At 41.5% G+C, this 86,729-nt stretch carries 80 protein-coding genes, 4 tRNA genes, 1 rRNA gene and 1 riboswitch; of the genes, 56 read left to right on the top strand and 29 right to left on the bottom strand.

The window, feature by feature from the left end:
- The 3 genes from rrf to cysK all read left to right on the top strand — a co-directional run.
- A 5S ribosomal RNA gene (gene rrf, locus MMO38_RS12140) occupies positions 1-88 on the top strand; the annotation flags it as partial.
- Positions 89-320: 232 nt separating this feature from the next.
- Positions 321-1,946, top strand: a complete 1,626-nt coding sequence (locus MMO38_RS12135; RefSeq protein WP_241323694.1) for a Na/Pi symporter — start codon at positions 321-323, stop codon at positions 1,944-1,946.
- Between the two features lie 245 nt (positions 1,947-2,191).
- Positions 2,192-3,193 (top strand): cysteine synthase A, encoded by a 1,002-nt coding sequence (gene cysK / locus MMO38_RS12130; RefSeq protein ID WP_241323693.1) that lies wholly within the window; start codon positions 2,192-2,194, stop codon positions 3,191-3,193.
- A gap of 62 nt (positions 3,194-3,255) precedes the next feature.
- Here cysK and MMO38_RS12125 read toward each other — a convergent pair whose 3' ends face one another.
- Both MMO38_RS12125 and MMO38_RS12120 read right to left on the bottom strand, forming a co-directional pair.
- Positions 3,256-3,753 (bottom strand): transglycosylase SLT domain-containing protein, encoded by a 498-nt coding sequence (locus MMO38_RS12125; protein WP_051064199.1) that lies wholly within the window; start codon positions 3,751-3,753, stop codon positions 3,256-3,258.
- 385 nt (positions 3,754-4,138) lie between these two features.
- Complete coding sequence (locus tag MMO38_RS12120) at positions 4,139-4,357, bottom strand: DUF2798 domain-containing protein (RefSeq protein ID WP_004668147.1); 219 nt, start codon at positions 4,355-4,357, stop codon at positions 4,139-4,141.
- Positions 4,358-4,598: 241 nt separating this feature from the next.
- Here MMO38_RS12120 and MMO38_RS12115 point away from each other — a divergent pair, with 241 nt between their 5' ends.
- The 4 genes from MMO38_RS12115 (at position 4,599) to MMO38_RS12100 (ending at position 9,840) form a co-directional block, all read left to right on the top strand.
- Positions 4,599-5,819 (top strand): MFS transporter, encoded by a 1,221-nt coding sequence (locus MMO38_RS12115; RefSeq protein WP_241323692.1) that lies wholly within the window; start codon positions 4,599-4,601, stop codon positions 5,817-5,819.
- Positions 5,820-5,938: 119 nt separating this feature from the next.
- Positions 5,939-6,445 carry a hypothetical protein gene (locus tag MMO38_RS12110; RefSeq protein ID WP_241323691.1) on the top strand — a complete coding sequence of 169 codons (507 nt, stop codon included), beginning with the start codon at positions 5,939-5,941 and terminating at the stop codon, positions 6,443-6,445.
- Between the two features lie 187 nt (positions 6,446-6,632).
- Positions 6,633-9,008, top strand: coding sequence for a YgiQ family radical SAM protein (locus tag MMO38_RS12105; RefSeq protein WP_241323690.1), 2,376 nt, complete (start codon positions 6,633-6,635; stop codon positions 9,006-9,008).
- Between the two features lie 295 nt (positions 9,009-9,303).
- Positions 9,304-9,840, top strand: coding sequence for a DUF2726 domain-containing protein (locus MMO38_RS12100; RefSeq protein ID WP_241323689.1), 537 nt, complete (start codon positions 9,304-9,306; stop codon positions 9,838-9,840).
- Here the strand turns inward: MMO38_RS12100 and MMO38_RS12095 are convergent.
- The 4 genes from MMO38_RS12095 to mdtD all read right to left on the bottom strand — a co-directional run bounded on the left by MMO38_RS12095 (position 9,837) and on the right by mdtD (position 13,877).
- A complete protein-coding gene (locus MMO38_RS12095; protein ID WP_241323688.1) occupies positions 9,837-10,193 on the bottom strand; it encodes a RidA family protein in 357 nt (118 codons plus the stop codon). The two genes, MMO38_RS12100 and MMO38_RS12095, sit on opposite strands and share 4 nt — an antisense overlap.
- A gap of 415 nt (positions 10,194-10,608) precedes the next feature.
- Positions 10,609-11,664, bottom strand: coding sequence for a DNA polymerase IV (gene dinB / locus MMO38_RS12090; protein WP_241323697.1), 1,056 nt, complete (start codon positions 11,662-11,664; stop codon positions 10,609-10,611).
- 1 nt (position 11,665) lies between these two features.
- A complete protein-coding gene (locus MMO38_RS12085) occupies positions 11,666-12,424 on the bottom strand; it encodes a glycoside hydrolase family 25 protein (RefSeq protein ID WP_241323687.1) in 759 nt (252 codons plus the stop codon).
- A 55-nt stretch (positions 12,425-12,479) separates the two neighbouring features.
- Positions 12,480-13,877 carry a multidrug transporter subunit MdtD gene (mdtD, locus tag MMO38_RS12080; protein ID WP_241323686.1) on the bottom strand — a complete coding sequence of 466 codons (1,398 nt, stop codon included), beginning with the start codon at positions 13,875-13,877 and terminating at the stop codon, positions 12,480-12,482.
- A gap of 164 nt (positions 13,878-14,041) precedes the next feature.
- Between mdtD and MMO38_RS12075 the strand changes: the two genes are divergently transcribed.
- Positions 14,042-16,042, top strand: a complete 2,001-nt coding sequence (locus tag MMO38_RS12075) for a choice-of-anchor I family protein (RefSeq protein WP_241323685.1) — start codon at positions 14,042-14,044, stop codon at positions 16,040-16,042.
- Positions 16,043-16,088: 46 nt separating this feature from the next.
- On the opposite strand, the gene MMO38_RS12070 is transcribed toward MMO38_RS12075, so the two are convergent.
- Positions 16,089-16,709: a TIGR00730 family Rossman fold protein gene (locus MMO38_RS12070; protein WP_241323684.1), complete on the bottom strand. Its 621-nt coding sequence runs from the start codon at positions 16,707-16,709 to the stop codon at positions 16,089-16,091.
- Positions 16,710-17,026: 317 nt separating this feature from the next.
- Between MMO38_RS12070 and MMO38_RS12065 the strand changes: the two genes are divergently transcribed.
- The 6 genes from MMO38_RS12065 (at position 17,027) to MMO38_RS12040 (ending at position 24,540) form a co-directional block, all read left to right on the top strand.
- Positions 17,027-18,604, top strand: coding sequence for a TerC family protein (locus MMO38_RS12065; protein WP_005194636.1), 1,578 nt, complete (start codon positions 17,027-17,029; stop codon positions 18,602-18,604).
- Entirely contained in the window at positions 18,601-19,083 is a 483-nt protein-coding gene (locus MMO38_RS12060) for a YchJ family protein (protein ID WP_241323683.1), read from the top strand. The genes MMO38_RS12065 and MMO38_RS12060 overlap by 4 nt, the downstream gene beginning before the upstream one ends.
- A 52-nt stretch (positions 19,084-19,135) precedes the next feature.
- Positions 19,136-19,780, top strand: coding sequence for a trimeric intracellular cation channel family protein (locus MMO38_RS12055; RefSeq protein ID WP_004668163.1), 645 nt, complete (start codon positions 19,136-19,138; stop codon positions 19,778-19,780).
- A 26-nt stretch (positions 19,781-19,806) separates the two neighbouring features.
- The gene (locus MMO38_RS12050) at positions 19,807-20,334 is read left to right on the top strand and encodes a hypothetical protein (protein ID WP_241323682.1); all 528 of its coding nucleotides are present in this window, start codon (positions 19,807-19,809) and stop codon (positions 20,332-20,334) included.
- Between the two features lie 149 nt (positions 20,335-20,483).
- The gene (gene parC, locus MMO38_RS12045) at positions 20,484-22,703 is read left to right on the top strand and encodes a DNA topoisomerase IV subunit A (protein WP_241323681.1); all 2,220 of its coding nucleotides are present in this window, start codon (positions 20,484-20,486) and stop codon (positions 22,701-22,703) included.
- Between the two features lie 157 nt (positions 22,704-22,860).
- Positions 22,861-24,540 (top strand): AMP-binding protein, encoded by a 1,680-nt coding sequence (locus MMO38_RS12040; protein WP_241323680.1) that lies wholly within the window; start codon positions 22,861-22,863, stop codon positions 24,538-24,540.
- A 92-nt stretch (positions 24,541-24,632) separates the two neighbouring features.
- Here MMO38_RS12040 and MMO38_RS12035 read toward each other — a convergent pair whose 3' ends face one another.
- Positions 24,633-25,019: a hypothetical protein gene (locus MMO38_RS12035; protein WP_130162880.1), complete on the bottom strand. Its 387-nt coding sequence runs from the start codon at positions 25,017-25,019 to the stop codon at positions 24,633-24,635.
- A 166-nt stretch (positions 25,020-25,185) separates the two neighbouring features.
- Here MMO38_RS12035 and MMO38_RS12030 point away from each other — a divergent pair, with 166 nt between their 5' ends.
- Entirely contained in the window at positions 25,186-25,584 is a 399-nt protein-coding gene (locus tag MMO38_RS12030) for an MAPEG family protein (RefSeq protein ID WP_241323679.1), read from the top strand.
- A gap of 119 nt (positions 25,585-25,703) precedes the next feature.
- Positions 25,704-26,231: an inorganic diphosphatase gene (gene ppa, locus MMO38_RS12025; protein WP_121930598.1), complete on the top strand. Its 528-nt coding sequence runs from the start codon at positions 25,704-25,706 to the stop codon at positions 26,229-26,231.
- Positions 26,232-26,336: 105 nt separating this feature from the next.
- Here ppa and MMO38_RS12020 read toward each other — a convergent pair whose 3' ends face one another.
- Positions 26,337-27,662, bottom strand: coding sequence for an OprD family outer membrane porin (locus tag MMO38_RS12020; protein ID WP_241323678.1), 1,326 nt, complete (start codon positions 27,660-27,662; stop codon positions 26,337-26,339).
- Between the two features lie 735 nt (positions 27,663-28,397).
- Here MMO38_RS12020 and MMO38_RS12015 point away from each other — a divergent pair.
- Positions 28,398-29,171 carry a TorF family putative porin gene (locus MMO38_RS12015; RefSeq protein WP_004668177.1) on the top strand — a complete coding sequence of 258 codons (774 nt, stop codon included), beginning with the start codon at positions 28,398-28,400 and terminating at the stop codon, positions 29,169-29,171.
- Between the two features lie 445 nt (positions 29,172-29,616).
- On the top strand, positions 29,617-30,405 hold the full coding sequence (locus MMO38_RS12010; RefSeq protein ID WP_241323677.1) for a TorF family putative porin: 789 nt from the start codon (positions 29,617-29,619) through the stop codon (positions 30,403-30,405).
- A 41-nt stretch (positions 30,406-30,446) separates the two neighbouring features.
- Here MMO38_RS12010 and MMO38_RS12005 read toward each other — a convergent pair whose 3' ends face one another.
- Positions 30,447-31,934: a YifB family Mg chelatase-like AAA ATPase gene (locus MMO38_RS12005; protein ID WP_241323696.1), complete on the bottom strand. Its 1,488-nt coding sequence runs from the start codon at positions 31,932-31,934 to the stop codon at positions 30,447-30,449.
- Positions 31,935-32,003: 69 nt separating this feature from the next.
- Positions 32,004-32,231 (bottom strand): accessory factor UbiK family protein, encoded by a 228-nt coding sequence (locus tag MMO38_RS12000; RefSeq protein ID WP_005194655.1) that lies wholly within the window; start codon positions 32,229-32,231, stop codon positions 32,004-32,006.
- Between the two features lie 275 nt (positions 32,232-32,506).
- Here MMO38_RS12000 and glnK point away from each other — a divergent pair, with 275 nt between their 5' ends.
- The 7 genes from glnK (at position 32,507) to MMO38_RS11965 (ending at position 39,388) form a co-directional block, all read left to right on the top strand.
- Positions 32,507-32,845, top strand: coding sequence for a P-II family nitrogen regulator (gene glnK, locus MMO38_RS11995; protein ID WP_000780326.1), 339 nt, complete (start codon positions 32,507-32,509; stop codon positions 32,843-32,845).
- Between the two features lie 68 nt (positions 32,846-32,913).
- Positions 32,914-34,308 (top strand): ammonium transporter, encoded by a 1,395-nt coding sequence (locus tag MMO38_RS11990; protein WP_241323676.1) that lies wholly within the window; start codon positions 32,914-32,916, stop codon positions 34,306-34,308.
- A gap of 140 nt (positions 34,309-34,448) precedes the next feature.
- Positions 34,449-34,913 carry a transcriptional regulator NrdR gene (nrdR, locus tag MMO38_RS11985; protein ID WP_004668188.1) on the top strand — a complete coding sequence of 155 codons (465 nt, stop codon included), beginning with the start codon at positions 34,449-34,451 and terminating at the stop codon, positions 34,911-34,913.
- Positions 34,914-34,925: 12 nt separating this feature from the next.
- Positions 34,926-36,056 carry a bifunctional diaminohydroxyphosphoribosylaminopyrimidine deaminase/5-amino-6-(5-phosphoribosylamino)uracil reductase RibD gene (gene ribD / locus MMO38_RS11980; RefSeq protein WP_241323675.1) on the top strand — a complete coding sequence of 377 codons (1,131 nt, stop codon included), beginning with the start codon at positions 34,926-34,928 and terminating at the stop codon, positions 36,054-36,056.
- A complete protein-coding gene (locus MMO38_RS11975; RefSeq protein WP_004668195.1) occupies positions 36,053-37,345 on the top strand; it encodes a DNA adenine methylase in 1,293 nt (430 codons plus the stop codon). The genes ribD and MMO38_RS11975 overlap by 4 nt, the downstream gene beginning before the upstream one ends.
- Before the next feature lie 381 nt (positions 37,346-37,726).
- Positions 37,727-38,563: an MIP/aquaporin family protein gene (locus MMO38_RS11970; protein ID WP_241323674.1), complete on the top strand. Its 837-nt coding sequence runs from the start codon at positions 37,727-37,729 to the stop codon at positions 38,561-38,563.
- A gap of 165 nt (positions 38,564-38,728) precedes the next feature.
- Positions 38,729-39,388, top strand: a complete 660-nt coding sequence (locus MMO38_RS11965; protein ID WP_121930607.1) for a riboflavin synthase — start codon at positions 38,729-38,731, stop codon at positions 39,386-39,388.
- Between the two features lie 45 nt (positions 39,389-39,433).
- Here the strand turns inward: MMO38_RS11965 and MMO38_RS11960 are convergent, their stop codons facing one another.
- The 3 genes from MMO38_RS11960 to MMO38_RS11950 are packed head-to-tail and all read right to left on the bottom strand — an operon-like array spanning position 39,434 to position 41,956.
- Positions 39,434-40,060: a hypothetical protein gene (locus MMO38_RS11960; protein WP_241323673.1), complete on the bottom strand. Its 627-nt coding sequence runs from the start codon at positions 40,058-40,060 to the stop codon at positions 39,434-39,436.
- A 35-nt stretch (positions 40,061-40,095) separates the two neighbouring features.
- Entirely contained in the window at positions 40,096-40,503 is a 408-nt protein-coding gene (locus tag MMO38_RS11955) for a DNA polymerase III subunit chi (RefSeq protein ID WP_005194665.1), read from the bottom strand.
- A gap of 4 nt (positions 40,504-40,507) precedes the next feature.
- A complete protein-coding gene (locus MMO38_RS11950) occupies positions 40,508-41,956 on the bottom strand; it encodes a leucyl aminopeptidase (protein WP_241323672.1) in 1,449 nt (482 codons plus the stop codon).
- Between the two features lie 157 nt (positions 41,957-42,113).
- On the opposite strand from MMO38_RS11950, the gene lptF reads away from it, so the two are divergent.
- From lptF to MMO38_RS11930, 4 genes are all read left to right on the top strand, one after another.
- Positions 42,114-43,214 carry an LPS export ABC transporter permease LptF gene (gene lptF / locus MMO38_RS11945; protein ID WP_241323671.1) on the top strand — a complete coding sequence of 367 codons (1,101 nt, stop codon included), beginning with the start codon at positions 42,114-42,116 and terminating at the stop codon, positions 43,212-43,214.
- Positions 43,214-44,284 carry an LPS export ABC transporter permease LptG gene (gene lptG / locus MMO38_RS11940; RefSeq protein WP_241323670.1) on the top strand — a complete coding sequence of 357 codons (1,071 nt, stop codon included), beginning with the start codon at positions 43,214-43,216 and terminating at the stop codon, positions 44,282-44,284. The genes lptF and lptG overlap by 1 nt, the downstream gene beginning before the upstream one ends.
- A 127-nt stretch (positions 44,285-44,411) precedes the next feature.
- Positions 44,412-45,956, top strand: coding sequence for a 2,3-bisphosphoglycerate-independent phosphoglycerate mutase (gpmI, locus tag MMO38_RS11935; protein WP_241323669.1), 1,545 nt, complete (start codon positions 44,412-44,414; stop codon positions 45,954-45,956).
- Between the two features lie 51 nt (positions 45,957-46,007).
- Positions 46,008-47,174: a S41 family peptidase gene (locus MMO38_RS11930; RefSeq protein WP_004668208.1), complete on the top strand. Its 1,167-nt coding sequence runs from the start codon at positions 46,008-46,010 to the stop codon at positions 47,172-47,174.
- 45 nt (positions 47,175-47,219) lie between these two features.
- Here MMO38_RS11930 and MMO38_RS11925 read toward each other — a convergent pair whose 3' ends face one another.
- From MMO38_RS11925 to MMO38_RS11915, 3 genes are read right to left on the bottom strand one after another with little or no spacing between them, the layout of a single operon-like run.
- A complete protein-coding gene (locus MMO38_RS11925) occupies positions 47,220-48,650 on the bottom strand; it encodes a sigma-54 dependent transcriptional regulator (RefSeq protein ID WP_241323668.1) in 1,431 nt (476 codons plus the stop codon).
- A 21-nt stretch (positions 48,651-48,671) separates the two neighbouring features.
- Positions 48,672-50,237 (bottom strand): ATP-binding protein, encoded by a 1,566-nt coding sequence (locus MMO38_RS11920; protein WP_241323667.1) that lies wholly within the window; start codon positions 50,235-50,237, stop codon positions 48,672-48,674.
- Between the two features lie 18 nt (positions 50,238-50,255).
- The gene (locus tag MMO38_RS11915) at positions 50,256-50,891 is read right to left on the bottom strand and encodes a response regulator (protein ID WP_241323666.1); all 636 of its coding nucleotides are present in this window, start codon (positions 50,889-50,891) and stop codon (positions 50,256-50,258) included.
- A 209-nt stretch (positions 50,892-51,100) separates the two neighbouring features.
- Here MMO38_RS11915 and pbpG point away from each other — a divergent pair, with 209 nt between their 5' ends.
- Positions 51,101-52,165, top strand: a complete 1,065-nt coding sequence (pbpG, locus tag MMO38_RS11910) for a D-alanyl-D-alanine endopeptidase PBP7/8 (RefSeq protein WP_004668215.1) — start codon at positions 51,101-51,103, stop codon at positions 52,163-52,165.
- A 66-nt stretch (positions 52,166-52,231) separates the two neighbouring features.
- Here the strand turns inward: pbpG and thrC are convergent, their stop codons facing one another.
- The 4 genes from thrC to xerD all read right to left on the bottom strand — a co-directional run bounded on the left by thrC (position 52,232) and on the right by xerD (position 56,782).
- Positions 52,232-53,371 (bottom strand): threonine synthase, encoded by a 1,140-nt coding sequence (gene thrC / locus MMO38_RS11905; protein ID WP_004668218.1) that lies wholly within the window; start codon positions 53,369-53,371, stop codon positions 52,232-52,234.
- A 109-nt stretch (positions 53,372-53,480) separates the two neighbouring features.
- The gene (locus MMO38_RS11900; RefSeq protein WP_004668219.1) at positions 53,481-54,782 is read right to left on the bottom strand and encodes a homoserine dehydrogenase; all 1,302 of its coding nucleotides are present in this window, start codon (positions 54,780-54,782) and stop codon (positions 53,481-53,483) included.
- Between the two features lie 129 nt (positions 54,783-54,911).
- On the bottom strand, positions 54,912-55,727 hold the full coding sequence (locus MMO38_RS11895) for a DsbC family protein (RefSeq protein ID WP_241323665.1): 816 nt from the start codon (positions 55,725-55,727) through the stop codon (positions 54,912-54,914).
- A 134-nt stretch (positions 55,728-55,861) separates the two neighbouring features.
- Complete coding sequence (gene xerD, locus MMO38_RS11890) at positions 55,862-56,782, bottom strand: site-specific tyrosine recombinase XerD (RefSeq protein WP_241323664.1); 921 nt, start codon at positions 56,780-56,782, stop codon at positions 55,862-55,864.
- Positions 56,783-56,933: 151 nt separating this feature from the next.
- Here xerD and MMO38_RS11885 point away from each other — a divergent pair, with 151 nt between their 5' ends.
- The 5 genes from MMO38_RS11885 to ftsW all read left to right on the top strand — a co-directional run bounded on the left by MMO38_RS11885 (position 56,934) and on the right by ftsW (position 62,133).
- Positions 56,934-57,194 (top strand): FeoA family protein, encoded by a 261-nt coding sequence (locus MMO38_RS11885; protein ID WP_034594829.1) that lies wholly within the window; start codon positions 56,934-56,936, stop codon positions 57,192-57,194.
- Complete coding sequence (locus MMO38_RS11880) at positions 57,191-59,044, top strand: ferrous iron transporter B (protein ID WP_241323663.1); 1,854 nt, start codon at positions 57,191-57,193, stop codon at positions 59,042-59,044. Before MMO38_RS11885 ends, MMO38_RS11880 begins: the two co-directional genes overlap by 4 nt.
- A gap of 75 nt (positions 59,045-59,119) precedes the next feature.
- Complete coding sequence (locus MMO38_RS11875) at positions 59,120-59,371, top strand: DUF6587 family protein (RefSeq protein WP_241323662.1); 252 nt, start codon at positions 59,120-59,122, stop codon at positions 59,369-59,371.
- 199 nt (positions 59,372-59,570) lie between these two features.
- Positions 59,571-60,929 carry a UDP-N-acetylmuramoyl-L-alanine--D-glutamate ligase gene (gene murD, locus MMO38_RS11870; RefSeq protein WP_241323661.1) on the top strand — a complete coding sequence of 453 codons (1,359 nt, stop codon included), beginning with the start codon at positions 59,571-59,573 and terminating at the stop codon, positions 60,927-60,929.
- Between the two features lie 10 nt (positions 60,930-60,939).
- Positions 60,940-62,133, top strand: a complete 1,194-nt coding sequence (ftsW, locus tag MMO38_RS11865; RefSeq protein ID WP_005194692.1) for a putative lipid II flippase FtsW — start codon at positions 60,940-60,942, stop codon at positions 62,131-62,133.
- Between the two features lie 67 nt (positions 62,134-62,200).
- On the opposite strand, the gene gluQRS is transcribed toward ftsW, so the two are convergent.
- From gluQRS to MMO38_RS11835, 6 genes are all read right to left on the bottom strand, one after another.
- Positions 62,201-63,220, bottom strand: coding sequence for a tRNA glutamyl-Q(34) synthetase GluQRS (gene gluQRS / locus MMO38_RS11860; RefSeq protein WP_241323660.1), 1,020 nt, complete (start codon positions 63,218-63,220; stop codon positions 62,201-62,203).
- A gap of 2 nt (positions 63,221-63,222) precedes the next feature.
- Positions 63,223-63,756: an RNA polymerase-binding protein DksA gene (gene dksA, locus MMO38_RS11855; protein ID WP_004668232.1), complete on the bottom strand. Its 534-nt coding sequence runs from the start codon at positions 63,754-63,756 to the stop codon at positions 63,223-63,225.
- 216 nt (positions 63,757-63,972) lie between these two features.
- Positions 63,973-64,788: a 3',5'-cyclic-AMP phosphodiesterase gene (gene cpdA, locus MMO38_RS11850; RefSeq protein ID WP_241323659.1), complete on the bottom strand. Its 816-nt coding sequence runs from the start codon at positions 64,786-64,788 to the stop codon at positions 63,973-63,975.
- A 22-nt stretch (positions 64,789-64,810) separates the two neighbouring features.
- On the bottom strand, positions 64,811-65,422 hold the full coding sequence (locus MMO38_RS11845; RefSeq protein ID WP_241323658.1) for an NUDIX domain-containing protein: 612 nt from the start codon (positions 65,420-65,422) through the stop codon (positions 64,811-64,813).
- Positions 65,423-65,497: 75 nt separating this feature from the next.
- On the bottom strand, positions 65,498-67,393 hold the full coding sequence (gene thiC, locus MMO38_RS11840; protein WP_241323657.1) for a phosphomethylpyrimidine synthase ThiC: 1,896 nt from the start codon (positions 67,391-67,393) through the stop codon (positions 65,498-65,500).
- Between the two features lie 84 nt (positions 67,394-67,477).
- A riboswitch (TPP riboswitch) is annotated at positions 67,478-67,598 on the bottom strand.
- Between the two features lie 36 nt (positions 67,599-67,634).
- Positions 67,635-68,684, bottom strand: coding sequence for a hypothetical protein (locus MMO38_RS11835; RefSeq protein ID WP_241323656.1), 1,050 nt, complete (start codon positions 68,682-68,684; stop codon positions 67,635-67,637).
- Positions 68,685-68,832: 148 nt separating this feature from the next.
- Here MMO38_RS11835 and phoU point away from each other — a divergent pair, with 148 nt between their 5' ends.
- Positions 68,833-69,555 carry a phosphate signaling complex protein PhoU gene (phoU, locus tag MMO38_RS11830; RefSeq protein WP_004668238.1) on the top strand — a complete coding sequence of 241 codons (723 nt, stop codon included), beginning with the start codon at positions 68,833-68,835 and terminating at the stop codon, positions 69,553-69,555.
- Positions 69,556-69,757: 202 nt separating this feature from the next.
- Positions 69,758-69,874 (top strand): hypothetical protein, encoded by a 117-nt coding sequence (locus MMO38_RS11825; protein WP_241323695.1) that lies wholly within the window; start codon positions 69,758-69,760, stop codon positions 69,872-69,874.
- 391 nt (positions 69,875-70,265) lie between these two features.
- Here the strand turns inward: MMO38_RS11825 and MMO38_RS11820 are convergent, their stop codons facing one another.
- Together MMO38_RS11820 and argH are read right to left on the bottom strand one after the other, a co-directional pair.
- Positions 70,266-70,541: an oxidative damage protection protein gene (locus MMO38_RS11820; RefSeq protein WP_005194700.1), complete on the bottom strand. Its 276-nt coding sequence runs from the start codon at positions 70,539-70,541 to the stop codon at positions 70,266-70,268.
- 9 nt (positions 70,542-70,550) lie between these two features.
- Positions 70,551-71,984 carry an argininosuccinate lyase gene (gene argH / locus MMO38_RS11815; protein ID WP_034594833.1) on the bottom strand — a complete coding sequence of 478 codons (1,434 nt, stop codon included), beginning with the start codon at positions 71,982-71,984 and terminating at the stop codon, positions 70,551-70,553.
- Between argH and MMO38_RS11810 the strand changes: the two genes are divergently transcribed.
- The 19 genes from MMO38_RS11810 to MMO38_RS11720 all read left to right on the top strand — a co-directional run.
- A complete protein-coding gene (locus MMO38_RS11810) occupies positions 71,975-73,117 on the top strand; it encodes a histidine kinase (protein ID WP_241323655.1) in 1,143 nt (380 codons plus the stop codon). The genes argH and MMO38_RS11810 overlap by 10 nt on opposite strands.
- A gap of 57 nt (positions 73,118-73,174) precedes the next feature.
- The gene (locus MMO38_RS11805) at positions 73,175-73,912 is read left to right on the top strand and encodes a LytTR family DNA-binding domain-containing protein (RefSeq protein WP_004668243.1); all 738 of its coding nucleotides are present in this window, start codon (positions 73,175-73,177) and stop codon (positions 73,910-73,912) included.
- Between the two features lie 111 nt (positions 73,913-74,023).
- Positions 74,024-74,941 carry a hydroxymethylbilane synthase gene (gene hemC / locus MMO38_RS11800; RefSeq protein ID WP_241323654.1) on the top strand — a complete coding sequence of 306 codons (918 nt, stop codon included), beginning with the start codon at positions 74,024-74,026 and terminating at the stop codon, positions 74,939-74,941.
- On the top strand, positions 74,941-75,717 hold the full coding sequence (locus MMO38_RS11795) for a uroporphyrinogen-III synthase (protein ID WP_241323653.1): 777 nt from the start codon (positions 74,941-74,943) through the stop codon (positions 75,715-75,717). Before hemC ends, MMO38_RS11795 begins: the two co-directional genes overlap by 1 nt.
- The gene (locus tag MMO38_RS11790) at positions 75,714-76,547 is read left to right on the top strand and encodes a hypothetical protein (RefSeq protein ID WP_241323652.1); all 834 of its coding nucleotides are present in this window, start codon (positions 75,714-75,716) and stop codon (positions 76,545-76,547) included. The genes MMO38_RS11795 and MMO38_RS11790 overlap by 4 nt, the downstream gene beginning before the upstream one ends.
- Before the next feature lie 6 nt (positions 76,548-76,553).
- Entirely contained in the window at positions 76,554-77,747 is a 1,194-nt protein-coding gene (locus tag MMO38_RS11785; RefSeq protein WP_241323651.1) for a heme biosynthesis protein HemY, read from the top strand.
- A gap of 8 nt (positions 77,748-77,755) precedes the next feature.
- Positions 77,756-78,196: a thioesterase family protein gene (locus MMO38_RS11780; RefSeq protein ID WP_004668248.1), complete on the top strand. Its 441-nt coding sequence runs from the start codon at positions 77,756-77,758 to the stop codon at positions 78,194-78,196.
- 373 nt (positions 78,197-78,569) lie between these two features.
- Positions 78,570-78,896 (top strand): H-NS histone family protein, encoded by a 327-nt coding sequence (locus tag MMO38_RS11775; protein WP_004668250.1) that lies wholly within the window; start codon positions 78,570-78,572, stop codon positions 78,894-78,896.
- Positions 78,897-79,073: 177 nt separating this feature from the next.
- Positions 79,074-79,817 (top strand): type II secretion system protein N, encoded by a 744-nt coding sequence (gene gspN, locus MMO38_RS11770; RefSeq protein ID WP_241323650.1) that lies wholly within the window; start codon positions 79,074-79,076, stop codon positions 79,815-79,817.
- Complete coding sequence (locus MMO38_RS11765) at positions 79,817-80,656, top strand: type II secretion system protein N (protein ID WP_004668252.1); 840 nt, start codon at positions 79,817-79,819, stop codon at positions 80,654-80,656. The genes gspN and MMO38_RS11765 overlap by 1 nt, the downstream gene beginning before the upstream one ends.
- 38 nt (positions 80,657-80,694) lie before the next feature.
- Positions 80,695-82,908 carry a type II secretion system secretin GspD gene (gene gspD / locus MMO38_RS11760; protein ID WP_241323649.1) on the top strand — a complete coding sequence of 738 codons (2,214 nt, stop codon included), beginning with the start codon at positions 80,695-80,697 and terminating at the stop codon, positions 82,906-82,908.
- Between the two features lie 78 nt (positions 82,909-82,986).
- On the top strand, positions 82,987-83,595 hold the full coding sequence (locus tag MMO38_RS11755) for an FHA domain-containing protein (protein WP_241323648.1): 609 nt from the start codon (positions 82,987-82,989) through the stop codon (positions 83,593-83,595).
- A gap of 70 nt (positions 83,596-83,665) precedes the next feature.
- Positions 83,666-84,358, top strand: a complete 693-nt coding sequence (locus MMO38_RS11750; RefSeq protein WP_241323647.1) for a phosphoglycolate phosphatase — start codon at positions 83,666-83,668, stop codon at positions 84,356-84,358.
- 95 nt (positions 84,359-84,453) lie between these two features.
- The gene (gene trpE, locus MMO38_RS11745; RefSeq protein ID WP_241323646.1) at positions 84,454-85,947 is read left to right on the top strand and encodes an anthranilate synthase component I; all 1,494 of its coding nucleotides are present in this window, start codon (positions 84,454-84,456) and stop codon (positions 85,945-85,947) included.
- Between the two features lie 98 nt (positions 85,948-86,045).
- A tRNA-Thr gene (locus MMO38_RS11740) sits at positions 86,046-86,121 on the top strand.
- Positions 86,122-86,173: 52 nt separating this feature from the next.
- A tRNA-Tyr gene (locus MMO38_RS11735) sits at positions 86,174-86,257 on the top strand.
- Positions 86,258-86,290: 33 nt separating this feature from the next.
- Positions 86,291-86,366: transfer RNA gene (locus MMO38_RS11730), tRNA-Gly, on the top strand.
- A 17-nt stretch (positions 86,367-86,383) separates the two neighbouring features.
- Positions 86,384-86,458: transfer RNA gene (locus MMO38_RS11725), tRNA-Thr, on the top strand.
- A 164-nt stretch (positions 86,459-86,622) separates the two neighbouring features.
- A partial coding sequence (locus MMO38_RS11720) for a GTP-binding protein (RefSeq protein ID WP_017396788.1) occupies positions 86,623-86,729 on the top strand: 107 nt, incomplete at its 3' end.

The raw sequence follows: 86,729 nt of genomic DNA, 5'->3' as shown, positions 1-86,729 counted from the left end.
CCTGATCCCTTCCCGAACTCAGAAGTGAAACCTCTTCGCGCTGATGGTAGTGTGGCACTTGCCATGTGAGAGTAAGTCATCGCCAGCTTTTAAATTCAAAACCTCCCAACTTATGTTGGGAGGTTTTTTATTGTGTAGAATTTCAATAAAAAAATGGGGAAAAACTGCGTTTTATAATTAATTTGGGTTTAGACAACGTATTAAATTTAATCAGTCCTTTATTGTGAGGCGTAAATCAAATATAAATATTTGAATAGAACAATGTAAGCTATTATTTAGATGTACTTTTAGTACCTTAAAATTATAAGAAGGAAACGTTTGTGTTTAATGTCATTGTGCAGTTGATGGGTGGAATCGGTTTATTTCTTTTAGGCATGTCTCTGATGACAGATAGTCTAAAAGCAATCGCGGGTGAAGCACTGCGGCAATGGTTAGTCAGATTTACAAACTCACCAATGAAGGCTGTTTTATCAGGGATTGGTTTAACCGTTGTGGTTCAATCCTCGACAGCCACCACTTTGGCAACGATAGGCTTTGTTAGTGCAGGAATATTAAGTTTTAGCCATGCGATTGGTGTGATTATTGGTGCAAACATAGGCACGACAAGCACTGGTTGGATGGTTGCATTACTCGGTTTAAAGTTTTCTATTGCTAGTTTTTCCTTGCCCTTAATTGGTATAGGTGCGGCACTCAAATTATTTGGTAAAGAAAAATTTAGTTTTATTGGACTCACTTTGGCAGGCTTTGGGCTGTTATTTCTAGGGATTCAATTTTTACAAGATGCCATGAGTGGTATGGCTTTATTAATCGATCTATCTCGGTGGGCTGAACCAACTTTAATGATGAAACTCATTCTTGTGGTTATTGGTGTCCTCATGACGATCTTATTGCAATCCTCCAGTGCAGCGATTACAACCACATTAGCAGCGCTCTCTACCTCTACAATTAATTTAGAACAAGCTCTGGCTTTAGTGATTGGTCAAAATGTTGGAACGGTCGCAACTGCTATCCTTGCAGCGATAGGGGCGACCACCAGTGCTAAGCGAACAGCAGCAGTTCATGTCATGTTTAATATTGTGACTGCCATTTTTGCATTTATTCTATTATCTCCAGTATTTATATGGGCATATCATCATATTGAAAGTATTCATCAATTGGATTCTGTGATCTTAGTTGCGGGATTTCACACGACTTTTAGTTTATTAGGGGCATGTATTTTCATGCCTTTTTTGTCTCAATTTGAGCAATTGATTATTCGTTTATTGCCCGAAAAACAACCGCTGATTACACGATATTTAGACGAGTCACTTTATAGTGTTCCTGCTTTGGCGATTGCAGCAGTAGAACGTGCACTTTTGCAATCGATAGCTGATATGTATGGAATTTTTATACGTTGTATTCGTGGAGGTGTCGTTACTTCATTGGTTAAAACGGATGAGTTCGATCAAACCTTGCTTAAAGTTGAGCATTATTTAGATAAAATGACGGTTTCACAGTCTTTAGAAGATCAACATCGTTTAATCATTTTATTGAGATTGGCAGTGTATGTCCGTGTTCTTAAAAATGATTTAAGCAGCGTTGCGCATATTGAAAGCATTCAAAATCAAAGAAATATTCATGAATTGGCCAATCAGTTTGCAACGATTCTTGAGCAATTTATTCCGTATTTAATGCATGAACCATTTGCACGAATCCCAAAAAAACTTGTAGATGAGTTAGCTGATTTTTCCGCAGAGATGCAAGCACATCAAGATTTGGTCCGGCAGAAAATTATTGAGGACTCTTCATCAAGAACAGTATCGGTTACTTATACCTTGGACCAACTCGCTGCACAACGTTGGTTAGAACATTTAGTGATTCATTGTAGTCGTGTGGCGATTTTACTGTGTGATACAGAGCAAGTATTATTGAATGAGGAATTGGGATCAACTCAATTACCATCATGACATGATTGCATTTTCAAATGATAAAAAATGAATCGCAGGTTTTATGGGCTTATGTTTGCTATGCAGTGATAAGTTGTAGCGTTGTCATAGTCTGTGCCTAAGGCGTAATGCGTTTTTATTATGAACATTAAAATCTCATGCTCTATAAATATTGTTTTTCATAAAAGCTAAAGTTTTCTACTTTTCTCATAGGCTGACATGCCTATAATGATTGGGAATCATTCCAAATCTAATAAGGAAATAACATGTCTACTGATCAACAATTTCCAACACCTGCCAATCTTGGTATCGCAGTTTATGAAAATAATGCAGAGGCAATTGGTAATACCCCTTTAGTGCGTATTAATCGTATTATCAAAACGGGTGCAACGGTATTGGCAAAAATCGAAAGCCGTAATCCTGCATTTTCAGTAAAATGCCGTATTGGTGCAGCTTTGATTGCCGATGCGGAAAAACGTGGTCTACTCAAAGCAGGGATGCATATTGTTGAACCAACCAGTGGTAATACAGGTATTGCCTTGGCTTTCGTGGCAGCAGCAAAAGGTTATCCGATTACTTTAACCATGCCTTCAAGTATGAGTTTAGAGCGTCGAAAAGTGCTTAAAGCTTTGGGCGCAAACTTAGTCTTGACTGATCCAGCTAAAGGTATGAAAGGTGCGGTAGATGAAGCAGTACGCTTGGCTACTGAAAATCCAGAACTGTATTTTTTACCACAACAATTTGAGAACCCAGCAAATCCACAGATTCATGTTGAAACAACGGGTCCTGAGATTTGGCAAGCAACCAATGGTCAAGTGGATATTTTGGTTGCAGGTGTCGGTACAGGCGGTACCATTACAGGTATCTCACGTTATTTTGAGCAAATAAAAAATCAGCCTTTGTATTCTGTTGCAGTTGAACCTGCTGAATCAGCAATCATCACCCAAACGAAACGCGGTGAAAGCATTACACCTGCGCCACATAAGATTCAGGGCATTGGGGCGAACTTTATTCCGAAAAATTTAGATCTAGATTTGGTCGATGAAGTTGTACCCGTGAATAGTGCAGATGCAATTGAATGGGCGAGAAAATGTGCGATGCAAGAAGGAATTTTAGTCGGTATTTCTAGTGGTGCGGCATTAGCAGCGGCAGCTCAAATCGCAGAACGTCCTGAAAATGCAGGTAAAACCATTGTGGTCATTTTACCTGATAGCGGCGAGCGTTATTTATCTTCAGTATTGTTTGAAGGTTTATTTGATGAGGCTTAGTTATAAGTTTAGCAAAAAAAGCCATGCTTAAAGCGTGGCTTTTTTATACTTGCTGCAATGATTTATAACGCAGCTTTCAGCATTTTTTTATGATGTTTAACCGACTTCGCATATTTCTTACCTTGGCGCTTCATTTTCCAATTGCGCTGATAACCCGTTGGTCCCACATTATAATAAGCCAGTGCTTTTTCCCAGCTACCGGCAGATTGATTATATTTTGCAAGAATGTAAGTACCACAATTGACGTTGGTATATTCATCAAATAAGTTGCCGCCACAGGTGCTTTGCCAATAACGCGGGATGATTTGTGTGAGTCCAACTGCACCTGCTGACGAGGTGACATAAGGTCTGTAGCTTGACTCTTGTCGAATCATCGCGGCAATAAGCAGTGGATCAACATCGTGTTGTTTAGCACTTTGAATGATCATCGGAGCAACACGATTGGCTGTATCTGGTTGTACTGAATAGGCTTTTTGAATCCCAACTGATAATTTCTGAGCGCGTGTTGCGCTTGAACCACTTAAATGGCTACAAGCCGTTAAGTAAACAGCAGCAAACATTATGCTGAGTTTAAAAAGTAATATCGCGATATTACTGATATGGCGTTTTGCACTGTTTTTTGGAGTGATCATCGTGAAAATAAAAACTTAATCGCATATTCGAAAGTAGGGTGATGGTATGAAGTTAAATTCATGCCGTCAAGTGTGGTTATTTTACTGAGTACAAACAAAAAAGCCCCGACATCCTGTCGAGACTTTTTTATATTCAGTTTATTGCCGTTAACTCCTGTCAACGACCACGTCCTGTGCATCTTGTTGTTCTGAATGAGACTTCCTGTCTCTCTATGATTTATATATTACGGAATAGATTTGTATGGGTATATTCGCCATTCACTGCAAGTTGTGTACGTTTTAACCTACAGTGAATTTTTGACGATGATGACCTTTAACGGTTTTTAAGAATGAGGCTGACCAGTTTCTGTGCGATAGGCGCGCAGACCAGTACACTTGGAAAAGCAAACATCCATGCGATCATCCAAGCTGACATCCACATGGAAAAGAAGTTTTCAACGAAGCCCAATGCTTTTAAAGTGGTGATTCCAGAAATTAGAAATGACATGATACAAGATAGAATTAATGGAAATAAAAGCGTAGCTGCCTTCATCGGTTAGCCTCTTGAGTGGTTCGGGTAAAATGGTATGGCCAGTCGCTATCATACCGTGTTCGCTCGAAAAGGTGAAAAGTGAATTAGAGGGGCTTGAGGAATGAGGAGAATTATTGTTAGGGAACATCAACAGACTAAACTTTAATATATTGCTGTAAAAATTTAAGTGAAAAGTCACCTATATTGTCGTGGATTATTTTAGTGAAAACGCGCGTATACTGATCAGGCATAAGGAGTGGCCATGTCTGAATCAGTTATACGTCCAAGCCATATTGAGTATGGTTCAAAAACATTTACTTCGATTTTATGGTCATTGTTTTTTGCAGGTTTTGCTTCATTTTCATCGCTCTATTGTGTTCAGCCGATGATGCCGATTTTTGCAAAATTCTTTCAGGTTAGCCCGACGCATAGTAGTTTTCCTTTGTCTTTCTCCACCATTGCATTGGCAATGGGTCTGTTGTTTACAGGCTTTATTTCAGATCGGTTTGGACGTAAACCGATTATGGTGTTTGCCTTATTTCTGGTTTCGATTCTATTGCTGATCAGTGCCTCTTTCCCGATTTGGGAGGTGTTTTTAGGTACTCGTATTTTTATTGGTTTAGCGGTGAGTGGTGTGGCAGCCGTAGCCATGACCTACATAGGGGAAGAAATTGCACAAAATGATATCGGTTTCGCGATGGGACTTTATATATCTGGAACCGCGATTGGGGGCATGGGTGGTCGCTTGATTGCAGGGGTGTTGGTCGATTTTATTTCTTGGCAATCTGCTACTTATATTATTGGATTTCTCAACCTCATAATCGCCTGTTTATTCTATTGGTTATTGCCAAAATCTCAGCATTTCCAACCCTATCCGTTCCGTTTTTCTCGCTTTAAAGCTGCTTTTGAACAGAATCTCAAAGATCCGAAATTACGGATTTTATTTGCTCAGGGTTTTATCCTGATGGGATGTTTGGTGACGGTGTTTAATTACATCAGTTATCACTTGTTAGAAGCGCCTTTTCATTTATCACAAACATGGATTGGGGTGATTTCGATTGCCTATTTGGCAGGAATTTATAGTTCACCTAAAGCAGCACAATGGGGCTTTAAATACGGACGGGATAAGGTTCTGCCATTTTTATTGTTGAGTATGATCATTGGATTATTGATTACCTTGATCCCATCGCTTTGGGCCATCTTAATTGGTTTAACTGTTTTTACCTTTTCATTTTTTGCTGCCCATTCAACCGCAAGTAGTTGGGTCTCTGTACAAGCCGTGCAATATCGAGCAGTGGCTTCATCACTGTATTTATTTTGCTATTACATGGGATCTAGTGTGTTGGGGAGTAGCGGCGGTTTGATTTGGGAAAACTTTGGCTGGCTCGGTATTAATTTAAGTGTGGGTGTGGTTTTGGCAATCGGTTTTCTGCTTACCTTTTATTTAGGTGACTCAAAAAAACAGGATATTCTCATAAAATAAAACGACAGATATAGTCGCCGAGGGCTTGCTAAAAATCATTGGATTTTAGTAACTTAATTGAGTGCTAATTTTAAGCACTATCATATTTTTTTTAGATTTTTTATCGTGGGGAAAGAACAATGGAATTACATAGTCGTGTTTATTATAAGCATCCAGATGCAAAAATAATGGGGCAGCTAGAAGTCTTATTTAAGGAACATGAGGGAAATGCGGAAAGGTTCTTACAGGCCGCTTTAGCCATCAATCTAGAAAGTGCGGAAGCCGTACAAGACTTGCTCGATCAAATTGATTCGCCTGAATATGATTTGGAACCAGAAAGTTTATATTATGAGGCGGGTTATGCCGTTTTAGATTTTGTTCATGGTTCTTCTGGCGATGAAAATATTGAAAATATCTTACTTTTTTTAAAAGCTTTGCTGCCAGAGATACATGCCCAAGCATGGGGGTGTGGTGATGATGATCCTTGGGAGTTTTGGTTCAAATTTAATGGGGATGAGTTAATTCGAGAAGATGATGAGCCATTTAACGATCCTGAGGAAGATGAGAACATCAAAGCATCAATTTATGCGTGGTGGCATAAAGACTTACCAACAGAAATTAAGGAAGGTTTTTTAAACGAAGCCTAAACATTATCAGTTAGTTATCACCATATTTCCCCATGCTCTAAACGCTAGAGAATGGGGAATCTTTTTTGTATGTTTTTTAATCTATAAAAATGAATAGAATTCATGTTAAACTGATCAGCTTTCATTTTGGCATCAAAAATTCCGAGATGCCTCTCTCTTCCTTATTGCTAGCCGAGATTCGCAAGCTATGTCTACTGCCTATACCATGCAGACCGCGCCAAAAGCGTTGTTTGATTACGACAAATATTGGGCGTCGTGTTTTGAACCCGCACCATTTTTGCCGATGTCACGAGAAGAAATGGATCTCCTCGGCTGGGATGCATGTGACTTTATTTTAGTTTGTGGCGATGCGTATATTGACCATCCTTCATTTGTATCAGGTGTGATTGGTCGTGTGCTTGAAGCACAAGGTTTTCGTGTCGGTATTATCGCGCAGCCTGACTGGACCAATGCTGAAAGTTTCCGTGTGCTCGGTAAACCAACCATTGCATGGGGTGTAACCGCAGGCAACATGGATTCAATGATCAACCGTTATACGGCAGATCGTAAAATCCGTTCGGATGATGCATATTCACCAAATAACGAAGCCAATAAACGCCCTGATCGTGCGGCAACAGTCTATTGTCAGCGTTGTCGTGAGGCATTCCCAGATGTACCTGTGTTACTTGGTGGTATTGAAGGCAGTTTACGTCGTATTGCGCATTATGATTATTGGTCAGACAAAGTCCGTCGTTCAATCTTGATGGACTCTAAGGCCGATTTGTTGATGTACGGGAATGGCGAGCGTGCCATTATCGATGTGATGCATCGTTTAGCGAAAGGTGAAAAAGTTCAGGATATTACTGATGTCCGCGGTACTGCATTTATTATCAATAAACATAATAAAAATTCAAAAGCAAAGTTCGTTGAAATCGCCAGTAATGATGTCGATACCATCGGACGAGTGGATCAGATCATCAATCCCTATGTGATGACTGAAGATATTGATGGCTGTGAAGTTGAAAAAGAAAAGGGCAACTCACTGGCGCAATATCAAGATTTTCAAAAAGAATTCGTGGCAAACCCAATTGTCCGTGAAGGGGATAATTTAGATCCTGACACACAGATCGTACAGCTCAAATCTGCACCATCAAAAGCGATTAAGCATAAACTGCCACCACGTGAACTTGCGGTGATCCGTTTACCTTCTTATGAGGAGGTCGCGAATGATCAGGTCCTTTATGCACATGCCAACCGTATTTTGCATCTTGAAACCAACCCCGGTAATGCGCGTGCCTTAGTTCAACGTCATGGCGAACGTGATGTTTGGATTAATCCGCCTCCGATTCCTCTAGCCACTGAGGAAATGGATTATGTCTTTGATTTACCTTATGCACGTTTACCGCACCCTGCTTATGGCAATGCGCGTTTCCCTGCCTTTGATATGATCAAATTCTCAGTCAATATCATGCGTGGTTGCTTTGGTGGTTGTACCTTCTGTTCGATTACTGAGCATGAGGGACGTATTATTCAAAACCGTTCCGAAGAGTCGATCTTACGTGAAATTGAAAAGATTCGTGATACCGCACCTCAGTTTACAGGCATTATTTCAGACCTAGGTGGTCCAACGGCAAACATGTATCGTTTGCACTGTAATGATCCTGAGATTGAAAAGAACTGTCGTAAGCCATCTTGTGTCTATCCGGGTGTTTGTCAAAACTTACATACCGATCATGCACCATTGGTTCAGCTTTATCGTAAAGCGCGTGAAATCAAAGGTGTGAAAAAGATTCTGATTGGTTCAGGTCTACGTTATGACTTGGCAGTATTGAATCCTGAATATGTCAAAGAGTTGGTACAACACCATGTTGGTGGTTATTTAAAAATTGCACCTGAGCATACCGAACAAGGTCCATTATCGAAAATGATGAAGCCAGGTATCGGCACTTATGATCGCTTTAAACAAATGTTTGAGCGTTTCAGTAAGGAAGCAGGCAAGGAACAATACTTAATTCCTTACTTCATTGCTGCGCACCCGGGTACAACCGATTACGACATGATGAACTTGGCGATTTGGTTGAAGAAGAATGGTTTCCGTGCCGATCAGGTACAGACCTTCTATCCATCGCCAATGGCAACGGCAACCACGATGTATTACACAGGCAAAAATCCATTGTCTAAAGTGGCGCGTTATACGGAAAATGTCGATATTGTTAAAGGCGATAAACGTCGTCGTTTGCATAAAGCATTCTTACGTTACCATGATCCAAATAACTGGCCATTGTTGCGTGAAGCGCTAAAAGAAATGGGTCGACCTGACTTGATTGGTAACTCAAAACAGCATTTGATTCCGACTTATCAGCCTCAAGGTACTGCTGAGAGTGAATATAAATCTGCGCGTAAGAAGAACTCGACCGTCGCAGGAGATTCAGCAAAACGCAATCAATCGCAACCACAATCGGGTCAAAAACGTCCGCAAAAAGGTCAAATACTGACCCAACACACGGGTTTGCCACCGCGCGAAACTGGTGAGAAAAGACCATTTTCAGGCAAGCCGAAAGCCAAAGCGAAAACACATCGCTAATTAGCATTAAAGAAGGCATGTAGATGCATGCCTTCTTTTTATATAAAAATGATAAATGGTTCGCAGTCTAATTTCAAAACTATACTCTATGGAAACATATACTGACAATATCGACTTGAATATTTGCGATATGCTGATTATAAATAACAAGACAGCAAGCTTTTACGACTTTGGTAGGAACGATTAAGAACTTCAAGTTTGAACTGTTAAAATAACTTTACTATCGTTGTTATTGATTAAAAAATTGGCATAAAGCCAAAAATGATTATAAAAAATCTAAAGGGATTAGTTAGAAATGTATTATTTCATAACAATAGTTGGTTTGCTGTTGATTACAGCACTTGCACTTCGACATTTACATCAAAATCGGCGTCAAGATAGTCCATTAAAGCGACGTGGTATTTTGAATATTGCTGAGCAAATTACTTTAATGCGTTTACAAGCCGTTTTGCACCGTCATACGATATTGGCACATGTATCATTTGATGCTTTGCTTACGACTAAGTTTAGCCATACGCGACGCAAGTATCAGGGTTTGGTTGCTGATTTTGTAGTGCTCGATCAACAACATCAGGTGCTTGCGATTGTTGAGATTGCAGATGAATCTTATGTCAATCGTCTGAATCAAAAGTATTATCAAGACAGCCTACTTGAATTGGCTGGATATCGTGTTTTTCGTTACAGTAGTATTCCAACTGAACAAGAATTACGTGAGGACTTGATCCCTGATTTATTTGATCCAATGAGTTCTGCGACATCCACAATCTCAAGTCCGATGCCGCAAACTGAACATTTGATGAAATACAATGTGTTTGCGGCAAAATCATTTTAATCTGGGCGTACCGCAGTCACGGTCATTTCGACTAAGACATCAGGGGCGTATAGTTTAGATTCTACACAGGTACGTGCTGGGGGGTGTCCCTCAGCAATCCATGCATCCCAAACGGTATTCATTGCTGCATAATCTTTTTCGATGTCTTTTAAGAAAATCAATACCGATAAAATATGGGTTTTATCGGTACCTGCTTCAGCAAGTAAACGGTCAATATGGTCTAAGGTTTGCTGTGTCTGTGCACTGACATCTACACTGGTATCATCTGCCAATTGACCCGCCAAATGAACAAGATTTCCTGAAATTGCGACTTCGCAAAAACGTGAAGTGACATGCAGTCGTTGCACAGACATAGAGGTGCTACCTAATTAAAAATGTATTTATAAGATTGTACTTGATGGCCTTTAGTTGCTGTGTAATTTTGTTTTAAATCAGCTGCTAAAAGTTTCCATTTTGATTACAGAGCGCTGCTAAAAAATAAAATGTAATGTTGTTTTTTATAAAATGAGTTGAACTGAATTTCTATACAAAAAAGTAAGATGAGTGGTTTTTATCGTCGGGAAAATAAGAAAAGGACACTTGAAGTGCCCTGTAATATTCGGATTTGATCGTCACGCCAACCACAGGAGCAGATGCTAAAAGCGAGGATTTCTTTAGCAAGAGCAAGCAACATGGATAATGCTACTGCGTTGCCTAGAGTACTGAAAACTGCATAAAAAGCAAACATAAATTTCAGCGTGAAGGGTACTTTTGTGTAAAAAAACCACATTACCATAAGGAAAGTTGAGATTCTTCTTGAATCGGTTGCAACTGATAGACTCCCACACCCACTAAACGAAACTGAAAGTTAGGATCAATATGCATTTCATTCAGTAATTGCATAACCACTTGTAATAATTGTTGTGGAGACTGTAGCGGGTGTTTAAAGCTTTTTCCGTGTTGTAATACTTGAAAATTTTTGAGCTTTAGTTTGACATTGACACCCCGTGCGGTGAGTTGTTTTTTATCTAAACTTTGCCAGATCTTTGTCGTCAACGGCTGCCATGTATGCGCACATTGATCGAGATTGTAGTCATCATCAAAGGTAATCTCTTTAGAAATTTGTTGACGTTCACGTTCAGCTTTGACAGGACGATGGTCGATACCTTGTGCATATAAATAAAGCTGTTTGCCGTATTTTCCAAAATGATGGATAAGGACATTTTCTTCGATTTTTTGTAGATCGCCTAAGGTATGCAAATTCAATTGATTTAATTTTTCATGGGTGACTTTGCCGACACCTGGAATTTTGCTCAATGCTAAGTCTTGAATAAATTGCATCACTTGATGGGGCTTAATCACGAATAAGCCATTCGGTTTATTCCAATCCGAAGCGATTTTTGCCAAAAATTTATTCGGTGCCACACCTGCAGAAGCCGTCAGTCCTGTTACTGCAAAAATATCTGCTCGAATTTGGGTTGCTACCGCCGTGGCACTGGGAATATTTTTTAGATTCTCAGTCACATCTAAATAGGCTTCATCTAAAGACAGTGGTTCAATCAGTGTGGTGTATTGCTGAAAGATTTGATGGATTTGTGCCGAAACCTCACGATATTTTTCAAAATTTGGCTCAATCACAATTACTTGTGGGCACAGCTTTTTGGCCTGTCCCATCGACATCGCAGAACGCAAACCAAAGACGCGCGCAGGGTAAGATGCAGCCGCAACCACCGCACGAGGATGATGGGAAGAAATCACCACTGGCAAATCTTTGAGGTCAGGGCGCTCTCTGAGTTCGACTGAGGCAAAAAAGGCATCCATATCGATATGGATGATTTTACGCAGTTCATTTGTCATCCTGAATGCCTTGTTCTTTTAAAAACATACGCCACTGCTGTGGTGATTCAGCATAGACATTTAAATCAACAGGCTTTGCAATACCGTCAATTTTCCCTGTTTGACTGTACTGCCAAAATAACCATTTTCGCCCATCTTTGAGTTCAGGTTTGCCGTCATAGTCTCTGACCCAAAGTGGTGTGTCGGTAAAATTTCCCATCAATACAATGTGATAAAAACTTTTAGAAATATAGAAAATCGGTTGTTTACCATAATGTCGATGCAGTTGATCATGCATGAGCTGAATTTCTTTGAGTAACTGCTCTTTGGTATAGGTATTTATACAGTTACTGTCATATTCCAAATCAATGACAGGTGGCAAAGCATCGGTTTTGTTGGGTACGGTGGCAATGAAATTATCAGCCTGTACCTTGCCATCACGACATAAACGATAGAAGTGATAGGCACCCACATGCAAACCTTGTTCACGCGCTTTGAGCCAGTTGTCCTGAAATTTTCGGTCTTTAAAATCACCGCCTTCTGTGGCCTTGAGATAGACAAATTGATATTGCAGTGGCGAGATTTTTTTCCAGTTAATCTCACCTTGATGATGGGATACATCAAAACCGCGAATGGCATAATCTTGGGCAGAGGCTTTTTGCTGATAGAACACACCGAAATACGTTAAAACACCCAACAGACTCGCAAGCCCAATACTGACATAGGTATTACGGCGTTGGTATACGGGTTTCGGATTCGATTTTGGCATGTAAATTTTACAGCGATTTTAAAATAATCATCATAACGTGATTTCGGAGCGGATGCTATTTCAGCTCATCTGTGGTCTCTTTTGGAATCTGCCAAAACACCATCGCGGTAATGATGTTAATACAACCTAAGGTAATCAGTGAGGCATGAAATGCGGTGCTAATGGATGCTGAGGGATAATACTGACTAAACAGATTGATCAATGTTCCTGCCAAAGCCACACCTATACTCATCGAGAGCATCATAATCATGGACAAGAAACTATTGCCACTGCTGGCATCGTGTTGAGGTAAATCTTTTAAAGTCAGGGTATTCATTCCCACAAATTGTAGTGAGTTGAGTGTGCCAAAAATAAAGAGGTGCACAATTTTGAGCCAAAGCGGTGTTGCAGCGGTCATTAAAGCAAAACTGGCAATACACAAGCCGACTAAAATCGTATTGGTCAGCAGAAAGCGGCGATAGCCGACGCGTTGAATGAGCGGGCGAACAATTGGCTTGGAAAATAATGAACCTAACACCATCGGGATCATCATTAAACCTGTGATGAAAGGTTCAAAACCAAAAGCGACTTGTAGCATCAGCGGTAAAATAAAGGGAATGGCATTACTGCCTAAACGGGCGAAAAAGTTGCCCAATACACCGATGGAAAAGATTTTGTGTCGAAACAAACGTCCATGAAACAGTGCATTTTGATGGCTATGTGCATGATAAGCATAGCCTAGCGTTGCAATACTCCCGATCACCAGTAAGCTGATACTGACGATACCTGAGTATTGTGGTGCGGCAATATTTTCAATTCCCAATGAAAGCCCGACCATGGCGACGATTAATAAGATAAAGCCACTCAGGTCAAACGATTTCACTGTGGGTTCTTTGTGATTTGGCATGATTTTGAGTGCCATGATCACGCCCAGTACACCCATGGGTAGATTAATTAGAAAAATCCAGTGCCATGTCGCAACCTGAACCAACCAGCCACCCAACGTGGGCCCCATCAATGGACCAATCAGACCTGCAAGGCTCATTAAACTCATGGCAGATAGAAATTGCGTACGTGGAATCAGCTTTAATAAAGCGAGCCGCCCGACAGGCATCAACAATGCACCGCCCATGCCTTGAATCACACGACAGACGAGCAGTTGATTTAGATTCTGAGATAAACCACAGCCAAGCGATGCCAAACTAAAGATGACCATCGCTGCGAGATAGGTATTGCGGATACCGAAGCGATCTGCCAACCAGCCACTCAGTGGAATAAACGCAGCCACAGAAAGCACGTAGGCGACAATCACCCCATGCATTTGTAGTGGATTTTCATTGAGTTGCAGCGCCATCATTGGAATCGCGGTATTGACGATGGTGGTATCCAGTGCCTGCATAAAAAAGCCAATGGAAACCAATAACACCAACAAACGAAATTCGGGCTGTACAGCTTGATGCGTGGTTGTTGTCATGAGCCTTGGTGGATGAAATATCCGTTTTAGTTTAATGCAATTGTCATTGAAATAAAGACAAAAATTGTCAAAGAGTGGTCATCGAACTGACATAAAAGTGTCATCGAACTTGCATCTCAGAATACTAGATTAGCCCTACAAAATAAAATCTATGGAATTTGATCATGAAATTTAAAATTTCAGTGGTATTGACCGCAATGCTGTCAGCGGGGTTGGTGGCGTGTAATGATGATAACAAGCAAAATAAGACACCGAACAAAGAAGTTGAACCAAAACCTGAAGTGGTTGAACCGACGCCCGAGCGTATTCAGCTTAGTTTTATGAGTCGTTATGAATCAGGTGTTTTTGCTAAAAGTGCCGCTGAAATTCCAGCTTATGATCCAGCAACGAAACGTGTTTTTGTGGTCAATGCTGAAATAGGGGCGTTGGATGTATTGGATCTTTCTGATCCTGCGAAGCCCACTTATCTACAATCACTGACCGTGGATGATATTGCTGAAGGTGCAAAGGTGAATAGTGTCAGCATACAAAATGGCATTATTGCATTGGCAGTTGAAGCAGCCAATAAAACTGATCGTGGTTTTGTGGCGTTCTACCAAGCCAGTGATCTAAAACGATTGAGCCATGTGCCAGTTGGTGCATTGCCTGATATGTTGACCTTTACACCTGATGGAAAAACGGTATTGGTCGCCAATGAAGGTGAGCCATCTGATGACTATCAAATTGATCCAGAAGGTTCAATCAGCATTATTAATGTCAGTGATATCAGTAAGCCAACGGTCAAAACTGCTGATTTTAAAGCTTTTAATAGCCAGAAAGAGGCATTGATTGCCAAAGGTGTTCGTATTTTTGGACCTAATGCCACGGTTGCTCAAGATTTAGAGCCTGAATATATTGCGGTTTCTGATGATGGCAAAACTGCTTGGGTGGCACTGCAAGAAAATAATGCCATTGCCGTTTTGGACATCGCGACAGCCACTGTAACCTCGATCGAGGCAATGGGTTATAAAGATCATGGCCTCAGCGACAGTGGTTTTAAATCCATGCTTGATCCAACTAAAAACTCAAGTAATGGCTTGGATGTCAGTGACTTTGATGGCAAGAAAACCGTCCAAGATATTATGATCAAGACTTGGAACGGGTTGAAAGGGATTTATCATCCTGATGCCATGGCAGCTTATACCGCCGCAGATCAAAAAACTTATTTAATCTCTGCCAATGAAGGTGATGCACGTGCATGGGGAGAAAATACAGCTGCGTATTTTGGCTTAACTAAACTTAAAGACTTTGAAAAGAAGAATTTGCAACGTTGTGATAATGACAATAGCAAAGGCTTTGTTGAAGAGTGGCGCGTCAAGCATTTGGTACACAAAGACGGTTTTGATCGCCGTTGTGCCGATGACCTACCTGCACAATTACGTGATTTAGCCGCGGGTGCACATTTGAATCCAACCGCTTTTAGTTATTGTGGTGCGAGCAAAGGCGATGCAGGCGATTGTCGTGATGACAAGCAATTAGGCCGTTTAAAAATTACGTGGACACAAGGTTATCAAACTGAAAATGGCAAACCTGTGTACTACTCAAAAGCGGGCGATAAAATTGGAGTCAATGGTAATCCATTAACCGATTATTTAATGTATGACGATTTGTATGTGCTGGGTGGGCGTTCATTCTCGATTTGGGATACACAAAATCAGGTCAAGATCGCCTATGACTCAGGTGATTTTATTGAACAATACCTGAATAGTGACCAATGTAAATTAGGCAAGGCACGTAACCTTTCATGTAAAGATTGGTTTAATAGCAACCACGAAAAAGGCAATACATTGGGTGGTCGTAGTAGTAACAAAGGTCCAGAGCCAGAAGGTCTCACCATTGGCAAGATTGGCAATAAACAATTCTTGTTCCTAGGGCTTGAGCGGATGGGTGGGGTGATGGCGTTTGATGTCAGTAATCCAAAACAGCCAATTTTCCAAGATTATTTAAATACTCGTGAAATATGGGATCAGGCTGATCCATCGACTGCATTATCTGCACATGGTGATCTTGGACCAGAAGGTTTAATCTTTATTTCTGCAAAAGATTCGCCAAATGGCAAACCATTGTTGGTGGTCGGGAATGAAGTCAGTGGCACAACCACCATTTACCAAGTCAATTCAAACTAAGTCAAAAATGCCAAAGGCGGATCAAATTTGATCCGCTTTTTTAATTTTACATTGCCACGTGTTTAGGCGAGTTTAGATTTTTAATCACATTGAAGATTTGTTCGGTATTTTCGCAAATAATCACTTTGGCACGATGTTGAGGGGGCAAAAAGCCTTCTTCAACCGCATGATCGAGTTGAGCAATTAAGGCATCATAAAAACGGTTCACATTATAAATGATCATCGGTTTTTGATGTTGGTTGAGCTGTCCCCATGTGGCGATTTCTAGAATTTCTTCAAAAGTGCCGAGTCCACCTGGTAGCGCGATGAAGGCATTGGCACGTTCAGCCATCAATGCTTTACGCTCGTGCATACTTCTCACAACATGCAGTTCCGTCAGTTGATTATGTGCAATTTCATAGTCCAACATAAACTCAGGAATAACGCCGACAACTTCGCCGCCGTGCTCAAGTACAGTATCTGCGACTTGTCCCATGAGGCCGATACTGGCGCCGCCATAAACAATACCAAAGTCTTGTGTAGAGAGGTGCTGGGCCAGTTCAATCGCCTTTTCACGGTAAATCGGATTGTTGCCTGGACGAGAACCACAATACAAAGCAATAAGCGGGAGGATTGTTTTTATGGGAGGAGTGGTTTTTTTAACTGTCATTCTAAATACACTATTCATCTACTTTATTTTTACCTTATCATTTTCGTCGTACTTGTCTAGGCTAAATGACTTTTATGACAGTTTTATGCACATTTCGCATACAAAGCCTTTGCGCTATTGTTAGAAAAAAATTAAAAAAACACCCATATAAAAAATGATGAATTTTATTGAAATCTTACCTATACTAAAAATCCTTTCATTCATAAATGTACCTCTATGAGTAGTGGTTGTTGTCACTCTGCTTTGTTCTCTTTTTCTAAAAAAAATATTTGGGCTATTTATGCCGATCGATTCAATCATCAGTTTAAAGCTGATTTTGTAGAGGAGTCAGCTCTATGATTTTTGAATGGATGTCGGATCCTGCCGCATGGGTGGGCTTAGCGACTTTGGTGGTGCTTGAAATTGTACTTGGTATTGACAACCTTGTTTTTATTGCAATTTTAGCTGAAAAATTACCACCAGAACAACGTAATGCTGCGCGTAAAATTGGTTTAATTCTCGCATTGTTAATGCGTTTGGTGTTACTCGCATCTATCGCTTGGGTGATTACCTTAACTGAACCACTATTCCAGATTTTTGATCATGCATTTTCAGGTCGAGACTTGATTCTACTGTTTGGTGGGGCGTTCTTATTGTTTAAAGGAACAATGGAGCTGCATGAGCGTATTGAAGGTAAGCAAGCATTAAGGCAGGAAAATCCTGTACATGCCGTGTTCTGGGTCGTGGTGGTTCAGATCGTGGTGCTAGATGCAGTCTTCTCACTAGATAGCGTAATTACCGCTGTTGGAATGGTGAAAGATCTATCCGTGATGATGATCGCGGTGACGATTGCGATCGGGATCATGTTGATCGCCTCTCGACCATTGATGGACTTTGTCAATAAACATCCAACCGTGGTGATTCTGTGTCTTGGCTTTTTGATGATGATTGGTTTCTCACTGATCGTGGAAGGTTTTGGTTTCCATATTCCAAAAGGGTATCTATACGCAGCAATTGGTTTCTCAGTTTTGGTTGAGGCCGTGAATCAGACCATGCGCCGTAATCAAGAGAAACTGGTGACCACAACCGATTTACGTTACCGTACGGCATCCGCTGTATTGCGTATGTTAGGCAGTAAAGGCGCTGGTGAACAGCACAAAGAAACAGAGGATGTACTCGCTACACAAGCCTATGCCAAAGAAGTCTTTGATGAGGATACAGGGGTTTATCACAGTGTTTTGGTACAAGGCGTATTAGGCTTATCCGAACGACCAGTCAAGTCAGTGATGACACCACGCCCAGAATTAGAGTGGTTAGACTTAGATGATAATCCAACAGAATTAAAAGACCGTTTAATGTCGATGACACATTCGCGTTTGATTATTGCGCGGGGAGAGTTGGATAATATTGAAGGTGTCGTACTCACGCATAAAGTGTTGAATGAATACATTGAAACAGGTTCGATTGATTTTGCAAAACATTTACGCGAACCCGTGATTGTGCATGAGAACGCACAAGTTTTAATGGTCATGGAGCAATTACGCCAAGCACCGTTACAAATGGCAATCGTATTGAATGAATATGGTTCGATTGAAGGGATTGCAACGCCGATTGATATATTGGAAGCGATCGCGGGTGAGTTCCCTGATGAAGATGAGCTGGAAGCAACAGCAGAAACGCTCGATGACGGATCTATGTTATTAGAGGGATCAACCGATATTCGCCATGTGTCTTTATTATTAGGTAAAGACTTGGTGGATGAAAGTGAAGAGTATTCCACTTTATCAGGCTATATCTTATTTCATCTCGGTCGTTTACCTGAAAATGGTGAAATGGTGGAAGCAGACGGACATCGTTTTGAAGTGGTGACGATGGATGGGCACAAGATTGAAAAAGTGCGCATTATTGCGAAAGAGAAAACTGACGAAAAATGATTTCCTCACCAAACTGTCCATGTGGACAAGGGCAATATGCTGCGTGCTGTCAGCCCCTACATTTGAAACAACAATTTGCTGAAACTGCTGAACAACTCATGCGTTCGCGCTATAGTGCTTTTGCCTTACAGCAGATTGACTATATTCTCGAAACAACGGCTCTAGGACAACAAGCCTTCTTAGATCGAGCTGCGATTGCAGATTGGAGTCAGTCCAATCAATGGTTGCAATTAGAAGTGCTACAGCATCAGCCTAAGCTGGATAAAACCCATGCCTTGGTTGAGTTTAAAGCGCATTACCGCGATAAAAACCATGATGGGGCACAACCTCATATTCATCATGAAATTTCACATTTTGTGCGACATCAACAGCGTTGGTATTTCCTTGATCCGACTTTAGATATGCAAATCACCATGAAACAACCGTGCATTTGTGGTTCGGGGAAAAAATTTAAGCAATGTTGTGCACAATTCATCTAAGTTTGTCTTAAAATAGCGCACACTTTTCCGCCTTGTTTAAGGATTCAGGCAAATGTTACTGACCGTGATTTATATTATTGCCATTACTGCGGAAGCGATGACAGGTGCGTTGTCAGCAGGTCGACGCAGTATGGATTGGTTCGGTGTAACACTGATTGCCTGTGTAACTGCCCTCGGTGGTGGTTCAGTCCGAGATGTGCTACTTGGGCACTATCCCTTAACTTGGGTGAAACATCCTGAGTATTTGGTTTTGACTTGTTGTGCGGCTTTTGTGACGATTATTATTGCCAAATGGATGCGTCATCTACGTAATATCTTCTTGGTACTGGATGCTTTGGGTTTAATTGGCTTTACGATTATTGGCTGCCAAATTGCGCTATCTATGGGGCATGGTTTTGTGGTGTCTGCGGTTGCAGGGGTCTTAACAGGCGTATCGGGTGGTATTCTGCGTGATATCTTATGTAATGATGTGCCTTTGGTGTTCCGTCGTGAGCTATATGCGAGTATTTCCTTTGTTGCGGTGATTTGTTATTGGGTCTGTTTGGAAGTTGGATTGCCACATGATTTAACGGTGATTTTTACCTTAGTCTTTGGTTTTACTTTGCGTTTAATTGCGATCTACTTTGGTTTAGAGATGCCGAAATTCATTTATCAAGAAGATGATGCTGAGTCTGCTTCGTCTACTGATGAGCATTGATTAAAATTATATATATAGATAAGCAGATGTTAAAAAAAATTGCTATCAGTACTTATAGCCATCATTTGGTTGAAATTGATGGCTACGTACCTTTTGCTATTTCTTTTAATGAAAAATCTCCAGATTTGTATTGGAGAGGTGGTAATGGTCGCACGTCTCTAATTGAGATAGGTCTTTTAAAGACAGGTGAGTTATCAACGATTACATTGGTTTGCTTTAGCTTTAATAAGCTGATTCAAACTGGGAAGGATTTATCTTCTATTGATTTAGCACAAATGCATTTACCAATTTTTGATATTTCATCTTGGCCATTTGATTTGGATGGTTTTTCTAGTAGATTTCAGGATGTGTTTGATACAGAGTTCCAATTGTTCATGGGTAAAAACTATATTGAGCTTGTATTCCTACCTTTAGAAAACACAATGAAATATGTTCATGATAGTAATTTTAGTTTTGGTTTTAACATTTATGATGAATTTACCTCCTTGCAGATATTGAATGTTGATGAGGTTAAAATGAAATTATTTAGAGAAAGTCTTAGATTTGATAATTAAAAAGTTGGCTCAGTGCCTTATGCCATTACAAACCCTCCGAACAAGACACCATTTGACGTTTAAACAACAACTAGGGCTTGTCACAACGCTTGCATCCACATAGCATACAAAGCATTGACGATAACAATGATTTTGGATGACTTGCTGAAATGACCAGCCTTGCACACCATGCAACCGAAAACCGTTCCGTAGCCGAATTCACAGAACAAGCTTACTTAAATTACGCCATGTACGTGATTATGGATCGTGCATTGCCGCATATCAGTGATGGTTTGAAGCCTGTACAACGGCGTATTGTCTTCGCCATGAGTGAGCTTGGCTTAAAATCAACAGGAAAACCAAAAAAATCAGCACGTACCGTTGGTGATGTACTCGGTAAATATCACCCACATGGTGATTCTGCCTGTTATGAAGCAATGGTGTTGATGGCGCAGCCCTTTAGCTATCGTTATCCATTGGTTGAAGGTCAAGGTAACTGGGGTTCACCTGATGACCCTAAATCATTTGCGGCAATGCGTTATACCGAAGCCAAACTTTCAGCTTATAGTGAATTATTGCTGAATGAGTTGGGTCAAGGCACCAGTGAATGGCAAGATAACTTTGATGGTTCGATGAAAGAGCCGATAACCTTGCCTGCTCGTATTCCAAATATCCTGCTCAATGGTACAACGGGTATTGCAGTCGGGATGGCGACCGATATTCCGCCGCATAACTTGCGTGAAGTGGTGAAAGGAACGATTGCGCTGATTCGTAATCCTGAAACCACCGATGAAAAATTAGCAGAGTATATTCCAGCACCAGATTTACCAACCAAAGCAGAAATTATTACCCCACCAGAAGAATTACTCAAAATTCAAACCACAGGTCGTGGTAGTTATCGCATGCGTGCGGTTTACACGATAGAAAGAAATGAAATCGTGATTACTGAGTTGCCTTATCAGGTTTCAGGTTCAAAAGTAGTTACCCAAATCGCTGATCAAATGATTGCGAAGAAGTTGCCTTTGGTGGCTGATATTCGTGATGAATCCGATCACAGAAATCCAACGCGCTTGGTGATTGTACTGCGTTCCAATCGTGTTGATGCTGAAACGGTGATGAGCCATTTATTTGCAACCACTGATTTGGAATCAAGCTATCGTGTCAATCTGAATATGATTGGGGCAGATGGTCGCCCACAGGTGAAATCTATTCGCCGTATTTTGTTGGAATGGATCGAGATTCGTAAGCAAACTGTGACGCGTCGTCTGCAATACCATTTAACTAAAATCGAAAAGCGTTTACATATCTTGGCAGGTCTTTTGATTGCCTATTTGGATATTGATACGGTGATTCGTATTATTCGTGAAGAAGACAAACCCAAACCTGTGCTGATGCAGCATTTTGGGATTGATGAAATTCAAGCTGAAGCAATTTTAGAATTGAAACTTCGCCATTTGGCCAAGCTTGAAGAAATGGAAATTCGCCGTGAGCAAGAAGAACTGGAAGCGAAAGCTGCTATCCTTCGCGAGCAACTCGAAAATCCTGAGTCACTGAAAAACTTGATTATCAATGAACTGAAAGAAGATGCGAAAAAGTTTGGTGATGATCGCCGTTCGCCATTGGTACGACGAGCAGATGCGGTCCAAATTAAAGAACAAGATCTGCTGCCAGCCGAAACGGTAACGGTGGTTTTGTCAGAAGCAGGTTGGGTCCGTGCAGCCAAGGGCGGTGATGTTGATGCCGCAAATCTCAATTTCCGTGCAGGTGATCAATATTTAAGTCATGCGGTGGGTAAAACCAATCAACGGGTTTATTTCTTGGATAAAACAGGGCGGAGTTATGCTTTACCCATCAGTAGTTTGCCTTCAGCTCGTGGTTTAGGCGAGCCGTTGAGCTCGAAACTTGCACCAGCGAGTGGGGTGTCATTTATCCAAGTTTTAGTTGATGATGACAAGAATGAGTTATTGGTGGCAAGTTCAAAAGGCTACGGTTTTAAAACACAAGTAGGTCAATTGGATACCAATGCCAAAGCGGGAAAAACCTTTTTAACCGTTGGAGATAAAGCCACTGCATTACCGTTGCTCCCAATTCAACAGTCCACTCATGTTGCAATACTAAGTTCAGCAGGACGATTACTTATTATTGATTTGGCTGAACTCCCTATCCTAAATAAAGGTAAAGGTAACAAGTTGATACAACTTGAGGAGAAAGAACAAATTTTATCCATGACAACCTTGACGTTAGATGAAATAATCCAAGTCGCTGCAGGACAACAGCATTTAAAACTGAAAGGGGATGATCTCCAAAAATATATAGGAAAAAGAGCAACAAAGGGGCAACTTTTACCACGGGGATATCAAAAAGCAAATAGACTCCTCGTTCAGAGATAAGGCTGGTATTCTGTGATACAAATACGTTATATATGATGACGTATTCATATTATTTGGATAGGTCTACAGGGCAATTCAAGAACTTAATAAAAATGTTTTGCCATGGAAAGTAACGTTGTTACATTTTTAAGGATTACCACTCGGAGATAATGGCATTATGGAAAAGATTTGGTTTGCTGAATACCAAAAGACAGGAATCCCAGAAACAGTTGCACTGCCTGCTGAAAACACTTCACTTGTTGATATTTTTGAACGCAATTTCCAAAAATTCGGATCACGTGATGCCTTTATCTTTATGGATAAGGTTTTAACGTTTAATGAGCTAGAAGTTGCGAGTCGTAAATTTGCAGCTTATTTACAAAGTTTAGGTTTGGCAAAGGGAACACGTGTTGCGGTAATGATGCCGAACGTTTTCCAATATCCAGTGGTTGCATTAGGTGTATTCCGTGCAGGTTTGGTTCTTGTCAACGTCAATCCACTTTATACTGCGCGTGAGTTAGAGCACCAATTAAATGACTCAGGTTCAGAAGTTTTAGTCATTATTGAAAACTTTGCGAGTGTATATCAAAGCATTATTGGTAAGACTCCTGTGAAACACGTCGTTGTTGCGACAGTGGGAGATATGCTTGGTACCCTCAAAGGAACATTGGTCAACTTTGTATTACGTAAAGTGCGTAAACAAATTCCAGCTTGGGATATTCCAGGTTACACCAAATTTAACACCGCATTAAACAAAGAAAATCCAAGTAACTATAAACGCCCAAGCTTAACTTTAAGTGATACAGCGGTCCTTCAGTATACGGGTGGTACGACAGGCGTTTCTAAAGGTGCCGAACTGACTCACCGTAATTTAGTGGCAAACCTTTTACAGTGTGAAGCCATTTTCTCAAGTAAGTTTGGTGCTGCGGATAGTGAAAAAGGCGATCGTATTGTTTGTGCATTACCGCTTTACCATATTTTTGCATTTATGGTTTGTGCGATGTACGGCATGTACAAAGGTCAAGCAAATATCTTGATTCCTAACCCACGTGACTTACCTGCAGTAATCGGTGAACTACGTAAATACCAACCTTCATTCTTCCCAGCAGTAAACACTTTATTTAATGCATTGGTGAATAACGAAGAGTTTAAACAACTGGATCATAGCAATCTTAAGATGGCGATGGGCGGTGGTATGGCAGTATTACCATCTACCGCCGAAGCTTGGAAGAAAGTAACAGGCACAATCATCATTGAAGGTTATGGTTTATCTGAAACGTCTCCTGTAGCAACAGCAAACCCGCCAGCAACTACTGAATTCAGTGGTACGATTGGTATTCCATTGCCGTTGACTGAAGTTGCGATCTTGGATGATGATGGGAAAGAAGTTGCTCAAGGTGAGCAAGGTGAAATCTCAATCCGTGGTCCTCAGGTGATGAAGGGCTATTGGAATCGTGCCGATGAAACCGAGAAAGTGATGACTGCTGACGGATTCTTCCGTACAGGTGATATCGGTATCATGGATCCACGTGGTTACTTCAAAATTGTGGACCGTAAGAAAGACATGATCTTGGTGTCTGGCTTTAACGTTTACCCAAGCGAAATTGAAGAAGTCGTTGCACAACATGCAAAAGTATTGGAAGTGGCAGCGATTGGCGTTCCAGATGAAAAATCAGGTGAAGTACCTAAATTATTCATCGTGAAGAAAGATGCTTCATTAACGACTGAAGAAATCATTGCATATGCGAAAGAACACTTAACAGGCTATAAATGCCCACGTTATGTTGAGTTCATTGATGAGTTGCCAAAATCTAACGTAGGTAAAATCTTACGTAAAGATCTTCGTAAACCAGCTTAAAAAGTTTTTCTTGCCTCTCTTTTTAAAGGGAAGCACAAAAAAATGCCGCAATTGCGGCATTTTTTTATGACTATCGATTGTTGTTTTGTTGACTAGGCAGATTTTTTCATGAACCAGCGATCAATATAGCGTCGACTTATACCTGCAATCCCAACAAAAATGATCATAGTAATGAGCTGGAAACGTAAACGTGTTGGATCAATGCCGTTAAAGCTAAAATAATTATCAGCAAAGACATAAAGTGTGGTGATGATCAGCCAATGCCAGAGTGTGAAACGCTTAATCCCAACCGCATAAAAGGCAATGGTCAAAATAACAAAGGTTCCTAAGGTCGATTGCCAGTTTAGGTTGGCACAGATCACGCTAAGTAAAAAAGCAACAATCGGATATACAATTTTTAAAACCCGATCAACCTTAAGTTGGTTTTGGCGTTGTTGATCAAGGATATCAAACATTTCTTTTTGATCTTGCTGTTGCATAAATCGACCCTAAAACAATATAAAAACATAGCAAAGTCATTTGATCTAACTTTCTAGTGGCTCACATGTACAAAAAGAAATGTAAGTTGAACAAGTACAAATGAAAGTTTCATAAATCATAAGTTATGATAGCATGATCAGAAGAACTTCAAATGATGGATGTCAGATGCACGGTATTAGCGGCATTGTATTGATTATTATCGTCGCATGTTTATTGCCTTATGTTTTTACTTTGATTGCGAAATCAAAAGGTGGTTTTCAAGCAAAAGACAATCACAATCCTCGTGAATTTTTGGCTAGAACCACAGGGTTGTCTGCACGAGCAAATGCTGTACAGCAGAATAGTTTCGAGAGTTTACCTTTATTTATCGCTGCAATTTTAATGGCGGAATATATGGTGATTCCTGAGCGATTTATCCTGACATTGGGCTGGGCATATATTGTTTTCCGCGTCATTTATGGAATTTGTTATTTAGCCAATCTTGCAACTTTACGCTCAATTATTTGGTTTTTTTCCTTGCTTTGCCCAATCTTTTTGTTTGTGATCACCATTAAAATGACTTAAACCAAGTTGCCCATAAAAATTCATGACGCCTAATACTAATATACAGCATCATTTTGACTGTATTCACGTTATAATCTGACCGATTTTTTATATTTAATTTCACATACACGAGTGTTGATATGAGTTATAGCAATATTCCTGCGGGTAAAGACGCGCCAAATGACATCTATGTCATCATTGAAATTCCTGCAAATGCAGCGCCAATCAAATACGAAGTCGATAAAGATTCAGATGCGTTATTTGTAGATCGTTTCATGGGTACAGCAATGTTCTACCCAGCAAACTATGGTTATGTACCAAACACCCTATCTGAAGATGGCGATCCTTTAGACGTACTTGTTGTGACGCCTTATCCAGTTGCAGCGGGTTCAGTAATTCGTTGTCGTCCAGTGGGTAAATTAAATATGGAAGATGATGGTGGTATCGATGCGAAACTGATCGCAGTTCCACATGAAAAATTATCTCCATTGTACAAAGATGTTCAAGAATATACAGATCTTCCACAATTGTTGATCAGCCAAATTGAACATTTCTTCCTACACTACAAAGATTTAGAGCCTGGTAAATGGGTGAAATTGAATGGTTGGGAAAGTTCTGAAGTTGCTAAAGCAGAAATCATTAAATCAATCGAAGCTGCTCAAAAGTAAGTTTAAAGGATTAAATCAAATTTGCTAATTTTAAAAATTTGGTTTAAAAAAAACCTCCATTCAGATTGAATGGAGGTTTTTTTATGGCAAGTTATTAACTGTGAATTAGAAGAATTTCACAGGAATATCAAGCCAGAGACGCCATTCGTTGGTGTCGCCGATGTATCCCGCTTGGTATTCATCGCTAGCACGGTAATATGAGTGACGTACACGTAAACTTGCATCTTTAGCAAAACCTGATTGAACCGTGTATTTAACTTGGTTAAAGAATTCACGCTCAGTTGCATTATCTGCTGTGCGTACACGGTTTACTACAGTATCGCCAACTTTAACAGCTGTATTGGTATCGATATCCCAACCATAAACAAATGCTGTGGTCCAACTTAACCCTGGTACTCCAAAGCTTCCGAAATCAAGGCTATATTGAAGTTGGGCTGATTTCTCATCATTACCGATGAAGTCAGAAAGGTAAGAGTTAGGTAAATGAATGGTTTGATGGCCATCTCCAACACCTTTACCTAGTCCATAGTCATATCCTGCATTACCGCTGTTTTGTTGGTAAGCAAGCATTACTGTATGTGAACCAGTATTATAAGTGGTCGAAATTGCCCAAATAGAGTTTTGGTATTTGTCATCAGCTGAGCCGATATAAGAATACAAGCTTTGGTTTGCTTGGCGATCCCAGTCAGTATGGTATCCGCTAAAATCATAAGTTAATGAACTATTATTTGCCAAAGTTTGCTTATAATTAGCATTGATATAATGACGCTCTAAACGATCTTTAATATCAGTACCGAAGTAGGCTGTATTCAATTGATCATTGACTTTGTATTTTGCGCCCCAAACTACGGCGCGGTCTAGCTCATTACCATCAGATTTAATTTGGTCTGAATATTGGTTCTTGGTAAATTTACCGATAGTAACTTCTAAACCCTCAATTTCACGGCTATTTGCTAAAACACCTTCAAAGTATTCTGGTACTAAGCGAGCAGTGTTGCTCGAAAGAACAGGAAGGTCAAGAATCTGAGTACCATAGGTAACAGTTGTATTCGATACGCGGGCTTTTACATAACCGCCACCACGCGCCCAATGGTCATATGCTGAACCATCTGGGTGCTTAGGGATCATGCCGTTACCCGCATTATTGTTAGCGCCTAATTTAAAAGACGCATCACCAATAATACCAACACCGAAGCCTACAACACCTTGGGTAAAGCCAGAGTCTAGCTTAACCATCGCAGTTTGCGCATATGAGCTGGTGTCTTCAACACCATTTTTTTTGTCACGATTTAGATAACCTGTACGGAATAAAACATTTCCGCTTGCATCTTCAACAAATCCTTTTGCTTCGCTTTGTTCGCTTGCATATGTTGAGGTGATTAGTGCGGCATTAATCAATACCGCTAATGTAAGTTTCTGTGCCTTTGGCATAGCTTAGCCTCATAAAAAAATTGGGAAAGAAACTGCAAATTTTGAAAAATTGTATAAGTTATACATGAAAAAGATAGATTTTTATTAAAATTTTTTCATTAATTTTTAATAAAAAGCTTATACAATTTTATGATTTGTTTCTCGTTTAAAAAGTGATCATATTAAAATTAAGCTAATGATTTTAATTGGTAAATATATTTATAAAGGTTGTAATATTCGATTGTTATTTCTATATAAGTTATGTTTAAAAAGTGTGATTAAGGCATATAAATTCTGTTTAAATTTAATAGGTTATTTATTGGTTGGTTAAAAATATAGCAACTTGATTTGCAAAAAATTACATCCCGACGAATGGCAATCTGACAACGACGAAAAAGGAACACTTTATTCAGATTATTTTAAGGTATCTCAGATGCACTTTTATTGAGCACTCATTAAATTACATACGTATACCTGACATTTCCAATAGTTAGACAACTTATTGTGCTAAAAAGTGCGTCTTTTTTGTGCAATAAATAACCTGAATTTCTGCACTGCTTCTAAATAGATCAAAAAATTAAGAAATAAAGACCTTAGGATCAATTGAAGCGCGTTTAAAGTGTCGTAATGGCACCTTTATGGTACAGGAACTATATTTTCTAAGGATTGTTTGAAGTTGGCACAGCATTTGCTATCTATTCCGTGATGCAATTTAAAACATAAATTAGTCGAATATCCATCATGGGGGAGATCAATATGATGAAATTTGCATGTAAGGCACTTGCGCTTAGTATGATTGCTGGACTTTCAACAGTGAGTTTCGCTGCAGAAGATAATGCACTTGCGAAAAGTGGGTTAAGCTTTTCAGGAAGTGCTGCATTGACAACCGATTATCGTTTCCGTGGTATGACTCAAACGGAAAGTGATCCTGCGATTCAAGGTGGTTTTCAATTAGACCATGAGTCTGGTGTTTATGCTGGTGTGTGGGCTTCTAATGTTCATTTTGGTTCAGATGATCCAACGCATTTAGAGCTTGATCCATATATTGGTTATGCGACAGAGTTACCATTTGCTGGTAAACCAACTTTAGATGTAGGTTTATGGTATTACGGTTATCCAAGTTCATCTGACTTGAATTGGTTAGAAATCTACGCGAAGCTTGGTTTTGACAATGCAATTGTGACTGGCGATAACATCTTAGCTGCTATTAATTATAGCAACGATGTCGTTGGCTCAGATGAAGATGGTTGGTATCTAAACCTTGCCTATAGTGTTCCTTTTGCTGACACTGGTTTTGGCGGTGTGGCAAGTGTCGGCTATACCAAGGTTGATATTGATGATGCTTTCGGTGAGAAGGATACTAAAGATAACTATGTCGACTGGAAAGTTGGCGTGACTTATGATGTCAAGTCTATTGAAGGTTTTAGTGCGGAATTGGCTGCGATTGGTACTAATATTGATGCACAAACTCAACCATACAAACGTGGTGTGAAAACTGGTGCAGTCTTTACGCTAACCAAAAGCTTCTAAGCTATTGTTTCTCTAAAGCAGAGCATTTGCTCTGCTTTTTTTATACCTATATTTTCCCATGGAAAAACATTCTTTCTGATGAATATCATTTTTTATTTAACCGGAAAGCAGCGTAAATGCATATAGAGCGAGATCATCACTGTATTTTTAAATAATGATTGAGTTGAATAAGGGGTGATAAAGTTGCTTGCATTTTCTTTGTTACTTTTTGAGTGCGCCATAATGATCAGTTCTATTGCAGTTTAGTTGCACTATTTAGTTCATCTTTTTTTTAAACCCAAAGCATGATCGGGTTGTTGGTTTTTTATTTAATTAAGTTATTGTTATTTTTGTATTTATTATATTTTCTTAAATGCTCTAAGCTTGGCATAGCATTTGCAAATTACCCCGTGATGCAATTTAAAACTTAAATCAATTGAATATCTAAATCATGGGGGAGATCAATATGATGAAATTTGCATGTAAGGCTGTTGCTTTAGGGGTAATTGCAACAGCATCAACTTTTACTTTAGCGGAAGAATCGAAGCTTCCATTTCCAGGTGCACTTTCAGGAAATATCAGTGTTGTATCCAGTTATAACTTACGCGGGATGACCAATTCACCTGAAAGTGATACACCTGCGATTCAGGGTGGGCTTGATTATAGCCATGACAGTGGATTTTATTTGGGTTACTGGTTTTCAACATTGACTGCGGCCTATGCTGATTTTAATACATCACCGACTTATGTACCCAAAGAGAAAAAGTCATTCGAAAATGATTTCTATGCGGGATATAAAGGCAAAATTAGCGATGACTTGGGTTATCAAATTGGAGGAACGGTTTATTACTATTACCCGGGTTGGGAGTCTACGGGTTACGAAACGATTGTGGGCCTAAGTTATAAAGATTTCACAGTGACAGCTCAAACGCTTTTGAATAACGTTACTTTTGGTAATAAAGGTGACACCTACTTTTTAGCAACTTATGCACCAAAACTCGCAGGTGGGTTCACTGGTAAAGCGCAAGTTGCAGCGTATTATTATGGTGATGATGATGAATATTTAACTTATCAAGCCAAAGCGGGTGATGTCACTAAAACTGATTTTGCTTTCCGACACGCAACTTTAGGTGTATCACATCCGTTAGCTGAAACAGGTGCAACTTGGAGTTTAGATTATATTTTTGGTGGCTACACGCGCGATGAAGCCAAGCAGAAAAATAAAGTGGTTTTAGCGTTAGGCTATGCTTTTTAATCATAATAACAATCAAAAGCGACCGATATGGTCGCTTTTTTTTAAGCGTGATTGCCTCGATAAGACAGTGCCTCTGTGAGATGAGTACTCGTGATCATGTCACTTTCAGCTAAATCTGCAATTGTTCGAGCAACACGCAATACTCGATGATAGGCCCGAGCGGAAAGATTGAGACGTTGTTGTGCCATTTCAATGATTCTTGCAGAGCTATCATCTAAAAGTGCATATTGCTCTAATAACTTCGGAGAAAGCGCTTGATTTAAACACTGTTGTCGCTGAATCTGCTTTTCATACGCAGTGATGACACGTTGGCGTACAATTTCAGAGTTTTCAGTGGGTGTTCGATCTTGCAATTCTTGTGCTTGCAAAGGTGGCACATCTATGTGGAGGTCAATACGGTCTAATAATGGTCCTGAAATACGATTTTGATAACGTTGAATACTTTCAGGTGAACATTGGCAACGGCTGTCTTGATTAAAGGCATAACCACAAGGGCAGGGATTCATTGCCGCGATAAATTGGAAGTTGGCCGGGAAAGTCATTTGTCTTGCCGCACGTGATATCACAATTTCTTTAGACTCAAGTGGCTGGCGTAATACTTCCAGCACTTTACGATCAAACTCAGGCAGTTCATCTAAAAATAATACGCCTAGATGCGCCAGTGTGATTTCGCCGGGTTGGGGTTGTGAGCCACCCCCGACCAATGCAATTGCGGATGCAGTGTGGTGCGGTGCTCGAAAGGGGCGTTGTCCAAAATGATGTTGGGTATTTGCAACCGAATAGATGCTCGCAACTTCTAAATTTTCCTGAGCATTGAGTGGCGGCAAGATCGAGGGTAATCTTGATGCAAGTAAGGTTTTTCCAGTGCCAGGTGGGCCTTTAAACAGTAAAGAATGTCCCCCTGCCGCTGCGATTTCGAGGGCACGACGTGGACGTAACTGACCTTTAACATCTGCCAGATCAAATTGATAGCCAGATAATGCCGCATTTTTTTGCTTAGGTGCTGCTGTTATTTGTGAATTGCCCGAAAAGTGTGCACAAACTTCTTGTAAATGATTCGCTGCATAGACATCAAAATTTGGAAGTTGATTGGCTTCATCTAGATTTGCAGTGGGAAGCAACAAGCGATGTTGGCTCTGTTGGCATGCCATTGCGATCGTCAGCGCTCCTGAGATTGGACGCAAATGCCCATCTAGTGCAAGTTCGCCAATAAATTCAAAGCCCTCTGTACTATTTTCAGGGAGTTGACCAGAAGCGATTAGGATTCCTAAGGCGATGGGTAAGTCTAGTCGTGAGCCATTTTTAGGAAGATCCGCAGGTGCAAGGTTAATGGTTAAGCGTTTGGTTGGAAACAAAAATCCACTGTTAATAATTGCAGAGCGAACCCGATCTTTACTTTCTCTCACTGCGGCTTCAGGCAAGCCGACAATGGTGAGAGAGGGTAGCCCTGAACTAATGTGGACTTCAACTTCGATTTGAGGGGCGTGTAGCCCCAATAAACCCCTTGTATAAATTTTGGCGAAAGACATTTTATTGTTGTTCCATTGTGGTGCTTTATTTTTAGTCATTTTACGGTGCTGTTTGCACCGTGTTGGTGCTTATTTTTTGTTCTGTACGATTTCTTCAAGTGATTTCATCTGTTGTTGTAGCTCAGTGAGGCGTTGGTTAGCTAAATTCAAGGCTGTTCTCTGACGATCGAGCTCTTGCTTCGAAACGAGGTCTAACTTTTCGATACTTTCATTGAGTAAAGCACGTAAATTTTTTTCTAAGTCTTTTTTGGGTTGATCAACTTGCTGCAAAATAGCCTGTATAAGAGTTTCAATCATAAAGTGCTCAATCGTTTATGTGTATTTGTTGCTCAGTGTATCATTGCTTGCGGCAATCCTCTAGCGCTGTTCAGAACAGCTTGATGGGTGACTGCAAGATTCAGTTAAATCTTGGTAAATAGAACTTATTTTCGATTGAGGATCTACATCTCTAAGCGTAAATAGGTTATAAAGAAAACTGATGTCCAGTATTTGAACCCCCCTAACCTTCCAATATTGGCATGAAAATTGAACATAAAACCTTACTGGTGAAAATAAGCCGAAGGAAAACACACATGAAGCTTGTAACTGCAATTGTAAAACCATTCAAATTAGATGATGTTCGTGAAGCACTCTCTGATATTGGTGTTCAAGGGATTACCGTAACTGAAGTCAAAGGTTTCGGGCGTCAAAAGGGACATACTGAACTGTACCGTGGTGCAGAGTATGTTGTTGATTTCTTACCGAAAGTAAAAATTGAAATTGCGATTAGCGATGAAATGGTAGATGCAGTCATTGAATCTATTACGCGTGTCGCAAGCACAGGAAAAATCGGTGATGGAAAAATCTTTGTCACTAATTTAGAACAAGTCATCCGTATTCGTACTGGTGAGACTGGACCAGATGCTGTCTAAATTGGCATAAAGTTTGCTGAGTTAGAAATTAAGAGACACAGCTCACAAAATGAGGTTGGGGGACACGAATGAAAAAAATGCTTATGGCGCTCAGTCTATCTGGCGCACTCTTAGGTGGTTCAGCGGTTGTTTGGGCCGAGCCAAATCTAGAACAGGATGCTGTTGCAACTGAAGCAGTCGTCTTATCTACGACTACTGAGCTAGCTGGTACACCTGATGTTGTTGAAACTGAAACTGAAGCTGTTGCAGTGACAGAAGAAGCAGTTGAAGCTGTAGATAAAGCTGACACAATGTTGATCTTTGTATCGACAGCTTTAGTCTTGTTTATGACCTTGCCAGGTTTGGCATTGTTCTATGCAGGTATGGTACGCCGTAAAAACGTTTTATCTACGATGATGTATAGCTTTGGTGCCGCAGCCGTTGTGAGCGTCGTTTGGGTCATCATTGGTTATTCCATTGCCTATGGTGAAGGAAATGCCTTTATGGGCGACTTCAGCAAGGTTATGCTGACGGGTATTACAGCAGAAACAGGCGGGGCATTACCTGAAATTATTGATGTCATTTTCCAAATGACCTTTGCGATTATTACGGTTGCGATTATCAGTGGTTCTGTCGCAGAACGCATGAAGTTCTCAGCATTTATGATCTTTTCAGCACTTTGGGTTGTGTTGGTCTATGCACCGATCTGTCATTGGGTTTGGGGTGGTGGCTGGTTAGATGGCAAAGCACTTGATTTCGCGGGTGGTACAGTTGTTCATATTAATGCTGGTGTCGCTGGTTTAGTTGCTGCGTATATGATCGGTAAGCGTGTCGGTTTGGGCAGAGAATCTATGGCGCCGCATAATCTGACACTCACTTTAATTGGTGCAAGCATTCTTTGGGTAGGTTGGTTTGGCTTTAATGGCGGATCTGCTTATGCAGCTGATGGTACTGCAGGTATGGCATTGGTTGTAACTCAGGTAGCTGCTGCAGGTGCTGCATTATCATGGTTGCTTGCAGAGCGTTTGGTACGTGGTAAAGGTTCTGCTTTAGGCGCGGCATCTGGAGCCGTTGCTGGTCTAGTGGTGATCACCCCTGCGGCTGGTTTCGTGACAGTAGGCGGCGCTTTAGCAATGGGCTTGATCGGTGGTGTGGTATGTTTCTGGTCAGTTACCGTACTCAAACGTATGCTTAAAGCAGATGATTCTTTAGATGCATTTGGCTTACATGGTGTCGGTGGTATCATTGGTGCAATCTTGACTGCAGTGTTTGCAAGTGAATTTATCATGGGTGATGATGCACCGAGCAATATGTTGGCACAGTTATGGATTCAGGTTGAAGGTGTGCTTGCAACGATCGTATATAGTGCAGTAATGACCTTTATTATCTTGAAAGTGATTGATCTTGCGATTGGTATCCGTGCTAGCGCTGATGATGAGCGTACAGGTCTTGACTTGAGCCAACATGGCGAACGTATTGAATAATTAAATGTAAAAATACAATTCGACAAAACGAACAGCCTTGTGCTCCTGCACAAGGCTGTTTTTTTGTGTGGTGATGGCTAGTTCAGCAAATGAAGAAACTTTGCTACACTTAGCCAAAGTGAGTAAATAATTGCACAACTATGCATTGTCCATTTTGTAACGCTGCTGATAGTAAAGTCATCGACTCCCGTTTGGCTGCCGAAGGCTGTCAAATTCGCCGTCGTCGTGAATGTACGATTTGTGGTGAACGCTTCACCACCTTTGAAAGTTATGAAGTGGTGATGCCACGCGTGATTAAATCCGATGGTAAAAGCGAACCGTTTGATGAAGCGAAATTACGTCGCTCACTCATGCATGCTTTGCAGAAACGTCCTGTGACGCAAGAGCAAATCGAAACGGTGCTCAGTGATATTCAGTTGCAGATTCGGCGTTTAGGCGAACGCGATGTCAAATCAAGAATGATTGGTGAAATCGTGATGCAGGCATTATTTGCATTGGATCATGTCGCTTATGTTCGATTTGCCTCGGTTTATCAAGATTTCCAAGATGTAGAAGCATTTCGTCATCAGATTGAGCAAATGCAACAACGTGAAAATGAAGCCTAAATTAGAGAAATCATGTCTGAGCTAAACCAAGATCAAACGTTTCAGGATCAAGCTTTTCAAGATCAAGCTTTTCAGGATCAGTATTGGATACAACGAGCAATTGATTTAGCTCGACTTGGACAATATTCCACCAAACCAAATCCGAATGTGGGCTGTGTCATTGTAAAAAATGGTCAATTGATTGGGGAGGGCTATCATCCCAAAGCAGGACAACCACATGCCGAGGTTTTCGCCTTAGCGCAAGCAGGTGAACATGCCAAAGATGCAACCGCTTATGTGACTTTAGAACCTTGCGCACACTACGGTAGAACTCCGCCTTGCGCTGAAGCACTGGTCAAGGCACAAGTCAAAAAAGTTGTGGTGGCATGCTCTGATCCAAACCCACTGGTGGCAGGTAAAGGGGTGAAAATCCTACAAGATGCGGGCATTGAAGTCGAAACAGGGATCTGTACCGAAGTTGCGAAAACTTTAAATTTGGGTTTTCTAAAAGCCATGTCAACAGGTTTACCTTATGTCCGTTTGAAAATTGCCTCAAGCCTCGATGGGCGTACAGCAATGGCATCGGGTGAGTCGAAGTGGATTACTGGAACAGCCGCACGACAGGATGTACAGCATTGGCGTGCGATTTCAGGCGCTGTGATTACTGGGATTCAAACGGTTTTGGCAGATGATTGCGAACTGAATGTTCGTGCATTAGCAGGTGTTGACCTTACAACGGTTGTTCAACCGAAACGAATTGTGCTCGATCGACAAGGACAGTTACCTCTCACCGCCAAGATCTTACAGAATCCTGAAACGGTCATGGTAATGACCCCATTTCGTCAAGAACTTGCCGATTTAGGCGTGATACAATTGGCGCCGCAACCTTTAAATCAGTTATTGCAAACCTTATCTCAACAGCATCAAATTTATGATGTATTGGTTGAGGCAGGTGCGACTTTATCGACGGCCTTTTTACAACAAGGTTTGGTTGATGAAATGATTAGTTATGTTGCACCAACTTTACTTGGTCAGTCTGCTCGATCAATGTTCAATGCGAAATTGAGCGAAATGGCAGAGCAGCTTCGTTTTGAATTGGTCGATGTAACCCAACTTGGGCAAGATATTCGCCTAAGATTGCTCCCTACCCAAGAGATGATATGAATCCTGAAGCATCGGTTTATCACAAACGTCGCCATGCGGCGCGTACCACTGACGAATATCTTTTTCATCAGCTCGTACCTTATCTGGGTAATAAGCGCCGACTCCTTCATCTGATTTTAGAAGCGCTTGAGATTACGGGAACACTGAATAGTAAGAAAAAGAATCCACCAATTTTTGCTGATTTCTTTGCGGGCAGTGGTGTGGTTTCTCGTTTGGCTCGCCAAAATGGTTATCGTGTGATTGCCAACGATTGGGAACCTTATAGCCATGCCTTAAATCACGCGATTTTGGCATGTACCGATGCGCCGGCATTTAAAGAATTAGGTGGCTATCAAAAAGCGATTGATATTTTAAATCGACTGCCTGAAGTGAAAGGCTGGGTAACGCATAATTTATGTCCTCGCAATGATGATATCTATGACCCTGCCCGTGATCGATTGTTCTTTAAACGTCGTAATGGGATGAAGATTGATGCGATTCGTCAGCAAATTGCAACTTGGCAAGCGCAAGGTGCGATTAATGATGTAGAAATGAGTGCGTTACTTGCACCATTACTGTATTCAGCCAGTTTTGTTAGTAACACCAGTGGCGTATTTAAAAGCTTCCATCAGGGTTGGGGCGGCAAAACGCAAACGGCATTGGAACGGATTGAGTCGTTATTGTGGTTAACACCAAGTCGTTTTTGCGAAATTGGAGAGAGTAAACGACCTGCCGCAGAAGTGTGGTGTGTCGATGCACAGCATTTAGCCAATCAAATGAGTGGCTTTGAAGTGGATGTAGCGTATCTTGACCCGCCGTATAACCAACATGCCTATAGCAGTAATTATCATGTTTTAAATGCCCTGACCTTGTGGGATCAAAACGACTTACCCTCACCAGATACCAAAGGTTTTAAAAGCGGTATTGATCGGGCGTGGCGTAAAGAGCGTCCGAGTTCGTATAACTCGTCTAAACATGCTCAAAATGCTTATGAAAAGTTATTGGAAACCATCAATGCGCGTTATATCTTGACCAGTTATTCGACTGATGGAAATATTGAGCCGAAAGATTTACTGACCGCCAATTTAAAGCGCGGAAAAGTCACTTTGCTGACTCAAGACGTGCCGCGTTATCGCGTCAGTAAGCAGCGACAGTCTGAACGAGCACGGGTGCTTGAGTTTATTGTGATCACCGACACCCATGCAAAATCAGGTCCGCCATTGCGACAGTTACTGGGTCAGCTCTACCACTTTGCTGAATTGGGTGGTGTGGATACCTCAGGGAACAGCACTCAACTTGCACTTTGGTAAGGTCTAACAAACACCACTTTATAAACAAAGTGGTGTTTTTATATGTAGATGTGCTGTGATCGGTAAATATAATCAATTAAATCGTATTTTTAGATAAGTGACTGTTTTTGTGATTATTATCTTATATTTTTGAGCTGTATTTTGACTGAGCAGAATTTTCGTCAGAATTGCTTTACTTCGGTTTTTATTTAAAATAACCATAAAATACATGGATATATGAGAAATTAACTTATATTCTTAAACTCGATACATTGCATTTTAAAAATTAAATAAATTTTACTATTCGGTTAAAAAAACATTGACCCAATATCAAAATAAATATAATTTTCCGAGCTCATTTAGGGTCTTATCGATGAGAAGCGATAGCCAAGAGAGGTTGTTATGAGTCGCTCGGAACCCACTTTGTTGGGACAATGTATCGCTGAGTTTTTTGCTACTGCGGTTTTTTTATCATTTGGTATCGGTGTGGTTGCTGCGCTCAAGCTAACAGGTGCAGGGTTTGGCCAGTGGGAAATTAGTGTGGTCTGGGGTTTGGCGGTTGCATTAGCAGTCTATCTTTCAGCAGGCATTTCTGGTGCACATCTCAATCCAGCAGTCACCATTGCATTGGCATTATTTGCGGGCTTTGATAAAAGGAAAGTGCCTTTCTATATCATAGCGCAAGTTGCAGGTGCTGCGGTTGGGGCATTACTGGTCTACGGACTTTACAGTAATTTATTTATCGATTATGAACAAAGCCATAACATGGTCCGAGGCAGTGTTGAAAGTTTAGAATTGGCGGGAATTTTCTCGACTTATCCGCATCATTTACTTTCAATGGGGCAAGCGTTCTTGGTCGAAATGTTTATTACCATGTTGCTATTGTGGTTGATCATGGCAATAGGTGATGATCAAAACGGCTTGCCACGTGGCGCTTTAGCGCCGTTATTGGTGGGTTTATTGGTTGCGGTGATAGGTGCTTCTTTTGGTCCTTTAACTGGTTTTGCCATGAATCCTGCCCGTGACTTTGGCCCTAAAATCGTGGCTTATTTCTCAGGTTGGGGACCTGTTGCCTTTACTGGCGGTCGTGACATTGCATACTTTATCGTTCCGATGACCGCGCCGATTGTTGGGGCTTGCTTAGGTGTACTTGGTTATAAATTATTCTTTAGCCATTTTTTAGTGAGTGATCAAGTCGAAGTGCCAACCACGGTTGAAAAGCAAATCTCGGACATGTAAGTGTAATAAAAAGAAGGCGCTGAAATAAGAGCAGGGTGATCAGATGATCGCCCTTTTTGATTTGGCGGCATTTGCGTCAGCGTCGCTTGTTATCTCAAGTTCTTTGCATTAAGGTATCTTGATTCGCTGAGACTCGTACTTGAATGAAGGTAGGTTAAAAGTCACATGTTTACAGGCATTATTGAAAGTTTAGGCAAAGTTGAAAGTCTGCAAAGTGTAGGTGGTGATGTTCGTCTACGAATTCAAACTGATTTGGATATGTCGGATGTGCATTTAGGAGATTCTATTGCCACTAACGGTATCTGTTTGACGGTGATCGAGTGGGGCGAAAATTGGTATGCAGCCGATGTTTCCCGTGAAAGCTTAAATCGTACCACCCTAGGTCAATGGAAAGTAGGGCAAGCGGTCAACGTGGAAAAAGCCATGTTACCCACCACACGTTTTGGTGGGCATATCGTCAGTGGGCATGTCGATGGCTTGGGTGAAATTACGGTCTTTCGTCAGGATGCGCGCTCATTGTATTTTGAAGTGACAGCACCAGTTGAGTTGGCCAAATATCTGGCAGAAAAAGGCTCGGTGACGGTGGATGGCATTAGTCTGACCATTAACCATTTACGTGGCAATATTCTTAGCTTGAATTTGATTCCACATACCGTTGAACGTACCAATATCGGTTCTTGGCAAGTTGGTACTAAAGTAAATTTGGAAGTGGACGTGTTAGCGCGTTATATCGAGCGTTTATTGTTGGGTGATAAAGCTGCCGAGCAAAAACCTGAATCTAAACTCAGTATGTCTTTTTTAGCTGAAAATGGTTTTTTGAAATAAGATTTTAGGTAAGGAAAAGCCCAGATCGACTGGGCTTTTTTGTCTTTATTTTTCGTTAGAAAATTCACTATTTTTCAGTATATATTCAATTTCATCTTGAGCGAGCGAATGCAGTTTGGCTCGAAATACCGTCACTGCTTGTTCGATCAAACTTTCTGCTTCTAATTCAAGTCGAACCCGAACACTTTCTAGCTCAGATAGAATTTGATGATCCTCAATGACAAGCTGTTGTCCCGAAGCATAGTCAATGCTCGGTTGCTCAGGATTGCTTTGATACCGCTCAGTTTGTTGCGCAATCTCTTGATCAATATGACTACGCAATGCAACGAGATTTTCAGTTTGTTGAGCAAATTGATGTGCTTCATCTGCTTGTAGCTGTGCTGCATACGCGGCTTCCGCAGCGCGTTTTTCAGCGAGGGCCTTTTCTAGTGCTTGCTGTCTACGAATACGAGCTTGCTCGATCAACTCGGCTTTGAGGTCAGCATAGGCCTTTTCGATGCGTTGCTGAGAGCGTTGTGCGGCATGTTCCTCATGTTGTGTCCAAGTTTGAATCAGGGTTTGTGGCAACAGTAGATCACAGATACGTGCTAAATCTTCCTGATAAGTCTGACGGACAGTTTCAGGGGTATTTAACCAACGTTTCTTAAAGTCCTGACCAACATTTAATGCCACAAGACACTCCTCAAATGATGTGATTGCATGCAGATTTATAATTTAAATGTTCGGGCTTCAATACCTAAACGCCGATACTGTTTAAATTTTTCTCGCCCAATCTGTTTCGCGGTTTCATTATTTTCAATAATCTCGATAATGTGGCGAAAATCTTGATTGAGTTCAAGTGCATGATTGTTAAAATTAAACACGATCCAATCATTGGATGGTGGTAATTGCTCTGAAATACAGACCGCATTATTGGGTTGATGAATGCCGTGAGGAATGAAGCTAAGCGGATCAAAAGTCCATAGCTTTTCATCTAGCTCAGTTTGGAGCGCTAAATCAGGACAATACCACCAAATATGCGGATGCTGATTTAGAATCTTTCGACATAAACGGCAAGCACTTTCGACTTGCCGTTCTGCACTTTTTTCAAAGAGGTAAAAGCTGATTTGGGTCATGTTTTTAGCTATTCGTTTCAACACGATTTGCTAAGAACTGCATCAATAATGGCACTGGACGACCCGTTGCACCCTTGGCTGCACCTGATAGCCATGCTGTTCCCGCAACATCAAGGTGTGCCCAACGGTATTCACGTGTGAATCGCTCAAGGAAACACGCTGCAGTAATTGCACCACCATACGGTCCACCGATATTCGCGATGTCGGCAAAAGGCGAGTCGAGCAATTCCTGATATTCTTCCATCACAGGCATACGCCATACGCGGTCAAGCGACTGTTCGCCTGCATGTTGTAAGTCTTGTGCAAGTTCGTCATCTGGCGTGAATAAACCACTGACCACTTTACCCAGTGCGACCACACATGCACCTGTTAATGTTGCAATATCAATCACCAGTGCAGGATTGAAACGTTTGATATAGGTCAATGTATCGCAAAGAACCAGACGACCTTCTGCATCGGTATTTAAGATTTCAATGGTCTGACCACTCATACTGGTGACAATATCACCGGGACGTGTCGCACGACCTGAAGGCATGTTCTCGGCGGCTGCGATCGCACCAACCACATGAATCGGCAATCGTGCTTCACAGAGTGCCTGCATTGTACCCAAAACGGAGGCCGCACCGCACATATCGAATTTCATTTCGTCCATGCCTAAGCCCGGCTTTAGTGAAATACCACCTGTATCAAAAGTCACCCCTTTACCGACCAAAACGACAGGTGCTTGTTTGAGTTGGGTGTTGTATTCAAGGGTAATGATTCGTCCTTCACGATCAGAACCTTTGCTGACGGCTAAAAAGGCATTCATGCCTAAGTCAGCCATTTGTTGTTCGTTCAGCACATTCACGGTGAGCAGATCAGGGTATTGTGCAGCGAGGGCCAGTGCTTGATCAGCGAGATATTCAGGGAAACAGATGTTGCCCGGGCGGTTGCCTAAATCACGGGCATAGTTTTGTCCAGATTGAACGGCATGAATCAAATTCAATTGTTGATCATTTAATGGACTTTGATCGGCTACAAGCTGGATGCTGTCTAAGACAAATTCATTTTTCTTAGATTTGAATTCATCGTAAGCATAAGCCGCTTGAGTTAAATTTAAAGCGAACAACTGATGTAAATCAGCAGGTAGCGCTGACAGATCTACAGTGATTTGTTTAAATTTATTTTGTGATGATTTGATAATCGTTTGTGCGAGTTTTGCTAATTTTATCGCTTTTAACTCAGTCGTTTTTCCAAGACCTAACAATTGAGTGTTATTTTGAGCAGTAACTTGAGCAATTAACGGCAGGTTTTCGTTAAAGCCAGCTTTGAATTGTGTAGCAGTAAGTATCTCTTCTATTTGATTGATTTTATAGCTGTTTAGCTGTTGTTGTAATTGTTCAGAATCAACCAAAATCCACAAAGATTCACTTGGCGTTTGCGCTGGGAATGCGCGATGAAGGGTAAATTTCATTGTTTGTATAGAACCTAATGGACAAAAAATAAAGTGAATCCCATTAAACACTTTCAGATATGAGGTTGCAATCCGCAACACGCGATAGGTTTTATATTTTTAACATTCGGGTAAACTAGCATTACCCCTCGATTGGTCTATTTTTGGAAGCATTACTTTGATTATTCGGCGTTACCTCGTCAAACAAGTGGTGTCCACTTCACTGGTTGTGACTGCCTTACTTACTTTAATTATTATGGGCGGTCAGCTCATCAAGATATTTGGACGAGCTGCACAAGGACGTTTGGATGCTGGTGTTCTACTCAGCATTATTGCCTATCGTTTGCCAGAATTCTTAACTTTGATTTTGCCATTGGGCTTTTTTATTGGTCTGATGTTGGTCTTTGGTCGGCTCTATGTCGATCATGAAATGGCGGTACTCAATGGCAGTGGGGTCAGTCGGAATCAATTGACACGACTCTTGTTGCCGATGAGCTTTGTGTTTTTGATTGTGCAAGCGATATTGATGTGTTGGGGTGCATCCGCGGGCATCAGTGGCTATCAAAATCTGATGCAGACGCAAGCGGTGCGCGCAGGTTTTGATTTGGTGAGGCCAAGAGAGTTTATTTCCTCGGGATCTTATACGATTTATGCGGGGTCGCTGTCAGAAGATCGGAAAAAGCTAAAAGATGTATTTTATTATTATAAGTCTGATCGCGACGATAAACCTGATCAAATGATTTTGGCTAAAGAAGCGACTCGGGTAGAAATGGAAAATGATACCGCCAGTGTCGTTGATTTGGTGCAAGGTCGACGTTATGAAATCTATCCAAACCAGCCACGATATACCCAAGCTGAGTTTCAATCTTATCGTTTACGCTTAGAAAATGATAAAGATGTGAATTTTGAAAGTGAAAATGTTGAAGCCTTGTCGATGGCGAAATTATGGCAAAAACGTGATGATTTTGTGGTCAGAAGTGAGCTGGGGTGGCGTATTTTCGGTCCATTTGTCATGCTTGTGGCCTTGTTGCTTGCGGTGGCATTATCTGAAGTGAATCCACGTCAAGGACGATATTATCGTTTGATTCCTGCGATTTTTATTTTCGCTAGTTTGATTGTGTTAATGATTGCGATTAAAACTCGGATCAGTAAAGCAGAGTTAGACGTTTGGGCGTATCCAGTGGTATTGCTCATTTACGCAATGGTCGCGGCAATTTTTGCACGGAAACAAAAATTGGCACCCAAAATCAAGAAAAGTATTCAGCGAGTGGGGTTGTAATGTTAGCACGTCGTATCATCGCCAAACATGTCACAAAAACCACAGTCCTCGCCATGCTGGGTACAACGCTGGTGTTATCTTTCTTGCAGGTGTTATTTACCTATCTCGGTGAATTAGGCGCGCTGAAAGACAGTTATAATGCATGGCAGGCCTTCCTTTATGTGATGTGGGGTGCGCCGCGGTATCTCTATGAAATTTTACCTGTTGCTGCATTGATTGGGTCGGTTTTGGGGCTAGGGGCATTGGCTTCAAATAGTGAACTCATCGTCATGCGTTCAGCTGGGATCAGCCTTTGGCGGATTGTGGGCTGGGTGATGCGTTCGGCACTGTTGTTGATCGTATTGTCGTTTGTTTTGAGTGAATGGGTGATCCCGTATACCAATGAACAAGCACAAAGCATCAAAAAGCAACGGAGTGTTGCTGCTTTAGGTGAGGTCAAAGGCTATTGGTCACGTGAAGGGCAGCGTTTTGTTTATATCGACTATGCCAACGCACAAGGTCAGCTACGTAATATTCAATCGATTGATTTTGATGAAAACTATCGCTTACAGTCTTTTGTGACTGCTGAACATGGCAACTTTGTCAAAGATGGGCAATGGACCTTAGAACAGGCACATCAAGTTGATTTATTAGCCCAAGGCAATGCCATCAAAACAGATCATGCACAACAGGCGTTGGCTTTGGCACTTCAACCGAAATATGTACATATGGTGACCTTAGACCCAGAAGATCTCTCTCCAAGTCAGCTGATTAGTTTTATGCGCTATATGGAGGAATACAGCCAAGTGCCAAAAACCTATGAATTAGCGTTTTGGCAGAAAGTTGCATCGCCGTTTGCTTTGATTGCGTTAGTGCTGATTGCATGTTCTTTCATTTTTGGTCCATTGCGCCAACAATCAATGGGTTTTCGTTTGGTGATTGCCTTATTTACAGGTCTAGGCTTTTTCTACCTACAAGACTTTATGGGTTATGCGAGTTTGGTCTATGCACCTTCACCTGCTTGGTTTGTATTATTGCCGGTGGTGTTGATGTTTAGCATCGGTAGTTATTTATTGTATCGAGCAAGATAAACAATACTTTATTGATCCATTATTTCCCTGCTGTAGATGGGTGAAAGCCAGCAGCAAGGTCATAGAGAATTTGCTTAAATTTCGGTAAACTATGCCGATCAAATGATAGACACACAGAGAGCCCATTATGACGGATGCAAATGCTGGTAAAATTCCTCACGTTCTTGTAATTATGGATGGTGTAGGACATCGCGAAGCAGTCGAAGATAATGCGTATTTAGCCGCTAAAACGCCAAACCTTACAGCGATGAAAGCTAAGCATCCGAATAGTTTGATTTCTGGTTCAGGTGAAGATGTTGGTCTTCCTGATGGTCAAATGGGCAACTCAGAAGTTGGCCATATGAATCTTGGTGCTGGACGTGTGTTGTACCAAGATTTTACCCGTATTACCAAAGATATCCGTACGGGTGCTTTTTTTGAGCATGAAGTCCTGATCGATGCAGTTGAAAAAGCCAAAGCTGCCAATGGTGCAGTGCATGTGATGGGGTTGCTCTCTGAAGGTGGTGTGCATTCGCATGAAGACCATATTGTTGCGATGTGTGAACTCGCTTTGAAGCGTGGCGCAACGGTTTATTTACATGCATTTTTAGATGGTCGTGATACGCCACCACGTAGTGCCAAACCATCATTAGAAAAATTAGATGCTTTATTTGCACAATATCCAAATCAAGGTCGTATTGTTTCGATGATTGGCCGTTATTTTGCGATGGATCGTGATAACCGTTGGGGTCGTGTTGAACAAGCTTATCGTTTAATGACTGAAGGTGAGTCAACTCGAGTTGCAGCTAACGCAGTTGAGGGTTTGGAACAAGCGTATGCTGAAAATGAAAATGATGAGTTCGTTAAAGCAACACGTATTGGTGATGTTGTAAAAGTACAAGATGGCGATAGTCTGGTCTTTATGAATTTCCGAGCTGATCGTGCGCGTGAAATTACCCGTGCTTTTGTTGAAAAAGATTTTGCGGGTTTTACACGTAAAGTTATTCCTCAATTGTCAAAATTTGTCATGCTGACACGTTACCAAGCCAGTATCGATGCACCGATTGCTTATATGCCTGAAGGGTTAAAAAACTCGATTGGTGAATACCTGTCGAGTTTAGGCAAAACTCAATTACGGATTGCTGAAACTGAAAAATATGCACATGTGACCTTCTTCTTTAGCGGTGGGCGTGAGGATGAGTATACGGGTGAAAAACGTATTCTGATTCCATCGCCAAACGTTGCAACCTATGATTTAAAACCAGAAATGAGTGCCTATGAAGTCACGGATGAGTTGGTCAATGCAATAAACTCTGGTGAGTTTGATCTGTTGGTGGTGAACTATGCCAACGGTGATATGGTTGGACATACGGGGATATTTGACGCTGCGATCAAAGCCGTAGAAACCGTGGATACTTGCTTAGGTCGTGTTTATGATGCTGTGATGGCAAACAAAGGGCATATGTTAATTACTGCTGACCATGGTAATGTAGAGCAAATGCAAGACTATGTCAGTGGACAAGTACATACCCAGCATACCACTGAGTCAGTTCCATTTATCTATGTCGGCCCTACCCAAGCCACCATTGCTGAAGGTGGTATCTTGGCTGACGTTGCACCAACTTTACTGCATTTGATGCAGATTCCTGTACCTCCAGAAATGCAAGGTAAGAACTTAATTACTTTACAGTAATTTCCCCCTTAATCGCGCTTTATACAGCGCGATGCTTTAGAAGGTGAACGTATGACTCAACACAACAACATTTATCGAGCACTATGGGCAAGTTTGTTGATGTGTTGGGGCGTTACACTTCATGCTGCCCCTCCTTCTGGATGGGGTGATGATAGTACATCACCTAGTGCCGAAGTGCCGATTGAGTCGATTCAACAATTTGTACAGATTTATGGCATTGTTCGAGATAACTATGTTGATAAAAAATCAGATGATGCTTTATTTCAGCAATCGATTAAAGGTTTGGTGAGTGGCTTAGATAATTATTCTCGTTATTTATCTGCTGAAGAATACCGTCAACTGATTCAATATACCGAAGGTGATCTGGCTTCGGTCGATTTTAATTTAAATTATGATGCGCATACAAAATTGTGGCAGATTCAAGGTCTAAAAACAGGCTCTGATTCGAATAAACTAGGTCTGCGTAATGGGCAGGCGATTGTTAAAATTGACCATCAAGAGTTAAAAAACTTAAATCAAGATCAAGTCCAAGGGTTATTGTATGGTTCGATTGGCAGTACCATACAAATTTTGCCAGAAAGCAATATAAGTACACTGATCTTGGTCAGAAATAAGAAAGTAGAAACAGATATAGAGCCAGTTTTATTACACAATCAAGTCTTAGTCCTTAAAATTAGAGTGTTTCAACAAGATACAGCCAATGAAATTAAGCGACTCATCGAAGAGTTTGGTTCACAAAAATTAAAGGCTGTAGTGTTAGATCTGCGCAATAATCCGGGTGGTCTACTTTCAGCCGCAGTTGAATCGGCAGATTTATTTTTGGATCAAGGTCTGATCGTCACAACCAAGAGCCGTTCCGAAGGTGATCAGCAATTTCAGGCGCTACCATCGAATGAGTTCCAAAAGCTTAAATTAGGAATCTTAATTAATCGACGTTCAGCATCTGCAGCCGAAGTATTTACCGCCGCATTAAAAGATCACAAACGTGCATGGGTGGTTGGAGAAAATAGCTACGGCAAAGGCGTCGTACAAAAACTGTTTCCATTGCCGAGTGGTGCAGCGCTACAAATGACCGTGTCGCATTATTACACGCCGAAAGATCAAATGATCGAAGGGCAAGGCATTCAGCCGAATCAAAGCTATGCGTTGCAGCCTGAAATGAAAGAAGATTATTATTTAGAGCATATCAGCGAATTGGTGCTGAAAAGTAAACCTTAATGCAATGAAGCCCCTGATTTAGCAGGGGCTTCATTTTTTTAAGAATTATTCATCCTCTTCAGTATCTAAGCCGAACTTTTTTAAACGGTAGCGTAAAGAGCGGAAGGTCATCCCTAATTTCTTAGCGGCTAAGGTCCGATTCCAATGGGTTAAGTTTAGTGCGTTGAGCAGGACTTCTTTCTCAATATTTTCTAAATAACGTTCTAAGCCTTCAGGTGGAAGCTTTTTAGAACTGGTGCTTGGACTGGTTGAATATTGTGCTGGTTCAACATCTTCTTGAGTATAGAGTGATGCTGTTGGCATCGAGATCGGACTGCGCAAAGGTGCGGTCTGTAAGTGTGCGAGGTCAATGCTGTTGTCATCGCTGAGTGTCATTGCGCGTTCGATGATATTACGCAATTCACGGACATTGCCAGGGAAGTATTGCTGTAGCAAGAACTGCTCGGCACGCGTAGATAAGGATTTAGGCGATAAATCCCATTCCTGACTAATTCTCTGGATGAAATGATTGGCCAATAACAGGATATCTTGTCCGCGTTCACGTAAGGGTGGAAGTACGATATCCATCACATGAATACGGAAAAATAAATCTTGTCTAAATCGACCTTGTTGCACCAGTAGTTCAAGGTCTTGATGGCTGGCACTAATCACTCGGAAATCAACATCAATTTCCTGATCCGAACCGACAGGGCGAATTCTCTTTTCTTGTACTGCACGCAGTAATTTAACTTGCATATTCAACGGCAATTCAGCAATTTCATCTAAAAATAAACTACCGCCGTGTGCAGAAAGAATTAAGCCTTGTTTGTCTTGTGTCGCGCCCGTAAAGCTGCCTTTTTTATGCCCAAATAACTCACTCTCCATCAATTCAGTTGGAATCGCACCACAGTTAATGGCGATAAATGGCCCTTCACTACGATTGCTTAAACGATGGACCAGATTTGCAACCACCTCTTTGCCTGTTCCTGATTCACCTGTAATAAACACAGGCGCTTGAGAACGCGCAATTTTCTTTAAAGCGATCCGTAACTGTTGAATTGGCGGCGAGCGCCCGATTAACAGTTTATTTTCTAACGCTGTTTCGGCTGCCTCTTGCTCAGGTTGCGGTCGATTCAAGGCTTTTTGAATCAATTGATCCAAATGCTTTTGATTGACTGGTTTACTGACAAAATCAAATGCACCTGCTTTTAGTGCTGCAATCGCAATGTCCATATTGCCATAAGCTGTAAGTACAGCGATGGGTGTGTTGGGATGGTTCTGAGTGACGTGTTTGACTAAATCTAAACCGTTGCCATCTGGGAGGTTCAAATCTGTTAGACAAGCATCATACTGAAACTCAGTGAAAAACTTTTTTGCTTGCTCAATCCGATAAGCGAGATGTGTCTTGATGCCCATTCGTGCAAGTGTCATTTGCATTAAGAGACACAAGTCCTCTTCATCGTCTACAAGCAAGACGAGTGGTTGTTTAGTTGTCATTCCCCGAAAAACCTAATTTAATCAATTAATTATTGAGCACTCAATCCTGAAGCATGCTCCTTGTTGTCGCTCTACATAAGTGAGCTTTGCATGATTTGCCTCACAAAATGTATGAGACAGATACAATCCTAAACCAGTTCCTTTAATTTCGGTACTAAAAAATGGCTTAAACAGCTGAGAAAGGTCACGTTTTGCAACACCAGTACCAAAATCGATGACATCAATGCGTGTTCGCCCCTCATTGCGCTGAACTTGGACCTCAATATAAGGGGCATCTGAAGCATTATGACGCAATCCATTTCGAATTAAATTAATCAGCACTTGGCGTAATTGTTTGTCATCAAATAGAACTTTGACATCTTCAGGAATATTCAGCTGAATCATGTGTTTGACGTCAGCTAAGTCTTCATTGCATAGACTTTCAAAGAATGTGGTCAGCTCAATCGTTTGAGGTTCTGTTGGTTTGCTACGTGCCATCGCTAAAGTGTCTTGCACGATGCAGTCAATCCGTTTGGCTTGTTTGCTAATCATACGAGATAGCATTTCTTGTTGATGCTCATCGCTGGCTTTGAATAATTCATTGGCTTGTACGATCGCGGCCAAAGGATTGCGAATCTCATGGGCGATGCTGGCCGAGAGTTGACCTAGCGCAGCTAATTTTAATTGTTGTACTTGTTGCGTGAGCTTCTGCGCATCTTTTAATACCAACAACACCAATGCTTGTTCAGGAACGATTAAATGTTTTACCCGAACGTTGACGGTATATAGACTCTGTTGTGACTCAAATGTAAATTCTTCACCATCTTCTAAGTCACTAAATTTAATCAGTTCAAAAAGATCGGGTTGCCACTTAATCAGGGGCGTTTTTTCAGTCGAGACAGGCACGTGGATGCCCAATAAGGCGTTGGCAGCGGGATTGGTCAATACAATATGATTGCTTTCATCGAGCACCAAATAGCCGTCTTCAATTTGTTCCAGAATATAGCGGTTAATATTTTGAAGTTGATGAATTTCAATCGATTGATGAAAGGTCAATGCTTCTAAAATATTAAAACGTTGTACTGCAATACGCCCAATCGCAAACACCACGAAAAACAAAAATGCCAGCAGCAGACTATTGCCTAAATGATTTAAGTTGTTGTAATCAAGAAAGTTACCAATGAAGCGCTGGTAAATCACCATGATCACAGCAAAAAGCGTAATAATTAGGGAAAGTCGGGCATCCAATAAGATCGCAGATGAAAAAATAATAATGACGTAGAGCAAGCTGAGTTGCAGATTGGGGCCACCAGTCGAAAAGGTGATGATACTCAAGCAGACCACATCAATGATGAAGATCAAGATCAGTTGCTTACTGATTTGTGATGGAACCAATCTTAGAAATAAAAGCTGACCGATATTGAGCGTGACATAAGCAATCAGCGTATAGAAATATAAAGACGGGTAAATGTAATTGTTGGCCAGTTGCTCGGCGGTCAATAGGTAAATGAGCAATAAGCTGACGGAAATAATCAGACGATATCCGCTATACCAAGCGCCTAGTTGGTAAATGGTTTGTGACACTGAGGATGCAATTTTTCCCAACATAGGCGATTCACAAGGGTTTTAAGGTTTAATCAGTCCATAACGAATCGCAAGATGGGTGAGTTTGACATCACTATCAATTGTCAGTTTTTCAAAAATACGATAACGATAGGTATTTACGGTCTTCACACTGACAAATAACTTGTCAGCGATTTCTTGGGCGCTAATACAGTTGACCACCATCATCGCCACTTGCATTTCACGTTCAGACAGCGCATCAAAAGGGGATTGCTGCGTATCAGAAAGATAAGAACTGGCCAGTTGCTCAGCGATGTCAGCACTGAAATATTTACCACCCAGCATCACTTTGTTAATCGCACGAACCATTTCTGCAATCGGTGCACCTTTGGTGATATATCCTTTGGCGCCTGCTTTGAGTAAAAGGGAAGGGTAAGGTTCTTCTGCTAGACCACTTACGGCGATAACTTTGGTATCCGGAGCACTTTGTAACAAGCGTCGTGTGGTTTCTACACCACCAATCCCCGGCATGTTTACATCCAGAAGCACAACCTGAGGGTGTTTTTGGCGAACAATAGCGATCGCGTCTTCTCCAGATTCGGCCTGTCCAATGACCTCAACTTCTGGGTGGTCTTCTAACATACGACAAATACCAGTACGTACGAGTTCATGATCATCAACAACGAGAACAGTGATCAAGAAGACCTCCTTTTATTAAAAAATTGGTTTTTTGTTACATAAAGCAAAATTAGCTTGCAATGAAATGACAAAATTAGCAATGCTATTCTTCATTTTAAGAGAATAGTTGTACACAATTGTGTCTATAAAAGCTTTACCCAATATGCTCAAATGTAAGGCATAATGATAGTAAGCGCAAATGTGCAGCATCCTGAGTTGAGTATTGTGTCGTGAAAAATCCTAAAAAATCCGTCATGCATGTTTTAGGCATGTCTATCTTGTTGGCTTGTAGCTCAACAAGTTTTGCTGAGTTAGTTGTCAATAACAATTCAGCGTCTTCGATTGACAATGGTTCAGCTTCATTGAGCTGGTCGGCCAGTGATGTCAATCAATTGATGAATGATGATGAGTCATTGGATATTGGTCCACAAGGCTCTACGTCTGTAACGACGACCTTGCGTAGTGGTGGCTCTGCTACGATTAGCTCGTCAGCAACGCCACAACAAAGCGTTCAGATACGCGATACTTCTGGTTCAATCAGCCAGCCTTCAGTCAATGCACGCGCTGCATTGGTGATGGATGCGCAAACGGGTGAAGTGCTGTATAGCAAAAATACCAACTCAGCTTTGCCAATCGCGTCAATCACCAAAGTCATGACAGCCGTGGTTACTGCTGATGCTCGATTGAACATGTCTGAAGAAATTACTTTACAGAGCATCGATTTTGCTGGCGCAGGCGGGAAGAACTCGAGTTCCACACTACGCGCAGGCGATAGTATGAATCGAGCAGAATTATTACTATTTGCTTTGATGAAATCAGAAAATCCTGCTGCTGCTGCTTTAGCGCGAACTTATCCAGGTGGGCGTAATGCTTTCTATGCAGCGATGAACAGTAAAGCAAAACAATTGGGAATGACAGCGACCCATTATGTCGAGTCAACAGGTTTACATCCAGGCAATGTTTCATCGGCACGTGACTTAGGCATTCTGGTCAGTACAGCATCACAGTACGGCTTGATTCGTCAGTTTTCAACCACACCGACCTATGATTTTAATTTAGGTTATCGTGTACTGAAGTCAAATAATACCAATGCTTTAGTACGTAATGGTGGTTGGAATATTAATTTGTCTAAAACTGGATATATTAATGAAGCGGGACGCTGTGTGGTCATGCACACTACTGTGAATTCACGTCCAGCGGTTGTGGTGTTATTGGGTGCGCCAAGTACGCAAGCACGAAATAGTGATGCAACCAATTTATTGACTTGGTTAAATACTTTGCCAAAACGTGTTTAATTATTATTGAACAAATAAAAAACCAGTTGCATGCAACTGGTTTTTTTATGTCATGAGACGCGATGGTTACATATTAGAAAGAATCGAATCTTTCACTTGATCCATCGTAGCATCAATCGACAACATCACAGCATCAGCGCATTGCTTGATCGCGGTATCAGGATCTTTTAAGCCATTACCTGTCACCGTACAGACAATCACAGAACCTTCAGCAATTTTACCTGCTTTAAGATCACGGATTGCACCACCGATCGATGCTGCTGATGCAGGCTCGACAAAAACACCTTCATACATTGAAAGTAAGCGTTGTGCTTCTAGGATCTCAGCATCCGTTAGTTCATCAAACCAACCTTTAGAATCACGTACTACTGCTTTAGCATGGTTCCAGCTTTGTGGGTTACCAATACGAATCGCAGTCGCAACCGTCTCTGGATTTTCTACTGGTGCGCCACGTAAGAATGGTGCAGCGCCAGCAGCCTGATAACCGACCATCGTTGGCAAGCCTTCTGGTTTTGGTCCAGTAAACTGATCTGTAGCCGCATCATAAATCACTTGTTCAAACTGATCAGCAGGTTGATTTGCAACCGCTTCGGTATAACCCATCCAGTGTGCAGTGATGTTACCCGCATTGCCCACTGGCAAGCAGTGATAGTCAGGTGCACGACCCAAAGCTTCTACGATTTCATAAGCAATGGTTTTTTGACCTTGCAAACGATAAGGATTAATTGAGTTTACAATAGTAACAGGTGCTTGATCCGCAACTTCTTTGACCAGACGCATACCATCATCAAAGTTACCGCGGATTTGCATGGTAATCGCACCGTACATCATTGCCTGAGCCATTTTACCCATGGCAATCTTGCCTTCTGGAATCAAGACAAATGCTTTGATGCCTGCACGCGCTGCATAAGCTGCTGCGGCTGCTGAGGTATTCCCTGTAGATGCACAGATGATCGCTTTAGAGCCTTCTTCAACTGCTTTGGTCACCGCCATCGTCATACCACGGTCTTTAAACGAACCTGTTGGATTCAGACCTTCGTATTTCACGTAGATTTCAACGTTTTTACCAATAATACGTGGAATATTCTCGAGTTTAATGAGCGGTGTATTACCTTCACCTAAAGAAATTGCACGCGTAGTTGCAGATACAGGTAAACGGTCACGATAACGATCTACAAGACCAGTATAACGATTGGCATTCGACATGATGGTGTTCCAATATATAGATATTTTAAATCTTTGTTTTCAAAAGGGACTTGACGATGTGCAAGTCCCCCCTTTGAAAAGGGGGATTTAGGGGGATTTAAAAACCTGATTAACTATCGAGCGATTCTAAACGAATTCTGACGATTTCGCCATGAATTGCAGGTAATGCTTGAATTTGTGCAAGCGCTTCATCCATTTTTGATTCAACAATTGGATCAGTTAAGATCACGATTGGGATCAAATCTTTTAGACGAGATTGTTGCATGATGGCATCAATACTAATACCTGTACGGCTTAAAATCGCGGTGACATCAGCCAGTACGCCTGTCTGATCTTCGGCATTTAGACGGATGTAGTATCCTGTCGTCATTTCTTCACGGCTTAAAATCGGCATGTCGGCTAAGGCTTCAAATGCCAATTGCGGAATGGTCCCCGCACCATCTTCGGTATACGAGATGTCACGAACAATATCAATCACATCAGCTACGACAGCAGAAGCCGTTGGACTTGCACCAGCGCCAGCACCGTAATAAAGCGTTGGACCGACGGCATGCGCTTGTACCAACACTGCATTTTTAACGCCGTTTACATTGGCAATCAACTGTTCAGCAGGGATCAAGGTTGGATGTACACGAAGTTCAATACCATTGGCTGCGCGGCGAGCAATACCTAAATGCTTGATACGGAAACCAAGTTCTTCGGCATATTTCACATCCTGCGCGGTGATTTTGCTGATCCCTTCGGTATACACCTTGTTAAATTGTAATGGGATACCAAAAGCACAAGAGGCTAAAATCGTAAGCTTGTGTGCTGCATCAATTCCTTCAACATCGAAGGTTGGGTCAGCTTCAGCATAACCAAGTTGTTGTGCTTCAGCCAAAACATCTGCAAATGCACGACCTTTTTCGCGCATTTCGGTGAGGATAAAGTTACCTGTACCGTTGATAATCCCTGCGAGCCATTGGATATGGTTGGCAGCAAGACCTTCACGGATCACTTTAATAATCGGAATACCGCCAGCAACGGCTGCTTCATAAGCGATTTGTACCGCGTTATCCTCAGCAGCTTTAAACAGTTCATTGCCATGTTCAGCAAGTAAGGCTTTGTTTGCTGTGACGACTTGCTTGCCATGTTTAATGGCTTCCATAATCAGTTCATAAGCAGGATGAATCCCGCCCATGACTTCCACAACGACATCAACATCAGGTTGACGTACAATTTCCATCAAATCAGCGCTTTGCTGAATCCCTGCGAGTTGTAGATCTGGACGTGGACGGCGGGTGCCTACGTGTGTAATTTGAATTTCTCGACCAGTACGGCGTTTAATTTCAGCAGCATTTTCTTGTAGTAATTTAAGGGCTCCACCACCAACAGTACCAAGACCGAGTATCGCCAGACGAACTGGTTTCACGTCACACTCCATTTTATTCAATCATTTTAATGAAGCTTGATCATAGCTAAAAAAATGCAGCGACACTAGGGCTAAGATCATCTTTAATCTGTCGCCCAAGTCGTTCTTTTGGTGGAGTAGAGAAAAGGCTTATTTGTTTAAGCGTTGAGCGATTTCATCCGCAGTCATATAGCCGCCTAAATACTCACCCTCAACGTTATAAATTGCAGGCGTACCATTCACACCCATATTTAAACCGAGTTGGTATTGGTCGCTTACTGGGTTTTTACACTCGGCTGCTGTAACAGGTAAGCCTTGAATCGCTTGGTCAAATGCAGCTTTACGATCTTTACTACACCAGATGGCTTGCATGGTTGGCATAAATTGATTACCACGCGGCCATGCAATATAACGAATCTCAATGCCTTTTTCGTTTATGGCAGGAATATTTTCATGGAGTCGGTGGCAGTATGGGCAGCTCGAATCGGTAAATACATAAATGATATGTTTGGCTTTACCACCTTTGGCTGGATAAACAATCAGGTCTTCAGTTTTTAATGAAGCCAAGTGTTTTTTGTTCTCAGTGGCTTGCAATGCTTCACTGACATTATGCAATTGCTTGTCGCCTAAGCGAATCACGTCACCTTGAATAATATATTGACCATCGCTGGTGGCATACACAGAACCCATACCTTCAAGATTTACCCAGAATAAGTTGGGAACTTCAGTTTTTTGTATTGAAACGATTTTGGCGTTAATTTTAGCAGTTTTAAAATTCTTTTCTAAAGTCGAGACCAAACGTTGTTGTGCATTACGCTCATTTAACGTGGATGCTTCACCTGTCGCAGGTGTGCTTGCTGTGAGCGTATCTTGTTTTTGTGCTGAATTTTCTTTTGAACAAGCACTGACCAATAAGGTTGAGGCTAATGTACAAGCAAGTACAAGCTGAGATCGAGTAAACACCATAAAGAACCTTTTTTGTACGTTTTCATTTCTATAAGCGGCTAAGCATACCAAAAAAATCAAATGACTTCGTTAAATCTTGCTGACTCTCTGTGAATGAGAATATCTTCTCGTTGATTCCCAGATAAAAAGTCATTTTAGCCGCGCGGATGATGTTTGCTGTGCAGTTCTTGCATACGATGTTGCGCAACATGAGTATAAATCTGTGTGGTAGACAGGTCACTGTGTCCGAGTAGCATTTGGACGACACGTAAATCAGCACCATGATTCAAAAGGTGGGTTGCAAAAGCATGGCGCAAGGTATGCGGTGATAGTTCAGTTTGGATGTTGGCTTGTAGGGCATAGCGTTTAATTGCATACCAAAAATTTTGACGACTCATAATTCCACCATGCTGGGTTAGAAATAGATAATCAGTACTACTCTTATACAGTTGTGGTCGAGATTCTGCTAAATATTTTTCGATCCACTCGCAAGCATATTGTCCAAGTGGTACTAGGCGTTCTTTATTGCCTTTACCGGTAATACGTAAAAAACCTTGTTTTAAATTAATGAGTTCTAAACGCAAATTGAGTAACTCTGAAACCCGCAAACCGCAAGCATATAAAACCTCTAGCATGGCGCGATCACGTAGACCTAAAGCATTGCTAATATCTGGTGCATGAATCAACGCCTCCACATCTTGTTCGGATAGATCCTTTGGCAATGCTCGACCAATCTTCGGCGATTGATGGGTGGCAACAGGATTGTCATCTCTGAGCTTTTGTTCTCTTAGAAACTTATAAAATTGACGTAAAGCGGATAAGCAACGAGCGATAGAGCGGGGGCTTTTACCTGCTTTGGTCAATGCAATCAATACATCTGCAATATCATCACTCGTCCATTGTGGTAATACGCCATTTTTGTGCAATTCACTACATTGAATCAGATCAGATAAATAAGCATTACGGGTATGTGGACTGACGGTTTGCGCCACTAAATAATCACGGAAACCCTGTAAGAAACCCAAATGTTCGGGAATGGTCACGGCGGCAGGGATACGCGGTTTTTTATTTAACATGGTCGTTCAGATATGCATGATGTGTTGGCACTGTAAAAGAAAACAGAAGGCTTGTCGATTGGAGGTTTATTGTAAATGCCATTGAGATTGCTTTTGGTAATTATTCTCATTTGTCTGTATACTTGGGCAAAAGGTTTTATGGTGAAAAGTGGTGCGTTTATCAGCATTAAAAGTCAAGCAAACAGCGATGATTACCAAAGTAAATCGCTCAGTCGATGAAACGGAACATGCAGATCTTGTGGCAGTTCGTTTAGAGAGTTTAGGCTTTGTGCCAGGTACACAAGTACAAGTGGTGACCAAAGGTATTTTTGGTGGTGACCCCATTCTCATCCAGATCGGTTTTACGCGCTTTGCATTGCGTAAAGCTGAAGCCGATAAAATTGAAATTCAACTTGAAGGAGCACCTGCATGAGTGATGCGTTACGTGTTGCCCTTGTGGGAAATCCAAACTGCGGTAAGACTTCATTATTTAATCATTTAACTGGAACACGCCAAAAAGTTGCCAACTATGCGGGTGTAACGGTTGAGCGTAAGGTCGGTCACTTTCAATTGCCTTCTGGTCGAAGTGTGCGTGTGCTGGATTTGCCAGGCACCTATAGCTTACAAGCAACCAGTCCAGATGAAGAAATCACCCGTGATGTTTGCCAAGGTAAAATTGCAGAAGAAGGGCAACAAGATGCCTTTTTGTGTGTCGTAGATGCAACCAACTTGAAATTGCACTTGGGCTTGGTCTTGGAAATGATTGAGCTTGGTCGGCCGATACTGGTTGTATTGAACATGATGGATGAGGCGCGTCGTCGCGGTATCCAGATTAATACACAGAAGCTCTCACAGCGCCTAGGCGTACCTGTGGTCGAAACGGTTGCTGTTCGTAGTGCGGGTATCGAGAATTTGCGTCACGCTTTGGATCAAGAAAAGTATGCGATCCCGCAAACTGAGTTAAGTGGTTTGACAGGTGAGCATCATCAGAAAATCGAGGTGATTTTCAAAGATGTGGTGAGTTTCGTTGATCAGGAAGATAAACGTACTGATTTTCTCGATAAAATATTTTTGCATCCAGTCTTAGGTCTACTTAGTCTTGCCGTGATGATGTTTATCGTGTTCCAAGCGGTTTTTGCTTGGGCCGCCCCTTTTATGGATGGCATCGAGGACTTTTTTGCTTGGCTCGGTGAGATGTTGGGCGAATCGATTGCGAATCCTTTACTGAATAGCTTAGTGGTTGATGGGATTATCGCTGGGGCAGGTAGTGTGGTGGTGTTCTTGCCACAAATTTTAATTTTATTCTTCTTTATTTTGGTATTAGAAGAATCAGGTTATTTACCGCGCGCAGCGTTTTTACTTGATAAGTTAATGTTTAAAGCCGGTTTGAGTGGGCGTGCGTTTATTCCGTTATTGTCTAGCTTTGCTTGCGCAATTCCCGGAATTATGGCGACGCGGAGTATTAGCGACCATCGGGATCGTTTTACCACGATTATGGTTGCGCCGTTGATGACCTGTTCCGCGCGTTTACCTGTTTATGCACTGTTAATTGCTGCATTTATTCCAAGTCAAACTGTGTTGGGAATCTTTAATCTGCAAGGTTTGGTGCTGTTCGGCTTATATATGGCGGGTATTGTTAGCGCGTTGTGTGTTGCCTTTGTGACCAAGTTTTTACAAAAGGATAAATCACAGCATGCATTGTTACTCGAATTACCAAGTTACCGTATTCCCGATATCAGAAGTGTGGCAATTGGTTTATTGGATCGAGGTAAAATCTTCTTAAAACGCGTTGGTGGAATCATTTTCGCTTTATCGATTTTACTTTGGTTTCTGTGTACTTTCCCTCAAGCACCTGAAGATGCAACCCGCGCTGCGATTGATTATAGTTTTGCAGGGATGTTGGGTCATTTGATGGAGCCTATTTTTGCACCACTCGGTTTTAATTGGCAAATTTGTATTGCTTTGATTCCAGCAATGGCTGCACGTGAAGTGGTGGTTGCTGCATTGGGTACGGTTTATGCACTGTCTGGCGCTGATGATGATGCAATTGCAGAGGGCTTGGCGAGCTTAATTAGTGCGGATGGTTCAGGCTGGTCATTGGCAACTGGATTGTCTTTATTGGTGTGGTTTATTTATGCGCCACATTGTCTCGCGACTTTGGCAACAGTACGTCGTGAAACAGGTTCTTGGAAACATGTGGCCATCATGACAGCTTATCTGTTTGGATTGGCTTATTTGATGTCCTTCTTCACTTACCAAATTGCATCCAGCATTTGGGGGTGATTGTAATCTTCCCTTGCGCTGCGATAACCGCAGCGCAGCCCTTTTTTAAGGGGTGGGATCATTGGAGAGCGGCTTATGTTTGAGTACTTAATTGTTGCTGCACTGGTACTATGGAGTACCGTTATTGTTTTTAAAAAGGTATTTCCTAAAACAGCAGCTTCAGTATTTTTAGCTTTGTCGAACGTCTGTCAACGTTTTGGGTGGCAGCGTTTAGCAACATGGCTGAAACCTAAAATGGTTGCGGGTTGTGGTGGCGGTTGTGGTTGTGCTACCGATGACAAAGAGACGAAAAAGTCCGAGCCAGTACAAACCGTAAAATGGCGTTAAGAAATATAATGATTGCTCATGTTTGAGAATGTGGGCAATTTTTAGGATTGCTGACCTCATATCAGGATGCTGTGCATCACCCTCTACTTTTACGCACTGACACAAAAAAGACTGAATAAAACCAAAACTGAAAAAGCATTTAAAACAGTAAAGTGCTAACATTTTTGCCATTCCGTGATCCGTAATAAATGGGGCAAAAATGTTAATACAACGTGGTGGATTAAAAGTTGTGGCTGGCTTGGGTATTTCAGGCGTGTCAGCAGTAAACTTTCTACATGAACAAGGCTACCAAGTTGCAGTAACGGACTCCCGAACAACGCCCCCAGGACACGATCAAATTCCTGAAAATGTTCGAACAAGTTTCGGAAAATTAGATACCGATCTTTTGCTTCAAGCCGAAGAAATTATTTTAAGTCCTGGTCTTGCGCCACAATTACCCGAGCTTCAACAAGCGATTGCCCAAGGCATCCCCGTGGTAAGTGATATTCAACTGCTTCGTCGCGCGACTGAAGTCCCAATCGTTGCGATTACGGGATCAAATGCAAAAAGCACAGTGACCACTCTCATCGGTATGATGGCCGCTGATGCAGGTAAAAAAGTCGCTGTAGGCGGTAATCTTGGACGTCCAGCGCTTGATTTACTCAAAGATCAACCTGAATTGATTGTGTTGGAACTTTCCAGTTTCCAACTTGAAACCACCTCGAATCTCAATGCTGAAGTCGCGGTGTTGCTCAATATGAGTGAAGATCATTTAGATCGTCATGGTGATATGTTGGGTTACCACAAAGCCAAGCATCGTATTTTCCAAGGTGTAAAAAAGGTGGTGTATAACCGCGATGATAGTTTGAGTCGTCCTTTAGTTCCTGATGTAACGCCAATGCAAAATTTTGGGTTGAATGCACCTGATTTGAATCAATATGGGGTGCTTCGAGAGGCCGATGGGGGCATGTGGTTGGCACGTGGGCGTGAGCGCTTAATCAAAAGTTCAGAACTTTATATTCAGGGCATGCACAATATCGCCAATGCCTTGGCTTGTTTGGCACTTGGTGAGGCCATTGGCTTAGCAACGTCATCGATGCTTGAAACACTGAAAAGCTTTAAAGGTTTAGAGCATCGCTGTGAATACGTTGAAACGATCGATGGTGTGCGTTATTACAATGATTCTAAAGGGACCAATGTCGGTGCAACACTGGCTGCTATCGACGGTCTAGGTGCTGCTATTGAAGCCCAAAAAGGTAAACTGGCATTGATCATGGGTGGTCAAGGCAAGGGGCAAGATTTCAAACCGCTACGTAATGCAATACAAAAATACGTAAAGAAAGTGATACTGATCGGTGAAGATGCGGCAATGATTGAACAAGCGTTACAAGGTACGACGGCCATCCAACATGTCAGTAACTTAAAAGAAGCGGTAGAGCTTGCTCAGAAAGTCACTCAGGCGGAAGATGTTGTATTACTTTCTCCTGCATGCGCTAGCTTTGATATGTTTAAAAGCTACAATGACCGTGGACATCAATTCGTGGCATGTGTACATGCCTTGAATGAAAATAAAAACTAGGAACAACATTATGGCTGATTTAGCCCAAAATACGGCACAAAAAATTTCGCAATTATTGAGTCGTCTGCCAAAACTTCCAGCAGAAATGACGGCACGTAATCTACTCATTTTCTGTGTTATTTCTTTATTGTGTTTCGGTTCGGTGATGGTGGCATCTGCATCAATGCCTTATGCTGAATATATACATGAGAACCCATTTTACTTTTTGATTCGTCATGGTATTTCGATTTGTGTGGCTGGTGTGGTGGCTTTTCTGACCTATCGAATTTCTATGAATCTGTGGTTCAAAAATGCATTTCTATTGTGGCTCATCACCATGGCTTTATTACTGGCAGTATTGCTGGTTGGTACTGAAGTAAATGGTGCACATCGATGGATTAAGGTCGGCAGTTTTACCTTGCAGCCAACAGAAATTGCCAAAATTGTGATGGCTATTTTTACTGCTGATTATGTGGTGCGCCGTGCCAAAGAGGTTCGAACGCATTGGAAGGGATTGTTACGTTTAAGTGGTGTGATGGCTTTAACGGTTGGCTTCATCGTAGCGGAACCCGATCTCGGTGCAACGGTCGTGATCGTGTTGATGATGGTTGGTGTGTTCTTCTTAGCTGGTGCACCTGCGACACAATTCTTGATCATGTTGGGTGCGATTTTAGCAGGCATTAGTGCGCTGATTATTTTTGAGCCATTCCGTTTTCAACGTTTACTTTCCTTTACCAATCCGTGGGCAGATCCATTGGGTGTGGGTTATCAGCTATCTAACGCGCTGATGGCATTTGGGCGTGGCGAGTGGTTTGGAACGGGTTTAGGTCATAGTGTACAAAAGCTTTCCTATCTTCCTGAAGCGCATACTGACTTTATGTTGGCTGTGCTTGGTGAGGAGTTTGGTTTTGTTGGGGTGACCTTGGTCATGATCCTGTCTTTTACCATGTTGGCGTGTTGTATCAAAATCGGACATCGTGCTTTGCAGCATAATTACTTGCGTGCTGGCTATTTGGCCTATGGGATTAGTATTATTTTCTTGCTACAAATCTTGGTAAATGCGGGCATGAATATGGGCTTGATGCCGACCAAAGGTCTAACACTGCCATTTATTAGTTATGGTGGTACTTCGTTGATGATGTGTGCGGCAATGATTAGTTTGATTCTAAAAATTGATGCATCCACACAAGAGCTAAATCCTGTCAAAGAAGAATCAAATTTCTAGTTGATATCTAAAAAGTCAAAAAGCCCTAAGCCATTGAATGTAATCGCTCAGGGCTTTTTTTTAATGGCTATTGATAGATTCCAGTCAAATTATTGCCATTTGGAATCAAATTTACATCCCACTGTTGAACGGCTTGTTGCAGCATGATGCGTGGTTGGTCAAGATCAACAGCAGGCTGACCGAGTGCTAAAATGGCATGTTGTAATAATTCGGGGGCTTTAGATATGTCCAAGGCTTGCGCTAGATTTTGTTTCGAGAGTTTCTGTCCTTGTTCATTCATGGCAAGAGGAAGATGCATATAACTTAATAATGGATAATCTAGTAGTGAGCCGAGCCAGATTTGGCGAGCTGTGTTATCCAGTAAGTCTGCGCCTCGTACCACGTGCGTGATGCCTTGTAGATAATCATCGACCACTACAGCCAGTTGATAACTCACAATGCCATCACGACGTTTTAGGACAAAATCACCGAGTTCATCCTGTAGGTTTGAGCATTGTAGTCCTTGTAGACGATCTTCAAAGCAGATGAGATGGTCGGCGACTTTTAGGCGGATCGCTTGTTGAGTAAAATCTAAATTTAAATCACGGCATGTTCCTGCATAAATGTGATTTGAACCGAGCATTTTACGGGTACATTGACAAGCATAGATGGCTTGAGATGATTTTAATTGTTCAAGTACCTGTTCATAAATATCTAAACGATCTTTTTGAAAAATGATCTCGTGATCGGGCTCAAATTGAAAAGCTTCTATACAGGCAAGAATATGTGTTTCGCTATTCGGATAAATGCGTGGGATATCGGTATCTTCAATCCGGACCAACCATTCGCCTTGATGAGCTTTGGCATCGCAATAACTGGCAACCGCAGTGAGTAAAGACCCAAAATGCAATGGACCTGTAGGCGAGGGGGCAAAGCGACCGATGTATGAGCAGCGATTAAGCAAAGCATCGCTTTGCCGCTGCGCAAGAGAAAAACTATGTTTTTCTGGCAGGCGATTAAGCAAATTTGGAAGTAGGTTAAGCAAACGATTGCTTTGCCGCTGAGCAAGAGCCGAGCTGTGCTCGGCTGGAGCATTCTCAACAGTCACAATTACCCGTTATTTTGCTTTTCTTTGATTTCAGCCAAAGTTTTGCAATCAATACACTGAGTCGCAGTCGGGCGTGCTTCTAAGCGACGTAAGCCGATTTCGATACCACAAGTTTCACAGAAACCATAATCACCCGCTTGAATCGCTTCAAGTGATTGTTCGATTTTACGAATGAGTTTACGTTCACGGTCACGTGTACGCAGTTCAATCGCAAATTCTTCTTCTTGGGTCGCGCGGTCATTCACATCAGGCAGTGCAGATGACTCGTCTTGCATGGTGTTCAAGGTGCGATCAACTTCTGACATCAACTCAGCTTTCCACGCATTTAAGATCAGGCGGAAATGCTCCAGTTGTCCATCAGACATGTATTCTTCGTTTTTCTTTGGCTGATAAGGTGCGATACCAAATAAGCTGGCAGTCGTTCCACCTTCTGAAGCTTTAGGTTTGGTTTTTCGCACACGTTTTACAGGCGCTTTTTGCTCGTCAATCACTTCAGTTTGTTCATCCAAGACTTGATTTTGGTTGTCATTCGCCATATAGGGCATTCCTCATCTTACACGTACTATCTATACGCAAAAAATATGGTGATATGCAAGTGTTTTTATAGAAACTGTTGATGGTTTTTCCCATCAGGGGTCGTCATCATATAGATTTTTTGAGCAAGATGGTAGTCATTCCTGTCTAGATTTGGTGAGAAATCATGGATGTGATTTGTAATCAAAAGTTTAGAGTCGGGTAGTTGCTGATCTACGCTAGTCATAACCCAAAACTTCTGAACTCATTAAGCGCTCGGAGGTAGATAAACGGTAAACTTGAGTTTCTAATTCCCCGTTGGCTTTGAGGCAGATATACCGATAACCCGGATGTTCTTCATCTAAGGCAAATTTATCACTTTTCGGTTTAAACTGAATACAGGTCGATGGGGTAGATAAAAATTCAATGCCTTGCCATGTTTGAATAGAGTCTTGATGGACGTGTCCACAAACAATGGCTTTGATATTAGAAAAAGGTTTAACTATTTCCAGTAAATCAGACGAGTTTTTTAATTTGTGCTGATCAATCCAAGCAGACTGCATGGCAAATGGATGATGGTGACAAGCAATGATGACATAGCGATCCTGCAATTGGGGGAGCAGTTCAGCTAACTGTTTTAACTGGATATCCGCAATTTTTCCGTCAATGCGTTGTGGTTGAGCACTATTCAGTAGAATAATGCACCATTTCCCCAATTCAATAATCGTGGGCTGTGTTTGGTCGGCTTGATGGAATGGAAAATGTGCCACGTCATCATGGTTGCCAGGGGTATGAAAAAAAGGAATACCCAAGCTTTGCATATGCTGAATATAGCGCTGATAGGTTACAGGCGTAGGTGTTTGGGCTAGATCACCAGTGTGAACAATGAGGTCGATCTGAGGATGTTGTTCACGCATTAAGTCAATGACGGCACGAAAACTCAGTTCGGGCTGCATTCCAACGAACTCTAAATGTGGATACTCTAATAAATGTGTATCAGTAATCTGTATCATCACAAAATCTTGTTGAGATGATGTTGAGACTTGGAATGTCACCGTCTTTAGCCCCTCAGACTTGTTATCGTTGTTGTATATGTTGAGCAAGCCATTGTAATGCCATAATTACAGGTGCATTTCTCAACCGCCCATTGTGTAATAATACGTCTAATTGGCAATAATCGAATAAATGAAGCTGAATATTTTCACCTTCATCTGATACCCCAAAAATGCCCCCATCTATTGGTAATTCAACTTCTGCGACATATAAATGAAAAAATTCAGAGCAAGCGCCAGCAGATGGATAGAAGCTAAATAAGTGTTTTAATGTTGTGATTTCACAACCTGATTCTTCTAATGTTTCTCGGCGAATACAGCTTTCAGGAGATTCATCTCCATCAAGCACGCCTGCAATAATTTCGAGTTGCCATGCAGAGTCAGCATCATTGAATGCACCGATACGGAACTGTTCAATGAGTGCAAAGCGTTGTTGTTGGTCATTATATAATAAAACACCAGCGGCTTCAGGACGATGAACAAGTTCACGTTGAATGCTCGGTGAATAATCAGCCCGATGAAAGAGCCGATGTTTTAGACTCACTTTCTCAACTTGGATGAATCCTCGAAATAACAGCTCTCGAGACTCTATCTTTACATCGGATGCTGAATAGCTAGCGCGTTCAAGAATATTCATCTTCAATTAGGATGAGATTGTACATATCTCATCCTAACCGAGAATGTTTCGCAGGAAAATCTTTTTTTAGTGGATTTACACTTTGTGGTACAATTTTTGACCATGTTCCTGATAAGCGGCTTTCATCGCATTGAGACCTGCTTCAACTTCTGTTTTAGTATCATCAGATTGCTTGGCATTGCGTTGGTTTTGCGCATAATCTCGCACATTTTGTGTGATCTTCATTGAGCAGAATTTAGGTCCACACATTGAGCAGAAATGTGCTGATTTATGTGCATCTTTCGGAAGCGTTTCATCATGCATGCTGCGTGCGGTGTCTGGGTCTAAGCTCAAATTAAACTGATCATCCCAACGGAATTCAAAACGTGCTTTCGACAGGGCATTATCACGCACTTGTGCGCCCGGATGGCCTTTGGCCAAGTCGGCTGCATGCGCTGCAATTTTGTAGGTAATGATGCCGTCTTTTACATCTTTCTTGTTCGGTAAGCCTAAATGCTCTTTCGGCGTGACATAACACAGCATTGCAGTGCCATACCAACCAATCATCGCTGCGCCAATGGCAGAGGTAATGTGGTCATAGCCTGGTGCAATATCAGTCGTCAATGGTCCAAGCGTATAGAATGGTGCTTCTTTACAGACTTCGAGTTGTAGATCCATATTTTCTTTGATCATATGCATTGGCACGTGACCCGGACCTTCAATCATCACTTGAACATCGTGTTCCCAAGCGCGATGCGTCAACTCACCTAAAGTTTTGAGTTCGCTGAATTGCGCTTCATCGTTGGCATCTTGGACGCAACCGGGACGTAAACCATCACCCAGACTAAATGAAACATCATAGGCTTTCATGATTTCGCAGATTTCATCAAAATGCGTATATAAGAAGTTTTCTTCGTGATGCGCCAAGCACCACTGCGCCATAATCGAACCACCACGAGACACGATGCCAGTGAGGCGATTCGCGGTCATTGGTACATAACGCAGTAACACACCCGCATGAATCGTAAAATAATCTACGCCTTGTTCGGCTTGCTCAATCAAGGTGTCCTTAAAGATTTCCCAAGTGAGATCTTCTGCAACGCCGTCTACTTTTTCTAAAGCTTGATAGATTGGTACAGTACCAATTGGAACAGGTGAGTTGCGAATAATCCATTCACGCGTTTCGTGGATATTTTTCCCTGTGGATAGATCCATAATGGTATCTGCACCCCAACGCGTGGCCCATGTCATTTTGGCCACTTCTTCATCAATTGATGAACCGAGTGCAGAGTTACCGATATTGGCATTAATTTTCACCAAGAAATTACGACCAATAATCATCGGTTCAATTTCAGGGTGGTTAATATTGGCAGGAATAATCGCACGTCCTTCAGCAACTTCTTGACGCACAAACTCTGGGGTGATTTCTTTTAGATTTTGTGCACCAAAGTTTTGACCTGCATGCTGACGCATATCAACGCCCTCACGTTGGCGTTGGTTTTCACGAATGGCAATATATTCCATTTCAGGGGTGATAATACCCTGTCTGGCATAATGCATTTGTGAAACGTTTTTGCCTGCTTTGGCGCGACGTGGATTTTGAATATGTGCAAAACGAATGTCAGCAGTACGAATATCTTTTAAACGTGATTGTCCAAACTCAGAACTTAAACCTAAAAGGACATCGGTATCGCCACGTTCCTCAATCCATGCTTGACGAACAGAGGGTAGGCCTTTATTGAGGTCAATTTGTATATTTGGGTCGGTATAAACGCCCGAAGTGTCATAAATCATCACGGGTGGATTATGCTCACCGCCTAAGCCAGTCGGGGTATCAGTCAGGCTGATTTCGCGGAAGGGCACTTGGATATCTGGGCGAGAACCTTGGACATAAACTTTGTTTGATGCGGGTAAAATACGCGTTAAATCTTTAGCGTCTTGCTCATGTTGAGCAGAGATATCAGCAGGGGAAAGATTCGTTAATTGATTCATGGCATGATCCTTATGGAGAGCATTAACGAATCAAGCACGACCAAAAACGATGGCAGATTTATCTTTTTGATAAATAGAGGCTAAGTTTTTGCTGGGCTTGATTCCTACGCAGGTGTTAACCTGATCAGGTTCAACGGTACTGATCTTTAAATCAAAGGATTAAGATCATCTCAGCAGTTGATTAACTGCGCTCCGTCAAGCTATGGTGATTAGATTATCAGATTTAAAAAAAATTGCAGGATTAATTCACTGAATATTGCAAACAGACAGCATCAGTATGACAATCTCGTCCATTGTGATCATCCCAAGGATTTTTTACATCTAAAAATTTTTTTAAGTGTACATGAGGGGAATCACTGATATTCATTACTTGATTGTGTTCATCAAGTGAAAACTGAATAAAGTTGAGAAATTTTTTGGCAGGAATGTGTAGACTTGTATCCTGTCGTTTGGCTAACTTTTTTATTTCGGTTAAAGCCTCTTCATTGATCCACGCATCTTTGAAAAATAGGTCGGAAACAGGTGTGTTATCCGACCCAAAGAAAATTAAATAGCGGTATTCATGGAATAAGTTCTGTGCATCTGCTTTAAATGTTGCATTAGGATATTGTTGTAAATATTGTTCCCAGAATAAGGCACGTTCCACCAGCTCTACCCATGATACAGCGAGAGCGGCGTCACTATACAGTATGTCTTGATTATCCTTTGCCATCCGTTGTACAAAAACTTGTTGGTCTTTGGGTAGAGCTGGTGCAAAAATATCAATGATATATTGGGGGTGTCTATGGTATTCAAAAATTGCTTCACCCACATCTTGTAATTTGATGTAGGCTTCTCCTTGATGCTTTAATAAATACTGATCACGAGCAGGCAACAATTTAAATAATGTGGGGTCACCTAGTTTTATATGGGCATCGTCGGCTTGATCAGTATTTTCTGAAATACTGATGGTGTAATCGTAGAATTTGTTATTGTCTGCACTCCAACCTGCTTCTGCAAAAAAACGTTGATACATTTGTATTGAGTTTTCTAACCATTTTAATTGTTGAGCATTTTCTACTGTTGCAATACATTGTTTGAGTTGAGCATTAATCTGATTTAATGCTTCAATGGTGCTGTGATTATCAATTTTCTGCATGATTTGATCTAATTTTTGACACGCCTCTTGAGAAGTTATTTTTTTGGCAGCTTGTTGGGTAGCCAGTTCATGTTCATTTTGTGGTTGTGTTGGTTTTTGGCAGCCTAATAAAAAAAAGGTACTGCTCATAATACAAAAAATAAAAATACGCATAAAAGTTCTTGGATGTAAGTTGTTATCGCGGCATGATTATAAGGCTTGAGATATAAAGATGAAATCGAAGGATTGATTGTCATAAAAGTTTCATCATTGTTGTGTTTTAATCATCCATCATTTTCCATGTGTCTAGTGGAGGCATACTGTGAGTCCAAGTAATCCTGTGTTAAGTCATCATATTTCTTCTCAATTTAATGAAGACTTACAAGATGTGCATACCAAATTTATGAGCATGGGGGGATTGGTTGAGCAACAGGTTGCCAATGCAATTCATGCACTTTTAGATACTGATGCCAATTTAGCGATGGATGTTCAGTTCAAAGACAATACCGTCAATCAGCTCGAACGTGATATTGATGAAGGTTTAACTTTGATTTTGGCACGTCGTCATCCCGCAGCGATTGATTTACGTATGGTCATTGCGATGAGTAAAGCCAATACAGACTTAGAGCGTATTGGTGATGAAGCGGCAAAGATTGCTCGTATCGCTCAAACCTTGTGTGAAGAAGGTGAGTCGCCACGTGGTTATATGGAGACGCGTCATATTGGTAATCAAGTACGGGTAATGATTCATGATGCCTTAGATGCTTTTGCGCGTTTAGATGTCGATCAAGCGTTAAAAGTTGTGATGGCGGATGGGGATATTGACCGTGAATACCAATCAGCGACACGCACGCTAATGACTTATATGATGGAAGATCCGCGTCATATTTCACGTGTGATTAACGTGATGTGGGTATTGCGTTCATTGGAACGTATTGGAGATCACTCGCGTAATATTTCAGAGCAAGTGATTTATATGGCTAAGGGCAGAGATGTTCGTCATACCAGTATTGAAGAAATTGAACAAACAGTACATCGAAAATAATTTTTCCTGTTTTGTGGTTTCGATAAATAAAAACATGAGCTGAGCGTTGAAATAATTTCAGGCTCAGCTTTTTTATTGTTTTACCCTCATGATTCTTCCTAAGCGGGACTGTTATAGTTTTTTGCAAAAGCGCTGTATCTATGTTTTGAGGAGCAATACATTCAAAATGATCTTAATCTCAGATTAAGGTATGCAGAAGATGATGCGATTTTTAAAAAAGAAAAATAAAGCCAGCTTTGTATTTTTTATTATTATCCTTTATGCCTTTCTCGGGTTTGGCTTGGGTTTTGTGATTTGGGAATATGTTTTATTAAATTAAAGATAAAAAAATCCCAGACTTCGGGGGAAAGTCTGGGAGAGAAATATCATATGTTGCGTGAGATATCATCGTATCTCTTTGTCCTTCTGAATTAAATATAAGCGCAACGAGCATTACTGTCATGTAGACAAGTGTGTATGCTCTGTAAGGCTTTATTGCTAATGTAAATGCTACGTAAAAAGAGAGCCAGTTTAAGCTCTCTTTTTAGGGTAGATAATCGATATCACAGCGATAATATTTTCTATGAAAACGTTGAAACTACAGCCTACGCGGACTTCGTCCTTGTCTTGCAGAAAACTAAAGCTTTAAAAACTTTAGTTTTCAATTTACTCGAAGCATAGCTTCTCGTCTTGCGCAAGGGCAGAGCCTTAAAACGATGTTTTAAGTTTGCTTATCCTTGCTCAGGCTTCCAGCCTTCAGCTTTTTCAACACTTTCATCATTATCAAAGAATTTTTCACGTTGTTCTTCAAGAAATTTCTTTGCATCTGACTCAAACACATTTAAACGCTTTTCGTTAATCAGCGTGGTTTGGTGTTTTAACCATTCTTGCCATGCTTGTTTTGAAACAGTCTCAAAAAATGCTTGACCTTTAGCGCCTGGAAAAGGGGCAAAGTCTAAGCCTTCAAGCTCTTGTTTGTATTTACGGCAAAATACTTGTCTAGTCATCATCAATCCTTAAGCGTATAACTGTTCTAGGCGAGTGTGTGCACGTACAATAGCAGCTTCAACTTGTTTTGGTGAAGTTCCGCCAATATGATTACGCGCGTTGACAGATGCTTCTAAAGTTAATGCTTTATCAAAAACGTCCGCAGTAATCAAATCAGAGAATTGCTGTAATTGCTCAAGTGTGAGTTCAGACAAATCTTTTTCTTCCGCCACGCCTAAAGCAACCGCTTTACCTACAATTTCATGCGCATCACGGAAAGCCACGCCCTTTTTCACCAAGTAGTCCGCAAGGTCAGTTGCAGTTGAGAAACCACGTAAGGCTGCTTCACGCATGATTTCGATATTTGGTACAAGTGCTGGAACCATATCGGCAAATGCCATCAACGAGCCACGAACGGTATCAATTGCATCAAATAAAGGCTCTTTGTCTTCTTGGTTATCTTTGTTATATGCCAAAGGTTGACCTTTCATTAAGGTTAGTAGGCTAATCAAATCGCCAAATACACGTCCTGATTTTCCTCGAACCAACTCAGGTACATCAGGATTTTTCTTCTGCGGCATGATGGATGATCCAGTACAGAACCGATCAGGAATATTCACAAACTTGAATTGCGCTGAAGTCCATAAGATCAGTTCTTCTGACATGCGAGATAGGTGCATCATAATGAGCGATGCAGCGGCATTGAATTCAATGGCAAAATCACGATCAGACACCGCATCAAGCGAGTTCTCAGAAATCGCCTCAAAGCCTAATAGTTCAGCAGTAAAAGCACGATCAATTGGGTAGGTTGTACCCGCCAAAGCAGCTGAACCGAGTGGCATACGATTGACACGTTTACGGCAGTCTTGTAGACGCTCAGTGTCACGCACCAACATTTCAAACCAAGCCAACAAATGGTGACCAAAAGTCACAGGTTGTGCAGTTTGCAAATGGGTGAACCCTGGCATGATGGTGTCGGTATTTTTGCTTGCTAGACCAAGTAAGCCTTTTTGTAAGCGGAGTAATAAGCCAAGGATGTCATCAATTTCATCACGCAAATATAAGCGAATATCCGTCGCAACTTGGTCGTTACGGCTACGCCCAGTATGCAGTTTTTTACCTGTAATCCCGATACGTTGAGTCAAGCGAGACTCAATGTTCATATGCACATCTTCTAAATCAATGCGCCATTCAAAGTTACCTGCTTCAATTTCTGCTTGAATTGTGGTTAAACCTTGAATAATGTCATCACGTTCAGCTTCGGTGAGTACGCCGACTTTTGCAAGCATTGTTGCATGTGCGATTGAGCCAGCAATATCTTGTTTATAAAAACGTTGGTCAAATTGCACAGATGCGGTAAATTCTGCAACAAAAGCATCTGTTGCTTCTGAAAAACGACCGCCCCACATTCCAGAGGTTTGATGAGGGCTTGCTGAAGAAGAGGATTGAGAAGATGTGGTCATGGCAGCTCAGGAAAATAAAAAAGAGTATAGCAAATCCAAACGCAGTTGCCGAAACTCGACGTAAGAAGTTATTGCAATCTCGTCAGTTGAATCGATCTGGTTCCTATTTTTTTACGAAAATTGGCCAATGGCAATACTTATTGGAATTAATTGTTGCCAGTAATGTCTTAGCAATGGTATTGGCATTGGCTGAAGCTCAGTCATGGCAAGCATTACAGGGTGTTCGTGTTTTACAATATATATTTTTTATTAACTGGGTGATTTTATCCTTTGCCGCATGTGTTGATTATTTTCAAGATTTTTTTGCCAAATTTAGTCAGAAAGTGGCATTAACGCTCGGTTTTATTTTATTGCTGCTGATCGTGTTGTTGACGACCTGTGCGGTTAATCTTATCCAATATTGGACGGTTCGCTCAGGAGGCTTCTCAGGAGATATTTTATTTGATGGCATGAGTCTGCATTTGAGTTATGGGGTGTTATTGGGTGCTTTTTGTTTGCGCTATTTATATATGCGAGAACAGTGGCTCAATCAGCAATATAGTGAGCTGAATGCACGTATTCAAGCGATGCAGGCGCGTATTCATCCGCATTTTCTGTTTAATAGTTTAAATAGTGTGGTGAGTTTAATTACGATTGATCCTGATAAAGCTGAAAATATGTTGATTAGTTTGTCACGTCTTTTCCGCGCGAGTTTTCAGGAACTTAAATTGGTGAGTTTGGCAGAGGAAATTGATTTATGTCAGCAGTATTTGAGCATCGAAAAAATACGTTTAGGGGATCGTTTAAAGGTAGAATGGAACATACAGGCGACACCACTTGAATTAAAACGGGTCACGATTCCATTATTGACATTGCAACCTTTGCTTGAGAATAGTATTTTCCATGGGGTGGAAAAGGTTTTACAGCAGTCAACAATTAGCGTATTGGTTGAAATATTGCAAAATCAAGTCAGTATAGTCATTACTAACCCATATTCTCGCGATACAATAAAAACGCGAAAAGGAAATGGTATTGCGATCGAAAATGTAGAGCAACGTTTGAAAGCGTATTATGGTCAAACCGTAAAGTTTCAGGTTTATGGGGGCACATCGTTATATACCACAGTGGTCTGTTACCACTATCGAGTAAAATAATAAGTCAAGTTAACCATAAAAAATATGGATGATGTTAGCGGTGACAAGGAGGAAAGGATGAGAGTCCTAATTGCGGATGATGAACCGCTAGCGGTAGAGCGTTTATCACGTTTAGTTACCCAAATGGGGCATGAAGTCGTTGCGACTGCACATCATGGACAAGATGTGTTAAGTCATATTGAAAATGCTTCGCCTGATGTCGTTTTATTAGATATTCAAATGCCTGGAATGAATGGTTTGGAATGTGCAGAACAACTGCGTCATTTAAATCCTCGCCCTGCCATTATTTTTTGTACAGCCTATGATCAACATGCACTGGAAGCATTTAAGTTTCAAGCGCAAGGGTATTTGCTAAAACCAGTAGCGCTCCAAGATCTAGAACAGGTATTTCAGCATTTAACCCAACTGACTCAGGCTCAAATGACGGGTTTGCAACAAGATGAGTTATATGATGTAAAAAACCAGCGTCATCAAATTGCGGCGAAAACCTATCGTGGGGTCGAGCTGATTCCATTAGACAGTGTTTATTATTTTTTGGCCGATCAAAAATATGTCACTGTGCGCCATAAAAATGGCAGTGTACTGATTGATGAAACACTCAAAGATTTAGAGCTGGAATTTGCGGATCGCTTTATTCGAATTCATCGAAATGCATTGGTTTCTCTTGATTATTTGGAAGGTCTTGAGTTGGTTGCCGCTGGACAATATCAGGTACGATTACGTGAACTGGATGAGCGGCTGTCAGTCAGTCGCCGTCATTTACCCAGTTTAAGAGAATGTATGCATCAATTATAAATGCCGTATTTTTTGGCAGCGTAGGGGTGGCTTTATGATTTTTTGCTTGCAATTTTAGGGGATCAAGTTAAGTTTGGAACAATTGCCTTGATCAATACTTAATTTGGATTTATGAAAACCTTAAAAATTGCGACTCGACAAAGCCCTCTTGCACTTTGGCAGGCGGAGCATATTCGTTCTCGTTTAAACGAGCTTTATCCAGATTTGACGGTTGAACTGGTTAAGTTCGTGACACAAGGCGATAAGATTTTAGATACCCCATTAGCCAAGATTGGGGGCAAAGGATTGTTTGTGAAAGAGTTGGAAGCCGCTTTATTGGATGGTCGTGCTGATTTGGCGGTCCATTCCATGAAAGATGTGCCAATGCACTTGCCACAAGGTTTAACGCTTGCAGTCATTTGTGAGCGTGAAGATCCTTTAGATGCATTTGTTTCAAATCAATATCAGCATTTTGATGAATTACCACAAGGCGCAAAAGTGGGAACATCGAGTTTGCGTCGTAAATGTCAAATTTTACAACAACGCCCAGATCTAGAAATCATTGATTTACGTGGTAATGTCGGCACACGCTTAGCAAAGCTGGACGATGGTTTGTACGATGCCATTATTCTCGCTAGTGCAGGTTTGAAACGTTTAGGTTTAGCAGATCGAATTCGTCATTGTTTAACGCCCGTGGTAAGTTTGCCTGCGGTTGGACAAGGTGCTCTAGGCTTGGAATGTCGTGCAGATGATGCAGAATTGCTTAAATTAATCCAACCCTTGCAACATGAAGAAACTTCGATTTGTGTCCGTGCGGAACGTGCCCTTAATGCTTATTTGGAGGGTGGTTGCCAAGTGCCAATCGCAGGCTATGCCACTTTAGTCAATGATCAATTACAGATCGAAGGGCGAGTCGGTAGCGTTGATGGTAAAACCTTGCTGAAAGAGCAAATGGTCGGTACAGCGGCAGAGGCGGAGCAGTTGGGAGAGCAGCTTGGACAGCGCTTACTTGATCGAGGTGCTGGTGAATTATTGAAAGCGTTGTATTAATGCTTTTCATCAATACTCGCCCTGAAGATCGCGCAGACGCACTCACCCAAGCGTTGCTCTCAGTGGGTTATCGGGTCGAGGCTTTGCCATTACTTGAGTTGGTTGCCGAACCTTTTTCTGATGTATTACAACACCTTTATCAGCAACTCGATGAAACTCAAGTTATCGTCGTGGTGAGTCCGACGGCTGTTGAAATTGGTATGCATTATTTGCAGCAGGCTGGTATCCAGTTGACGCAGCTCAAGCATATCCAGTGGATTGCGGTGGGGCAGGCAACCGCACAAGCGCTGATGAAATTTAATATTGCCAGCGATGTTCCTGATGTGGAAAACTCGGAAGGAATGCTCGAGTTGCCAATTTTAAAACAAAGAGAAAATTTAAATAAAATCGCTTTCTGGCGGGGCAAAGGCGGGCGGCAATTTATGATGCAACAATTGCAGCAGCAGGGTGTCTCTATCCTTAATTTTGTGCTTTACCGCCGTCAGTGCCCTGAGCAAAGTAGGTCTGGGTTTTTAAAGATTGTGCAAAAACTCGATCCTAATCAAACTACTGCTGTGCTGGTGAGTAGTGAGGCTAGTTGGCAAAATTGGTTGCAACTTTGTGCTCAGCATCCCAGTGATGTACAGTGGATTTATCTTGTTTTGGGCGAGCGATTGACAAAAATTCTAACAGATTCGCAAGTACAAGTAGGCGACGCGATTAACATTATTCAGCTTGAAAATTTATCTGCATCAGAGATTATTCAACGCATGCGTGACTGGCAAGGAAAGGTATGAGAAAAATTGTGTATTTGATACTGCTGCTGAGTATATTGTGGCTAGCCAAGCTGAGTTATGACGTTGCGAAAAATGCTCAGAGTGTTCCGCAACTTCAACAACAACTTGCTCAAACAGACCAGCGTTATGCATTATTGAATGACCAATTGGTCGCCGTACAGCGTCAATTACAAAATAGTGGTGTTGCAACTACCGCGTCAACTGATTACAGCATGACACCGATCATAACGACGGGGATTGCCCCCGTCATTTTAATTCAACAACAATTGCAACTGGTTCAGTTTGCTTTAGATCAGCAGCAGTTCACTTATGCACTGGATCATTTGAATCAGGTGCATCAGCATATTGCTCAGTCCGCGCTATCGCCTGCATTGCAGCACAGCCTTGTTAAAGCAATTGAACAAGATAAACAAGCGATTCAGCAATATATTCTGACTCAAGACCAACAACAGCAACAGCTACAAGATTTATTGCAGGAAATCGATCAGCGAATCCAGCAAGAGCTGCAAAATCCTAAAGTGACAATTGCAAAAAATGAATCATCTGCATGGTGGCAGTGGTTTAAGTTGGAAAAAATTCAGCGTTCTTCACCTGATTTAATGCATCGTAATATTATCTTGAAAGAGGCTCAGTTGCGCTTATTGCTTGCCTCGCAAGCGTTGCATCAAGGGCAATTAATTGAATATCGTAAGTCGATTCAAGAGGTGATGAAATTATTGGCTGAATTGCCTGATCAGAATAGCCAGAAAATGAAGCAACGATTAGATAAAATTTTAAATCTTCCTGCAGTACCAACACCAAAATTAATCACATTAGGCTTGTTGGGATAATCGATAATGAAGCATTTAGTACGGATCTATTTACTTGCAAGTTTATTGTTATTTGCTCTGTTTGCTGTATTGAGCTATGGCTATGGGCATGGCTATGCCTATATTTACTGGCGTGATTGGCAATTCCAAAGCAGTGCATGGGGATTGATCGCACTGTTTGTTTTTGTGAGTTTCTTGGCGCAACTCTTGTGGTTGTTTAGTAAGCGTTACATCGTGCGTGAACAACGCAAAAAAGAAACGGCGCTACATTTTAAAGATTTGCACCCTTATGAGCAGCTTGGCATCGTTTGGTTGCTAGACTCAGCCAAAGATCAGCAGGTGTTTATTGAGCGTGTTTTTACTCAATCTGGTTTGTTGAGTCCGATCGTTGATGCACAATTTGATTATAAAAATGGTGATTTTGATACTGCCTTACAGTGCTTGGATCGCTCAGCCCCGATGGCTTTTGAGCTGGCAGAACTGCAACGAATCGACATTTTTCTAGCACAACAAGAGACCGAAAAGGCACTGATACACTTGGAGTTTTTGACACAGCACCAACTTTCTCCATGGTTGGCTGAAGTAGAAACAGCTTATCAGCAACGTATGACTGCGCTTTGGGGCAAACTTGCTTTACAAAAGCCTTGGTTATTTCTGCAAACGACTCAATTTGGTCTACTTGACCCAGCGCATCGTGATTTATGGTTGCAACAGCTTTTGATTCAGTTTGATCAGGCTTCAGTTGATGATTTGGCAGCTTTACAGCAGCGTTATCTCGCGTTGCAAAGTGAAATTCAAGCTCGCCCCTATACGAGTAAGGTGCTCTGGCTAAAATTATTGGCGCGGATGCCAGAGATGAGTGTGCAGCACGAAGACTTGGCTTTACATTTGTTGCAAGAACATTTTGACCCAGAAGTATTTTACCTGTGGTTCCAACAACAGTTGTTAAAGCAAATCCCAGATTATAGTTATGTTGAACAACGCATTATGCAGCTCGAACAGCGCTATACCAGTGTGCCAATGTTGACCTTTGCAAAGTGGCATATTTATGTGGCAACTCAACGACACCTTGAAGCAGAACAATTATTAACTTTATATCCTGATAATATTTTAATGAGTTATTTACGAATTAAGTCAATGCTTGGGGATAATCTTGATTTAATCAAACAGTTGAATTTAATATTTGAAAATGATGTTAATTTTCTTAATTTTAAGCTATGAGTCTAAATATGAATGAATTGTCTGTCTATCCAATTGTGCATAAGCAAGCTGTTGCTTGGGGGGATATGGATGCTTTTGGCCATGTAAATAATGTGCAATATTATCGTTATATGGAAAGCGCCCGAATTGTTTATTTAATGGCATTAAATATATTCGATCAAGATATATTGACTGTGGTTGCTTCTAGCCAATGTAAGTATTTAAGACCTGTATTTTACCCTGATGTCTTGCATATTGGTGCGAAAGTTGAAGAGCTTCGAAACAGTGCATTTCGAATGCAATATGTTTTATGGAGTGAAACTCAAAACGAGATTGTTGCAACAGGTGAGGCGGTAATTGTCTGTGTTGATAAAGTAAGCTCAAAGAAATCGAATATTCCAGAACTTATTAGACAGAAAATCGTTCAGCTTGAAGCGAGTGTTGGAAATGATTTGGAGCTAAACTCGTAATTATAAAGACAATTATGTCTTTATTGGCGGTATGTATAATGGGGTTCTTTTATTGTTTAAATAATAATGATGGTAATTGAATCTCGCTCTCATCAATAGGATGAAAAGTGTTTTTATTGGGCTTAATATGTACACTGTTAAGATCAGTTTGGAATGGGTTTAAATTAAAATAGATAAATAAATATTTTATGCTGGGTTTATATTTTTGAAGTTTATTGTAAATAAAAAGCAATTTTTTTGTTATAGTGCCATTAAATCGACTATTCTTATATTGATTAGTGAATTGCTTATAAATTAATATTGAACTGAATTTTTGAATTCATTTTATTTTTGCGTGATATATATTTTTCCTTATTGAGTTGGAGTGGTTCGGATGAAACCAGATATTAGTGATTTATCGGTAGAAGACTTAAAGCGTCTGCAAGCAGAAGCAGAAGTATTGATTGCGAGTAAAAAAGACCAAGCTGTTGAAGATGCATATAATCAAATCGTTGCGATTGCTGAAGGCATTGGATTTACGGTTGAAGAGTTATTGGCAGCGGGTGAGCAAAAGCGTAAGAAAACAACACGTAAAGCTGTAGAGCCACGCTACCGTAATAAAAACAATACTGAGGAAACTTGGACTGGTCGTGGTAAACAACCGCGCTGGTTAGTTGCTGAGTTAGAAAAAGGTGCAAAACTTGAAGATTTCTTAATCTAAGTAAGTTTTAAAAGTCATCGTTTTGTCATACGCTGACTTTATCCTTTATAAAAAACCAAGCTGAAAAAGCTTGGTTTTTTTATATGAGAGAATTGGCGATGTTGAAAAATTATGCATAATGTCATTCAGAGCGAATATTTCAAAAAGGATGATATTTTGTATGTTGGTATGGGTAGGATGAAGAAAAAAACCAAGCAATGGAGATGGTGGTTGTTCGCCATTTTTGCATTTTTAATTTTTATTATTTTACAGATTCCAGCAACATGGCTAATTGCGAAATTTTCTAAAGATAATCAATTATTACATAACGTCAGTGGCAATATTTGGCAGGGGCAGGCGGATTGGCAACGTGGTCAGCTACGGGGTTCGGTGCATTGGAAAACGAGACCTTTGGATCTGTTGTTGTTTCGCTTAGGCGCCAATCTTGATATACATAGTGGCAATACTCAATTTAACGGTATCTTTGGTTATGGTTTGGGGAAAAAAATCGTGATTAAGGATTTGAACGGTGAAATTTCACCTGAAACATTGAAATATTTTGCAGACTGGCAGTGGCCAGAGAATGCAATTCAGCTTGCCGATGTGCAATTAAGCTATCAGAAAGAAAAAGGCTTCAGTGCAACAGAAGGGCGATTGAACTGGGGTGGAGGTGAGCTGACCTATACTTTTGGTCAACGTCAAGATCGTATGAATATGCCTTCACTGGTTGCTGAGTTAAAAGATAGCAACGGACAGTTACAACTTGATGTTCGTGATCAGCGTAGTCAAAAAATGGCAAACTTAAGTGTAGATGCCAGTCTTATGCTCGATGTGCAATTGACACAGCGCATGCTTTTGAATGTTCCGTCTTATCAAGGCAAAGCGGGACTTGAAACTTTTGTTATTAGTTCACGTCAGCCATTGCTGCAAGGTGGTCTGTAATGGACGCATGGATGCAGAAAATACAACAACTGCGTTGGCAAAAGTTAGATAAACTCAGTCCTTTGATTTTAGCCTTGCTTATTTTATGGCTCTGCTGGAAACTGGCTTCTTTGTTTTGGTGGGTGGTTGCTCCGCCACAGCCGATGCAATTTGATCGAGTTGAGCTGGGTTCGCAGCAAGCCCAAGTTCCCAACATCAGTTCATTTGCATTATTTAATGAGCCTGCAGCGACAACGGCCCAAGACAATATCAATTTAGAATTACAAGGCGTTCTCTTGGGTTCGCCGAGTTTCTTGTCTTCAGCGGTTATTAAGCTGAATGATACGGCTGAGCGTTATCGTGTTGGTGAGACCTTGGCTTCGACCTCTTATCAGTTGGTGGAAGTCTATTGGGATCATGTGGTATTGAAGCAAGGGAATGGTGCGACACGAGAAGTGAAATTTAAAGGAATAGATAAAGGGTTGTATCAACCAGCCGACCCCGTTATTAGCAATCCGAATAATGTCCCTCCTCAAACACCAGAACCTGTTCAGAACGCGCCGCAGTCTGCATTGGGTCAAGCGATTCAACAGATGCAAGACAACCGTGAACAGTATTTAAAAAATATGGGTGTAAGCGGCGGGACAGATGGTTATGAAATATCAGATCAAACGCCAGCGAATTTAAAAAATACATTGGGTTTGCGCTCGGGTGATCGTATCCTGTCGGTCAATGGACAGACAGTTGGGCAAGGACTTAGCGAAGTACAATTATTAGAGCAAGTACGTCGTCAAGGACATGCCAAAATAGAAATAAAACGTGGTGATCAAGTGATGACCATACAACAGAGTTTTCAGTGATAACACGTCATCACATTAGTTAGGAATAAGTGCAGGTTATGGCTTCTTTGAATCATCATCGTCCACTTTGGGCATTACTTGCTGCAGCGCCGTTGGTTGCGGCAATCAGTACCCATGTACACGCACAAACATGGAAGATCAATTTACGTGATGCAGACTTAGCAGCATTTATTAATGAAGTTGCAGATATTACAGGTAAGAACTTTGCGGTTGATCCTCGTGTACGAGGCAATGTGACTGTTATTTCGAATAAACCGCTCAATAAAGATGAGGTTTATGATCTGTTTTTGGGGGTGCTTAGCGTTAATGGTGTGGTGGCATTGCCTTCTGGTAATACCATCCGTTTGGTGCCAGATAGTAATGTGAAAAATGCTGGTATTCCTTACGACGGGCGCAATCGTGCAGGTGGTGATCAGATCGTAACTCGGGTGATTTGGTTGCAAAATACCAATCCAAATGATCTGGTTCCTGCGTTACGCCCATTGATGCCGCAGTTTGCACACTTGGCAGCAGTTGCTGGAACCAATGCATTGATTGTTTCGGATCGCGCCGCCAATATTTATCAGCTTGAAAACATTGTACGTAACTTGGATGGTACGGGTCAGAACGATATTGAGGCGATTGGCTTGCAGTCGAGTCAGGCTGAGGAAGTGATCACTTTGTTGGAAACCATGAGTGCAACAGGTGCAGCAAAAGATTTTGTGGGATCACGCGTACGTATCGTTGCTGACAATCGCACCAATCGTATTCTAATCAAAGGTGATCCTGATTCACGTAAGCGTTTGCGTCAAATCATTGAGATGTTGGATGTGCCATCGGCAGATCGTTTGGGTGGTTTGAAAGTCTTTCGTTTGAAATATGCCAGCGCAAAAAGTCTCGCTGAAATTTTACAAGGTTTAGTTTCTGGTCAGTCGGTTGCTTCATCTGCTTCATCAAACAATAGTAATGCATCAAATCCGATCAATAATTTGATTTCAAATAACCAAGGCACAAGCTCGTCAGGTAATTCATCGGGTAGTTCGGGGATTAGCCTCAACAGTGGCTTTAATAACCGCCAAAATGATGTGACCAGCTTCAATAGTGGCGGTGTCAGTATTATTGCGGACAGTACGCAGAATGCTTTAGTGGTTAAGGCTGATCCGCAGTTGATGCGCGAAATTGAATCAGCAATTCAACAATTGGATACCCGTCGTCAGCAAGTGCTGATCGAGGCTGCGATTATTGAGATTGTGGGTAGTGATGCCGATCAACTTGGTGTGCAATGGGTGCTAGGTGATCTAAGTAGCGGTGTTGGACTGGTTAACTTTTCAAATCTTGGTTCTGGACTGTCCAAAATTGCAGCTGGTTATTTAACTGGCGGTGCAGCAGGTGCCGCAGGTGCTTTGGGAGATGGTGCTTCAATAGGTGTCGGGAATTTTGAAAACCCACGCAGGGCGTACGGTGCGCTGATACAAGCGCTGAGAGCGAATACTAAATCGAACTTTTTATCGACTCCATCAATTGTCACAATGGATAATGAAGAAGCTTATATTGTCGTGGGGCAAAATGTGCCATTTGTCACAGGGTCAGTTGCAACTCAGGGTAACAGTACCGTAAACCCCTATACGACGGTTGAACGGAAGGATGTGGGGATAACGCTGAAAGTTGTGCCTCATATTGGTGAAGGAGGGTCGGTTCGTCTTGAGGTTGAACAAGAGGTTTCAAATGTTCAGCCTAATCGAGGGCAGGCAACAGATTTGGTGACCAGTAAACGGGCGATTAAGACCTCGGTATTGGCTGATCATGGACAAACTGTGATTTTGGGTGGTTTGATTTCTGATGATACTAGTCTAACTCGCCAAAGTATCCCTGTGTTAGGCGATATTCCGTATTTAGGGCGTTTATTCCGTGCAGATACTCGAAGCAACGAAAAGCGTAATCTTTTGGTGTTTATCCATCCGACTATTGTAGGGGATTCGGATGATATCCGTCGTATCTCTCAGCAACGCTATAATCAGCTTTATAGCTTGCAGCTTTCGATGGATAAAAATGGCAACTTTGCAAAACTACCTGAGAGTGTAAACGATATTTATCGTCAACAACCTGCGGTGAATGCCTCACCTTATCAAAACGTGCCAACAGCCACACAAAGGCAAACAGCGGTTGTGACAACGCCAGTTGCGACGGTGGAAGCACCTTTACAAAAGCGTTCAGTAGAGCGAAGTAAAAACACAGTGACCACGACAACGATTCATCCTGCATCTTCACAGTAGATGCACACAAGCACATATGTCACAATGTTAAGATTGCCAGAACCGATAATCAATAAATCAGGATAAGGATTGGTGTTTATGACTTGGAAATTGCAAGCCATTACAGGTGAGTTTACGGGGAAAGAAATCACGATCGAGCGTGATATGTTGGTCGGGAGACATCAGGATGCTGATATTTTATTGCAATCAGCGGATATTTCACGTCGTCATGCGGCGCTATTGCTCAAAGATCAAATGCTGTGGGTGCAAGATTTAAATTCATCCAATGGTACGTTTATTAATGATTTGCGTATAGAACAAGAAACCGAATTGCATGATGGTGATATTTTGCAATTTGCGAGTTTTACATTCTCGATTCTTGCGCCGACAACGACGGATATAGATTTGCCAGAGATTGAAATTGAGCCTATTTCATCTGCTGCGCACGATCAAGGTATGCCGAGTATTGCTGAACGTGCGGTTGAGACCCCGATCAGTCGTGATGGCATGCCACAACAAGTTGCGATTCCAAAGCCAGCACCAATTCCTGAACATGTAAATGTTCAAGCTACTTCAGAACAATCGCCAGTTGCAACTGAATCACCTGTGATGCAGGAAAAACAACAACAAAGAAATGCCTCGGTTGGTTTGATTTCAATTATTGTATTGATCATTTTGGCGATGGTTGCTTGGCTGTTCTTTAAATAATCATTCTAAGCTTTTACAATGCAAGGCATATCGTAATAGGTATGCCTTTTTTATTTATAGAGTAAATCTCATGTCTGTTGCACAGTTACAAAGTCGTCATCTGATCCTATTTGATCTTGATGGAACGTTGGTAGATTCTGCCGCTGATTTGTATCGCGCCATGAATCTGAGTTTGGAGAAGTTGAGCTTGCCTTTAGTAACCGAAGTGCAGGTTCGGGAGTGGGTTGGCAAAGGTGCAGCGAGATTATGTGAAACTGTGCTTGAACATTTGTTTGGGCAGGTAGATGCACAGCAGCAAAAGCAATTGCTTGATACGTTTATGCAGGTATATGCGCAAGAGTTGTGTGTGAACACCACTGTTTATGATGGTGTTCTCGCCTTTTTGAAGCATTGTCAAGCGCATGATATCTCGATGGTCTGTGTTACCAATAAACCTGCACATTTAGCAAAAGGTATCCTCGATATTTTGGAATTGAGTCGGTATTTTAAAATGGTCGTTGGTGGGGATAGCTTATCTGAGCGAAAACCGCACCCTTTGCCTTTACTGCACTGCATGCAAAGTCAAAATGTATATGCATCACAAAGCTTGATGATTGGCGATTCGAGCAATGATGTCGAAGCAGCAAGACGTGCAGGTATTGATTGTATTGTGGTCAGCTATGGCTATAATCATGGAGAAAGTATCTATGACTGTCAGCCGCAACAAGTGGTTGATAGTTTAGTTGAGTTGATTGAAGAAGATAGAGTGAGGAGTGGGGCATGAATGTTGTTATGGTTTTTCGATGGCGGGCTTGACGCAATTGAAACAAGGAAACGCAAAAAATCGAAACCATAGAGCTAAAAGCATAGAGAATGCCCATGACCACATTCGCACAATTTGAACAACTAAAATCAGCAGGCTATAACACGATACCTGTTTACCGCCAACGTTTGGCGGATACTGAAACGCCACTTTCTGTTTTTGCACGGTTTAAACAGCACAAACATGCTTATTTATTTGAATCGGTTGAAGGCGGGGAAAATTGGGCGCGCTATTCCATGATTGGCTTGGGTGAGTCGACCGTTTTCTCATGTAATGAAGGCGTTTTAACCGTTCAGCAGGCGGATGGGTCTGTGACCCAGCAGCATTGCAGTGATCCATTTCAATATATTCGTGACTTTCAAAACCAATTTAAAGTGCCAACCCAAGTGGAGCTGCCTGACTTACCTAACTTTACTGGTGGTTTGGTTGGATATTTGGGCTATGATGCAGTGCGCTATATCGAACCAAAACTCAAAAATATCCCAGCAGCCGATCCCGTGACCTTGCCAGATTTATGGTTGATGTTGTCTCAAACTGTGATTGTATTTGATAATTTAAAAGACACCTTGTTTTTGATTCATCACGTCGATGCTCATCAAGAAGATGCTTATGCAAAGGCGCAAGAGAAACTTGATCAGCTTGAACAGTTGCTTGCAATACCAGTAAGTTTACAAGCGAAACCACATACTGCACCGCATTTTGAATCGATTACGGGCAAAGAAAAGTTCATCGAAACAGTTGAAAAAGTAAAAGAATACATCCGTGCAGGGGATGTCATGCAGGTTGTACCTGGGCAGCGTATGGTCTCTGATTTTGATGGTGAGGCATTACAAGTCTATCGTGCTTTACGTCACTTAAACCCATCCCCCTATTTATTTTTGGTACAAGGTCAAACCCTGACAGATCAAAAACCGTTTCATATCGTAGGTTCATCGCCAGAGATTTTGTCGCGCTTGGAAAATGGTGTTGCGACAGTACGACCTTTGGCAGGCACGCGTCCAAGAGGCAAGACCAAAGAAGAAGATTTGGCATTAGAGCAAGATTTGCTGTCTGACGAAAAAGAAATCGCTGAACATTTAATGTTGATCGATCTAGGTCGTAATGATGTTGGCCGTGTTTCTAAAATCGGTAAAGTGCAAGTGACTGACCGAATGGTGATCGAGCGATATTCGCATGTCATGCACATTGTTTCCAATGTACAAGGTGAAGTGCGGGATGATGTCGATGCTTTAGATGTTTTTAAGGCGACTTTTCCTGCGGGGACACTCTCAGGTGCTCCCAAAATTCGTGCCATGGAAATTATTGATGAAGTTGAGCCTGTAAAAAGAGGTGTGTTCGGCGGTGCAGTTGGATATTTGGGCTGGCATGGCGAAATGGATATGTCGATCGCGATTCGTACTTGTGTGATTCGCGATGAAAAAGTCTATGTACAAGCAGGTGCGGGGCTTGTTGCTGACTCAAATCCTGAGTCAGAGTGGAATGAAACCCAAATAAAAGCACGCGCAGTGATCAAAGCGGTTGAATTATCGTCAAACGGATTGATTTTATGAGTTTTTCGCAGTTTTTCTGAAAAAACTGCTTGCATCATGTGTAAGTTTTGCTAAACTGCACACCGTTCCGATACGAAACGTACGAAACACTAAGAAACGCCGGCATAGCTCAGTTGGTAGAGCAACTGACTTGTAATCAGTAGGTCCACAGTTCGAATCCGTGTGCCGGCACCATCTTAAGGTTTTGATATTTTGAGTAAAGAACAGCACTGTGTAAGTGTGATGTGGTGAGATTCCCGAGCGGTCAAAGGGGGCAGACTGTAACTCTGCTACGAAAGTTTCGAAGGTTCGAATCCTTCTCTCACCACCATTTAGCTTCGATTGAAGTGGTAAGTACCAACATGCGGGAGTAACTCAGTTGGTAGAGTGGCAGCCTTCCAAGCTGCATGTCGCGAGTTCGAACCTCGTCTCCCGCTCCATTATTATCGAAGACATCGCTCTTATAGCTCAGTGGTAGAGCACTCCCTTGGTAAGGGAGAGGTCTCGAGTTCAAATCTCGATAAGAGCTCCAGATATACAGCTTAGTAGAATTTCTACAAAAGATTTAAAGAAGCAGGCTATTATAGTCTGCTTTTCAAGTATTGGGTGTTTAGTTTTTTTAGGCGAATGTCGATAAGAAAAGTGTTTCAGGGTTGTTTTCTCTAAACTGGTGTCGACGTAAACGAGGAAAGTCAAATGGCTAAGGCTAAGTTTGAACGTAATAAACCACACGTAAACGTGGGTACAATTGGTCACGTTGACCATGGTAAAACAACTTTAACTGCTGCGATTGCAACTATTTG

It is taken from the genome of Acinetobacter sp. NIPH 1852 (genome assembly GCF_022549455.1).
In the GTDB taxonomy this organism is placed as follows: Bacteria; Pseudomonadota; Gammaproteobacteria; order Pseudomonadales; family Moraxellaceae; genus Acinetobacter.
Note: the sequence above shows the minus strand (reverse complement) of the source record. Positions and strands in the feature narration are given on the sequence as shown.

Coding starts and splice junctions, on each gene's coding strand:
- MMO38_RS11790 (WP_241323652.1), top strand. CDS start 75,714: ATGAGAAAAATTGTGTATTTGATACTGCTGCTGAGTATATTGTGGCTA.
- MMO38_RS12050 (WP_241323682.1), top strand. CDS start 19,807: ATGTTAAAAAAAATTGCTATCAGTACTTATAGCCATCATTTGGTTGAA.
- MMO38_RS11975 (WP_004668195.1), top strand. CDS start 36,053: ATGAATCCTGAAGCATCGGTTTATCACAAACGTCGCCATGCGGCGCGT.
- ftsW (WP_005194692.1), top strand. CDS start 60,940: ATGGCTGATTTAGCCCAAAATACGGCACAAAAAATTTCGCAATTATTG.
- MMO38_RS11785 (WP_241323651.1), top strand. CDS start 76,554: ATGAAGCATTTAGTACGGATCTATTTACTTGCAAGTTTATTGTTATTT.
- MMO38_RS11920 (WP_241323667.1), bottom strand. CDS start 50,237: ATGTTGGGAAAAATTGCATCCTCAGTGTCACAAACCATTTACCAACTA.
- MMO38_RS11765 (WP_004668252.1), top strand. CDS start 79,817: ATGGACGCATGGATGCAGAAAATACAACAACTGCGTTGGCAAAAGTTA.
- MMO38_RS11875 (WP_241323662.1), top strand. CDS start 59,120: ATGTTTGAGTACTTAATTGTTGCTGCACTGGTACTATGGAGTACCGTT.
- thrC (WP_004668218.1), bottom strand. CDS start 53,371: ATGTCGAATGCCAATCGTTATACTGGTCTTGTAGATCGTTATCGTGAC.
- MMO38_RS11775 (WP_004668250.1), top strand. CDS start 78,570: ATGAAACCAGATATTAGTGATTTATCGGTAGAAGACTTAAAGCGTCTG.
- MMO38_RS11970 (WP_241323674.1), top strand. CDS start 37,727: ATGAGTCGCTCGGAACCCACTTTGTTGGGACAATGTATCGCTGAGTTT.
- MMO38_RS11755 (WP_241323648.1), top strand. CDS start 82,987: ATGACTTGGAAATTGCAAGCCATTACAGGTGAGTTTACGGGGAAAGAA.
- MMO38_RS11895 (WP_241323665.1), bottom strand. CDS start 55,727: ATGGTGTTTACTCGATCTCAGCTTGTACTTGCTTGTACATTAGCCTCA.
- MMO38_RS11950 (WP_241323672.1), bottom strand. CDS start 41,956: ATGAAATTTACCCTTCATCGCGCATTCCCAGCGCAAACGCCAAGTGAA.
- MMO38_RS11845 (WP_241323658.1), bottom strand. CDS start 65,422: ATGAATATTCTTGAACGCGCTAGCTATTCAGCATCCGATGTAAAGATA.
- MMO38_RS11795 (WP_241323653.1), top strand. CDS start 74,941: ATGCTTTTCATCAATACTCGCCCTGAAGATCGCGCAGACGCACTCACC.
- MMO38_RS12075 (WP_241323685.1), top strand. CDS start 14,042: ATGAAATTTAAAATTTCAGTGGTATTGACCGCAATGCTGTCAGCGGGG.
- MMO38_RS11880 (WP_241323663.1), top strand. CDS start 57,191: ATGAGTGATGCGTTACGTGTTGCCCTTGTGGGAAATCCAAACTGCGGT.
- MMO38_RS12010 (WP_241323677.1), top strand. CDS start 29,617: ATGATGAAATTTGCATGTAAGGCTGTTGCTTTAGGGGTAATTGCAACA.
- glnK (WP_000780326.1), top strand. CDS start 32,507: ATGAAGCTTGTAACTGCAATTGTAAAACCATTCAAATTAGATGATGTT.
- ribD (WP_241323675.1), top strand. CDS start 34,926: ATGTCTGAGCTAAACCAAGATCAAACGTTTCAGGATCAAGCTTTTCAA.
- MMO38_RS11930 (WP_004668208.1), top strand. CDS start 46,008: ATGACTCAACACAACAACATTTATCGAGCACTATGGGCAAGTTTGTTG.
- MMO38_RS12000 (WP_005194655.1), bottom strand. CDS start 32,231: ATGATTGAAACTCTTATACAGGCTATTTTGCAGCAAGTTGATCAACCC.
- murD (WP_241323661.1), top strand. CDS start 59,571: ATGTTAATACAACGTGGTGGATTAAAAGTTGTGGCTGGCTTGGGTATT.
- cysK (WP_241323693.1), top strand. CDS start 2,192: ATGTCTACTGATCAACAATTTCCAACACCTGCCAATCTTGGTATCGCA.
- MMO38_RS12040 (WP_241323680.1), top strand. CDS start 22,861: ATGGAAAAGATTTGGTTTGCTGAATACCAAAAGACAGGAATCCCAGAA.
- MMO38_RS12100 (WP_241323689.1), top strand. CDS start 9,304: ATGTATTATTTCATAACAATAGTTGGTTTGCTGTTGATTACAGCACTT.
- MMO38_RS12120 (WP_004668147.1), bottom strand. CDS start 4,357: ATGAAGGCAGCTACGCTTTTATTTCCATTAATTCTATCTTGTATCATG.
- MMO38_RS11955 (WP_005194665.1), bottom strand. CDS start 40,503: ATGACCCAAATCAGCTTTTACCTCTTTGAAAAAAGTGCAGAACGGCAA.
- lptG (WP_241323670.1), top strand. CDS start 43,214: ATGTTAGCACGTCGTATCATCGCCAAACATGTCACAAAAACCACAGTC.
- hemC (WP_241323654.1), top strand. CDS start 74,024: ATGAAAACCTTAAAAATTGCGACTCGACAAAGCCCTCTTGCACTTTGG.
- MMO38_RS12110 (WP_241323691.1), top strand. CDS start 5,939: ATGGAATTACATAGTCGTGTTTATTATAAGCATCCAGATGCAAAAATA.
- trpE (WP_241323646.1), top strand. CDS start 84,454: ATGACCACATTCGCACAATTTGAACAACTAAAATCAGCAGGCTATAAC.
- MMO38_RS11825 (WP_241323695.1), top strand. CDS start 69,758: ATGCGATTTTTAAAAAAGAAAAATAAAGCCAGCTTTGTATTTTTTATT.
- MMO38_RS12030 (WP_241323679.1), top strand. CDS start 25,186: ATGCACGGTATTAGCGGCATTGTATTGATTATTATCGTCGCATGTTTA.
- MMO38_RS11925 (WP_241323668.1), bottom strand. CDS start 48,650: ATGACAACTAAACAACCACTCGTCTTGCTTGTAGACGATGAAGAGGAC.
- thiC (WP_241323657.1), bottom strand. CDS start 67,393: ATGAATCAATTAACGAATCTTTCCCCTGCTGATATCTCTGCTCAACAT.
- MMO38_RS12095 (WP_241323688.1), bottom strand. CDS start 10,193: ATGTCTGTGCAACGACTGCATGTCACTTCACGTTTTTGCGAAGTCGCA.
- MMO38_RS11835 (WP_241323656.1), bottom strand. CDS start 68,684: ATGCGTATTTTTATTTTTTGTATTATGAGCAGTACCTTTTTTTTATTA.
- MMO38_RS12035 (WP_130162880.1), bottom strand. CDS start 25,019: ATGCAACAGCAAGATCAAAAAGAAATGTTTGATATCCTTGATCAACAA.
- dksA (WP_004668232.1), bottom strand. CDS start 63,756: ATGGCGAATGACAACCAAAATCAAGTCTTGGATGAACAAACTGAAGTG.
- MMO38_RS12115 (WP_241323692.1), top strand. CDS start 4,599: ATGTCTGAATCAGTTATACGTCCAAGCCATATTGAGTATGGTTCAAAA.
- gpmI (WP_241323669.1), top strand. CDS start 44,412: ATGACGGATGCAAATGCTGGTAAAATTCCTCACGTTCTTGTAATTATG.
- mdtD (WP_241323686.1), bottom strand. CDS start 13,877: ATGACAACAACCACGCATCAAGCTGTACAGCCCGAATTTCGTTTGTTG.
- nrdR (WP_004668188.1), top strand. CDS start 34,449: ATGCATTGTCCATTTTGTAACGCTGCTGATAGTAAAGTCATCGACTCC.
- MMO38_RS12125 (WP_051064199.1), bottom strand. CDS start 3,753: ATGTTTGCTGCTGTTTACTTAACGGCTTGTAGCCATTTAAGTGGTTCA.
- MMO38_RS11810 (WP_241323655.1), top strand. CDS start 71,975: ATGTGGTCATGGCAGCTCAGGAAAATAAAAAAGAGTATAGCAAATCCA.
- MMO38_RS11805 (WP_004668243.1), top strand. CDS start 73,175: ATGAGAGTCCTAATTGCGGATGATGAACCGCTAGCGGTAGAGCGTTTA.
- MMO38_RS11750 (WP_241323647.1), top strand. CDS start 83,666: ATGTCTGTTGCACAGTTACAAAGTCGTCATCTGATCCTATTTGATCTT.
- MMO38_RS12005 (WP_241323696.1), bottom strand. CDS start 31,934: ATGTCTTTCGCCAAAATTTATACAAGGGGTTTATTGGGGCTACACGCC.
- argH (WP_034594833.1), bottom strand. CDS start 71,984: ATGACCACATCTTCTCAATCCTCTTCTTCAGCAAGCCCTCATCAAACC.
- MMO38_RS11820 (WP_005194700.1), bottom strand. CDS start 70,541: ATGACTAGACAAGTATTTTGCCGTAAATACAAACAAGAGCTTGAAGGC.
- MMO38_RS12105 (WP_241323690.1), top strand. CDS start 6,633: ATGTCTACTGCCTATACCATGCAGACCGCGCCAAAAGCGTTGTTTGAT.
- MMO38_RS11965 (WP_121930607.1), top strand. CDS start 38,729: ATGTTTACAGGCATTATTGAAAGTTTAGGCAAAGTTGAAAGTCTGCAA.
- MMO38_RS12070 (WP_241323684.1), bottom strand. CDS start 16,709: ATGAATAGTGTATTTAGAATGACAGTTAAAAAAACCACTCCTCCCATA.
- MMO38_RS12085 (WP_241323687.1), bottom strand. CDS start 12,424: ATGCCAAAATCGAATCCGAAACCCGTATACCAACGCCGTAATACCTAT.
- MMO38_RS12020 (WP_241323678.1), bottom strand. CDS start 27,662: ATGCCAAAGGCACAGAAACTTACATTAGCGGTATTGATTAATGCCGCA.
- MMO38_RS12055 (WP_004668163.1), top strand. CDS start 19,136: ATGTTACTGACCGTGATTTATATTATTGCCATTACTGCGGAAGCGATG.
- parC (WP_241323681.1), top strand. CDS start 20,484: ATGACCAGCCTTGCACACCATGCAACCGAAAACCGTTCCGTAGCCGAA.
- MMO38_RS11780 (WP_004668248.1), top strand. CDS start 77,756: ATGAATGAATTGTCTGTCTATCCAATTGTGCATAAGCAAGCTGTTGCT.
- gspD (WP_241323649.1), top strand. CDS start 80,695: ATGGCTTCTTTGAATCATCATCGTCCACTTTGGGCATTACTTGCTGCA.
- MMO38_RS11990 (WP_241323676.1), top strand. CDS start 32,914: ATGAAAAAAATGCTTATGGCGCTCAGTCTATCTGGCGCACTCTTAGGT.
- gspN (WP_241323650.1), top strand. CDS start 79,074: ATGAAGAAAAAAACCAAGCAATGGAGATGGTGGTTGTTCGCCATTTTT.
- xerD (WP_241323664.1), bottom strand. CDS start 56,782: ATGTTAAATAAAAAACCGCGTATCCCTGCCGCCGTGACCATTCCCGAA.
- MMO38_RS12060 (WP_241323683.1), top strand. CDS start 18,601: ATGATTTCCTCACCAAACTGTCCATGTGGACAAGGGCAATATGCTGCG.
- MMO38_RS12065 (WP_005194636.1), top strand. CDS start 17,027: ATGATTTTTGAATGGATGTCGGATCCTGCCGCATGGGTGGGCTTAGCG.
- MMO38_RS12015 (WP_004668177.1), top strand. CDS start 28,398: ATGATGAAATTTGCATGTAAGGCACTTGCGCTTAGTATGATTGCTGGA.
- ppa (WP_121930598.1), top strand. CDS start 25,704: ATGAGTTATAGCAATATTCCTGCGGGTAAAGACGCGCCAAATGACATC.